Origin of the sequence: Pedobacter sp. 22226, from assembly GCF_052045455.1 — a bacterium.
Taxonomy (GTDB): Bacteria; Bacteroidota; Bacteroidia; order Sphingobacteriales; family Sphingobacteriaceae; genus Pedobacter; species Pedobacter jeongneungensis.
In genome coordinates, this window is the sequence record NZ_JBQEPB010000010.1 from 57,672 (window position 1) to 173,014 (window position 115,343).

General features: G+C 39.5%; 96 protein-coding genes and 1 pseudogene (2 of these 97 cut by a window edge). 51 read left to right on the plus strand and 46 right to left on the minus strand.

Annotation, left to right across the window (positions count from 1 at the left end):
• The 4 genes from ACTJKC_RS21125 to cmk form a co-directional block, all read right to left on the minus strand.
• Positions 1 to 3 carry the beginning of a hypothetical protein gene (locus ACTJKC_RS21125; protein WP_440795055.1) on the minus strand. The gene continues 1,068 nt to the left of window position 1, outside the view, so the window shows 3 of its 1,071 coding nt (coding positions 1–3); it begins with the start codon at positions 1 to 3; its stop codon lies off the left edge, out of view.
• A gap of 16 nt (positions 4 to 19) precedes the next feature.
• On the minus strand, positions 20 to 1,513 hold the full coding sequence (locus ACTJKC_RS21130) for a TPM domain-containing protein (RefSeq protein ID WP_440795057.1): 1,494 nt from the start codon (positions 1,511 to 1,513) through the stop codon (positions 20 to 22).
• Between the two features lie 60 nt (positions 1,514 to 1,573).
• Positions 1,574 to 2,404 carry a 3-keto-disaccharide hydrolase gene (locus ACTJKC_RS21135; RefSeq protein ID WP_440795059.1) on the minus strand — a complete coding sequence of 277 codons (831 nt, stop codon included), beginning with the start codon at positions 2,402 to 2,404 and terminating at the stop codon, positions 1,574 to 1,576.
• 298 nt (positions 2,405 to 2,702) lie between these two features.
• The gene (gene cmk / locus ACTJKC_RS21140) at positions 2,703 to 3,383 is read right to left on the minus strand and encodes a (d)CMP kinase (RefSeq protein ID WP_440795061.1); all 681 of its coding nucleotides are present in this window, start codon (positions 3,381 to 3,383) and stop codon (positions 2,703 to 2,705) included.
• 129 nt (positions 3,384 to 3,512) lie between these two features.
• Here cmk and ACTJKC_RS21145 point away from each other — a divergent pair, with 129 nt between their 5' ends.
• The 3 genes from ACTJKC_RS21145 to ACTJKC_RS21155 all read left to right on the plus strand — a co-directional run bounded on the left by ACTJKC_RS21145 (position 3,513) and on the right by ACTJKC_RS21155 (position 5,649).
• Complete coding sequence (locus tag ACTJKC_RS21145; RefSeq protein ID WP_344850352.1) at positions 3,513 to 4,037, plus strand: ferritin; 525 nt, start codon at positions 3,513 to 3,515, stop codon at positions 4,035 to 4,037.
• 34 nt (positions 4,038 to 4,071) lie between these two features.
• Entirely contained in the window at positions 4,072 to 4,479 is a 408-nt protein-coding gene (arfB, locus tag ACTJKC_RS21150) for an alternative ribosome rescue aminoacyl-tRNA hydrolase ArfB (protein WP_440795064.1), read from the plus strand.
• Between the two features lie 138 nt (positions 4,480 to 4,617).
• Positions 4,618 to 5,649 (plus strand): MAC/perforin domain-containing protein, encoded by a 1,032-nt coding sequence (locus tag ACTJKC_RS21155; RefSeq protein ID WP_440795066.1) that lies wholly within the window; start codon positions 4,618 to 4,620, stop codon positions 5,647 to 5,649.
• 65 nt (positions 5,650 to 5,714) lie between these two features.
• Here ACTJKC_RS21155 and ACTJKC_RS21160 read toward each other — a convergent pair whose 3' ends face one another.
• The 3 genes from ACTJKC_RS21160 to lon form a co-directional block, all read right to left on the minus strand.
• A complete protein-coding gene (locus tag ACTJKC_RS21160; RefSeq protein ID WP_440795068.1) occupies positions 5,715 to 6,230 on the minus strand; it encodes a L,D-transpeptidase family protein in 516 nt (171 codons plus the stop codon).
• Between the two features lie 191 nt (positions 6,231 to 6,421).
• Entirely contained in the window at positions 6,422 to 7,372 is a 951-nt protein-coding gene (locus ACTJKC_RS21165) for a lipid A deacylase LpxR family protein (RefSeq protein WP_440795070.1), read from the minus strand.
• Positions 7,373 to 7,455: 83 nt separating this feature from the next.
• Positions 7,456 to 9,927 carry an endopeptidase La gene (lon, locus tag ACTJKC_RS21170; protein ID WP_440795071.1) on the minus strand — a complete coding sequence of 824 codons (2,472 nt, stop codon included), beginning with the start codon at positions 9,925 to 9,927 and terminating at the stop codon, positions 7,456 to 7,458.
• A gap of 314 nt (positions 9,928 to 10,241) precedes the next feature.
• Here lon and ACTJKC_RS21175 point away from each other — a divergent pair, with 314 nt between their 5' ends.
• A complete protein-coding gene (locus ACTJKC_RS21175) occupies positions 10,242 to 10,862 on the plus strand; it encodes a tetratricopeptide repeat protein (protein ID WP_344850358.1) in 621 nt (206 codons plus the stop codon).
• 51 nt (positions 10,863 to 10,913) lie between these two features.
• Here ACTJKC_RS21175 and ACTJKC_RS21180 read toward each other — a convergent pair whose 3' ends face one another.
• Entirely contained in the window at positions 10,914 to 11,444 is a 531-nt protein-coding gene (locus tag ACTJKC_RS21180) for a hypothetical protein (RefSeq protein WP_440795073.1), read from the minus strand.
• The gene (gpmI, locus tag ACTJKC_RS21185) at positions 11,444 to 12,967 is read right to left on the minus strand and encodes a 2,3-bisphosphoglycerate-independent phosphoglycerate mutase (RefSeq protein WP_440795075.1); all 1,524 of its coding nucleotides are present in this window, start codon (positions 12,965 to 12,967) and stop codon (positions 11,444 to 11,446) included. The genes ACTJKC_RS21180 and gpmI overlap by 1 nt, the downstream gene beginning before the upstream one ends.
• A 206-nt stretch (positions 12,968 to 13,173) precedes the next feature.
• Between gpmI and ACTJKC_RS21190 the strand changes: the two genes are divergently transcribed.
• The 4 genes from ACTJKC_RS21190 (at position 13,174) to ACTJKC_RS21205 (ending at position 16,047) form a co-directional block, all read left to right on the plus strand.
• Positions 13,174 to 13,539 carry a DUF4783 domain-containing protein gene (locus ACTJKC_RS21190; protein ID WP_440795077.1) on the plus strand — a complete coding sequence of 122 codons (366 nt, stop codon included), beginning with the start codon at positions 13,174 to 13,176 and terminating at the stop codon, positions 13,537 to 13,539.
• A gap of 65 nt (positions 13,540 to 13,604) precedes the next feature.
• Positions 13,605 to 14,447 (plus strand): carboxylating nicotinate-nucleotide diphosphorylase, encoded by an 843-nt coding sequence (gene nadC, locus ACTJKC_RS21195; RefSeq protein WP_440795079.1) that lies wholly within the window; start codon positions 13,605 to 13,607, stop codon positions 14,445 to 14,447.
• 49 nt (positions 14,448 to 14,496) lie between these two features.
• Positions 14,497 to 15,144, plus strand: a complete 648-nt coding sequence (gene plsY, locus ACTJKC_RS21200) for a glycerol-3-phosphate 1-O-acyltransferase PlsY (RefSeq protein WP_025143663.1) — start codon at positions 14,497 to 14,499, stop codon at positions 15,142 to 15,144.
• A 96-nt stretch (positions 15,145 to 15,240) separates the two neighbouring features.
• Complete coding sequence (locus ACTJKC_RS21205; RefSeq protein ID WP_055906438.1) at positions 15,241 to 16,047, plus strand: M48 family metallopeptidase; 807 nt, start codon at positions 15,241 to 15,243, stop codon at positions 16,045 to 16,047.
• Between the two features lie 337 nt (positions 16,048 to 16,384).
• On the opposite strand, the gene ACTJKC_RS21210 is transcribed toward ACTJKC_RS21205, so the two are convergent.
• From ACTJKC_RS21210 to ACTJKC_RS21235, 6 genes are all read right to left on the minus strand, one after another.
• Positions 16,385 to 17,641, minus strand: a complete 1,257-nt coding sequence (locus ACTJKC_RS21210; RefSeq protein ID WP_440795082.1) for an anthranilate synthase component I family protein — start codon at positions 17,639 to 17,641, stop codon at positions 16,385 to 16,387.
• Between the two features lie 185 nt (positions 17,642 to 17,826).
• The gene (locus ACTJKC_RS21215) at positions 17,827 to 18,132 is read right to left on the minus strand and encodes a type II toxin-antitoxin system RelE/ParE family toxin (RefSeq protein WP_440795084.1); all 306 of its coding nucleotides are present in this window, start codon (positions 18,130 to 18,132) and stop codon (positions 17,827 to 17,829) included.
• The gene (locus ACTJKC_RS21220; protein WP_440795086.1) at positions 18,126 to 18,353 is read right to left on the minus strand and encodes a hypothetical protein; all 228 of its coding nucleotides are present in this window, start codon (positions 18,351 to 18,353) and stop codon (positions 18,126 to 18,128) included. The genes ACTJKC_RS21215 and ACTJKC_RS21220 overlap by 7 nt, the downstream gene beginning before the upstream one ends.
• Before the next feature lie 321 nt (positions 18,354 to 18,674).
• Positions 18,675 to 19,955: an adenylosuccinate synthase gene (locus ACTJKC_RS21225; RefSeq protein WP_344850372.1), complete on the minus strand. Its 1,281-nt coding sequence runs from the start codon at positions 19,953 to 19,955 to the stop codon at positions 18,675 to 18,677.
• Positions 19,956 to 19,992: 37 nt separating this feature from the next.
• Positions 19,993 to 20,490 carry a Fur family transcriptional regulator gene (locus tag ACTJKC_RS21230; RefSeq protein ID WP_025143668.1) on the minus strand — a complete coding sequence of 166 codons (498 nt, stop codon included), beginning with the start codon at positions 20,488 to 20,490 and terminating at the stop codon, positions 19,993 to 19,995.
• Between the two features lie 180 nt (positions 20,491 to 20,670).
• Complete coding sequence (locus ACTJKC_RS21235; protein WP_344850375.1) at positions 20,671 to 22,878, minus strand: RelA/SpoT family protein; 2,208 nt, start codon at positions 22,876 to 22,878, stop codon at positions 20,671 to 20,673.
• A gap of 109 nt (positions 22,879 to 22,987) precedes the next feature.
• Here ACTJKC_RS21235 and ACTJKC_RS21240 point away from each other — a divergent pair, with 109 nt between their 5' ends.
• From ACTJKC_RS21240 to bshB1, 3 genes are read left to right on the plus strand one after another with little or no spacing between them, the layout of a single operon-like run.
• Complete coding sequence (locus tag ACTJKC_RS21240) at positions 22,988 to 23,602, plus strand: DUF4294 domain-containing protein (RefSeq protein ID WP_344850377.1); 615 nt, start codon at positions 22,988 to 22,990, stop codon at positions 23,600 to 23,602.
• Between the two features lie 6 nt (positions 23,603 to 23,608).
• Positions 23,609 to 24,121 carry a glutathione peroxidase gene (locus ACTJKC_RS21245; RefSeq protein ID WP_344850378.1) on the plus strand — a complete coding sequence of 171 codons (513 nt, stop codon included), beginning with the start codon at positions 23,609 to 23,611 and terminating at the stop codon, positions 24,119 to 24,121.
• A 7-nt stretch (positions 24,122 to 24,128) separates the two neighbouring features.
• Entirely contained in the window at positions 24,129 to 24,845 is a 717-nt protein-coding gene (gene bshB1 / locus ACTJKC_RS21250) for a bacillithiol biosynthesis deacetylase BshB1 (protein ID WP_344850380.1), read from the plus strand.
• A 111-nt stretch (positions 24,846 to 24,956) separates the two neighbouring features.
• Here the strand turns inward: bshB1 and ACTJKC_RS21255 are convergent, their stop codons facing one another.
• Positions 24,957 to 25,331, minus strand: coding sequence for a YtxH domain-containing protein (locus ACTJKC_RS21255; RefSeq protein ID WP_344850382.1), 375 nt, complete (start codon positions 25,329 to 25,331; stop codon positions 24,957 to 24,959).
• A 137-nt stretch (positions 25,332 to 25,468) separates the two neighbouring features.
• Between ACTJKC_RS21255 and ACTJKC_RS21260 the strand changes: the two genes are divergently transcribed.
• Positions 25,469 to 26,830, plus strand: coding sequence for an acyl-CoA dehydrogenase family protein (locus ACTJKC_RS21260; protein ID WP_440795091.1), 1,362 nt, complete (start codon positions 25,469 to 25,471; stop codon positions 26,828 to 26,830).
• A gap of 2,670 nt (positions 26,831 to 29,500) precedes the next feature.
• Here the strand turns inward: ACTJKC_RS21260 and ACTJKC_RS21265 are convergent.
• Both ACTJKC_RS21265 and lat read right to left on the minus strand, forming a co-directional pair.
• Positions 29,501 to 29,902 carry a hypothetical protein gene (locus ACTJKC_RS21265; RefSeq protein ID WP_440795093.1) on the minus strand — a complete coding sequence of 134 codons (402 nt, stop codon included), beginning with the start codon at positions 29,900 to 29,902 and terminating at the stop codon, positions 29,501 to 29,503.
• A 2-nt stretch (positions 29,903 to 29,904) separates the two neighbouring features.
• A complete protein-coding gene (gene lat / locus ACTJKC_RS21270; protein ID WP_440795095.1) occupies positions 29,905 to 31,236 on the minus strand; it encodes an L-lysine 6-transaminase in 1,332 nt (443 codons plus the stop codon).
• A 343-nt stretch (positions 31,237 to 31,579) separates the two neighbouring features.
• Here lat and ACTJKC_RS21275 point away from each other — a divergent pair, with 343 nt between their 5' ends.
• From ACTJKC_RS21275 to ACTJKC_RS21325, 11 genes are all read left to right on the plus strand, one after another.
• The gene (locus ACTJKC_RS21275) at positions 31,580 to 32,554 is read left to right on the plus strand and encodes a TPM domain-containing protein (RefSeq protein ID WP_440795096.1); all 975 of its coding nucleotides are present in this window, start codon (positions 31,580 to 31,582) and stop codon (positions 32,552 to 32,554) included.
• Between the two features lie 201 nt (positions 32,555 to 32,755).
• The gene (locus ACTJKC_RS21280; protein ID WP_440795098.1) at positions 32,756 to 36,802 is read left to right on the plus strand and encodes a hybrid sensor histidine kinase/response regulator transcription factor; all 4,047 of its coding nucleotides are present in this window, start codon (positions 32,756 to 32,758) and stop codon (positions 36,800 to 36,802) included.
• A gap of 167 nt (positions 36,803 to 36,969) precedes the next feature.
• Positions 36,970 to 38,361 (plus strand): BNR repeat-containing protein, encoded by a 1,392-nt coding sequence (locus ACTJKC_RS21285; protein WP_440795100.1) that lies wholly within the window; start codon positions 36,970 to 36,972, stop codon positions 38,359 to 38,361.
• 28 nt (positions 38,362 to 38,389) lie between these two features.
• On the plus strand, positions 38,390 to 40,537 hold the full coding sequence (locus ACTJKC_RS21290) for a family 43 glycosylhydrolase (protein WP_440795102.1): 2,148 nt from the start codon (positions 38,390 to 38,392) through the stop codon (positions 40,535 to 40,537).
• Positions 40,537 to 41,652: a glycoside hydrolase family 88/105 protein gene (locus tag ACTJKC_RS21295; RefSeq protein WP_440795103.1), complete on the plus strand. Its 1,116-nt coding sequence runs from the start codon at positions 40,537 to 40,539 to the stop codon at positions 41,650 to 41,652. The genes ACTJKC_RS21290 and ACTJKC_RS21295 overlap by 1 nt, the downstream gene beginning before the upstream one ends.
• Position 41,653: 1 nt before the next feature.
• The gene (locus ACTJKC_RS21300) at positions 41,654 to 42,895 is read left to right on the plus strand and encodes a DUF2264 domain-containing protein (RefSeq protein ID WP_440795105.1); all 1,242 of its coding nucleotides are present in this window, start codon (positions 41,654 to 41,656) and stop codon (positions 42,893 to 42,895) included.
• Positions 42,896 to 43,312: 417 nt separating this feature from the next.
• Positions 43,313 to 46,297, plus strand: a complete 2,985-nt coding sequence (locus ACTJKC_RS21305; RefSeq protein WP_440795107.1) for a SusC/RagA family TonB-linked outer membrane protein — start codon at positions 43,313 to 43,315, stop codon at positions 46,295 to 46,297.
• A gap of 11 nt (positions 46,298 to 46,308) precedes the next feature.
• Positions 46,309 to 47,934 carry a RagB/SusD family nutrient uptake outer membrane protein gene (locus ACTJKC_RS21310; RefSeq protein ID WP_440795109.1) on the plus strand — a complete coding sequence of 542 codons (1,626 nt, stop codon included), beginning with the start codon at positions 46,309 to 46,311 and terminating at the stop codon, positions 47,932 to 47,934.
• Positions 47,935 to 48,022: 88 nt separating this feature from the next.
• Positions 48,023 to 49,135 carry a glycoside hydrolase family 43 protein gene (locus ACTJKC_RS21315; RefSeq protein ID WP_440795111.1) on the plus strand — a complete coding sequence of 371 codons (1,113 nt, stop codon included), beginning with the start codon at positions 48,023 to 48,025 and terminating at the stop codon, positions 49,133 to 49,135.
• A 79-nt stretch (positions 49,136 to 49,214) separates the two neighbouring features.
• Positions 49,215 to 51,056 carry a glycoside hydrolase family 35 protein gene (locus tag ACTJKC_RS21320; protein ID WP_440795113.1) on the plus strand — a complete coding sequence of 614 codons (1,842 nt, stop codon included), beginning with the start codon at positions 49,215 to 49,217 and terminating at the stop codon, positions 51,054 to 51,056.
• A gap of 105 nt (positions 51,057 to 51,161) precedes the next feature.
• Entirely contained in the window at positions 51,162 to 53,126 is a 1,965-nt protein-coding gene (locus tag ACTJKC_RS21325; protein ID WP_440795115.1) for a glycoside hydrolase family 127 protein, read from the plus strand.
• 262 nt (positions 53,127 to 53,388) lie between these two features.
• Here ACTJKC_RS21325 and ACTJKC_RS21330 read toward each other — a convergent pair whose 3' ends face one another.
• From ACTJKC_RS21330 to ACTJKC_RS21360, 7 genes are all read right to left on the minus strand, one after another.
• Positions 53,389 to 54,354 (minus strand): glycoside hydrolase family 43 protein, encoded by a 966-nt coding sequence (locus ACTJKC_RS21330; protein ID WP_440795117.1) that lies wholly within the window; start codon positions 54,352 to 54,354, stop codon positions 53,389 to 53,391.
• A 77-nt stretch (positions 54,355 to 54,431) separates the two neighbouring features.
• Positions 54,432 to 54,647 (minus strand): hypothetical protein, encoded by a 216-nt coding sequence (locus ACTJKC_RS21335; protein ID WP_440795119.1) that lies wholly within the window; start codon positions 54,645 to 54,647, stop codon positions 54,432 to 54,434.
• A 7-nt stretch (positions 54,648 to 54,654) separates the two neighbouring features.
• Entirely contained in the window at positions 54,655 to 56,196 is a 1,542-nt protein-coding gene (locus ACTJKC_RS21340; protein ID WP_440795121.1) for an alpha-N-arabinofuranosidase, read from the minus strand.
• Between the two features lie 29 nt (positions 56,197 to 56,225).
• Positions 56,226 to 58,226, minus strand: a complete 2,001-nt coding sequence (locus ACTJKC_RS21345; RefSeq protein WP_440795123.1) for an alpha-L-arabinofuranosidase C-terminal domain-containing protein — start codon at positions 58,224 to 58,226, stop codon at positions 56,226 to 56,228.
• A 368-nt stretch (positions 58,227 to 58,594) separates the two neighbouring features.
• Positions 58,595 to 59,449, minus strand: coding sequence for an SGNH/GDSL hydrolase family protein (locus ACTJKC_RS21350; RefSeq protein WP_440795125.1), 855 nt, complete (start codon positions 59,447 to 59,449; stop codon positions 58,595 to 58,597).
• Positions 59,450 to 59,721: 272 nt separating this feature from the next.
• The gene (locus tag ACTJKC_RS21355; protein ID WP_440795127.1) at positions 59,722 to 60,870 is read right to left on the minus strand and encodes an FAD-dependent oxidoreductase; all 1,149 of its coding nucleotides are present in this window, start codon (positions 60,868 to 60,870) and stop codon (positions 59,722 to 59,724) included.
• Positions 60,863 to 61,474, minus strand: coding sequence for a TetR/AcrR family transcriptional regulator (locus ACTJKC_RS21360; protein ID WP_440795129.1), 612 nt, complete (start codon positions 61,472 to 61,474; stop codon positions 60,863 to 60,865). The genes ACTJKC_RS21355 and ACTJKC_RS21360 overlap by 8 nt, the downstream gene beginning before the upstream one ends.
• A 219-nt stretch (positions 61,475 to 61,693) precedes the next feature.
• On the opposite strand from ACTJKC_RS21360, the gene ACTJKC_RS21365 reads away from it, so the two are divergent.
• A complete protein-coding gene (locus ACTJKC_RS21365) occupies positions 61,694 to 61,909 on the plus strand; it encodes a hypothetical protein (protein WP_440795131.1) in 216 nt (71 codons plus the stop codon).
• A gap of 14 nt (positions 61,910 to 61,923) precedes the next feature.
• On the opposite strand, the gene ACTJKC_RS21370 is transcribed toward ACTJKC_RS21365, so the two are convergent.
• Positions 61,924 to 62,793 carry a 1-aminocyclopropane-1-carboxylate deaminase/D-cysteine desulfhydrase gene (locus ACTJKC_RS21370; RefSeq protein ID WP_440795133.1) on the minus strand — a complete coding sequence of 290 codons (870 nt, stop codon included), beginning with the start codon at positions 62,791 to 62,793 and terminating at the stop codon, positions 61,924 to 61,926.
• Between the two features lie 65 nt (positions 62,794 to 62,858).
• A pseudogene (locus ACTJKC_RS21375) lies at positions 62,859 to 63,886 on the minus strand (DUF6588 family protein).
• A 102-nt stretch (positions 63,887 to 63,988) separates the two neighbouring features.
• Between ACTJKC_RS21375 and ACTJKC_RS21380 the strand changes: the two are divergent.
• Positions 63,989 to 65,017, plus strand: coding sequence for an RluA family pseudouridine synthase (locus ACTJKC_RS21380; protein WP_440795134.1), 1,029 nt, complete (start codon positions 63,989 to 63,991; stop codon positions 65,015 to 65,017).
• A 3-nt stretch (positions 65,018 to 65,020) separates the two neighbouring features.
• On the plus strand, positions 65,021 to 65,860 hold the full coding sequence (locus ACTJKC_RS21385) for an aminotransferase class IV (protein ID WP_440795136.1): 840 nt from the start codon (positions 65,021 to 65,023) through the stop codon (positions 65,858 to 65,860).
• Positions 65,861 to 66,116: 256 nt separating this feature from the next.
• Here the strand turns inward: ACTJKC_RS21385 and fmt are convergent, their stop codons facing one another.
• The gene (gene fmt / locus ACTJKC_RS21390) at positions 66,117 to 67,025 is read right to left on the minus strand and encodes a methionyl-tRNA formyltransferase (protein ID WP_440795138.1); all 909 of its coding nucleotides are present in this window, start codon (positions 67,023 to 67,025) and stop codon (positions 66,117 to 66,119) included.
• Positions 67,026 to 67,116: 91 nt separating this feature from the next.
• On the opposite strand from fmt, the gene ACTJKC_RS21395 reads away from it, so the two are divergent.
• Both ACTJKC_RS21395 and ACTJKC_RS21400 read left to right on the plus strand, forming a co-directional pair.
• Positions 67,117 to 68,160 carry a DNA topoisomerase IB gene (locus ACTJKC_RS21395; RefSeq protein WP_440795140.1) on the plus strand — a complete coding sequence of 348 codons (1,044 nt, stop codon included), beginning with the start codon at positions 67,117 to 67,119 and terminating at the stop codon, positions 68,158 to 68,160.
• A 33-nt stretch (positions 68,161 to 68,193) separates the two neighbouring features.
• Positions 68,194 to 70,041, plus strand: coding sequence for a PAS domain-containing sensor histidine kinase (locus ACTJKC_RS21400; RefSeq protein WP_440795142.1), 1,848 nt, complete (start codon positions 68,194 to 68,196; stop codon positions 70,039 to 70,041).
• Between the two features lie 36 nt (positions 70,042 to 70,077).
• Here ACTJKC_RS21400 and ACTJKC_RS21405 read toward each other — a convergent pair whose 3' ends face one another.
• Both ACTJKC_RS21405 and ACTJKC_RS21410 read right to left on the minus strand, forming a co-directional pair.
• A complete protein-coding gene (locus tag ACTJKC_RS21405; RefSeq protein WP_147229336.1) occupies positions 70,078 to 70,284 on the minus strand; it encodes a hypothetical protein in 207 nt (68 codons plus the stop codon).
• A 257-nt stretch (positions 70,285 to 70,541) separates the two neighbouring features.
• Positions 70,542 to 71,810, minus strand: coding sequence for an exo-beta-N-acetylmuramidase NamZ family protein (locus tag ACTJKC_RS21410; RefSeq protein WP_440795145.1), 1,269 nt, complete (start codon positions 71,808 to 71,810; stop codon positions 70,542 to 70,544).
• Between the two features lie 160 nt (positions 71,811 to 71,970).
• Here ACTJKC_RS21410 and ACTJKC_RS21415 point away from each other — a divergent pair, with 160 nt between their 5' ends.
• Entirely contained in the window at positions 71,971 to 73,200 is a 1,230-nt protein-coding gene (locus ACTJKC_RS21415) for an ABC transporter permease (protein WP_440795147.1), read from the plus strand.
• Between the two features lie 93 nt (positions 73,201 to 73,293).
• On the opposite strand, the gene ACTJKC_RS21420 is transcribed toward ACTJKC_RS21415, so the two are convergent.
• Entirely contained in the window at positions 73,294 to 73,740 is a 447-nt protein-coding gene (locus ACTJKC_RS21420; RefSeq protein ID WP_440795148.1) for a hypothetical protein, read from the minus strand.
• Between the two features lie 41 nt (positions 73,741 to 73,781).
• Complete coding sequence (locus tag ACTJKC_RS21425) at positions 73,782 to 74,576, minus strand: tRNA pseudouridine synthase A (RefSeq protein WP_440795150.1); 795 nt, start codon at positions 74,574 to 74,576, stop codon at positions 73,782 to 73,784.
• Positions 74,577 to 74,650: 74 nt separating this feature from the next.
• Between ACTJKC_RS21425 and ACTJKC_RS21430 the strand changes: the two genes are divergently transcribed.
• Positions 74,651 to 75,034, plus strand: a complete 384-nt coding sequence (locus tag ACTJKC_RS21430) for a YchJ family protein (protein WP_440795152.1) — start codon at positions 74,651 to 74,653, stop codon at positions 75,032 to 75,034.
• Here the strand turns inward: ACTJKC_RS21430 and ACTJKC_RS21435 are convergent.
• The 7 genes from ACTJKC_RS21435 to mnmD all read right to left on the minus strand — a co-directional run bounded on the left by ACTJKC_RS21435 (position 75,029) and on the right by mnmD (position 80,880).
• Positions 75,029 to 76,153 (minus strand): ATP-binding protein, encoded by a 1,125-nt coding sequence (locus ACTJKC_RS21435; protein ID WP_440795154.1) that lies wholly within the window; start codon positions 76,151 to 76,153, stop codon positions 75,029 to 75,031. The genes ACTJKC_RS21430 and ACTJKC_RS21435 overlap by 6 nt on opposite strands.
• Positions 76,154 to 76,228: 75 nt before the next feature.
• Complete coding sequence (gene mazG, locus ACTJKC_RS21440) at positions 76,229 to 77,035, minus strand: nucleoside triphosphate pyrophosphohydrolase (protein ID WP_440795156.1); 807 nt, start codon at positions 77,033 to 77,035, stop codon at positions 76,229 to 76,231.
• 19 nt (positions 77,036 to 77,054) lie between these two features.
• Complete coding sequence (locus tag ACTJKC_RS21445; RefSeq protein WP_440795157.1) at positions 77,055 to 77,504, minus strand: DoxX family protein; 450 nt, start codon at positions 77,502 to 77,504, stop codon at positions 77,055 to 77,057.
• A 4-nt stretch (positions 77,505 to 77,508) separates the two neighbouring features.
• Positions 77,509 to 77,805, minus strand: coding sequence for a hypothetical protein (locus ACTJKC_RS21450; protein ID WP_440795159.1), 297 nt, complete (start codon positions 77,803 to 77,805; stop codon positions 77,509 to 77,511).
• Position 77,806: 1 nt separating this feature from the next.
• On the minus strand, positions 77,807 to 78,916 hold the full coding sequence (locus ACTJKC_RS21455; RefSeq protein ID WP_440795161.1) for an AI-2E family transporter: 1,110 nt from the start codon (positions 78,914 to 78,916) through the stop codon (positions 77,807 to 77,809).
• An 80-nt stretch (positions 78,917 to 78,996) separates the two neighbouring features.
• Complete coding sequence (locus ACTJKC_RS21460; protein ID WP_440795163.1) at positions 78,997 to 79,944, minus strand: aldo/keto reductase; 948 nt, start codon at positions 79,942 to 79,944, stop codon at positions 78,997 to 78,999.
• Between the two features lie 270 nt (positions 79,945 to 80,214).
• Positions 80,215 to 80,880, minus strand: a complete 666-nt coding sequence (mnmD, locus tag ACTJKC_RS21465; RefSeq protein ID WP_440795165.1) for a tRNA (5-methylaminomethyl-2-thiouridine)(34)-methyltransferase MnmD — start codon at positions 80,878 to 80,880, stop codon at positions 80,215 to 80,217.
• A gap of 167 nt (positions 80,881 to 81,047) precedes the next feature.
• On the opposite strand from mnmD, the gene ACTJKC_RS21470 reads away from it, so the two are divergent.
• Positions 81,048 to 81,386, plus strand: coding sequence for an MmcQ/YjbR family DNA-binding protein (locus ACTJKC_RS21470; RefSeq protein ID WP_440795167.1), 339 nt, complete (start codon positions 81,048 to 81,050; stop codon positions 81,384 to 81,386).
• Positions 81,387 to 81,484: 98 nt separating this feature from the next.
• Here the strand turns inward: ACTJKC_RS21470 and ACTJKC_RS21475 are convergent, their stop codons facing one another.
• The gene (locus ACTJKC_RS21475; RefSeq protein WP_344850453.1) at positions 81,485 to 82,264 is read right to left on the minus strand and encodes a DUF2625 family protein; all 780 of its coding nucleotides are present in this window, start codon (positions 82,262 to 82,264) and stop codon (positions 81,485 to 81,487) included.
• Positions 82,265 to 82,565: 301 nt separating this feature from the next.
• Positions 82,566 to 84,599: a M13 family metallopeptidase gene (locus tag ACTJKC_RS21480; RefSeq protein WP_440795169.1), complete on the minus strand. Its 2,034-nt coding sequence runs from the start codon at positions 84,597 to 84,599 to the stop codon at positions 82,566 to 82,568.
• A gap of 460 nt (positions 84,600 to 85,059) precedes the next feature.
• On the opposite strand from ACTJKC_RS21480, the gene ACTJKC_RS21485 reads away from it, so the two are divergent.
• The 7 genes from ACTJKC_RS21485 (at position 85,060) to ACTJKC_RS21515 (ending at position 96,175) form a co-directional block, all read left to right on the plus strand.
• A complete protein-coding gene (locus ACTJKC_RS21485; RefSeq protein ID WP_440795171.1) occupies positions 85,060 to 87,054 on the plus strand; it encodes a heavy metal translocating P-type ATPase in 1,995 nt (664 codons plus the stop codon).
• A 142-nt stretch (positions 87,055 to 87,196) separates the two neighbouring features.
• On the plus strand, positions 87,197 to 87,835 hold the full coding sequence (locus ACTJKC_RS21490) for a Uma2 family endonuclease (RefSeq protein WP_440795173.1): 639 nt from the start codon (positions 87,197 to 87,199) through the stop codon (positions 87,833 to 87,835).
• Between the two features lie 45 nt (positions 87,836 to 87,880).
• Positions 87,881 to 88,522, plus strand: a complete 642-nt coding sequence (locus ACTJKC_RS21495) for a Uma2 family endonuclease (RefSeq protein ID WP_440795175.1) — start codon at positions 87,881 to 87,883, stop codon at positions 88,520 to 88,522.
• A gap of 309 nt (positions 88,523 to 88,831) precedes the next feature.
• A complete protein-coding gene (locus ACTJKC_RS21500) occupies positions 88,832 to 91,498 on the plus strand; it encodes a valine--tRNA ligase (RefSeq protein WP_440795177.1) in 2,667 nt (888 codons plus the stop codon).
• Between the two features lie 320 nt (positions 91,499 to 91,818).
• Positions 91,819 to 93,174 carry a Gfo/Idh/MocA family protein gene (locus ACTJKC_RS21505; protein ID WP_344850467.1) on the plus strand — a complete coding sequence of 452 codons (1,356 nt, stop codon included), beginning with the start codon at positions 91,819 to 91,821 and terminating at the stop codon, positions 93,172 to 93,174.
• Between the two features lie 118 nt (positions 93,175 to 93,292).
• The gene (locus ACTJKC_RS21510; RefSeq protein WP_440795180.1) at positions 93,293 to 94,657 is read left to right on the plus strand and encodes a 3-keto-disaccharide hydrolase; all 1,365 of its coding nucleotides are present in this window, start codon (positions 93,293 to 93,295) and stop codon (positions 94,655 to 94,657) included.
• 324 nt (positions 94,658 to 94,981) lie between these two features.
• Positions 94,982 to 96,175 carry a Gfo/Idh/MocA family protein gene (locus tag ACTJKC_RS21515; protein ID WP_440795182.1) on the plus strand — a complete coding sequence of 398 codons (1,194 nt, stop codon included), beginning with the start codon at positions 94,982 to 94,984 and terminating at the stop codon, positions 96,173 to 96,175.
• Positions 96,176 to 97,208: 1,033 nt separating this feature from the next.
• Here the strand turns inward: ACTJKC_RS21515 and ACTJKC_RS21520 are convergent.
• Positions 97,209 to 97,667, minus strand: a complete 459-nt coding sequence (locus tag ACTJKC_RS21520) for a type I restriction enzyme HsdR N-terminal domain-containing protein (protein WP_440795184.1) — start codon at positions 97,665 to 97,667, stop codon at positions 97,209 to 97,211.
• A 254-nt stretch (positions 97,668 to 97,921) separates the two neighbouring features.
• Here ACTJKC_RS21520 and holA point away from each other — a divergent pair, with 254 nt between their 5' ends.
• Positions 97,922 to 98,941 carry a DNA polymerase III subunit delta gene (holA, locus tag ACTJKC_RS21525; RefSeq protein ID WP_440795186.1) on the plus strand — a complete coding sequence of 340 codons (1,020 nt, stop codon included), beginning with the start codon at positions 97,922 to 97,924 and terminating at the stop codon, positions 98,939 to 98,941.
• A 132-nt stretch (positions 98,942 to 99,073) separates the two neighbouring features.
• Complete coding sequence (locus ACTJKC_RS21530; protein WP_440795188.1) at positions 99,074 to 101,332, plus strand: glycosyl hydrolase family 95 catalytic domain-containing protein; 2,259 nt, start codon at positions 99,074 to 99,076, stop codon at positions 101,330 to 101,332.
• Between the two features lie 336 nt (positions 101,333 to 101,668).
• On the opposite strand, the gene ACTJKC_RS21535 is transcribed toward ACTJKC_RS21530, so the two are convergent.
• Positions 101,669 to 102,316, minus strand: a complete 648-nt coding sequence (locus tag ACTJKC_RS21535) for a class I SAM-dependent methyltransferase (protein WP_440795190.1) — start codon at positions 102,314 to 102,316, stop codon at positions 101,669 to 101,671.
• Positions 102,317 to 102,446: 130 nt separating this feature from the next.
• Between ACTJKC_RS21535 and ACTJKC_RS21540 the strand changes: the two genes are divergently transcribed.
• The 8 genes from ACTJKC_RS21540 (at position 102,447) to ACTJKC_RS21575 (ending at position 109,918) form a co-directional block, all read left to right on the plus strand.
• A complete protein-coding gene (locus ACTJKC_RS21540) occupies positions 102,447 to 103,439 on the plus strand; it encodes a helix-turn-helix domain-containing protein (protein ID WP_440795192.1) in 993 nt (330 codons plus the stop codon).
• 173 nt (positions 103,440 to 103,612) lie between these two features.
• Positions 103,613 to 104,173 carry an RNA polymerase sigma factor gene (locus tag ACTJKC_RS21545; protein WP_440795194.1) on the plus strand — a complete coding sequence of 187 codons (561 nt, stop codon included), beginning with the start codon at positions 103,613 to 103,615 and terminating at the stop codon, positions 104,171 to 104,173.
• On the plus strand, positions 104,154 to 104,423 hold the full coding sequence (locus ACTJKC_RS21550) for a hypothetical protein (protein WP_440795196.1): 270 nt from the start codon (positions 104,154 to 104,156) through the stop codon (positions 104,421 to 104,423). Before ACTJKC_RS21545 ends, ACTJKC_RS21550 begins: the two co-directional genes overlap by 20 nt.
• Before the next feature lie 80 nt (positions 104,424 to 104,503).
• On the plus strand, positions 104,504 to 105,190 hold the full coding sequence (locus ACTJKC_RS21555) for an ATP-dependent Clp protease proteolytic subunit (protein WP_440795349.1): 687 nt from the start codon (positions 104,504 to 104,506) through the stop codon (positions 105,188 to 105,190).
• Positions 105,191 to 105,543: 353 nt separating this feature from the next.
• Positions 105,544 to 106,575, plus strand: coding sequence for a methionine ABC transporter ATP-binding protein MetN (gene metN, locus ACTJKC_RS21560; RefSeq protein ID WP_440795198.1), 1,032 nt, complete (start codon positions 105,544 to 105,546; stop codon positions 106,573 to 106,575).
• 4 nt (positions 106,576 to 106,579) lie between these two features.
• Entirely contained in the window at positions 106,580 to 107,224 is a 645-nt protein-coding gene (gene metI / locus ACTJKC_RS21565) for a methionine ABC transporter permease MetI (RefSeq protein WP_440795200.1), read from the plus strand.
• Positions 107,225 to 107,235: 11 nt separating this feature from the next.
• Complete coding sequence (metQ, locus tag ACTJKC_RS21570) at positions 107,236 to 108,057, plus strand: methionine ABC transporter substrate-binding lipoprotein MetQ (protein ID WP_440795202.1); 822 nt, start codon at positions 107,236 to 107,238, stop codon at positions 108,055 to 108,057.
• Positions 108,058 to 109,663: 1,606 nt separating this feature from the next.
• The gene (locus ACTJKC_RS21575; RefSeq protein WP_440795204.1) at positions 109,664 to 109,918 is read left to right on the plus strand and encodes a hypothetical protein; all 255 of its coding nucleotides are present in this window, start codon (positions 109,664 to 109,666) and stop codon (positions 109,916 to 109,918) included.
• 161 nt (positions 109,919 to 110,079) lie between these two features.
• Here ACTJKC_RS21575 and ACTJKC_RS21580 read toward each other — a convergent pair whose 3' ends face one another.
• Together ACTJKC_RS21580 and ACTJKC_RS21585 are read right to left on the minus strand one after the other, a co-directional pair.
• Positions 110,080 to 110,733: a hypothetical protein gene (locus ACTJKC_RS21580; protein WP_440795205.1), complete on the minus strand. Its 654-nt coding sequence runs from the start codon at positions 110,731 to 110,733 to the stop codon at positions 110,080 to 110,082.
• Positions 110,734 to 110,995: 262 nt separating this feature from the next.
• Positions 110,996 to 112,015: an AlbA family DNA-binding domain-containing protein gene (locus tag ACTJKC_RS21585; protein ID WP_230143001.1), complete on the minus strand. Its 1,020-nt coding sequence runs from the start codon at positions 112,013 to 112,015 to the stop codon at positions 110,996 to 110,998.
• 257 nt (positions 112,016 to 112,272) lie between these two features.
• Between ACTJKC_RS21585 and ACTJKC_RS21590 the strand changes: the two genes are divergently transcribed.
• The 3 genes from ACTJKC_RS21590 (at position 112,273) to ACTJKC_RS21600 (ending at position 114,150) form a co-directional block, all read left to right on the plus strand.
• On the plus strand, positions 112,273 to 112,677 hold the full coding sequence (locus ACTJKC_RS21590; protein ID WP_440795208.1) for an EVE domain-containing protein: 405 nt from the start codon (positions 112,273 to 112,275) through the stop codon (positions 112,675 to 112,677).
• Between the two features lie 262 nt (positions 112,678 to 112,939).
• Positions 112,940 to 113,452 (plus strand): hypothetical protein, encoded by a 513-nt coding sequence (locus tag ACTJKC_RS21595; RefSeq protein WP_440795210.1) that lies wholly within the window; start codon positions 112,940 to 112,942, stop codon positions 113,450 to 113,452.
• 131 nt (positions 113,453 to 113,583) lie between these two features.
• On the plus strand, positions 113,584 to 114,150 hold the full coding sequence (locus ACTJKC_RS21600; protein ID WP_440795212.1) for a hypothetical protein: 567 nt from the start codon (positions 113,584 to 113,586) through the stop codon (positions 114,148 to 114,150).
• Between the two features lie 115 nt (positions 114,151 to 114,265).
• Here the strand turns inward: ACTJKC_RS21600 and ACTJKC_RS21605 are convergent, their stop codons facing one another.
• Positions 114,266 to 115,343, minus strand: partial view of a sodium:proton antiporter gene (locus tag ACTJKC_RS21605; RefSeq protein WP_440795214.1) — the 3' portion only. 101 nt of this gene lie beyond the right edge of the window; 1,078 of the gene's 1,179 nt are visible here — the last part of the coding sequence; its start codon lies beyond the right edge, outside the window; its stop codon occupies positions 114,266 to 114,268.

Below are 115,343 nucleotides of genomic sequence, written 5' to 3' on the forward strand. Positions count from 1 at the left end.
CATTTAATTTTAGTTAATACTACCAGCTTCCGCCCGTACCACCTCCGCTGCTGCTGCCACCACCCCAGCTACTGCCTGATGAAGATGAAGAGCTGCTGCTACTGCCCGAAGAAGAGGATGATGAACCGGATTCGACCAGCATGGCCAGCGTAATCCACTTTATAAATTCTGTTTTTTTGCAAAAACTACATTCATTTATCAGCTTCGCTTGCCCATCGTGGCTATAAGTAGCCTCGCGTGTGGTAACACGTTTATTCAGTTTATATGTTCTGAAATAGCATGCAGGGCATTCGGTATAACTGTTGTAGGCTTCGGCTGGCCAAGGCTTAATCAGGTGCTCTTTATGATCGGTACTCTCCCAGATGTCGTAATTATAAGCCTTAACTATTTCTTCTTTACGCTGGCCCCTGGTTAAAAAAGGTTCGCCCTCAATATTGATGTCCCTGTCTACACGCACCATTTCTTTTCCTTTACTATCCAGCACTGGCTTAAAGCGGCTAATGTTTTTAACTTTTTTAAATAAATAGATTATGATGGTGATTAGAACCAGCGGAGAAAAGATGATCAGCCAAAAATTCTTTTTGTTAAAATTACTTACGGAATTAAAGAAGTTTTTATCGTCATTGTACATTTTTCGCAATGCCGAAATGTGAAAAAGGTACCTGCCAAAAAGTGCAAGCGCCAACACAACATATAAAATAACCGGTACATGTTTTAAGCTTATTTTTTCAATTAACTGGAAGCCACCAAAAAAGAAGAAGATAAAGCATGTTACAAAGGTGATCATCATCGCCAATGCACAACCTTTACCAATTTTATCGTATTTACTATTATCTGCTTTTGATGTTTTGATCGTGTTTTTAGCTTGCCGGTTTACAATTTTAAATACTCCCCAGAAAAGCAGGCAGATTACCCCGGTTGGCAGCCAGAAATTTTCTAAATGATTACTGCTATCGTGCTGGGTGAAAAACTGGTTGAGCTCTGATTTATTCCCGGGTTTTAAAATCACCTCTCCAATGGCATTTATGGCATTGGTAATACCAGTTGCAAAATCATTTTCTCTGAAAGCCGGTAAAAGCTGTTGTTCGGCAATGTGCTTTAGCTTTACATCGGGTAAAACACCTTCAGCGCCTGTACCTGTAATAAAGCGGTATTTGCGGCGCTCCTTCGAAATAAATAATAGCAGACCATTATTACTGGTTTTAGAACCTATTCCCCAGGTGTTAAACAATTCATAAGCAAAATCGAAATCTTCCTTGTCATGGTCGAAATCGTTAACCACCACCACTGCCACCTGCACATTGGTTTTTCTTTCGAAATTTGCAATGGTACTGTTAAGGTGCGAAACCGCGTCGATTCCTAAAATGCCATCAGGATCACTAACATAACCTCCGCCATTGTTTTTCGGATCAGGGATATCTTTTACCTGATAGGCTTTTTGTGCAAATGCAATATTGGCAATAAATAGAAAAAATAATAAAGCAAAGCGTTTAAACAGCGGGATGTGGAGCATTCTATAAATTTAAGTGTAAGGCTTTTACATCATCATTTAACAAATGAGTGCCGATATGGTTTACTCTTTTAATATTTTGGCCAGTACTTTATCCAGTTTTGCTTTGTCTTTCATATAAGCTTCTAAATCATACAATTGCACCGTTTTAAATTCTATCGGGTGACTTTCGCTTTGCAAAGAAATATAACCAGATTTTAGCGGTTTGCCGTCTATTTTAACTTTCGGATCAAAGTTGGAAACGTTGCCGCCACCAATTTGAGGTTTGGTATATTCGAGAACAACCTCGCCTTCAATGATGTGTTTTACAACCGAATCGCCCAGCACTAAAAACTCTGCTGTTACCCATTGGTCGCCAGCATAGGTTTTAGATTTAGAATCCAGGCAGTGTGGGGTAAATAATTTACCATTATAATTAATTAAGGTTCCCGGGGTACAAACATTACTGGTATGGCGCTCGTGTTCGCCATCGCCACCCAAAATTTGTCCTTCAATAGAGATGGGAAAATCCTGGTTTTTTAACATCGTTGCCGGATCCTGGCAGTGCAACATGGCGCCGCTGTTCCGGGTTGCCCAGCCTTCGCCACCTTTAGCCTGCTCACCAACAAAACGATAGGTTACTTTTAAAAGATAGGCTGAAAAAGGTTTTTTATAGAAAATATGTCCGTATTGCTGGTCAAATTCCTGGTAACCATCATAACTTACTTTCATTACCCCGTTTTCTACACGGAAAGTATTGGCATAATTTTCTTTATAATCGTGTTTGGCAATTTTGATGTTCCAATCTTTTAAATCTTTCCCGTTAAACAGATTGATCCAGCCTTTTTGGGCATTGGCATTTAAGATAATGAGGGATAGAAATAATACGGTAAGGTAAATTGATTTTAATTTCATAGCAACATTTGGGTTAGGTGCTAAAAATATGAAATTTTTTCTGAAGTCAATGATTCAATAGGTGGATAGTTTATGGTTGATAGCCGGGGCGATCCTAACTAAAATAAACAACTGATTCTTCCCTCTGCATGTCACCCTGAGCGGAGTCGAAGGGTTGGTAGTTAAGTCTGGTGGCCCATAGCTCAGGTTTCAGTTCACCAGTTTAAACAATTAACCAGTTAACCCAATAAACCAATGACCAATAAACGAATGACCAATAAATGAATGACTAATGACAAGTGAACTAATGAAACATCCGCTAGTGAACCAAAAAAGGATTTACCTTCTCCAACGCAAAGGCCAGTTGTTCTTCTTGTGTCAGGTCGGTATTGTCTAAAATAATGGCATCATCGGCCCTCACCAGCGGACTTTCTTTACGGGTAGTATCGGCATAATCACGGTGTGCCAGATTTTCGAAAACCTCTTCCAGTGTCGTTTCGTTGTTACCTTTACTTTCCAGTTCCTTAAACCTGCGTTCGGCCCTGATTTTTGGATCAGCCGTCATAAAGAATTTTACCGGTGCATCAGGAAAAACGGTGGTGCCAATATCGCGGCCATCCATTACGATGTTTTTCGATTTACCCATGCGTTGCTGCTGTTTCACCATTTCATGCCGCACAATTTTATGCGCCGAAACTTCGCTTACATTTTCAGAAACGGGCATCAAACGGATCTCGTCAGAAACTTCTTCGCCATTAAGGGTTATGTGCGATTCGTAATCGCGGGAGTGGAAATTCAGTTCGATATGCTGTAGCGCGTCAACAACTTTAGCATCATCAGCTACATCAATATTATTCCTTAAAAAATATAACGTAACGGCACGGTACATCGCTCCGCTATCTACATAAATGAAACCTAATTTTTTAGCCAGCGCTTTTGCTAACGTACTTTTTCCGCAAGATGAATAGCCATCTATTGCTATTACCAGGTTTTTCTTCATCGTAGCGCAAAGGTAAAAAATAGAAAGAGAATGCTGAATTTTTTGAGGATATAAAGATAGATTCTAAACAAGCTCATGCTAAAACATTGATTTGCTGATTGTGTTTATAGTAAAATTAAATACACTATTATGTTGTTATCTGAAAAAATGCTGGCGGCCCTGAATAACCAGGTTAAGCTGGAAGCCGAATCATCGCAAGTATATTTGGGGATTGCCTCGTGGTTAGAAACTCAACCAGGCCTGGAAGGATATACCGAGTTTTTCTACCGCCAAAGCGACGAAGAACGTCACCACATGTTAAAGTTGATCCACTACATTAACGACCGCGACGGACATGCCATTATAACCGCCCTGGATATGCCAAAAAATACATTCGGACAGGTTATAGAGGTTTTCCAGGATTTTCTTGATAACGAATTGCTGGTATCGAAAAGTATTAACGATTTGGTAGAACTATCACTGAATGAAAAAGATTACCTCACTTTTAAATTTTTGCAATGGTATTTAGATGAACAACTGGAAGAAGAAAAAATGGCAAAAACCATGTTAGAAAAATTGCAGTTGGTGGGCAGTGATAGGGGTGGAATTTACCAGTTGGATAAAGATATTGTGGGTTTACGCACTAAGGTAAGCGAAACCAAAGAAGGAGAATAAGCTATTTTTATTCGCAAATTCTTACTTTTGCAGCATGTTGCCTGCAAAAGAAGAAATTTTACGGTCTGTTACTTTCAAAACTTCCAGAAGTGGGGGTAAAGGTGGGCAAAATGTAAATAAAGTTTCGAGTAAGGTAGAGCTTATTTTCAGTATTGATGCTTTTGAATATTTTAGTGAGGAAGAAAAAGCACTTTTGAAAGAAAAACTTCAGCGTCGTTTGGATGCTGAAGGACTTTTGCACATCGTGTCGCAGGAAGATAGAAGTCAGCTGCTTAACAAAGAGAAAACCATTGTAAAACTGATCGATTTGTTAAAACGATCGCTTATTGTACAAAAAAAGAGAAAACCGACTAAAATTCCCAAAGCGGTTATCGAAAAAAGATTAAAAAATAAAGCCTCTACCTCCGAAAAGAAGAAAAACAGGAAAATGACTGGTTTTTAATGGCTTAAATTTAATTTTCTACTATTTATTTAGTTATTCTCATTTGTGTTTTGAGAAAGCTTATCAAAGTTTAAAATTTGTGCGTGTCAATGGCATAAAAATTGACGGTGCTGGCACACACACAAATAATTAAACCAAATGAAAAAAACTATTTTAGCGCTGGCCCTCATGGCCACACTTGCTGCCTGCAAGAAAAACTCAGAAGAAATTCCAAATCAGGTTCCTGAAGAAAAATTATCGCCTGATATTGCTTTTACTGTTAAAGGAGCAACACAAGAAACACAGCCTTTGTACCGGCCATCCGTAAAATATAGTTTTTTAGGCAATGGATATGATGTTACGGATAAATTCAATGATGCTGTTTCTGTAAGAGCTGGTGTAGTCGACATTCCTGCTTATGATGTCAGCGGTAAATACAGGGTTAACCTAGCGGGGGGAACAGAAAGTTCGTGGACCACCATTCAGAGTGAAAGTGCAGTAGATCTGGCAACAAAACTTTCTAATTCATACGATGCAACCAAGGGCTTAAAGCTTTTTGGAAACACGATCGATAAATTTCCTGGCACTGATATTACGGATAAAAAATATGTCTACGGGTATTATTCTTACTATATGATATGGAAGAGATATAATTTTGATGAACAATTGCGTGTGAATAATTATTTAACAGCTGATTTTAAAAGGGATATTACTTTATTAAGCACGCAGGAACTTATTAATAAATATGGAACACATGTGCTGGCGGAAATAAAAATAGGCTCTAAATTCGATGTTGTTTATCAGGCAGAAGCGCCTCAGAATGGAAGAAGGGGGAATATTATTATGGAAGGATTGCGTTATACACTAAAAAGAACATTTGGTTTGCCTACCGGCTATCTGGACGATCCTAACCTCCGCGATTTAAATGATAATAGTTCAGCTCAGATTTATTATAGTTCAACCGGTGGCGATATCAGTAAACTAAAAACCGAAACGATAAATAGCAGGTTAATTTTGAACATTAACAATTGGGTAGCTTCCACAACTGAAGATAAAGCGACTTTTATAGGCGCTACCGATGATGGTTTGATTCCGCTATATAACTTTATTGATGATGCAGTTAAAAAAGCTGAAGTGAAAGCTTACCTCGATCAGTATTATGCGTCCAAAACAGTAAAACTTAAAAATTAGTAAAAATAAAAGGGCGATTTAATCGCCCTTTTTATAATTTCTACTTCTCAAATTCAAAATAGAATTTAAGGCCTGATCTCAATTTTGGTTCCAATTTTTACAGCAGTAAACAATTCATCTATTTCTGTATTGGTTAAAGCCATACAGCCGTTGGTCCAGTCGAAAAGCCTTTGAAATTTACCAATAAAACCTATATGGTTTCTGATTCCATGTACTTTAATGTCGCCACCCGGATCCTTGCCAAGTAATTTGGCCGTGGCTATATCTTTTGCATTCGGATAAGATACCCCCAGGTTTTTATGATAGTCACTGTTCGGATTTTTAGCATTAATGGTATAAATACCTTCAGGCGTTTTTTCGTCGCCTTCAAATACTTTATGTCCGGTAGGATGGTTGCCTAAAGAAATCTCATACGTTTTGATTAGTTTTTGCTTTGAATAAGCCAGCAACCTCCGGTTGGATTTTTTGACAACGATATAATCAATTTCGATATTACCAGGAAGTTTTTTTTCAGGATACAGATTGTAAATAGCTGCAGCAGCAATAACGAGTAAAATGGCAAAAACAATTACTTTTTTCATACAGTAAATTTATTTTTTCATTTCATTAGACCTTTACCAGTTAACAGCTGCCAGTTTTCAGTTGCCAGTGATCACTCCAATTAACCGATTTAAACAGTTAAGCAATTAACCTTTACCAGTTCACAGTTCGCAGTTTTCAGTTACGAGTTATTCCTCAATTAACCGATTAACCGGTTCAACCAGTTAACCAATTAACTCTTCCCAAACCTGTAATACAAGCTCAATCCACCGTAATTCTGTGCTTTGGCAACACTTTTTACCTCTTTTGTTTTAAAAATCACGTTAAAATCAGCAGTAAATCTTCTCGAACTATAATTTACACCAAATTGTTGCTCAAAAACAATCGGTTTTACCCCAAACGTAACCGGACTATTGTTGTTAAACAAACTTCCCTGTATCGTAGCATCATAAGCTACAAAATTAAGCTGTGGTTTTACATAAAAGAAAAATTCCGAATTGTTCAGGCTTTTAGTTTTCGAATTCCCGATTACTGCATTATGGTAAGCACTGTTAAACAATTGATTTAATTTGCCAATCCTAACAAGTGCAGCCGCACCCAAACCAGAAAAAGTGGTGCCTAAATTGGCATAACCCTGTCCGCTGATATCAAAAACAGGATCTTCGGGCCTAAAAAGTAATTTGCTATAATTTGCTGCGAAATTTACAGCCAGTTCGTTTTTAATCTGATAGTCCCAGCCTGCCGGAGTGTAGAAACCAACGGTTTTATGTAGAAAACGTTGCGCATCCTGGGCAAGCGAGTTAGGGCCAACCGTACCCACCTCTACACTGGTTTTTAACACACTTTCATTTTTATAGAAAACAGAATAGGCGCCGCCAGCATACAAATATCCCGCAAAAGGCCTGTCCTGGTCTTCTTTGTTGGGTACCTGCCCCCAATACGGGGTGTACATTTTCTGTCCGGCAGAAATTTCGAAAGTCTTTTTTTCTATTTTATCAGAAAGCTTTTCGGTATTTAGTGCCCTGCGATAATAAATAAATAAGCCATTGGTGTAGTAACGGTCGTTTAAAGTAGCCAGATAAGCATCGTTTTCAGTTTTAAAACCAAATTCGTTTTTAAAAGATTGAGCAAAACCGGTTGAAACAACCAGACAAAAAACTATGGCGGATAAAATTGATTTCATAAAAAAAGTCCCGATGATTACCGGGACTATAAAAGTATTTATTGTAATTGGATTTTTGACTGTTAATCAAAAAGATTTACCAATTAGTTTACAATCGGTGCAATTTTAATGCTCAAATCCAAAGGTTTTTTAACCTTGTTTTTAGTTAATGCCAGTTCAATTACCTCGCTCATTTCGGTTACATAGTGGAATGTTAAATCTTTAATGTAACTTTCTTTGATCTCTAAAATATCTTTACGGTTGCTTTTGCAAAGGATAATTTCTTTGATATTTGCCCTTTTTGCAGCAAGTATTTTTTCTTTTATCCCACCAACCGGAAGTACTTTTCCACGCAGTGTAATCTCACCTGTCATGGCTAAATGTTGCTTTACTTTACGCTGTGTAAATGCCGAAGTTAAAGCCGTTAGCATGGTTACACCTGCCGATGGGCCATCTTTTGGCGTAGCACCTGCCGGAACGTGAACGTGAACATCCCAGTTATCAAATAAAGTATAATCGATGCCAAATTCTGCAGCATGGGCGCGTAAATAAGCCAGAGCAATTACTGCTGATTCTTTCATTACATCACCCAGGTTACCAGTTAAGGTCAGTTTTCCTTTTCCAGGACTTAAGCTCGACTCGATGAATAAAATATCGCCACCCACGCTTGTCCAGGCTAAACCGGTTACCACGCCGGCAACTTCATTGCCTTCGTACAAATCTTTATCGAAAATCGGTGCACCTAAAATACGCTCAACATCATCATTGGTTAAGTTAGCTTCATAGGTTTCTTCCATGGCAATTTTTGTGGCTACACCACGCACAAGCGAACCTATTTTTTTCTCTAAACCACGAACACCCGATTCTCTTGTGTAATCTTCGATCACTTTCTCAATCAACGCAGGTTTAAGGCTGATATCCTTCGTCTGCAAACCATGATTTTCTTTCTGTTTTGGCAACAGGTATTTTTTGGCAATCTCTATTTTTTCTTCAATGGTATATCCGTTTACTTCAATAATTTCCATACGATCTAACAAAGCAGGTTGTATGGTACTTAAAGAATTTGCGGTGGCTATAAACAGGATATTCGATAAATCGTAATCCACCTCTACATAATGATCGTAAAAAGCATTATTCTGTTCAGGATCCAAAACCTCCAGCAAAGCTGATGACGGATCGCCACGATGATCGGTACCTACTTTATCAATCTCATCTAAAACGAAAACAGGGTTATCTGCGCCAGCTTTTTTGATGGAAGAAATAATACGGCCAGGCATTGCACCAATATAGGTTTTACGGTGACCACGGATTTCGGCTTCATCGCGGATACCACCCAAAGCCATCCGCACATATTTACGGCCTAAAGCTTTGGCAATTGATTTACCCAAAGATGTTTTACCCACTCCCGGAGGGCCAACCAGGCATAAAATCGGCGCTTTCATATTACGCTTTAGTTTCAGAACGGCCAGGTACTCGATAATACGCTGCTTTACTTTTTCTAAACCAAAGTGATCCTTATCTAAGATGCGCTGTGCTCTTTTCAGGTCGAAATTATCCTTTGTAAACTCACTCCAGGGTAAATCTAGCAGCAGTTCAAGGTAATTTAACTGTACCGAATAATCGGGAGCAGCAGGATTCATCCTGCCTAATTTATCTAATTCCTTATCAAAATGGTCGGCAACGGTCTGTGCCCATTTTTTCTTTTTGGCTTTTTCCTGTAAAGCATCAAACTCTAAATCAGCAGAATTGCCACCCAATTCTTCCTGAATGGTTTTTAACTGCTGATTTAAGAAATAATCACGTTGTTGCTTGTCCAGATCGGTACGCACTTTAGACTGGATCTGGTTTCTCAGTTCCAGCATCTGCAGTTCTACCATTAAAAGCTCCATTACCTTTTGTGCCCTTTCCTGCAATTTATCCATTTCGAGGATTTTTTGCTTATCGGCCATTTCGGCATTCATGTTTGACGAAATAAAATTGATCAAAAATGAATTGCTCTCTATATTTTTAAGCGCGATGCTGGCCTCGCTCGGGATATTCGGAGAAAGCTGGATAATCTGTGCAGACATCTCGCGGATAGAGGCGATCAATGTTTTGAACTCTTTATCTGCTTTATGTTTCTGCTCTTCAAACTTTTTAACAACGGCTTTAATATAAGGCTCGTTCTGTACTTCTTCTATCAGGCTGAAACGTTGTTTACCCTGTATAATTACAGTGGTATTTCCGTCAGGCATCTGCAACAGTTTAATGATGTTTGCAACGGTACCAACGGTGTTAAGTTGCTCAAAGGTAGGGTCTTCTATCGAAACATCCTTTTGAGATACCACTCCGATAATTTTATTTCCCTTATAGGCTTCCTTAATTAATTTAATTGATTTATCCCGGCCAACCGTAATGGGAATCACTACACCCGGAAATAAAACGGTGTTTCGCAAAGGCAATATGGCCAATGTATCAGGGGTTTCCTCATTGTTCATTTCCTCTTCGTCCTGCTGAGACATTAAAGGGAAAAACTCGGTATCTTCGTTGATGATTGGCATTGCTGACTGGAAATCAAATATATCTTGTTTACTCATTATCACATTTTCCGCTAACGACAAACTGGCAGTTTAATCGTATTCACTTTGTTTAATTTTTGTATTAAGTTAATAAATTCAACTCTTGTGCCAAAGTGAAAATAGTATTAATCTTATGTTAAAAAGGCAGAGTAACATAAATATTTCCATCAATATCATATAAAGCCGATTTTAGCGTTAAAGCTAATGTTTGGCGCATTTGGTTTTGAATGAAAGAAAATTAAAACTTTTAAATTATCAGAATAGAATTATATTGCGAAAAAATTCTCCTATAATTTAATAGGCGTTTGATTTGTTAAACTTATTACTCATACATGAACTATTTTAAAAAGGCGATTTTAGGACTTATTATTTTTTCATCTACCGCTAGTTTTGCACAGAGCAATTACGAAAGGAGTATGCAGGCAATGATGAAAGGGGACTATAAAACCGCTGCTGCGCAACTGGAAAAAGCCGATCTTAAAACTCCTGATAATGCACAGGTTTTACAGATGCTTGGATATTCATATTTTCAGAACCGCGAATATGAGAAATGTATTGCCACTTACAGCCGTTTGTTAACCGTTAAACCAACAGAGGTTTCGGCTTATTATTATCGCGGAATTGCCCGGTTAAAAATTGCCAACGATCCTAAAGAATCGTTAAATACCATGCGCGAAAACTTTTATCTGGCATCTCTCAAAGATTTTACAAAAGCCATAGAGATTAATGGCGATGAAGATGCACAGATGTTTCAGAACCGTGGCTTAGCCTATAAGGATTATGCAATTTTTAAATCGTTTAAAGCCAAGAAAAAAGAAGAGAAAACAGCTTGCGTGGCATTATTCAATAATTCAATTGCCGATTTCCAAAAAGTATTGACTTTGCAGCCGTTAAGAAAAGATATTATTGATTGGGTTACTTATGATAAAGCGCAGATTGCGAGCTTGAAATAATAACCGGCCAACAAAAGAAAAAGGGATCTGAACATATTCAAATCCCTTTTTTTATTTCAATTTTCCAATAATTGAATATTTCTTTTCATTTAAAAACCTTATTTTCTGCTGTTTTTTGATGGCATACAAACTATCAGGATAATATGTTAAAGTATCCTGCGATTGATAAAGGATGTTTTTATTATCAATAATAATCTCCACCTTTTCCACTTGCTGATTTTTCTCTGTTACAGAAATTTTCTTAATCGGAATTTTTTTACTGTCAGAGGTGTAAACATCAGTTCCGTTCTGTTTAACCGTTTTAAAACTTCCCTTCCATGAAGTTTTATTGATATCGGCATTAACAAAAATGGCCAATTCTTTAGTCCAGTCGTTAATCTTTGATTTTTTGTTTTCTGAAGTTCCGTTTATGCTTACAGTTTTGTCCACATCAGGGTTTAACTGCTGCATGCGCGAAATTTCTTTCCCGAAATAGCCTTTTACATCGAAATATGTCAGATCAGTATTTGCTTCAGCTTTTTTTCGCTGATTACAGGAAAACAAGGCTAAAGCAAATACCAGGATATACAGTTTTTTAGTCATTATACTAAAACGTTTCCTGTCATTTCTGTTGGAATGGCAACACCTAATATTTTTAAAATAGTAGGAGCAATGTCGCCCAATTTACCATCAGCAATGGTTTTGTAATCGTTATCAATTAAAATACAAGGAACCAGGTTAGTGGTGTGCGCAGTATTGGCAGAACCATCACCATTTACCATAAACTCTGAGTTTCCGTGATCGGCCAGAAGAATAAACGAATAACCGTGTTCTAAACCTTTTTTTACCACTTCTTCAGCGCATTTATCAGCAGTTTCAACAGCTTTAATTACCGCTTCAAAAACACCGGTATGGCCAACCATATCCGGATTGGCAAAGTTTAAACAGATAAAATCGGCCCAGCCGGTTTCCATTTCTTTGGTAATGGCTTCGGTAATGCCAGCAGCACTCATTTCAGGCTGAAGATCGTAAGTAGCTACTTTTGGCGAAGGGATTAAAAGACGTTTTTCGTTAGCAAATTCGGTTTCCCTACCGCCAGAGAAAAAGAAGGTTACATGTGGATATTTTTCAGTTTCGGCAATGCGGATCTGATTTTTGTTGTTGTTGGCCAATACTTCACCAATGGTTTGGGTTAAATCATCTTTGGTGAAGATTACATTTACCTTTTCAAAACTCTCGTCATAGGTAGTCATGGTAACGTAGTACAAAGGCAGTTTGTGCATTTGCTGCTCAGGGAAATCTTTCTGTGTTAGGGCAGTGGTAATTTCACGGCCTCTATCCGTACGGAAATTGAAACAGATTACCACGTCATCATTCTGGATGGTAGCAACGGGAGCGCCATTATCCTGTGTTAATACAACCGGTTTTAAAAATTCATCAGTTATACCTTCAGCATACGATTTTTTGATCGCAGCCAAAGCATCCTGGGTTTTTTCGCCAACACCATTTACCATCACATCATAAGCTTGCTTTACGCGCTCCCAACGGTTATCGCGGTCCATTGCATAGTAACGGCCAACCATGGTCGCTAATTTAGCACTGGTATTTTGAATATGATTTTGAAGATCGGTAATAAAGCCTAATCCCGAATTTGGATCGGTATCGCGGCCATCTAAAAATGCGTGCACATAAGTATTGGGTACATTTGCTTCGTTAGCTGCATCGCATAAAGCTTTTAAATGTTCAATGTGGGCATGCACACCACCGTTTGAAACCAGCCCTATAAAATGGACAGCTTTATTGTTTTGTTTAGCATAATCGAATGCGCCCAGTAAAATGGGGTTGTGGTGCAATTCTCTGTCGGTAATCGATTTGTTAATTCTGCCAAGTTCCTGGTAAACCACACGGCCGGCACCTAAGTTCATATGTCCAACTTCTGAGTTTCCCATTTGTCCTGCTGGCAAACCTACTGCCTCACCAGATGCTTCGAGTTTAGAATTTGGGTATTTTTGTAATAACGAATCGAAAAAAGGAGTGTTGGCAGCATAAGCAGCATCAGAATTGTCTTGTTTTCCGTAGCCCCAACCATCAAGGATTATCAGCGCGAGTTTTTTATCGTTTACCATCTTTATTGTAAAATTTATTGATACCTGTTAAAACATTTTCATGCATAACATGTTTTAGTGTTTTGTTTATATGGCAAATATAACTTTATTGATGCTTATACAAATTAAGAAATCCTTTTTTTGATATGCTAATGGCATAATTTTAGCTGTAGGGTTCTGTATAAAATACAGAAATGATCCGGAGCTTATTTTTATTCATTATTAGTTTGTCATCGTTATACAGTTCTACAGCCTTCCAGGCTGATATTATTGATGATTTATCCTCGTATTTTAAAGCTGGCAACGCTAAAGAGATTGCCAAAAGTTTTGCGTCTACGATCGAACTGATCATAGTTGATGAAGAAGATGTCTACTCAAAAGCACAAGGTGAACAAATTTTGAGAGATTTTTTTGTGAAACACCCCCCGGTTAAAACCAGTATTTTTCATAAAATTAATACCAATCCAAATTATCGTTTCGGCGTAATTATCCTTAGCACCGCTAAAGAAACTTTTAGGGTTTCCATTACGATGAAAAAATTTAACACCAGTTTTTCGATCACCGAATTAAGAATTGAACCCGTTAAGGATTAAGCTAAATCGGAATTCGGAAAAGTTTTGCCAAATAATTCTTATTTTTGCGGCATAAAGCCTACGTTTTGGATATTCAACTTATACATCAATTTATAAAAAATGCCCTTACCGAGGATGTTGGTGATGGCGATCATACTTCACTTTCAACCATTCCTTCCGGTACACAGGGAAAAGCAAAACTCATTATCAAAGAAGAGGGTATTTTGGCCGGAATCGAATTGGCTATTGAGATTTTTAAGGAAGTTGATGCTGATCTGAAAGTTGATGTACTATTGAAGGATGGCGCCGCAGTAAAAGTTGGCGATATTGCTTTAACCGTTTCGGGAAGCACACATTCTATTTTAATTGCAGAGCGTTTGGTTTTAAACTGCATGCAACGCATGAGCGGTATTGCAACAAAAACCCATCGCATTGTTTCGCTGCTGGAATCAACTAAAACCAAAATTTTAGATACCCGCAAAACCACACCCGGACTTCGTTATTTAGAAAAATGGGCCGTGCGAATTGGTGGCGGCGTAAACCACCGCATCGGTTTATATGATATGATCCTGATTAAAGATAATCATGTAGATTATGCCGGAGGAATTGCGAATGCCATTACAGCTGCGCAAAAATATCTTGCCGATAAAAATAAAAACCTGCAGATAGAAGTCGAAGTGAGGAATTTAGAAGAGCTGAAACAGGTTTTAACCATTGGTGGTGTAGACCGCATTATGCTTGATAATTTTAGCTTTGAAAACCTGAGGGCAGCAGTTGCCTTAATCGACGGTAAATTTATCACAGAAGCTTCCGGAGGGATAACCGAAGAGAATGTTGCAGAATATGCAGCTTGTGGCGTCGATTTTATCTCAATGGGTGCACTAACACACTCCGTGAAAAGCCTGGATATGAGTTTAAAAGCATACTAAAGTGATTTGCTATAAAATTAAAAGCTTATTTTTTGTATCATTGTAGGCTATGGTTACGGTTTATTCTCTCAGCGCGCTATTAATTGCTTACCTTTTTGGATCTATACCAACAGCTGTATGGCTTGGTCAGGCCTTTTATGGGGTTGATGTAAGGGAGTATGGAAGTGGCAATGCTGGTGCAACCAATACATTCAGGGTGTTGGGCAAGAAAGCCGGAATTGCCGTAATGATTATTGATATTGCAAAAGGTTATACCGCAACCAATCTGGCCTATTTAATCGGCATGTCGGTAACCGGACCACAAAATTCAGTTGTTTTTGTTAACTATCAGCTCGCCCTGGGTGTAACCGCGGTAATGGGGCATTTATTCCCTGTTTTTGCCGGCTTTAGGGGAGGAAAAGGAGTGGCTACACTTTTTGGAATGGTTTTGGCAGTAAACTTTGAAGCATCTATGCTTTGCGTTCTGGTTTTCGTGGTGGTGTTGTTATTAACCAAATATGTTTCATTAAGTTCCATCTGTGCAGGCTTTACATTTCCGCTAAGTGTGGTCTTTTTGTTTCAGGTTTCCATCAAATCTGAAGTGCTTTATGGCATGGTGGTTTGTATTTTAATCCTGGTAACCCACCAAAAGAACCTCGAAAGATTGCTGAAAGGCAAAGAATCCAAAGTGTACTTGTTTAGAAAGAAGACTAATTAATTAAACAAAACACATTTGATTAAAACTTATTTACAGGCTTGCTGTTTAATCTTCGGTTTTGCTTACAGGTATTACTAATCATTTAAAATCGCATTTATGAAAAAGTTATTTTTAACAGCAAGTGTTGCTGGTATTTTATTATTTAACTCATGTTCTACAGTTCCTTTAACAGGCCGTAGTCGATTTGATTTAGTTAGTAACGATCAGGTTTTGCCAATGGCATTTCAAGCTTACAGTACTTTCCTGACAGAAAATAAATCAACCGTTTTGCCCGCTTCAAATGCACAGGCATTAAAGGTTAAAACCATCGGCAGCAGGTTAATTACTGCTGTAAAATCTTATATGAACAGCAATAACTACGGTAATTTAATTGCCGATTACCAGTGGGAAGTTAACGTAGTACAAAACAATGAAAAAAATGCATGGTGTATGCCAGGTGGTAAAATTGTTGTTTACACGGGTATTTTGCCGGTAACACAGGATGATGCTGGCTTAGCAACGGTGATGGGCCATGAGATTGCACACGCTATTGCTGGTCACTCAGCTGAACGTATGTCGCAGGAAATGGTTGCTCAGGGTGTTGGTGCAGCTGCAGGTGTTGCTTTGTCTAAAAATCCAAAAACACAATCTATTTTTAATACTTTATATGGCGTTGGTACCCCGGTGGCGATGTTGAAATTCAGTCGTAACCAGGAGCTGGAAGCCGATCGTTTGGGATTGATTTTTATGGCCATGGCCGGATATAATCCACAAAGTGCCACTGCTTTCTGGAACAGGATGTCGGCTGCTTCTGCCGGAGCACAAAAACCTGCTGAATTTTTAAGTACACACCCAAGTGATGCTACCCGTATTGCACAGATTCAAAAATATTTGCCCGAAGCACAACAGTATTATAAGAAATAAGTGGAAGCTTGAAGATTAAAGGTATAAAGGTGGAAGGTTTTGCAAAGTGCAGAATATTCCACCTTTTTTTATCGTTTTTCCAAGTTACCGTCATTTCGAGCGGAGTGCAGCGCAGTCGAGAAATCTAATAAGCAGGATATACTGGATAGATCTCTCCCTAAGACTGTTCATTTAGTTATAGCTAAAATTGTTATTTTGATCAGAGCGAGACGCTACGACGAAAAAGAGATAACATAAATGGAAAGATTCTTCACTGCGTTCAGAATGACAAACTATGTAATAAACTAATGAACTACTGACCAATGACTAATGAACGAGTCAACTAATGACTATTGAACTAATCTCCCAAAACCTTCAAAATAGCACTGGCTTTCAGCAAACACTCCTCATATTCTGAAGCCGCATCACTTTGGTAAGTAATCGCTCCTCCGACCTGAAAAGACAGATATTTTGATTCAGCGTTATATAAAATACTGCGGATAACCACGTTGAAATCGAAATCTCCATTAGGACTGATACAACCGAAAGAACCCGAATAAATGCCTCTTTTGGTTACTTCGTATTGCTCAATCAATTTCATGGCTTTAACTTTCGGTGCGCCCGTCATTGAACCCATTGGGAATGCATTTTTTATGGCATCGATAAAATGGATTTCAGGGTTTAATTCGCAACTAATAGTAGAAATCATCTGATGAACCTGAGGGAAGCTGTAGATGCCAAATAACTCATCAACCTTAACCGAACCTTTAACAGCTGATTTTGTAAGGTCGTGGCGCACTAAATCCACTATCATGACGTTTTCTGCCTGTTCTTTAATATCGTTTCTCAACCGCAATTTTATCGCTTCATCTTCTGCCGAATCGGAACTTCTTTTTGCTGTGCCTTTTATGGGTTGAGAAATCAGTTTTGAACCGCGTTTGCATAAGAATCTTTCAGGCGTTGCCGATAAGATATATTGATTATAGATTTTAAAATAGCCAGCAAATGGGGTAGGAGAAACGGTATTGAGCAGTTCGAAAGTTTGGACAGGATCTATCTCCGCATTTTCAGCAAAAAACTCCTGGCAGAAATTAACTTCATAGATATTGCCTCTTAAAATATGATCTCTTAACGCTTCTACTTTATCAATGTATTGATCTTTTGATAATTTTTGCGAAATCTGTAAAGTTTCCGATTCTTTATGTTTTTGCGGTTGAAACGATTCAATTTCTTCTAAAACCGTTTCCTCTCCGAGCAATATTTCAGCTTTTCCTTCTTTAAAAGCAATTAAGAAATTCGGTACAAAAAAGTATAAATCCGGAAAATTTAAGCCGTCAGGATTATTAGATTGAAGATCTTCTGTTTCGTTTTTTAAATCATAACTGAAAAAGCCGAAAATCCACTGTTTATGCGTATTGTAAAAGCTTTTCAGGTGTTCGAAAGCCTTTCCTGTTTCACATTTTAATTCATGTTTAACACCGGCTGCAATGATAAAATCATAGGCAGAATAGTCATCTTTATAATTATTAGAGTCTAAGAAACAGCAAACCTCGAACTGATTGGCCCAGTGTAAAGTTTTTTGTTTAAAATCGGGTATGTTTTGCAGGGTTTTCAAGCTGCCGCAAAGGTAAAAATAGAGATGATAATTGTAAGAAATTAATTTTTATCTTTTGATAACTATAATCCTCGTTTGCAACGAGGATTGGTAAGAGAAGCTATTTTATCGCTTAATTCTATCTATATAAATTGCAAATGTGAGTCTCAAGCATCTTTATTGTAAATGAAGACAATCACTTAAAATTAGTGTTTTTTAGGATTCATTTTTGTATGTCTAATCCTAAGTATTCTTATAACTTCATTCTCATTTCGATAGGATACTCTAAAATGATGTTTTTCGAAAGCACGATATGTCCCATCATTATTATTTTTGTATTGGTCAATCTTATGTTTTCCAGGTTGTAGAACTATATTACTTACGGCTTGGGTTAAATCATTAATAACCTTTGTTGCGTTTTGGATAGATTCCTTGCTGATGTATATATAGATTTCTCTTAATTGGTTTTTTGCCTGTTTAGTCCAAACAATTTCAATATTATTGGTTACCAATTTTTGATCTCATTTAATAATTCATTGTGAGAGATATAATTACCACTTTTAAACTCACTTTCAGCAGCTAAAAGCTCATTGTTATATTCCTCAATAGTTGTGTTCTGATTTTCTTTTTTTCCGTTTATAAACGCTTTAAGCATTTTTACTACAGAAGTTTTTTCGGCATCGTCTAGCTGGGTAAAATAATTTAGCATTTCGCTTTCTAAGATGGTTGCCATAATAAAGTTTTATATTCAAAAATAATCAAATTGATATTGAAAAACAAGCGTTTATAATTGCGATTAATAACGGGAATTAGTATGAAAAGCGGTTTTAAAGGAGTAACGTCATTTCGAGCGGAGTGCAACGCAGCCGAGAGATCTAACTAGAGATACTTCTAGATAGATCTCTCCATTTCGCTGTGCTACAGTCGAGATGACGACTTGATAGTAAATAGCGAATGACGCTTCAAACAAAAAAAGCAACCCGTTATAGATTGCTTTTTTGTTATAGACATCTCCATTTCGCTGCGATGCAGTAGAGATGACGATGCTGATTTTTTAATGTAATTCTAAAGTTTGTGCCCTGTCTGGTCCAACTGAAAGGAATTTAATTGGCACTTCCAGTTCTTTTTCCAAGAACGCGATGTATTCAGTTAATTTAGCTGGAATTTCATCAACAGAGGTGATTTTGGTTACATCAGTAGCCCAGCCGTCAATTGCTTTTAATACTGGTTTTGGTTCAATAGAAATAATGTCGTAAGGCATATAATCGATCGTTTCGCCATTATATTCGTAGTGTGTACAAGCATAAATGGTATCGAAAGTATCCAGGACATCGGCTTTCATCATAATCAATTCGGTTACACCGTTTAACATGATGGCATATTTTAATGCAGGAAGATCAATCCAGCCACAACGACGTGCACGACCTGTAGTTGCACCAAATTCGTGACCTAGTGAACGTAAATTTTCGCCAACTTCGTTATCTAACTCGGTAGGGAAAGGACCACCACCAACACGTGTGCAATAAGCTTTAAAGATACCATAAACCGCACCAACTTTATTAGGCGCAATACCCAAACCAGTACAGGCACCAGCAGTGGTAGTGTTACTAGAGGTTACAAAAGGATATGAACCAAAATCTACATCCAGTAATGTTCCCTGTGCACCTTCAGCTAAAACGGCTTTTCCTTCTTTTAAGAAGCCATTAACATAATGTTCGCTATCAACATGCGGAATGGTTTTTAAGAATTCGATCGCTTCAAAGAAAGATGCTTCTTTTTCAGCCAGTTCATATTCAAAACCTTCGTAATGAGAAAGAATTTCGGTATGTTTTTCAACTAATTTAGCATAACGCTCTTTAAAATCAGGTAGGGTCGTATCACCAACGCGTAAACCATTACGGCCGGTTTTATCCATATAAGTTGGACCTATACCTTTTAAAGTGGATCCGATTTTATTTTTACCCATGCGCGCTTCGTTAGCAGCATCCAGTAATTGGTGGGTGGGTAAAATTAAGTGTGCTTTACGGGCAATTACCAGTTTACCATCGGCAACAGGATCATGACCAGCTTTTTTTAAATTATCTAACTCTCTTTTTAGGATAATAGGGTCGATTACTACGCCATTACCGATAAGGTTCATGGTTTTTTCGTTAAAAATTCCTGAAGGGATGGTGTTTAAAACGAATTTTTTGCCATCAAACTCTAAAGTATGTCCGGCATTTGGGCCACCCTGAAAACGGGCAATAAGATCATATTTTGGACTTAGTACATCAACGATTTTTCCCTTTCCTTCATCGCCCCATTGCAGGCCGAGAAGTACATCTACTTGCGTCATTATTAATAAATTAAGCTGGTTTTATTTGAATTTTGATTTAATTTGCTTCAATTTTTGCAGCAGTTGCTGCACTTTCGTTAACTTTTCTGGCCATACTGCAATCAGAGCAGAAGCCATAAAGATTTAACGAATGGTGTTTAACATCAAATTTTAAAAGATCACCAACCATGGTTTGGATCTGGTGGATTCGGGGATCGCAGAATTCTACCACTTTACCACATTCGATACAGATTACGTGATCGTGCTGGCGGTAACCGTAAGATTTTTCGAATTGTGCCATATTTTTACCAAACTGGTGTTTGGTAACTAAATCGCATGAAACCAGTAATTCCAACGTATTATAAACTGTAGCACGGCTTACGCGGTACTTCTGGTTTTTCATATGGATATAAAGGGTTTCTACATCAAAGTGATCGTTTCTTGAATATATTTCTTCCAATATCGCGAAACGCTCTGGTGTTTTACGTAGATTTTTGTTTTCTAAATAAGCTTCAAAAATCTTGCGAACGAGCTCATTTGTTTTTTGTTCAGACATAGTATTTAAACTCCATTCAAAGGTAGGTAAATTGTTTGATTGTTCGAGCGTTAGATTGTTGAAATGTTGTAATAAGTCGGAGGTCAGGAAGTCAGAGGTCCGGAGTTTAAATCACAAATAGCTTGCGATTTATTTTTAAAATAATGACTTCATACTCCGGACTTCTGACTTTCAGACTAACTAGGCATCAAACCTGGTCACCCCGGTAACTCCTCTAACCTTTAATAAATTTTTAATCAGGTTTTCGAGATGTTCGGTATCATTTACAAAAATCATAATCGAGCCATCAAATATTCCTTCGTTGGTGTCGACCGTAATGGAACGCATATTCACCTTAAAATCTGTCGAAATTACCCTGGTAATGTTGTTAATCAAGCCTACATCATCAATACCTACAATGCGCAGGCCGGTTAAGAAAGTGAGTTCCTGTTGTTTATTCCATTTTGCTTTTACTACGCGATAACCGTAATTGGCCATCAATTGCGCAGCATTCGGACAGTTTGTACGGTGTATTTTAATGCCTTCACTTACCGTAATAAAGCCAAAAACATCATCGCCCGGGATCGGGTTACAACAGGCCGCAAGTGTATAATCAATGCGCTGCATGTCTTCACCAATGAGTAAAATGTCAGATTCTCCGCCTTTAATTTTATTCTTAATCCCGTCTACAGAAAGATTTTCAGGGCGTTCCGGTCCACGGTTTTCTACTTCTTTTTCGCTCGTCAGGTATTCTCTGATATCTTTCAGCTCGATTTTTCCGAGGGCTACATTTACAAAAAGCTCTTGTGTAGAAGGGAGTTTAAAGAAATAACTCAGTTTTTGAATGTTATCGGTATTGTAGGTTATTTTTAACGATTTTAGTTTTCTTTCTAAAATTTCCTTGCCATTTTCGGCAATTTTGCGTTTTTCTTCTTTTAGAGATGATTTAATCTTCGATTTTGCCTTTGCTGTAACCACCACATTCAGCCAATCTTCTTTTGGTGCCTGCTTGCTCGAGGTAATAATCTCTACCTGATCGCCATTTTGCAATTTATAAGAAATCGGAACCAGTTTATGGTTCACTTTAGCGCCGATACAGGTTGCGCCCACATCGGTATGGATCTCGAAAGCAAAATCTAAAGCTGTAGCACCCAATGGCAACTGGATCAATGCACCTTTTGGTGTAAAAATGAAAATCTCATCAGAGAAAAGGTTCATTTTAAAATCATCAAGGAAATCTAAAGCATTGGCTTCGGGATTACTCAGCATTTCGCGTACTTTCTGAATCCACTGATCCAGACCGTTATCATTGCTCGACTCTTTATACTTCCAGTGTGCTGCGAAACCTTTTTCTGCAATTTCGTTCATGCGTTGCGTACGGATCTGTACCTCAACCCATTGTCCGCGTGGACCCATTACCGTGGTGTGCAAACTTTCGTAACCATTTCCTTTTGGAGAAGAAACCCAGTCGCGTAAACGGTCCGGATTGGGACGGTATAAATCGGTTACAATCGAATAAGCTTTCCAGCAATCAGCTTTTTCATTTTCGGGAGCCGAATCCAGGATAATCCGGATGGCGAAAAGATCATATACCTCTTCAAAAGGAATATTTTTCTTTTTCATTTTGTTCCAGATGGAATGGATTGATTTTGGCCGGCCGTAAACATCGGCAACCAAACCCTGCTCATGTACGATTTCATCAATCGGCTCGACGAATTTTTTAATGAAAAGTGCACGTTCTGCTTTTTTCTCATTTAATTTTTTGGCGATAAATTTATAGGTATCGGGATCAAGATATTTCATGGAAAGATCTTCCAGTTCCGATTTTATCGCATATAAACCCAAACGATGGGCGAGTGGGGCGTATAAATAAATGGTTTCGGAAGCGATTTTAAGCTGCTTATGGCGCGGCATAAAATCCATCGTACGCATATTGTGCAAACGATCAGCCAGTTTAATCAAAATTACCCTAACATCATCGGCAAGGGTAAGCAGCATTTTACGAAAATTTTCTGCCTGTAAAGAGCTGTTGGTGTCAAAAACGCCCGAAATTTTGGTTAAACCATCTATAATTTTAGCAGTTTTCTTGCCAAATTCGCGTTCAATATCTTCTAAAGTGATGTCGGTATCTTCTACTACATCATGCAACAGGGCACATACAATTGAGGTTGTTCCGAGGCCAATTTCTTCTGCCGCAATCTGTGCCACGGCAATTGGGTGATAGATATATGGTTCGCCGGATTTACGGCGCATATCTTTATGGCTTTCGAGCGCCATATCGAAAGCTTTCCTGATTTCTTTTTTGTCGCCCTTTTGTAAAGTAGACTTGCTTGCCCGTAGTAATGCCCTATATCTTTTTAGAATTTCCTGCTTTTCCGCCTCTAAATCAATCACTAACTCTGTTTTCATTTGTATTTTTTGCGTAAAAATTGCGTCTTATTTCTGAATAAAACTTATATTAGTTTTGTGAAACAACTAATATATGAAATAACACCTAACTTTGTAAAAGTATAAATTTATGAAATTTAAAGGGCTCTTTTTTCTTTGTATTGTAATGATTTGTAGCATTTCGCTATGGGCACAGGAGCCTGCTGCCCCGGTGTTTCCAAAAATGGGCAAAAGTGATACGATAAGAGTGGCCTCAACAAATGATAATGGTGTAATGATTCCGTGGATGCAGCTTAATGAGGTAAGCATTTATGCAGCAAGGATCTGGAAATCGCCGGCGGAGCAGGCTGCCTATAACCGATTAAGATACAATGTGTTAAAGGTTATGCCTTATGCGCTGTTTGCCAAGCGCCGGTATGAGCAATTAGAACAGGATTTGGCCAGAACACCGGAGAAAAAAGAGCAGAAACAGCTGGTTAAGCAATGTGATAAAGAAATTAAAGACATGTTTAACCGCGAAATAAAAGAATTAACAATTACTCAGGGGCAGATTTTAACGAAACTGATCGACCGTGAAGTGGGGCGCACAACTTATGAAATTGTAAAACAGACCAAAGGTGGTTTTGCAGCATTTTCTTATCAGATTGTTGCGCGTGTGGTTGGACATAATTTAAAAAGCACTTACGATCCTAATGAGGACAGGGATATCGAATCGATTATCCGCACCTCAGGATTTTATCAATAACATATAATGCAGGAACGCATTCCGAATATTTATTCATTTAAGGTTAAGAAAATTAATGGCGAAGAACAGCCATTATCAGCCTACCGCAACAAAGTTGTTTTAATTGTAAATACAGCTTCCGAATGTGGCTTTACCCCTCAGTTAAAAGAATTACAGCAACTTAAAGATGAGATTAATCATCCTGATTTTGAAATTCTCGGTTTTCCCACCAACGATTTCGGGAAGCAGGAGCCTTTAAACGGTTCGGATATTGCTTCTTTTTGTGAGATTAACCATGGCGTAAAATTCCCTGTTTTTGATAAGATTATGGTGCGTGGTGCACATGCTCATCCGCTTTATCAGTTTTTGAGCGATAAAAAGCAAAATTCAAAATTAAGTTCCAAGCCCCGTTGGAACTTCCATAAATATATTGTGAACAAAAATGGCGAACTGGTAGATTATTTTTTACCCTTCACCAAGCCACTGAGTTCGAAAATTAAAAAGAAAATTCAGCAGTTGCTGAACCAAAATGCCCAATAGAATACAGATGAAATTAGATATTTTAGTTATAGCCGTGCACCCTGATGATGCAGAGCTTTGCTGTTCAGGTACGATTTTAAAACATATTGCCCTCGGTAAAAAAGTTGGAATTGTAGATTTAACGCGTGGCGAACTGGGTACACGTGGTACTGCAGAGACCAGGGATGAAGAAGCAGCAGATTCGGCGAAAATTTTAGGCTTACATGCCCGCGAAAATCTGGGTATGCGTGATGGTTTTTTTCAGAATGATGAGTTTCACCGTTTGGAGGTGATAAAAGTGATCAGGAAATACCAGCCAGAGATTATTTTAAGCAATGCGTTGGAAGACCGTCACCCGGATCATGGCAGGGCAGGCGACCTGGTTTACGATTCGGTATTTTTATCGGGTTTGCCAAAAATCGAAACTTCGGTGGATGGTGTAAATCAGGAAGCACACCGCCCGAGGTTGCTGTTGCAGTACATACAGGATAGGTATTTAAAGCCTGATATTATTGTGGACATCACCGAACATATCGATAAGAAAATAGAGTCCATTAAGGCTTTTAAAACACAATTCTACAATCCTGATGTAGAAGGATTACAAACTTATATTTCTTCGCCGGAATTTTTTGAAAGTATGATTGGCCGTGCGAGGGAATTTGGTAAAAGCATCGGTGCTACTTTTGGCGAAGGTTTTACTTCGAGGAAATTGTTAGGTGTAGATAATTTATTTGATTTGAGGTAGCCAGTTACCTATCCGTCTTTTTCTCCCGTTTTAATCAATTAATTTTATGGTAATGGGAAAAATAAAAAAGGCAAGCCTGAACGGTTTGCCTTTTTCGTTTAAAACAGATGGTTATTTATTGGCATCAAGATTACCTTTAATTTCACCAGCTTTGAAAGCAGCCTGAGTTTTAAGGTCATCAACCTTATCTGCAGCTTTATCTGCCAAATCACTTGCTTTATCTTTCAGGTTTTCGCCCGTAGCTTCTGCATTTCCCTTGGCTTCGCCTGCAGCAAATGCGCCTTTTGTTTTTAACTCATCGTACTTGTCTTCAGCTTTGTCTTTTAACTCTTCGGCTTTGTCTTTTACATTTTCCCATGTATCCTCTGCCTTGTCCTTAACGTCTTCCCAGGCATCTTCTGCTTTATCTTTTAATTCGTTAAGTTTGTTTTTTGCTTTATCGAAGAAGCTCTCTTCTTGGCCCTGATTTTGATTTTCTATACTCATGGTTAGTTAAATTTTTCAGGTTAACAATCCGAATCAGGTATAGTTTTTACATTTTTAGCGTTGGCCTGTTAATGTCAAAATTTTTATCACAAAACAACAAAAACACCCTTCATTTGTTATTCTCAAAACGAATAATAATGGCGAATATATTCTCATCTCTCAAAAATGCGTACAATCTTTTTAAACATGTAGATTTCGATAAGCTAGAAGCTTTATCGAAAAAAGTCGATTTACCCAAAATGGTCGAAACGATATCAAACCTGGATGATAAACAGATCCAGGACATGATGAAAATGATGGGAGGATCGCATAAAAAGAGAGAATTACCCCCGATTGAAGGCGATTTCTATCATTTAGGTGATGAAGCGTTAAAAGATGAAGACCGCGAATTACAACTAAAAGTTCGTGCTTTTTTAGAGAAAGAAGTAAAACCCATTGTAAATCATTATTGGAACAAAGCTGAGTTTCCTTTCGAAATTATACCAAAACTGGCCGAACTCAATATCTGTGGCTTAACCTATAAAGGTTATGGCTGTCCGGGTAAATCAAATTTAATGGAAGGTATTTTAGCTATGGAAATGGCGCGGATTGATACCTCAATTTCTACTTTTTTTGGGGTGCAGAGCGGTTTGGCCATGGGATCGATTTATTTGTGCGGATCGGAAGAACAAAAACAGCAATGGCTGCCGCTGATGCAGCAATTTAAAATTATCGGTGCCTTTGGCTTAACTGAGCCCGAAGTGGGGTCTGCAGCAGCGGGAGGCTTAACCACCACCTGTAAAAAAGTTGATGGCAAATGGGTGTTAAACGGGCAGAAAAAGTGGATTGGTAACGCAACTTTTGCTGATATCCTGATTATTTGGGCCCGCGATGAGGAAAGCGGCGAGGTTAAAGGTTTTATTGTAAAAAAAGATAATCCGGGTTTTGCTGTAGAAAAAATGCAGGATAAGATGGCCCTTCGCATTGTGCAAAATGGAATTATTACCTTAACCAATTGTGAGGTAGAAGAAGCTGATCGCCTCCAGAATGCAAATTCATTTAAGGATACGGCCAAAGTGCTGCAGATGACCAGGGCAGGTGTGGCCTGGCAAGCGGTAGGTTGCGCCAGGGGAGCCTACGAGAATGCGTTAGAATATACCCGCACCAGGAAACAATTTGGTAAACCCATTGCCTCTTTTCAATTGATCCAGAACCATCTGGTAGAAATGCTATCGAATTTAACAGCTATGCAAACATTGTGTTTCAGGCTATCTCAATTGCAGGATCAGGGTTTGTTGAAAGATGAGCATGCTTCATTAGCTAAAGTATTCTGTTCGTTAAGAACACGCGATGTGGTAAGTAAAGCCCGTGAAGTAATGGGAGGCAACGGCATTTTGCTCGAATATAATGTAGCCCGTTTTGTGGCCGATGCCGAGGCTATTTATTCGTATGAGGGTACAAAAGAAATTAATACGCTAATTGTAGGCCGGGCGATAACCGGGTTCTCCGCTTTTGTGTAGGGGAACTAATAAAGTTTTACAAGGCAAAAGTATAGGCATTACTTCATGAGTTTAATTATATGAGATGTTTGTCAGTGTGAGGGATAATTAATTTTATAAAAATCAATATGAATGACAGAAGAATCTTCGCGCAATGATAAGCCGCTAAGTTCGTCATTGCGAGAAGGCTTTTTCAGCCGACGAAGCAATCTTTCTAACAATGATCGCTAGCAGGAAAGATTGCTTCGTCGTTCCTCCTCGCAATTGACTACCTTTCTAAATCTGTCAATGGTAGCGTATTCGAAGACTTTTAGTTAAATTTAAAAGAGCATCAATAATCAAAATTTAGCTTTTTATGGTTCAGAAACGGATGTGAGTATTTCATAGCTGCTGTAGCCCTGCCATTCGCTGCAATCTTTTTGCGGGTTTTGAAGTGCCGGGGTTTAAAGCAGTGTTTCATGGTCTGGAGATGCTTCGTGCCTCAGCATGACAGCATATTAAAAGTTAGTGCAAGCAAAAAGGATTTTCGCTGCTGTCAGGTTTATTAAACAATGGTTGGTTCATAAAGACAAACTTCCGTGGTCTGTGTGCTCACAGACCATTTTCGGTTATCTCTCAATAATGTTATTCTGTTCTGGGAAGACACATATCGGGGAGGCGGTGCTTGTCGGTCTGAACGTAGTCGAATACTGATGAGTTTGATAAATAGCAGGATTTTTATGGTTTAGAAATGGATGTGAGTATTTCATAGGTGCTGTAGTCCTGCCATTCTCTGCAATCTTTTTTGCGGGTTTTGAAGTGCCGGGGTTTAAAGCAGTGTTTCATGGTTGCAGATGCTTCGTTCCTCAGCATGACAGCATATTAAAGGATCTTGCAAGCAAAAAGGATTTTCGCTGCTGTCAGGTTTATTAAACAATGGTTGGTTCATAAAGACAAACTTCCGTGGTCTGTGTCCTGATAGACCATTTTCGGTTATCTCTCAATAATGTTATTCTGTTCTGTGAAGACACATATCGGGGAGGCGGTGCTTGTCGGTCTGAGCGTAGTCGAATACTGATGAGTTTGATAAATAGCAGGATTTTTATGGTTTGGAAATGAAATGTGAGTATTTCATAGGTGCTGTAGTCCTGCCATTCGCTGCAATCTTTTTGCGGGTTTTGAAGTGCCGGGGTTTAAAGCAGTGTTTCATGGTTTGCAGATGCTTCGTACCTCAGCATGACAGCATATTAAAAGTTAGTGCAAGCAAAAAGGATTTTCGCTGCTGTCAGGTTTATTAAACAATGGTTGGTTCATAAAGACAAACTTTCGTGGTCTGTGTCCTCATATACCATTTTCGGTTATCTCTCAATAATGTTATTCTGTTCTGTGAAGACACATATCGGGGAGGCGGTGCTTGTCGGTCTGAGCGTAGTCGAATACTGATGAGTTTGATAAATAGCAGGATTTTGAGGAATTGGAAAGGGAAAGTAAGTATTTCATAGGTGCTGTAGTCCTGCCATTCTCTGCAATCTTTTTGCGGGTTTTGAAGTGCCGGGGTTTAAAGCAGTGTTTCATGGTTTGCAGATGCTTCGTACCTCAGCATGACAGCATATTAAAAGTTAGTGCAAGCAAAAAGGATTTTCGCTGCTGTCAGGTTTATTAAACAATGGTTGGTTCATAAAGACAAACTTCCATGGTCTGTGTCCTCACAGACCATTTTCGGTTATCGCTCAATAATGTTATTCTGTTCTGTGAAGACACATATCGGGGAGGCGGTGCTTGTCGGTCTGAGCGTAGTCGAATACTGATGAGTTTGATAAATAGCAGGATTTTTATGGTTTGGAAATGAATGTAAGTATTTCATAGGGGCTGTAGTCCTGCCATTCGCTGCAATCTTTTTGCGGGTTTTGAAATGCCGGGGTTTAAAGCAGTGTTTCATGGTTTGCAGATGCTTCGTAACTCAGCATGACAGCATATTAAAAGTTAGTGCAAGCAAAAAGGATTTTCGCTGCTGTCAGGTTTATTAAACAATGGTTGGTTCATAAAGACAAACTTCCGTGGTCTGTGTCCTCATATACCATTTTCGGTTATCTCTCAATAATGTTATTCTGTTCTGTGAAGACATATATCGGGGAGGCAGTGCTTGTCGGTCTGAGCGTAGTCGAATACTGATGAGTTTGATAAATAGCAGGATTTTTATGGTTTAGAAATGAATGTAAGTATTTCATAGGTGCTGTAGTCCTGCCATTCTCTGCAATCTTTTTGCGGGTTTTGAAGTCCGGGGTTTAAAGCAGTGTTTCATGGTTTGCAGATGCTTCGTGCCTCAGCATGACAGCATATTAAAAGTTAGTGCAAGCAAAAAGGATTTTCGCTGCTGTCAGGTTTATTAAACAATGGTTGGTTCATAAAGACAAACTTCCATGGTCTGTGTCCTCACAGACCATTATTCTTGTTTTACCGCGATGATATTTTTTCCGTTCTGTGCGGACACAGACCGGGGATTTGGTTTCTCGGGTACCAGCTTTGTAACTAAACCCGATTGGCGTGGATGCCGATTTTTTTCCAATCGGCAGGAACAAAAGCGGGACTGAAAATGCCAGGTACACAAAACCCTTCGTTTCCAAATCAATAAAAAATCAAAATTTACGGAAATTAGCCTATTATTTATTCCTTTCTGTAAGGACACAGACCGGGGAACCAGACGAAATTTTATTAATAAGGATTTTTATTAAATGCCACCTGGCTCATCGCACTTTTTTCATATAAGGCAATACAGGCTTTATTAAAAGCAGGATCAAAGTTTACTTCTCCAGGCTGTAAGGTTTTTGGAACATTTCCGTTTTGCATGAAGAAGTACACTTTTGTATTTCCGTATTTGGTATGCGGCATTAAATTACCGTAATCTTCCATCTCTTTCCATACCGAATCTTTAACCGTTACCACGTAAATCCGTTGCACAGGTCCGGTATTATTGGCGTTTCTATACTTTACAATTTCTTTGAAACCAGCTTTCATATCTTCAATGCCTGGCTGGTTAAAGGTATCTTTCACAATAAAGAAAGTTAAAACCAGAACAACAGCAACAATCAGGTAGGAGAGGGATTTTTTCTTCATGCCTACAATAAAGGCAATATTTTTTCCATAACCGTCAAGCCTTCGTCAATATGCTTTTGTTCGATGCAAAGCGCGGGACGGAAACGTATGGTTTTCTCGCCACAGCCCAAAAACATTACGTTGTTTTCCAATCCTTTACTGATAAAAGCATTCCGCATTTCTTTGGTAGGGAAATCGAAAGAACATAACAGGCCTTTTCCACGTACATTGCTCATTTGATCGAACTGATGTGATAACTTTTCTAAGTTTTCTTTTAAATAAGCACCTACTTTTGCTGCATTTTCACACAACTGGTCTTCTTCTATAATCTGTAAAATCTGCGTAGAGCGTACCATATCTACTAAATTACCTCCCCAGGTAGAATTGATGCGGCTGGGAACTTTAAATACATTGGTTTCAATTTCATCTACCTTATTGCCAACCAGGATACCGCAAACCTGCATTTTTTTACCGAAAGCAATAATATCTGGTCGGGCTTTTTCGCTAAAATGCTGGTGACACCAGAATTTGCCGGTTAAACCAACACCTGTTTGTACTTCATCATAAATTAAAAAAGCTTCATTTTCATCCGCTAATGTTTTAAGCCGGATCAAAAACTCTTCCCGTAAGTGGTTATCGCCGCCTTCTGATTGTATCGGTTCAATAATAATGGCGCAAATTTCATCTTTATTTTCAGCAAATGCCCTTTTGATCTGCGCCAGCGAAGCTTCTTCGGTTTCGATGGCATGGTTTAAATGATTGCCAGAGAGTGGGAATTTAACTTCCGGAACGGCAACCCTCGGCCAGTCGAATTTGGCAAACCATTTGGTTTTATCGGGCAGGGTATTGGTTAAACTTAAAGTATAGCCGGTACGGCCGTGAAAAGCCCTTTCGAAGTGTAAAACCTTAAAACCTTTTTCTTCCGTATATCCTTTGCTAAAGTTTTTTTGAACCTTCCAGTCCATGGCTACTTTTATTGCATTTTCTACTGCTAAGCCGCCGCCCGCAATAAAAAAAGCATGAGGCAAATAATCTGGAATCCCAACTTGCGAAAATGTTTCTACAAACTGTGCATATTGCTGGGTGTAAACATCCGAATTTGAAGGATTGGCCAAAGCAGCCTGAAAGAGGCTTTTCTTAAATCCCTCATCATTGATCATTTTAGGGTGATTATAGCCCAAGGGAACAGATGCAAAACAGGTAAAAAAATCGAGCAGAGTTCTGTTGTATTTCGAATCATAAATGTAGGCACCATGACTCTTTTCCATATCGTAGGTGAGGTCGAAACCATCGGCCAGAATGTGCTTTCTTAACGATTCGTTAACGCGATCTGCAGGTACTGTTAATTGATACATAAACTTGGTTTTGGTATATTTCAAATTTAGTAAAATGTGCCTGCAATCAAAATTTAAGCACTTTTTGTGAGGATTCATCAAAAAATAGGTTTAAACTGTTTAAAGTATGATTATAGACAAAATCAGGTTTTGGACTTCACAGATGTGGAAAACTTTTTTGCTAAAAATAGGAACCAGAGCCCTGCCATGTACACTCATTTCAGGTTTATCCGGAGTTTCCTTCCAAGCCCGGATCCTTGTTTTGGATGGTTAGTGTTTTGCACTTCATTAAAATCAAATGACCTGCCTCTTCAATATTTAGTTTTAAAAAAAATAATATTAATTTGGCTGTATAATTTAAATCATGAAATATACTTTATCGCTCTTGCTACTTTTTGTAGCGCTTACTACATTTGCGCAAATCCCTAAACCTATAAAAGATACCTATGTAAATGATTTTGCCAAGGTTCTGTCGAAATCGCAAATTAAAAATTTAAACGATTCCATTAATCTGATCGAGAAAAATTCCGGCGTACAGCTTGCTATTGTAATTGTAAATGAGATTCCAAAAGAATATGATATTGAAGAATATTCGTTGCTTATTGCACGCAGATGGAAAGTTGGGAATAAAGAAGATGGTTTAGTGTACGTAGCTGCTGTTAACCAGCGTAAACAACGACTTGAAGTAGCCCGTAATCTTGAACCCATTTTTACTCCCGAAAACAGTCAGGATGTGTTAACAAAAACCAAAGCACATTTTCGTTTAAAGCATTATGGAAAAGGCATAGCGGCGTTAGTTTCAACTATCGCATTTAAACTCGATAGTGCCGGTTATGGTAATGCAGCGCAGGCCGTTCAGCCATTAGCGGCTGTTAATGAAACGAATGTTAAAGCACCAGCTCAAAAAACAGCTGATTCAGGCCCGTCATTAAATATTATTTTAGGAGTGCTTGTAGGAATCGTTCTTTTCTCCTTTTTTATGGCTTTCCGGTCTGGAGCAAGAAGATATAACGGATATCAGGGAGGCTATAACAATAGTGGCAGAAGTAATTTTGGTTCATTTGCTTCAGGTGCGGCAACTGGTTTTTTCTTAAATGAATTATTAGGCAGGCGCAGAAATAACAACCAGCAATATCGCATGGATCAGGAAAATCATAACCTGCATAATGAAGATTCCCAAAGTGCAGGCAATACAAGTATTTTTGGAAATTGGGGATCATCCAGGGGAAGCTCTGGCAGCAGCAACTCCTCTTCAGGTGGTGGTAGCTCCTCTTCCGGCGGTGGCAGTTCTTCTTCAAGCGGTGGGTTTTCAGGTGGGGGCGCGTCATCAGATTGGTAAAACAGCAAAATAGTTTCTGTTCATAACAGTATTTATTGCCTCTCATGAAAATGAGGGGCTTTTTTTTGCTGAAAAGTATTTTTTAATTCCGTCCGGGGTTTTAAATGTTAATGTTACGTTTATTTGTGCCAAAATTAATCCTGCCTTAATTTATTTTGTATCTTCGTTTTAACCAAATAACACACCGTTTCTAAAAAATATATGTTTAAAAATCTTAAGATTTTTCTGATTCTTATAGTTTTTTCTGTAATCCATGTTGATTTGGTCCTTGCCCAAAATAATCTGTTCTCGGTAAAGTACATCGGTGTAGAAAAAGGCCTGTCTAATAATATTGTAAACTCCCTGTACCTGGATCATTTTGGTTTTATCTGGATGGGCACCTACGATGGACTAAACCGTTACGATGGTTATGGATTTAAAGTTTTCAGAAATAACTGGGGCATTGAAAATTCGCTGGTAAACAATCACATCACAGCGCTCAATGGCAGTGACGATAAAATCTGGATCGGTACCCAAAAAGGGATCTCTTATTATAGCTACTCAGACGGTGAATTCCACAGCCTTAAATACCTTGAAAAAGGTAAGTTGAACAACCTGTCTTTTTCGGTTAATTCGATTGCTGCAGATCAGGGTTCGAATGTTTTTATTGCTACAGATGAGCATGGGTTGTTTCTATTAAAAAAGAATGCGCCACATGCTGGGTTTGTAGGTTTAAATGGAGGTAAAATGCATGCCGTGAAAGGTTTGTGTGTTGATGAAAAGCGAGATCTGTGGTTTTATGCCAAAGATTACGGCTTATGCAGGTATCATATCCAAAACGGGAAAACCCAGTTAAACAATTCGAAAATAAGAAATGTAACCGCCATTGTTAATGGTAAAAACGGAACGCTCTGGATAGGTACCGAGCATGGTTTATACATTTTTGATAAAGCCGCCAACAGCCTTAAACAGGTAGACCATTACCCGGTTGCAGATAACATTATGGGGCTGATGCTTGATGGCGGGGGAAAGTTATGGGTATCAACCGATGGCAACGGACTTAGGGTGTATGATACGAAGCTTAAAAGTTTAAACAGTTTACCCACCGGGCGCAATAAGGGTTTTATATCGAGTAATTCCATCGGGCAGGTGATTGAAGATGGCGAGAAAAGAAAATGGATTGCTACGCTGCGGGGAGGGGTTAACATCATCGATCAGGAAAATGCGCAGTTCCAGACGATCAAAAATGACCCTCTGAACAAAAATTCGCTGATTAATAATTTTGTGCTTTCTTTTTGCGAAGATAGCACGCAAAACATATGGATTGGTACTGATGGCGGCGGTTTAAGTGTTTGGAACAGAAAGACCAATAGATTTGCCAATTATTCGAAAAATGGAGAAAACGGGGGCTTAAAAAGCAATTTTATCACCAGTATATTGAGTGATGACGAAAATAATGTTTGGGTAGGGAGCTTTAGTGGCGGCATCGACCGCTTTGACAGGCGATCAGGTAAATTTATCCATTACAGGTGCTTCAATAGCACAAGGGGTTTTGATGATATTAATATCTGGAAACTCTTTTTGGATAAAAGCAAAAACATCTGGGCGGGTACCACGCGTGGCGGTGCATTGTACCTGTATAATAAAAATTCAGATAAATTTGAGCTTTTTGATAACAGGCTTAAAGATATCCATACGCTATTCGAAGATACGGAAGGCAATCTTTGGGCGGGTAATTATGCACAGCTGATTAAGGTAGACAGAAAATCTAAAAAACATGTCTATTTTACCGTCAATACCGCTATAAGGGCCATAAACGAAGATGCCAAACATATGTTATGGATAGGCACCGAAGGCGGGGGACTTTTGTGCTTTAATCCCCGTACCAGAAAATTTAAACGCTATTTTGAAAAGGACGGATTGCCCAGTAATTCCGTATTAAATATTTTACCCGATAAAAACGGCAGTTTTTGGTGCAGCACTTACAATGGTTTATCGCAATACAATCCTGCAACAGGAAAATTTAAAAGTTATTATGCTTCCGATGGATTGCAGAGTAATCAGTTTAATTATAATGCGGCAATAAAATTAAAAGACGGGGCTTTTCTCTTCGGGGGCACAGCAGGTTTTAACCTGTTCTATCCATCAAAAATAAAGCAGAACCGTAGGGTGCCAAAAATTGTGCTCACCGATTTCAGGATCAACAATATTCCGCTCAATCAGGATTCTGCCTATAAAAATACAACCGTAGTAAACCTGCAAAAAATTTCAATCCCTTATAATGCTGCGGTAATTTCTGTTGATTATGCTGCCATTGAATTTTCCTTCCAGGATCAGATTTCCTATGCCTATTATTTAGAAGGCTGGGACAGGGACTGGAACTATGTAAACAAACTTTCTACAGCCTATTATTCGAGGCTGGATGAAGGCGAATATAAATTGCACATTAAAAGTACGGATACCGAAGGTAACTGGAGCAATAACGAAAAAATTATCGCCATCAGGATTCTGCCGCCCTGGTACCGTACCTGGTGGGCTTTTGCAGCTTATATTGTTTCGCTTTCTGCTGCAGTTTATGTTTTTCAGACTTACCGAAACAGGCAGCGCAATTTAAAACACGAGATCGAAATCACTAACCTCAAAATGGAACGTGAAAAAGACCTGAACGAGAAAAAACTTGATTTCTTTACCAACATTTCGCATGAATTACGGACACCACTTACCCTGATTGTTAACCCGATTAAAGATATTTTGAGCAGTAAGGAAGCCGGACAAGAAAAAAACGACCTGAACGTTGTGTACCGCAATTCGAGGCGCTTGTTAAGCCTGGTAGATCAGTTGCTCCTTTTCAGAAAAATGGAGAGTGAAAATGATGCCTTGAACATCGTAAAAATAAACCTCTACAAATTTGCCAAAGAAATATTCTTATGCTTCGGTTATACCGCAAAAAACAATAACATCAATTACATTTTCGAATGCGAAGATGAAAGCATCGAGATTTATGCGGACAGGGATAAGCTGGAGATCATTCTGTTTAATCTTTTATCTAATGCTTTAAAATTTACCCCAATGAGCGGGATGGTGAAATTAAGCATCGTTACGCATCAAAACGGAGTTAAAATTGAAGTGAGCGATAATGGTCCGGGCATTTCTAATGAGGTTTCAGAAAAACTCTTCGATAAATTTTATAAAGCTGCCGGTAAAGAATCGTTAAAAATGGGATTTGGAATCGGTTTATACCTGGTAAAAAGTTTTGTAGAACTCCATAAGGGCAAAATTTATTTTTCGTCGGTTAAAGGAGAAGGTACCACATTTTCGATAGAGATGCCTTTGGGAGAATCTCCAGCCGAACCGGTAGATTGTGCAGATGGCGATCAGTTGCTTTATGTAAACGAACTGATTACACAGGAAGAGGAAAGCCCTGATTATGCAGAACAGGAAAGTAAGGGAAACCTTGAACTGCTGATTTCTGATTTGCATAGCATCCTCGTTGTGGATGACAATACAGAAATTATCGGCTACATTAAACAGATTTTTCAGGATAAGTTTAAAATTTATAATGCTACCAATGGTATCGACGGGCTAAAAATATGCAAAGATGTTTTGCCCGATATTATCATTTCGGATGTTAACATGGATGGCCTTAACGGTATTGAGCTTTGCCGGGCCGTTAAAGAGGATTCAGAACTGAGCCACATTCCGGTAATCCTGCTTACGGCCGATCCGAGCGCCGAGGTGCGTTTAAGTGGTATAGAAGTGGGCGCCTACGATTTCATCAGTAAACCTTTCGACAAGGAACTTTTTTCGGCCAAAATTAATGGCATCATTAAAAACAGGCAAAACCTGCAATCGTATTTTTATAATGAGATTACGCTTAAATCAGATGCCCATAAGGTTTCTCAGGAAGACAGGGGCTTTTTGCAAAACTGTATTAACATTATTGAAGATAACCTTACCGAAGAAAACTTTAGCGTAAAAATCCTGGCTTCTGCATTGGGAATGAGCCATTCTAACCTCTATAAACGCATCAGGGCAACTTCCGGGCAATCGGTAAGTAGTTTTGTAAGGTTTATCCGTTTAAGAAAAGCAGCAGAATTACTGATCAATACCAACCTTAACATTAACGAGGCTGCTTTTAGGGTAGGCATTAATGATATTAAATATTTTAGGGAGCATTTCCAGAAATTATTCAACTTAACCCCCTCAGAGTTTGTAAAAAAACACCGTAAAACTTTTCATAAATATTATAACCTAAACTCGCTCGGTTAACTTAATCAGGCCATATAAATGTATTTTTCCTAAATCACCCCCTGTAAAGTATGATTTACCCCCCTGTTACTAAGCGTAAAAAGTTGCTATTTAGCCTAACCAAATATAAACAGGAATCACCATTGTAAATTTAACATGCTTTTACCAATGGCTATCCCTAAACTGTTATGATATTGTATAAATTTAATCCCTGTTCTTTGCTCTCTACCAGCCTGGCTAAAATGATAAGCCAAAAAGCCTGTTTTTTATTTTGTTTAACAGTTTTTGGTGTGTTGTTTTTGTCTTTTAACCATTGTGAGGCACAACACATAAAAATTAGCTCAGTAGCCGGTAACGGATGGGCCAATAACTCAGTAAATGCCGTTATTTTTCGTAAAAACTCCATTGTAACTTATAAAAATACCCAATATGCGGCTTTTTATAATGCCGATCAGTTTGTAGTTCTGGCTAAAAGACAAAGTAAAGCCAAATCATGGATCTGCAGTAAAACGCAATATCAGGGCGATGCAACCGATGCGCACAAATCCATCAGCATTGCAGTCGACGGGGCTGGGTACCTGCATATGGCTTGGGGGCAGCACAACAACCAGCTAAATTATGCTAAAGCAGTTTCTCCCGGCTCGCTAATGCTTGGTGAAAAAAAACCGATGCTTGGAAAAAAGGAAGAAAAAGTAAGTTATCCGGAGTTTTACAAACTCAGCGATGGAGATTTGCTTTTTTTCTATCGCGATGGGGGCTCGGGCAATGGAAATCTGATGATTAACCGTTATTCGCTCCGCAATAAACAATGGAGCCGCGTGCAAGATGGCCTGATTGATGGAGAAGGCAAGCGAAATGCTTATTGGCAGGTGGCAACTGATAAAGCCGGTGGATTGCATATTTCGTGGGTTTGGCGCGAAAGTCCGGATGTGGCCAGCAATCATGATCTGGCCTACGCGAAATCAACAGATGGTGGCATTACCTGGGTTAAAAGTACAGGTGAAAAATATAAATTGCCCATCACGGAATCAAATGCGGAGTATGCACTTAAAATACCTCAAAAAAGTGAATTAATAAACCAGACATCAATGTTTGCAGATGAAAACGGAAGGGTTTTTATCGCAGGATACTGGATAGATAAACCAGATTCCATTCCACAATACCATATTGTTTTTAACGATGGGAGCGGCTGGAAAGTGAATAAACTGGCTTTCAGAAATACACCTTTCAGTTTAAGTGGCGGCGGCACAAAGAAAATTCCCATTTCCCGTCCGCAGATTATAGCCTGGCTTTACCAGAAAAGTTATGCTGCCGGAATTTTGTTCAGGGATGCCGAACGAGGCAATAAAGCCTCGATTGCATTAAATCAAAATATTTATACCAGCAACTGGAAAGTGGAAGACTTAACCCAAACCAGTGTGGGCGATTGGGAACCGAGTTACGATACCGAACTCTGGAAAGATCGCGGCATCCTGAATATTTACATCCAGAATGTAACGCAGATCGATGGGGAAGGCAAAGCAGCTACAAAGCCAACAGCTGTGCAGGTGCTGGAGTGGCCGCCAAAAAACAATAGATAAACTTAAACACACAAAGATTAAACTATATATGAAATTGATTTCGCGCTTATGGCTGCTGGTTTTTTTAATCCCCTTTCAATTAGCAGCACAGAAGAAAACCGCTGCAGATGAAAAAATGTCGGCTTACCTGTTTGTGTATTTCACCGGAAACAATAAATCGGAAGAGGCCATACATTTTGCCATCAGTAACGATGGATTTACCTACCGGGCACTCAATAACGATCAGCCTGTTTTATCTTCAGCAAACATCAGCTCAAGTGGAGGCGTTCGTGATCCGCATATTTTGCGTGGTGCGGATGGCAAAACCTTTTACATGGTGGCCACCGATATGGAATCGGTAAAAAGTTGGGATTCCAACCGGGCGATGGTGTTGCTAAAATCAACAGATTTAATTCACTGGAGTTCCAAAGTAGTCAATATTCAAAAGAGGTTTAAGGGTAACGACAGTTTAAAACGCGTATGGGCGCCGCAGACCATTTATGATGCGAAAGCTAAAAAATATATGGTGTACTGGTCTATGAAACACGGAAACCAGTCCGATATTATCTATTACGCTTACGCCAATGCAGATTTTAGCGATCTGGAAACAGAACCCAAACAACTGTTTTTTAGTCCTGCAAATGGCTCTTGTATCGATGGCGATATCATTTACCACGATGGAAAATACAATCTTTTTTTCAAAACAGAAGGTGAAGGAAATGGCATTAAAAAAGCCGTTTCAAGCGAACTGACTAGGGGTTATGTGCAGGAAGATCGTTATTTACAGCAAACTAAAGAGGCGGTAGAGGGTGCCGGGGTATTTAAGCTCAACAATAACAGCGGCTATATTCTGATGTACGATGTGTACATGAAAGGCCGCTACCAGTTTACCAGAAGTACTGATCTAAAAAACTTTAAAGTGGTTGATGAAGCCGTAAATATGAACTTCCACCCCCGCCATGGTACCGTTTTGCCCATTACCTCCGCAGAAGCGGCACGACTGGTGTCTGAATGGTATTCGCCACAGGCAATTTTCGAATCGGCAACTGCTCCTGTTATCAAAACCAATAACATTGTGGTCGATTTTACTAAAAATACCGTGTTTTTTCCGCTTAAGTATGGCGCAAATTTAAAAGCGGTTAATCCAAAGTTTATTTCTTTTCCGGGTATTGAAATTTCTCCGTCCGGACCTGTCGATTTCAGTAGAGGTGCGGTAAATATCAAAATTAAACTGGCAGGTAAAACAGCGCAAACCTTTAAAGCATCGGCTGAAATCAACAATAATCCGGTATTGCCCGGTTATTTTGCCGATCCAGAGATTATTTATTCTCATAAAACCTCGAAATATTATCTATATCCAACCAGCGATGGTTTTACCGGCTGGAGCGGTACTTATTTTAAAACCTTTTCTTCTGCCGATCTGGTGAACTGGAAAGATGAAGGCATCATTCTGGACCTGAACCGGGATGTAAGCTGGGGGAAAAGAAATGCATGGGCGCCAACCATCGCTGAAAAGAAAATCGGGACTGAATTTAAGTATTTCTACTATTATACTGCCGCCCAAAAAATAGGTGTGGCGGTTTCCGATCATCCGAACGGACCATTTAAAGACAGTGGCAGGGCATTGATTGATCAAAAGCCAAAAGGCATAAAAAACGGGCAGGAAATTGATCCGGATGTATTTACAGATCCCAAAACGGGCAAAAGTTACCTTTATTGGGGAAATGGTTACATGGCCTGTGCTCAATTGAATGATGATATGGTTTCTATTGACAGCAGTACCGTAAAAATAATCACACCGACCAAAAGTTTCAGAGAGGGTACAGAGGTGTTTTTCCGCAATGGAAAATATTATTTCCTGTGGTCAGAAGATGATACCCGCAGCGAAAATTACAGGGTAAGTTATGGCTATTCTGATAGTCCAACCGGCACAATCACTATCCCCGAAAATAACCTCATTTTAGCCAAGGTACCCGAGGAGGGGATTTATGGCACCGGGCACAATAGCGTCATCCAAATTCCCGGTAAGGATGAATGGTATATGGTATATCACCGTTTTACCCTTCCAAAAGGGATAAATATGGGCAGGGCAGCCGGTTACAATCGTGAAGTTTGCATTGATAAAATGGAATTTAATGCCGATGGTACCATCAAAAAAGTCATTCCAACCAAAAAAGGTATAAATCCAGTCAACTAATGAAGAAAATATACAACACATTTATACTTGCAATACTGTTTTCGGTTATTGTAAAGGCACAAAACACGAAGCCGGAAGTACTCCGGATCATTAATAAAGTAAACCACTACTGGCAAAGTAACAACAAAGCCGAAGTACGTGCTTTTTGGGATAATGCAGCTTACCATACCGGGAATATGGAGGTATTTGCCTTAACAAAAGATGAAAACTATCGTAAATATTCTGAAACCTGGGCCGCATATAACCAATGGATGGGTGCAAAATCAACCGATAAAAGCCAGTGGAAATATAAATACGGCGAAACCGACGATTATGTGCTTTTTGGCGACTGGCAAATCTGCTTTCAAACCTATATCGATCTCTATCATTTAGATCCGCAGGAACATAAAATAGCCAGGGCCAAAGAAGTAATGGAATATGAGATGTCCAGTCCGGCAAGCGATTATTGGTGGTGGGCCGACGGTTTGTACATGGTAATGCCGGTAATGACTAAACTTTACAAAACCACAGGTAACAAACAATACCTCGAAAAATTGCACGAATACTTTTCATATGCCAACAGCATTATGTACGATCAGGAAACGGGGCTTTATTACCGCGATGCCAAATATGTGTATCCCAAACACAAAAGTGTAAACGGGAAAAAAGATTTCTGGGCACGGGGCGATGGATGGGTTTTCGCCGGTTTGGCAAAAGTGCTTAAAGATTTGCCTAAAAATGATCAGCACCGAAAAGAATACATCAGCAAATATAAACGAATGGCCAATGCCATTATCGAAAGTCAGCAGGCAGAAGGCTATTGGACGAGGAGTATGCTGGATGCCGCACATGCACCGGGTCCCGAAACCAGTGGAACGGCCTTTTTTACCTATGGTTTACTCTGGGGAATTAATAACGGTTACCTCAAAGAAAAAACCTACCTGCCAGCAGCCATAAAAGGCTGGAAATACCTTAGCAAAACGGCTTTACAGGAAAACGGGAAAATTGGTTTCGTACAACCCATAGGAGAGAAAGCTATTCCGGGACAGGTTGTCGATCAAAACTCAACTTCCAATTTTGGCGTGGGTGCTTTCCTGTTGGCAGGATGTGAATATTACAGATTTTTAAAAAAATAGCATGAAAACATTATACAAAAGCTTACTGGTAATTGCAATTGCTGCTTTAACCTTGCCGGTATCGGCACAAAAAAAGAAAAAAAGTGAAGAAAACTTAAGCGACAGGCAATTTTGGCTGCAACAGATGGATAAAATGGTAAGGCCGGTTTTGTACAACCTGGCTAAAGATAGTCTGCGTATTGCCATGCCGCAGGTTACCTCCATCCATATTGATAATAAAGATCACCGGATAAAAGTACAATATGTAGAGGTGTTAGGCCGCGTTTTAAGCGGAATAGCGCCATGGCTGCAACTGGAAGATGGCGATGCCAAGGAAATTGCGCTTCGTAAACAATACCGCGAATGGGTAATCCAGGGATTAAAAAACTCCCTTGATTCGAACGCCAGGGATTTTATGAACTATGATATAGGCGGACAGCAACTGGTAGATGCTTCCTATGTGGCACTGGCCATCATCAGGGCACCGTGGATCTGGGAACACCTGGATGCGAAAAATCAGGCGCTGATGGTGAAATCGATCATCACCACCCGTAAATTTAAACCTGTATTTTCGAACTGGCTGTTGTTTTCGGCCATGAACGAGGCCTTTTTGGCTAAATTCGGTTACAGCTGGGATCCCATGCGGGTAGATTATGCCTTACAGCAAATGGAACAATGGTATGTGGGCGATGGCATGTATAAAGATGGCAGCACTTATGCTTTCGATTATTATAACAGTTATGTGATTCATCCATATCTCGCCAAAATAGCCGATATTATTGGAAGTAAGGTAAGAGACTATAACGGCATGTTCGAAAAAATCAGGAAAAGAAATGAACGTTATGCCATTATTCAGGAGCGCCTGATTAATACCGATGGAACTTATCCTGCTACCGGCCGATCAATTGTGTACCGTGGAGGTGCCTTTCACCACCTGGCTGATATGGCCTATAGAAAAGCCTTGCCTAAGCAGCTCAGTCCTGAGCAGGTACGTTGTGCCCTTACCGCAGTAATTAAAAAAACATTAGAAAGCCCCACCACTTATAAAAACGGTTGGTTAACCATAGGTTTGTACGGTTCGCAACCCGATCTTGGCGATTTTTACAATAACCAGGGCAGTCCTTACATCTGTACCAATATTTTTCTTCCTTTGGGTTTGCCTGCCAGCGATCCCTTTTGGACTAACCCACCTGCCAAATGGAGTGCGCAGCGCATCTGGGCCGGAGAAGATTTCCCGAACGACCATAGTGCCGATTTAAGGTAACCTATCAACTTAAGCGTACTGCTGTTAAGTTTAGAATTTTTAACCACAAACGCACACAGATAAACACGGATTGATATCTGTGTGCATTCTTTTCATTTGCAGTTAGATAAGACAATCCTATATTTTTTAAAATAAACGTTTTTTAAACGTTTAAAAATCATTCAAAATCTATAAAAATGCCTGGAACGGCCTTTTTTTAACAAAAAATCAGAATTTAACCCCTATTAATTACCGTATTACCCCTCACTGCGGAGGTAATATTTGTGCTTTATTTGCTTAAACCAAATATAAAACTATCCCAACATGTAACTAAATCCCCATTACCCGTCATCAGGAAAGTCTCTGATTGACCGCGGAAAGAAAAACGTCAATTATTCAGTAATTGATTTCATCCCTAACAACTAACCAAATAACATTATGCAAAAAAAATTACTATCACTATTAAAGTATATGGCACTGCTGGCAATATTCGTTATTGCGGGTGCAGGCCATTTGTTCGCCCAAACTGTTCCGGCAGAGATAAGCGGGACCATACAGGATATAAAGGGTGCACCAATTCCGAGTGTTACGGTAAAAAACCTAACCTCTTCAAAAGTAGTCGTATCAGATGGCAACGGAAGGTATAAGATAGCCGCTGCCAGGGGCGAAAGTTTATCTTTCAGTTTTATCGGTTATAACACCATCACACAGGTTGTGGCCAGCCAGGCGGTAATAAATATAAAACTCCAGGAAGCCGGCGACAAAACATTAAACGATGTAGTAGTTGTGGGTTACGGTACGCAGAAAAGATCTGATGTAACCGGTTCAGTAGTATCGGTACCTAAAGCAAGGCTATCACAATTACCTGTAACCAATGTAATGCAGGCTTTAGAAGGCGCGGTTGCAGGTGTTAATGTTACAACTACTTCATCCGTACCTGGCAGTCAACCTGCAACGCTTGTACGTGGACAAAATTCGATAAACGCCAATTCAGGCCCTTATGTGGTGGTAGATGGTGTGCCGTTAACAAAAACCGGCGGTTCGCTGAATGATATTAATCCGAATGATATTGCTTCGATGGAAATTCTGAAAGATGCCAGTGCAACTGCAATTTATGGTACAAATGGTTCAAACGGTGTAATTCTGATCACCACAAAAAGAGGAACCTCGGGCAAGCCGGTAATCCGTTATAGCGGTTATGTGGGATTAGAAAACCTGGCGCATATTTTAGAACCACGCAGTGGTGAGGAGTATCTTCAAAAATATGCCGATTATTTAAAACAGACCAATCAGGTACAACAACGTCCGGTACCAAATATCGGCGAACTTCCGGCCTACAATGCCGGTACCACAACCGATTGGGTAAAAGAAGCAACACAACAGGGGCAGATGCAAGACCATAGCCTGAGTATTTCGGGCGGCTCTCCTGATGTAAAATATTTTATTTCCGGCGATTACCTTAAACAAAAAGGTGTAGTAAAAGGCTACCAGTTTAACCGCGTTGCCTTACGTTCTAACCTGGATGTAAATGTAACCAGTTTCTTAACCGTTGGTACTTCATTGTTTCTTACCAGCAACAATTACGATGGCGGAAGGGCTAACTTATTGTTTGCTACGGCGATGAGCCCTTACGGGCAAGAGTATAATGCAAATGGAACTTATGCCATTTACCCCATGAATCCGGAGCAGTTGTACACCAATCCGCTTTTAGGACTAAACACTACACAGATCAGCAGGACTACCAATATCAATGGAAACGGTTATGCCGAAATTAAATTTCCTGGCGTGTTACAGGGTTTAAAATACAGGTTAAATGCGGGTTATACCTATTTTCCAAAAAGGGAGGGCAGTTACATTGGTCGTTTAGCTAACGATATGCTGGGTACGGCCAGAAGTTTCAATGCCTCTACAAACAGTTACACGGTAGAAAATATCTTAACCTATTCGAAAGATATTAAAAAACACCATTTCGATTTTACGGCGCTTTATAGTGCCCAGGAACGTAAATACAACGAAACTACAGCTGGTGGTGTAGGTTTTATAAACGACGAACTGGGTTTAGATAATATCGGTGCCGGTGCAACGCAAACCAGTGGCTCATACCGCGATAGATATGGCCTTAATTCGCAAATGGGACGTTTGTTCTATTCGTATGACAGCCGTTATTTATTAACCTTAACTGCCCGTAGAGATGGTTCTTCAGTATTTGGCGCCAATACCACTAAATATGGCGTTTTCCCTTCAGCGGCAATCGGCTGGAACATTTCTAACGAAAGCTTCATGAAAAATGTTTCGTTAATCAATAACCTGAAATTAAGGCTTTCTTATGGTAAAACAGGTAATGAAGCCATTCCGGTTTACAGAACCATTACCACTGATGGAACATCCCGCTCGCCATTTAACGGCATCAGTACCATTGGCGTGCAGGCAGGCAATCTGGGTAATACTTCATTGCAGTGGGAAACCACAAAAACAGCCAATATTGGTGTCGATTTTGGAATCCTTAAAAACAGGATCAACGGTAGCATTGAGGCTTACCAGAACAAAACCAGCGGATTATTATTGTTAAGAAGCTTGCCAATTATTACCGGTTATAATAATGTTTACGATAATATCGGTAAAACAGAAAACAGAGGGTTGGAGCTAACTTTGAATACACAAAACTTTGTTGGTGATAAATTCCGTTGGGAAACCATGCTGGTATTCGCTACCAATAAAAATAAAATTACTTCATTGTATGGCGATGGAAAAGACGATTTAGGAAACAGGTGGTTTTTAGGTCAGCCGATTAGCATTGTTTACGATTACAAAATGACAGGTGTTTGGCAAACCGGTGAGGACGTTTCAAAACAGGATCCAACGGCCAAACCGGGAAGCTTAAAATTTGCTGATTTAAATGGTGATGGAAAAATCACTGCAGATGACAGGACTATTTTAGGCCAGATTGCGCCAAAATGGACCGGTGGTATTACCAATACTTTCCATTACAAAAATGTTAACCTGAGCATTTTTATTCAAACTGCACAAGGAATGACGAAAAACAACCCTGATTTAACCTATGGTGATGAAACCGGCCGTAGAAATACACCAGCCGAAATCGGGTACTGGACGCCTGAAAACATGAGCCAAACCAGGCCGGCACTCTCTTATAACAATACCTTAGGTTATGGATATGCTTCAGATGCAAGTTATACCCGCATTAAGGATGTTACATTGAGTTATGTTTTTGGTCAGTCGGTTTTAGATAAACTGCACCTGGGTAGTTTAACCGTTTATGCCAGTGGCCGTAACCTGCACACTTTTACAAAATGGGTAGGCTGGGATCCTGAAAACAATTATTCTTCCCGTGGCTCTGGCGACTGGACCAACAACTATCCCATCACCAGGACTTTTGTATTCGGTTTAAATGTTTCATTACGTTAAATTTTATTATTATGAAAAAGAATATCACCATCATAACAGCATTAGCGGTATTATTTTTTGCATTTTCATCATGTAAAAAAGCATTTCTGGATGAAAAACCCTTTTCTGCATACACCCCGTTAACGCTTACCGATTCACTGGGCTTTGAGGCCTCGTTAATCGGTTTATACAACCATACCAGTACCATCTTTTCGTGGTCGGACCAACAGGGCTGGCCAAGTGTTTGGCAGGTAGGTACCGATGTTGCCAATGCAACCAATAACCAGCAGGGCGTAGAAATCCCTTATTATAACTATGCCACTTTAACCCCTACGGATAATGGTTCTGCCCGTACCTGGAACAGAAATTACATTATGATCAACCTAACCAACATTATTGTTGATGGGATCGAAAATCCTTCTGTTACCTCCTTAAGTGCCAAAGGAAAAAGCCTGGTAAGTGCCGAAGCTAAATTTTTCAGGGCTTATGCCTATAATAACCTGGCTACCTGCTATGGGGGCGTACCTTTAATTGTTCATGCCTTGAGCGGTCCAAAAACCGATTTTGTACGCGCACCGCTAGATGATGTAAACAATTTTATTGTTAGCGATCTCATTTATGCTGCGGCAAATTTACCAGATATCGAAGCGGTAAAAACAAATACAAAAGGCAAAATGTATGGCAGGGCCAACCGTTTTATGGCCATGCAGCTTCTTGCTGAAGTGTACCTTAGAATGAATAAACCAGATTTGGCCGAGCAGCAGGCACAGGCCATTATTGCCAGCGGAAAATTCAGTTTAATTAAAAACCGTTATGGTGTAAAAAGCAGTTTGCCAGGCGATTATTATTCTGACATGTTCCAGTATGGCAACCAAAGGCGCTCGCAGGGCAATACAGAAGCCATATGGGTGTTGGAGCAAGAAAATCCAACCAGTGTGGTAGGCGGTATTACCGATAATCCGCAACAACGCAGGGTGTGGGGTGCAGCCTATTATAATATTGCCGGTATGGCATTGGCCGATTCGTTAGGAGGCCGCTCTATTGGCCGTTTACGTTTAAGTAACTGGGTTTTATATGGCCTGTATAAAGGAAAAGATATCAGAAACTCTCAATACAATATCCGTAGAAGATACTATTACAACGACCCGAACCCTACTTATGCAGCAAGATACGGTAAACAGGTGCCTTTCACCGGACCAGATACCCTGATCAATATTTGCCCAAGTACAACAAAATGGGGTGCTTTTGATCCCAATGATACTTTTGGTTATGCGATGATCAAAGATTTTATCCTGATGCGCCTGGGCGAAACTTATTTATTACTGGCTGAAGCGCAGGTAAAACAGGGCAAAACCAATGAAGCTGCAAACACCATTAATGTATTGAGGACGCGTGCAGGTGCAGATCAGGTTTCGGCATCACAAATGACAATGGATTTCATTTTGGATGAACGTGCACGTGAGCTGATCGGAGAGGAAAACAGAAGGATGACTTTAATGAGAACGGGTACCCTGGTAGAAAGAGCACTTCGTTTAAACTCAAATGATGCTTCTAAACCAATTACCGGTTTAACTGCCAAAAATTTATTGTTACCGATCCCGTTGGGCGAAATACAATTAAATAAAGATGCCGTTATTACCCAAAATCCGGGTTACTAATTAATTATCCGGGTCATCATTTACTGATGGCCCGATAATAAAACATTGATTATATTACCGCATCAAACTTTTCAAACAAAACCTGATTATGCTTAAAACCAGATTACCCCTTGCACTGATTTTATTCTTTATTTCATTTTCGAATAACTTATTCGCACAAAAAAAGCTCAATGCTTTTTTCCCCGGTAAAATATGGAAAGACAATAATGGTGTGCATATCAATGCACATGGCGGCGGCATTGTAGAATACAAAGGCACTTATTATTGGTATGGCGAACATAAAATTGAAGGCGAAAAAGGCAATACCGCGCAGGTGGGTGTACACTGTTATTCATCAAAAGATTTATACAACTGGAAAGATGAAGGCATTGCCCTTGCTGTTTCTGATGATTTGAAAAGCGATATTGCCAAAGGATGTATTTTGGAGCGCCCAAAAGTGGTGTACAACAAAAAAACCAGGAAATTTGTGATGTGGTTCCATTTAGAGCTTTTGGGCAAGGGTTACGAAGCTGCCCGTGCTGGTGTGGCCGTTGCCGATAAAGCAACAGGACCTTACACTTTTATTAAAAGTTACCGGCCAAATGCAGGTAAAATGCCATTTTATGCGAGTGGCACTCCTTTAACTGAGCAGGTACACTGTGATCAACCAGCCAATAAAAGCGATGGCTTTTTCTGCCGCGATTTACCCGGAGGCCAAATGGCGAGAGACATGACGGTTTTTGTTGATGATGATGGCAAAGCTTACCACATTTTCTCTTCCGAAGAAAACTTTACCCTGCACCTTGCAGAATTAACACCAGATTATTTAAGCCATACCGGAAAATTTATCAGGATATACGTGGGGCATCAAACCGAGGCGCCTGCACTGTTCAAAAAAGATGGGATTTATTATATGGTAGGCTCAGGCTGTACCGGATGGGCACCCAACCCGGCCAGGTGGTTTAAATCAAAATCGATTTTCGGTCCGTGGGAGTTTATGGGTAATCCCTGCGAAGGCGAAAAATCAAATATTACTTTTGGAGGTCAGAGTACCCATGTGCTGCCTGCCCCGGGTAAAAAAGGCGAATTTATTTTTATGGCCGATAAATGGGAACCTAAAAATGCAATTGATGGCCGTTATTTATGGTTACCGATCAAATTTGATAAAGGAGACATCAAAATCAGCTGGCTCGATAAATGGGACCTGAGCATCTTCAAATAAACTAAAATACATTAAAATTAAAAAACAACTTGCGCTGAAAAGCGGGATAATGGATGTTTTTTATCCTAAAATTCTACCTATGAATACATTAAAATTAAAAAAATACCTGCTCCTGATTAGTGCTTTATGGTATGCCGGAGCAGCATTTGCACAGCAGGGCAACCATACTTTTAAACTCGGTGAAAGTGATTTCCTTTTAGATAACAAACCTTTTCAGATCATTTCAGGAGAGATACATTATCCAAGGGTACCGAAAGAAGCCTGGCGCGACCGCATGAAAATGGCGAAAGCTATGGGCTTAAATACCATAGGCACCTATGTATTCTGGAACCTGCACGAACCCCAGAAAGGTAAATTCGATTTCTCGGGCAATAACGATATTGCAAGCTTTGTTAAAATTGCTAAAGAAGAAGGCTTGTGGGTAATCCTGAGGCCTAGTCCATATGTTTGTGCCGAATGGGAATTTGGCGGTTACCCATATTGGTTGCAGAACGAAAAAGGCCTGGTTGTGCGTAGCAAACAGGAAGAATACCTGAACGAATACCGCAAATACATCAACGCTGTGGGCAAACAACTGGCACCATTACAAATCAACCACGCAGGAAACATCCTGATGGTGCAGGTAGAAAACGAATATGGTTCTTACGCCGCTGATAAAGAATACCTGGATATCAACCGGAAAATGTTTATCGACGCAGGCTTTGATGGATTACTTTATACCTGCGATCCTGAAAGTGATATTATTGGTGGGCATTTAAAAGGTTTATTGCCGGCCATTAACGGTCAGGATAATCCAGAAAAGGTTAGAAGCGCCATCAATAAATACCACGATGGCAAAGGACCATATTTTATTGCAGAATGGTATCCCGCCTGGTTCGATTGGTGGGGAGCGGCACACCACACCATTCCCGCTGAAAAATATACAGGCAAACTTGATTCGGTACTGGCTGCGGGTATTTCTTTAAATATGTATATGTTCCATGGCGGCAGCACAAGGGCATTTATGAACGGTGCAAATTATAAAGATATTTCGCCTTACGAACCGCAAATCAGCAGTTACGATTACGATGCCCCTTTAAATGAGGCAGGTAACGCAACCGAAAAGTTCAGGCAGTTCCGTGCCGTGATTCAAAAGCACCTGCCAAAAGGCACAAAATTGCCAGCTATCCCTGCTGATAAGCCTGCAATTGCCATTAAACCTTTCAAGCTTACCAGTGTATCAAACGTTTTTGATCATTTGCCCAAGGGTATGGAGAACGATAAACCGCTAACTTTTGAAGATTTAAATCAGGATTATGGTTATATGCTTTACCGCGCCACAATTGAAGGTGGCAAAAAAGGAATGCTCAAAATTAATAAACTGAGGGATTATGCCCTGATTTTTATAAATGGTAAGCGGGTTGGGATATTAGATAGAAGACTCAACCAGGATAGTATCATGCTGGATTTACCTAATGGCAGGCTGCAACTTGATATTTTTGTAGAGAATATGGGGCGGATTAATTTTGGTAAATACCTGTTAGACAATAAAAAAGGCATTACCGAAAGTGTTTTATTCAATGGCGCTGAATTAAAAAAATGGACAATGTTCAGTTTGCCTTTTAACCATACTGAAGCCACTGATGCCAAAGCCCCTGCAAATATCGCCAGTGAAGGCCCGGTAATCAGAAAAGGAACTTTTAACCTTGCCAAAACCGGCGATACCTATCTTGATATGCGTGCCTGGGGCAAAGGCGTGGTTTGGGTAAACGGACATAATTTAGGCAAATATTGGTCTATTGGCCCTCAGCAAACCATTTACCTGCCAAAAGAATGGTTAAAAGCAGGTAAAAACGACATTACTGTGTTAGAATTGCTGGATAATAAGCAAGCTACGTTAGAGGCTATATCTACCCCGATTCTAAACAGCCTGAAAAAATAATGAGGGCATAAAACCCGGTATGCAAGTGCAGATTCCGATAAATAAATTTTTACCTTAGGTAGCTGTAATAAAAACGCCAAAATTATCACCGTTAAAATATTGAACATGAAGTACTGTCTGTTTTTTTTATTGATCTGTACAAAATTAAGCTTTGCCCAAAACCTGCAGGATTACCGCATTAGTCCTGTAGAATTTAATAAAGTAAAGCTAACAGATAAATTTTGGCTGCCCCGTGTCGAAACCAATAAAGAAGTAACCATCCCGACTTCATTTGCCCGTTGCGAAAATACCGGCAGGTTAAAAAACTTCGAAATGGCGGCAAAAAAAAGCGGGAAATTCTGCACGGCCTATGTATTTGATGATACCGATATTTACAAAACCATCGAGGGGGCTTCTTATTCGCTCGCTGTTTATCCTGATGCAAAGCTCGAGGGGTATATCGATTCATTAATTGTGGTAATCGCAAATGCACAGGAACCGGATGGTTATCTCTATACTGCAAGGACCATAAATCCTGCAAATCCGCCATCCTGGTCCGGAAAAGAGCGTTGGGTAAACGAAGGGAATATGAGTCACGAATTGTATAACTCAGGCCATTTAATCAAATCGGCAGTGGCGCATTACCAGTCAACAGGCAAGAAAAACCTGTTAAATATTGCCATAAAAAACGCTAATCTGCTCGTGGCCACCTTTGGGCCGGGCAAAAGGAGTGTAGCCCCCGGACATGAGATTGTAGAAATGGCCCTCGTGCGATTATACCAGGTTACAGCCAATGAAAGTTACCTTAAACTGGCGAAATTTTTTATCGATCAAAGAGGAAAAAAGCAATACGATGCAAAAGATAAAAACCCCTGGAAAAACGGCGCATACTGGCAGGATCAAACTGCGGTAATCAACCAGGATGAAGCTGTTGGCCATGCCGTAAGGGCGATGTATTTATATTCCGGCATGGCCGATGTTGCTGCTTTAACCGGAGATAAAGATTACCTGAATGCCATTGATAAAATTTGGGCCAACATGTGCGGCAAAAAAATGTATGTAAACGGTGGCATTGGTGCTGTACCCGATGGCGAACGCTTTGGTGAAGATTACGAATTGCCCAACGCCACTGCTTATAACGAAACCTGTGCAGCAATTGGTAACGTGTACTGGAACCAGCGCATGTTTTTGTTGCATGGTGATGCTAAGTATATCGATTTGATGGAAAAAGTGATGTACAATGCGTTGCTTTCGGGTGTAGGCCTGGATGGGAAAACATTTTTCTATACCAATGCGATGCAGATTTTCGACGGGCCTCATCATAAAGATGCTGAGCCGGGAAGGTCTGGCTGGTTCGAATGTTCCTGCTGCCCAACCAATATGTCGCGTTTTTTGCCCTCTCTTCCAGGTTATATTTATGCACAATCCAAAGATCAGGTTTATGTGAACCTTTTTGTAGCCAGTTCTACTGAGCTGAAAGTGAATAATCAGTTGGTTAAAATTACCCAGCAAAACAATTACCCCTGGGAGGGAAACCTTAATTTTGGTATAGATCCTCAGGAAGCCAGCACTTTCAGTCTTAAATTACGCTTGCCTGGTTGGGCAATGAACGAGGCAATTCCCTCTGATCTTTATAGTTACCACCAGAAAGGGAAAGCAGGATTTACGATAAAAGTAAATGGTAAAAACGCAAAATATCAGATCGAAAAAGGTTATATAACCATCCAAAAACTTTGGAAAAAAGGGGATAAGGTTGAATTTGTGCTTCCGATGGAAGTGAAAAAAGTAACCGCAAATGCAAAGCTTAAGGAAGATGCAGGCAAGATCGCTTTGCAACGCGGACCAATCATGTTTTGTGCAGAAGCGGCAGATAATACAGTAAAAATAAGTTCAATTAAGGTGCCCGGAAATACACAATTTAAATATTCTTTTAATTCAGCGCTTTTAAATGGAGTGGCAGAACTGAGCGGTAACGCTGTAACCACCGCAGCTGATGGAAATGATGTAACTGTGCCATTTAAGCTCATTCCATATTATGCATGGGCAAACAGGAGCAAAGGAGAAATGAGTATCTGGTTTCCTGAATTGTAAAAAAAAATCCCCGCGGTTTGTCACCCTAAGGGATAATTTATTGCATAAAAATTAGTATAAATGATAGAAGAGTTTGCGTGAATAATATCGTCATTTCGACTGAAGCCCATCGATTTTTCATCGGTAGAATAATGGAGAAATCCTTTAAATTTGATGCAAAGATCTCTCCACTTCGCGTTGTTTGGGTCGAGATGACGATTTTTCTATTGGACTCTGTCAATGGGAGTAATCCTGGCTGCGCTGGAATGAAGACCCTTCTTTTTTATTTCGCTTTTTTCACGCCTTCACTCGTCATTACAATTCTTTTGATCGTTCCGTCGCTATTGTAATTTAAATAATCGATACAAACTGATCTCCTAAAACTTCCTCCATCGGTATTAATAGCGCCGTTATGGTAAATAAAATATGATTTTCCTTTAAAATCGATGATGGCCTGGTGATTGGTATTGGAGTTTCCGGCAATTTCATTTAAAATACCTTTATATTCCCATGGGCCATTTACATTCCTGCTCATCGCATAAACAATCTTTTCAGGGAAACCCGATGCATAGGATAAATAATACCATTTTTTGCGTTTATGGATCCACGGTGCCTCTGTAAATTCGGGAACTTCTACTTTTTTAACTGGACCATCCAACTCAACCATATTCTTTTTCAGTTTGGCATAATAACACCTTTGATTGCCCCAAAATAGATACGCCTGTCCGTCGTCGTCAATAATTACTGTCGGATCGATATCATCCCAGCTAATTTTTACATCAGTAGTCATATCATTTGTAATCAAAGCTTTTCCAATCGCATCTTTAAAAGGCCCGCATGGGTTATCGGCCACTGCCACACCGATAGATTTACCATGGATACTGCCGTGCTGGATGGCCACATACCAATAAAATTTTCCACCGCGTTCAATTACCTGCGAAGCCCATGCGTCATCGCTGGCCCAGGCGAAACTTTTTACATTCAACGGCGATGGATGCTCTTTCCAGGTTACCATATCGGCTGATGAATAACATAGCCATTCGTGCATTTCATAACGATCTTTGCCTTTGGGTGCAACGTCGTGTCCGGTGTATAAATAAACCGAATCGCCATAAACAAAAGCTGCCGGGTCGGCGGTATATTTATCTGTAATAATCGGGTTGCCTTTAGAAACGATGATTTTCTCTTGTGCTTTTGCTGCTAAGAAACTAATTGAAAAACCTAAGAGCGATAAGAATATTTTTTTCATTTTTATTGAGTTAATAAATAGATCAGTTTTTTGTTATTCTACTAATAAAACAAATCCACCATTCGGTTTCATGGTGATTATACTGGTACCCTGGCCATTCCATCAGGCGTTTCTGCCAAATGCTGCACTCTCGATTGAAAAATTACTGGGAAGGCAAGTTCAAAGCCATTGGTGGTATTACGGCTTATTTTAGGAAACTTGTTCAAGATCATCGGTGTAAAATCCATCGGTTCGAACACATTCTGTATGGCAATAATTATGGAAAATGGAAGGGCAGGGACTTTATATTTCATTACGGGATTATTTTAATTCGAGTACGACAACAGATTGTGCGGGAAGCTCCACTTTCAATGTATTACCCGATTTTTTAGCCCCTGTAAATTTTGCATTGTGCACTTTACTGGCATTTGTAAACGTATTTACATCAGTAAGTTGTGCTGATGTTAAAATCTGGCCGGTAACGTTTTTCCATTTTAATTCTCCAAGATCTGTGCGTAAATCAATTTTGTTTTTTGGATCGAGGTTAACCAGCGAAATATGGATGGCCCCTGTACTATCCTGCGATGCAGAAACATTTAACGCGGGGATTTTTTTATCCCCCAGGCTGTAATCGGGACTGGTAAAATTAACGGGCAAATATTTGGCATCCATGTGCACTTTATACAGATCGAAAACATGATAAGTGGGGGTAAGTACCATTTTATCTTTTTCAGTTAAGATTAAAGCCTGTAGTACGTTTATGGTTTGCGCGAGGTTTGCCATTCGCACACGATCGGAATGGTTGTTGAAAATATTAAGGGTTGTGCCTGCAATTAAGGCATCGCGCAGGCTGTTCTGCTGGTAAAGAAAACCAGGATTTGTGCCAGGCTCTACATCCGTCCAAATTCCCCATTCATCAACAATGAGGGCTACTTTCTTTTTTGGATCGTATTTATCCATAATAGCAGCGTGTTTGCTCACAATTTCTTCCATGCGCAAACAGTTTTTCATGGTGTTAAAATACTGTTCTTCATCAAATTTTGTGGCAGATCCTTTGGCGCTCCAATTGCCCGTTGGCAGGGTGTAATAATGCAGGGTTAATCCCCACATTCTGCCTGCCCCAATTTTTTTCATGCAGGTTTCTGTCCATCGGTAATCATCTGCGTTGGCACCACTGGCAATTCTTTTTAAAGGTGTCCCTGCATAATCTCTTGCATAAGTGGCATATCTACGGTATAAATCGCTGTAATATTCAGGGGTCATATTTCCCCCGCAGCCCCAGCTTTCATTCCCAACGCCCCAGAACGAAACTTTCCAGGGTTTATCCATACCATTTTGTTTGCGGATGGCTGTCATTGGGCTTACACCGTCGAAATTAAGGTATTCTACCCATTTAGCCATTTCCTCAACGGTTCCGCTGCCTACATTGCCGGCAATGTAGGGTTCGCAATCGAGCATTTTACAAAGGTCCAGAAACTCGTGCGTACCAAAACTATTGTCTTCGGTTACACCTCCCCAATTGGTATTTACCATTTTTGGGCGTTCGTTTCTCGGGCCTATGCCATCACGCCAATGGTATTCATCGGCAAAACAACCGCCCGGCCAGCGCAGATTAGGAACTTTTATTTTTTTCAGGGCATCTACCACATCTAATCTTATTCTGCCTTTATTCGGGATACCTGAGTTTTCACCCACCCAGAAACCATCGTAAATGCAACGGCCCAAATGCTCGGAAAAATGGCCATAAATGTGTTTGCTAACAATTTGATTTCCTGATGGTTTAATGCTGAGCAGGGTTTCGGTTTGTGCATGGATTAATGAGCTGCTACAGAGCAGAGCAATTAAAAGGGTTAATTTTTTCATCTGTTTAGATTGTTATGGCGCCCGGTTTTTTAATTAAAAGGGATTTTAATTACGCTGAAAGAATAGGGCTTTAAGCTGGTATTTAATTTTCTGCCTTTTAAATTGATGGTTGAAACTTTTGGACTTAGTGCCTGAGGATTATCGAATGAATTTACCTGATTGAGGTTCGAATCAGCCAGTTCTTCCAGTGTTCCGCTGTTTTTTAATTTGGTTTTTCCATCCAGTTCAAAATCAATTAACTGGCTTTGACCCGTATTATTGGCTATTTTGATAATCAGTTCTTTTTTGTTTTTATCGAGTACAGAGGAGGCGTACAACCCGTCCTGACCAATGATATTTTTATCATCCAATGTGATCGAAACTACATCAGTTCCTTTATTGGTGGCAAAAAGTTTCTGCACATAATAATCGGGCGTGCCGTAAACATTCAGGTTATCTACCCAAATCATATCCGGAGCCCACTGCCAGGCATCAATATGTGCAAAAAGTGGTGCATATGAGGCCATTTGAACTACATCGGCGTTGCGCTCCAAACCTGTCATTAAAGCCGCTGAAGCCAGGGCACTTTGCCAGTTATTGCGGTTGCTGCCAATCACGTTTTTATCTGCGTGAACAGCATATTCGCCTACAAAAACTTTCGATTCGTTCCGTGGATAATTATCATAGCGTCCCGCATTTTTCAAAAACCAATCTGCCGGGCGGTAATAATGTTCATCTATAAAATCGGCTTTATTTTCTCTTAATGAAGTATTGAGCAGGTTAAAACGGTCGCCCTCTGGATCAGTGCCCGAACTGTTGATGAGTTTAAAATCAGGATATTTTGCTTTAATGGCCCTGGTGAAAATGGCCAGGCGTTCGAGGTATTGAGGTCCCCAGTTTTCGTTTCCAATGCCCATCATTTTTAAGTTAAAGGGTTTCGGGTGACCCAGATCTGCCCTCATTTTACCCCATTTGGTGTTTACCTCGCCATTGGCAAATTCGATCAGGTCGAGGGCGTCCTGAACATAAGGATCAAGCTCATCCAGGGCGACTACTTCCCCGGTATTAAACTGACAGGCCATGCCACAGTTTAAAATGGGCAGGGCGTCCGAACCAATATCTTCTGCCAGCTGGAAGTATTCGAAAAATCCCAGGCCAAAACTCTGGTAATAATCTGGCGCAGGGCGGTGTGCAAATTCCGTATTCCACCTGTTGATGAGTTGCTGCCTGTTTTCTATCGGGCCTATTGTTTTTTTCCATTGATAACGGTTGGCCAAATCGGTGCCTTCTACAATGCATCCTCCGGGGAAACGGATAAAACCAGGTTTCATATCTGCCAAAAGCTGAACCATATCGGCTCTTAAACCTTGCTTACGGCCTTTCCAGGTATCGCCTGGAAAAAGCGAAACCATATCCAGATCGATTTGACCTTTTCCTTCAAAGACGATGGCAAATTTTGCTTTTGGATCTGTTTCTGTGGCAATAAAACTGGCTGATTGTTTTTTCCAGTCGCTGCCGCTTTGCTCCGGAACAAGGTTTCCTTCTCCAATTACTTTATTGTTTGCACTTAATAACTGTAGGTGCAGGGTTACACCAGAGCTTTTCTGACGGTACATCACCGAGAAATCATAACGCAATCCTTTCTTTACACCTATGCCTTTAAAACCCTCGTTGGTAATGCCAAAGGTGCCATTTTCGTTGTTAATCTGCAGGTAACGTGGATTCGCTGTATTTACTTCTTTACGGTTAACAACCAAAATTTCGCCCTCAATAGCTTTTTTTCTTTGAATGCTCCAGCCCATTAAGGGTTTTGCAAATTCGAACGACCTGTTTTTAATCAGTTCTGCATAAATTCCGCCATCGGCGCCAAAGTTGATATCCTCAAAAAATACGCCCCACATATTGGGTTGAACCTTTGCAAGGGTATAATCTGGCTTAATTTTAACAACTTTTGGGATTTGCGCCTGCACTAACATCGGGATGGCTGTAAAACTTAGCGAAAAAGTAAAACAGGCGTTTAACACGCTTTTTTTAAGTGCGTTTAATTTCATTGGTTTTTAATATTTGGTCGATTCTAATTGTAAAAGTAAAATATTTAACATAATAAACGTTATTTATACGATTATTATTTCCAAATAAAATAATCTACAATGTTATCATGTGCAGGGAAATGAACTGGCTTTATTGAAGCAATAAAATTTAGCTGAAAAAAGTAAAACTGCTGATTTTCAGAATGATCGCTATTGAATGACTATAATGCTTCACTGTAGTATATTAACATCGGTAAAATAAAATATCACGGGCAATATGACGCACCGAATCAGCTGTTTTCTGTTTGCATAAGTTACATTTTCCGATCCAAACGTAAGCGAAAAGTAATGGTAAACCATCAGGGGTAAAACTTCGGACAAAGGAAAGTTTACTGATCTACGTATTTTTTAAAAACGTGAACCAGACTTTCGGCAATGATTTTATTGCCTTTATCAGAAGGGTGCAAACCATCATAGGTCATTTTAATTGCATCCAACGGGTAAGGATAATCGTCGCTTTGAGGCTGGTAGGGGATAGAAGCCGATTCGGGATATTTATAGTTTTGGTACGCTCCGGTAGACGGATTTTTTAACCTTTTAAATTTGACTGATTTTTCGACTTTAAGCTTTTGATTATGGTAAAGATCAACTACAGGGAAGTTTTCATGCTTGCCAATTTCGGCGATTGCGTTGGCAAACATTTCTAAAGTCTGGCCATTTTTTGCTTTATACGATCCGAAGGCATTGTTGTTAGCATTGGCGATGTACACAAAATCATTCCGTTGCATTGGCGTTATGATTACAATTTTAGCGCCGGGGTTTAAACTTCTGATTTTATCAATGATGATTCGGTAAGCGCCACAGGTAGTTCCTGTTCCGGTGTTGTTGATATAATCGCTTAAAGAACCAACCGGGATTCCAGCCCACCAATCATTAGTACCCAGAAAAATGGAATATAAGTCTGACTGAACAATTCCCAGCTTATTAATTTCTTTCGCGATGCCAACGCTTGTCCAGCCGTTATGCCCCTGATTGATATAACTGATATTCGGTAAACGATCTTTAACCCGATCCATATAACCTTTTGTTACGCGGTTTCCGGTTTCATTTAGGTGGTTGTTGAGATAGTTGATGGAATCGCCAATGGCCGTCCACCTGATTTCTTTTGCAGGGATAAACGAAAAATTAATAATGGTGCTGAATAAAAAGATTAAAATAATTCGGTTATAGTTTTTCTTGCTCATAAAGCCTTAATAATCATCCTGGTGTTTAAAAAATGCCTGGCGATGAATTTAAGAAGAATATTTTAGGTTTTATTGTGATGTTTGGTTAAAAAAGATGCTGAAAGATAGTGGATTTTAATTCCGGAGAGCCGTGCAGAACTATTTTAACGACTTAAAGTCCTTCAGTGTAAAAGCAAATGTTTAAAAATGGTTTAAGCATTTGACTAACCAACATTAATAAAGCACATATTTACCGAAGAACGCTGTCAATTAAGAAATCTATGACAACCTCGTTATTCCCCTCCAATTACATCAATCAAAAAATTAATTGCATCAGCATAATGAAGTGCTTTTGTTGATTGCATGGTCATATCTGCCGTTTCCGAGGCCCTTTTTAACATTTGTTTTTCATATGCTGAAATGGCCTCTTTACTATTTGGAAAACGATTATCCTTAAAACATTCACTAAGCTCCAAAGCATCGAGCATGGCCATATTTACGCCTTCGCCAGCATAAGGAGGCATTAAATGTGCTGCATCGCCAAGCATGGTTAAATTTGAGATGGTTTCCCAGCTTTGATCCATCGGCATGCAATATTGCGGGCGGGGAACAAAAGCAGCAGATGCATTTTCGAACAGCTCGAGCCAGATCGAATCCCAGTCTGAAAACTCCCTTTTAAACCAGTTTACCACCTGGTTTTGATCAGAAAAATCGATTCCTGACTCCTTAGTCCAGGCTTCTGCGGTATTGCATCCGGTATAAAACACCAAACTGCCATCACCTTTTGAACTTACAATTAATGATTTTTCACTTCCCATGGCAAATATTTTTCCGCCGTTAAGCAGGGCATGCATTTTAGGTGTGGCAGTTGCTGACGAATAAACAGCACCTTCAACAACGGTAATGCCTGAATAAAAAGGCTTAACAGGTGTGATATACGGTCGGATTTTAGAGTTTGCGCCATCAGCAGCAATAACAATGTCTGCATGTACCATATCCTCGTTTTTGAACTCAATCAGCCACGATCCGTTATCGGATTTAAGTGATACGAAGTGACTGTTCCAGATTACAGTATCTTTTTCTAATGAATCTAAAAGGATCTTTTGCAGCGGACCACGGTCTATTTCCGGACGGAATGCCTCTCTATTTTCTGTGTCATTATCCTCAAATACAATATTGCCGTGCTGATCAACGATACGGGTACGATCTGCTCCGGGGCGATAATTGGCCATAAATGCATTCATAAGTCCGGCTGCCTGTAGCGCTGCAAGTCCCGATTCTTCATGTAAATCCAATGTAGCACCTTTTGGTCGTGCATTTTCGTTGGCGTCGCGTTCGTAAACGTTTATGTTAAAACCATCCATTTGTAGCAATCTTGCTAGCGTTAAACCACCCGGACCAGCGCCTATGATGGCAATTTTTTTATTTTTAATGTTATTCATTGTTTTTCTGATTGGTTACACCTTTAATAACGATTTCACAGCAGGTTAAAATCACTTCTTCGGTAATAATCTGTACCGGACGATCTAGATGATCGAAATATTCTGCTACCAGATCCTGAATAGGAGAGAAGAGTAATGCCCGGAGCACATCGTGTGGTAAACCGGGTATCAGGCCTGTTTTAACATGCGTTTTTAAGAAAAAATGGATCGGCGCAAAAAACGCACCTTGCTGTATATTTTTCGCCAGAAAAGCCTTATTTAAGAGAGGAGAAGATTTACCATATTGGATGAGTGAAAAAGCAGGTTTGTTGTTTTTAAGGTAGCTGAACGTATTTAACCAAAGTTTTTTCATTCCTTCGGCAAAACCCATCGCAGGATCGAAATCTTTTAACACTGCTTTTTCATAAGCGCCAAGTACTTCTTCAATAAACAGCTTTACCAGCAGATCTTCCTTATTTTCGTATTTGATGTAAATGGTACGGGGCGATATGTTTGCTGCCCTGGCAAGTTTTTGCATGCTGAGGTTTTCCAAACCTTCTTCAGAAATAATCTGTAAAGCAATGGATCGGATGGCTGATTCTTTCTCTAAACTTTTAGGCCTCATTTTGTTTTATCGTTTAACAAGCATCAAAAGTAAGTAAACGTTTGTTTACTTTTAAATTTAAAATAAATTTTGACAAATGGATTAATTTAGGGATGTACCGAAGAATAATTAACTATATAAGAAATATAAGCTTATATGGTTCTTAAATGCCTTAAATGGTTAAAAAATATAATAATAAATAAATGGTGATAAGAATTTATTGCATAAAAATCAATATTAATGACATATAAAATTGATTTTTTGCCCTGCTGCACAACCTCGGCTCGCCGCCGCCGAAGGGCTCTTTCTTTTTGGCATCAAAAAGAAACAAAACCGAGGCTTGCCGAGCTCATTAATGCAAATAAAAAAGATAAACAGCTTATTAATAAAATGCCGGCTGAAATTTTTTTTTTGGGGAGTCCGTGCTTTGGCCTGAGCTTCCTGAGAAACACCTAAAGTAGTTTCCAGCACTAAAACTTATTCTTCATGCCAAAAAGCCCCATCAATCCTCCGGTATGGATGGCAAGGATTTTATCGTTTTTATCAATAACGCCCTGTTTTTGTAAATTGACAATGGCATAAAACATTTTTGAGGTATAAACCGGGTCTAAAAGCAGTCTGGATTTAGCAGTAAAGATTTTAATAAAATCGATCAGTTCGGGAGTAGTTTTAGCATAACCGCCAAAATGATAATCAAGGTGTAATGTTATATGATTGGAAAGTGGTATGTATTTCTCTATTTCATCCTGAATAAATGATCCACCTTTTAACACCGGAATAATGTGGAGTTTGGTATTTAATTGATGTTGCTGTATCCCTTTTAGTAAACCAGCTGCGGTGGTTCCCGTTCCGGCGGCACAGAAAATATGATCGTAATTTTCAGTCAATTCGCTGATGATCTCTGCACAACCTGGTATGGCTTCCGGTGATGCACCACCTTCATCAATAAAAAATGCCTGTTTATCAGTCGCAAAATGCTGTTCAAACAATTTGTATTTATCCCGATAACTTTCACGGTCAACAAAAATGAGTTCCATGCCAAATAAGCGGCACAATAATAACATTTCATTCTTAACTTCTTCACCACGGACAAAAGCGGTCGATTTTAGTCCTGATCTTGATGCTGCCGCGGCCGTAGCCACCAGGTGATTGGAATAAGCCCCGCCAAAAGTGATTAAATGTGTTTTGTTTTCTGCGTTGGCTTTAGCTAAAATGTATTTGAGTTTGCGCCATTTATTGCCTGAAATGTAAGGATCAATCAGGTCATCGCGCTTAACAAAAAGATTGTTAAAAGGAGCCAACCCAATTTTTTGTACAGGACTATTTATTTCTTCGAACACGCGTAAAAATAAAAAACACCTGAGTATTTCAGGTGTTTTTAAGCATTATTATCTTTAATAATTTATTATTTACCAATACCTAAACCAATCCCCGCATTAACCATGCTGTATTTGGCTTGTGTATATGAACCGTAAAATTTAAAGAAACCGAATTTTAACTGAAAGCCTAAACTTGCCCTAATGCCATCAATATCAGTTTGTTTAACTGAAACCGGATCAACATAAGTTGCCGAAGTTGTCGCACTGGTTGCAAAACGATAAGTACCGAGCGCTTTTAAATTGGTATTGGAAGTTTGATAACCCACACTTACAAATGGCGTAAAAAAGAGAATCTTTTTAGAAACAATGGCATCAAAATTTACACCGTTAAATTTAGCGTCAATGCGTTGATCTGAATTTCCGGTATTGTCGATATCTAAAGGCAAAGTGTATTTATACTGGGTAAAACCACCTGCTATGGCAATATCTACTGGAATTAATTTTTCTGTTGATCCCATAATTAAAGGTAAAAGTTCCACTTTAGCACCAAAACCGATCATTGATAAACTTCCTAAATCACTACCGATTTTTATTTTAGGCATGGCCCTTAAAGTAATATCGATATTTTTGGGCAAACCTAAAGTAGCCTGAATCTGGGCAGATGGCACAACATGAAAGCCCACGCCCTGTGGCAGGTTGAAAAATTTACCAGTAGGGATACCGTTGCTGGTGTAAATTTCCATTTTACCACCTTCACGGTCATCGCCAAAAGCAGTTGGTCCGATTGAAGAAGCGCCCGGAGCAGGTTTGATGTTACTTAAACCCAGGGTATTTACATCATAACTTCTGGCCGATTGGGGAACAAAAGCAGCGGAGGCCGAAACCTGACATCGAACTTTAAAAAACCTTTTGATTGGGCAGTGTTCGACCAGCCATCGGTTAAACCGAGCCCCAAGCCTTTATATAAAGGATCGAAATAAGCATTAACCAGTTTTGTCGCATCTGCCGGACCGCCTACAAACAGGCCTCCAACATCTTGCTGCGCACTCGCTTTTTGGGCCATTACCAATAAAAATAAAGCCGCCAAGGCCTCTAAAGAGTAGTATTTTTTCATATAAATGATTTAGGATGATTTGATTGTATTAAAGATAAGCCTCTTTTTCCGAAAACTGCAATCATTAAAAAATTCTTGAAGTTAAAAGTTTATTTTTGCCCCATGGAAAATGTGGTCGAATTGCAGGAATCAGAAGAGCAGGAATTATATGAACATTTAAAAATCATTGTCGATAAGGGGCAGTCTTTGCTGCGCATTGATAAATTTTTGATGGTGCGTGTAGAAAATGCCTCGCGAAACCGTATTCAGAATGCAATCGATGCGGGTAACGTTCTGGTAAACCGGAAACAGATTAAAGCGAGTTATAAGGTTAAGCCTTTTGATGAGATTTCGATTGTTTTGCCACATCCGCCACGCGATACCGAGGTTTATCCGGAAGATTTGCCGCTTGATATTATTTATGAAGACAGCGATCTTTTAGTAGTAAACAAGGCTGCCGGAATGGTGGTGCATCCGGGATTTAACAACTATACCGGAACGTTGGTTAATGCTCTGGCCTTTCACTTTGAACAATTGCCTCAATTGCCCGGCAATGATGGCCGACCGGGTTTGGTGCACCGCATTGATAAAGATACCTCGGGTTTACTGCTGATCAGTAAAAACGAAAAGTCGATTACCCATTTAGCCCGCCAGTTTTTCGATCACAGCATTACCCGTAAATACATTGCGTTGGTTTGGGGCGATATCGAAAATGATGGAACAGTAACCGGTTATATCGGCCGCAGTGCGAAAGACCGCCGTGTGATGGATATTTACGACGATGAAGAAAAAGGCAAATGGTCGGTAACGCATTATAAAGTATTAAAGCGCCTGGGTTATGTAACGCTGATCAGCTGTGAGCTTGAAACCGGCCGTACCCACCAGATCAGGGCACACATGCAGCACATTGGTCACCCGCTTTTTAACGATGCGATGTATGGTGGCGATAAAATTTTAAAAGGCACCACTTTTAATAAGTACAAGCAGTTTGTAGATAATTGCTTCGAATTGTTGCCCCGTCAGGCTTTGCACGCACAAAGTTTAGGTTTTATTCATCCCACTACAAAAGAATATATGTACTTCGAATCTCCATTGCCGCCCGATTTTAAAGCGGGCTTAACCAAATGGGAAAATTATATCGTTACATCATAAAATATGCTTCAGGAGTACCTCTTATTTAATGATGAATTTCAGGCAGCTGATGTTCCATTTTTAACGGCTGCCAACAGGAGCTTTAAATTTGGAGATGGCTTGTTCGAAAGCATGCGGATGATTAACAATAAGCTGCAATTCGCTGATTTACATGCCGACAGGCTTACTGCCGGAATGAAAGCGCTTAAAATTGATGGTCATGCTTTAATGGACGATTATTTTTTGCGTCAAAAAACGGCTGATCTTACTAAACGCAATAAATGGAACGGCAATATCCGCTTCCGCCTTTCCGTTTACCGGGGAGGCGCCGGTGTATATACGCCCGAAATTAATAAAGCCGGTTATGTTTTAGAGGGGATTCCTTTAAAATCATCAAATTATGAACTCAATAGCAAAGGCTTAATTATTGATGTTTATGACGAAATGACCAAACCGGTGAATAAGCTATCGAATTATAAAACAGCCAATGCTTTACTTTACGTGATGGCCGGACTTTTTAAAAGCCAGAACCGTTTGGATGAGGCAATGATCCTGAACCAACATGGATTTCTGTGCGAAAGCATCAGCGCCAATGTTTTTGTGGTATATAACAAGCAGATTTATACCCCGTCACTGGCCGAAGGCTGCGTAAGTGGTGTTATGCGTACAGCCATTATGCAATTATGCAAAATGAACGATATGCCTTTAATCGAAGCACAGATTAATCCGGAGATTTTAAAAGAAGCTGAAGAAGTTTTCATTACCAATGCCACGCAGGGTATCCAGTGGGTAATGGGTTATGGCAGAAAGCGCTATTTTAATGAAGTTTCGAAATTTTTGAACGAAAAATTGAACGCCTTTTAGTTCATTGGTTCATTTGCCGTTGGTTTATTCGTCAGGTTAAGCGGTTAATTTATGCCAAACTTAAAATTACAAGCGGTCATTTCGAGCGAAGTGCAACAAAGTCGAGAAATCTGTTTAGATAGATATCTCCACTTCGCCATGCTCCGGTCGAGATGACAACTTTTTTTTGAATTTCTTCGCGTCAAGACTCCAGACTAAGAACTTCTGACTATTGCGATAAATCCACGCTAAACACCAAACGCTCTCCTCCAACGCACTACAACCTCATTCCCCTTAAAAAATCTTCGATCAGCATTCGTTTTTTGCCTTCGTATTGGATATCCAGCAATTTGATAAATCCATCTTTAGCCGCAAATTTTAAATAGGTTTTACCATCAGTTAAAAAACCACCGGCTGCAATACCCGGTTCCCTATCTTCGAGTTCTGCCTTAAATACTTTTAAAGTTTTATCATTAAGCGCAGTAAAAGCTGTTGGGTATGGACTTAAACCGCGGATTAAATTGTGAATGTGCTGTGCACTATTGTTCCAGTCGATTTTGCAGTCTTCCTTAAAAATCTTTGGTGCATGTTTTAAATCATCGCTTTGCGGCTGCGGTTGTTCTTGTACTTCACCTGCTTCAATGGCGTGGAGGGTTTTTACCAGTAAATTTGCACCAACAACCATCAGTTTATCGTGCAGGTCTCCTGCGGTTTCATCATCTGCAATGGCCACACTGTCACTCATAATGATATCACCTGTATCAATTTCCTCCTTAAGGAAAAAGGTAGTAACACCGCTTTCTTTTTCGCCGTTAATAATGGCATGATTAATCGGTGCTGCACCACGGTATTGTGGCAATAATGAGCCGTGTAAGTTAATGGTTCCTTTGGCTGGCATGCTCCAAACCACCACCGGTAACATCCTGAATGCCACTACAACCTGCAGATCGGCCTGGTATGATTTTAACTTCTCAATAAATTCGGGATTCTTTAGTTTTTCGGGCTGCAAAACAGGAATTCCTTTTTCTACAGCGTATTTTTTTACAGCACTTTCGTTCAGTTTCTGGCCACGGCCGGCTGGTTTATCTGGTGCAGTAACCACGGCAACCACATCAAAACTGGCTTGTACTAAGGCATCTAAAGAGGCTACAGCAAAATCGGGCGTACCCATAAAAACTATTTTCATAAAGAAAGTGTTGTGTTTCTAAAAATAACGTGATACCCACGTTAAAGTTTTGCAAAATAACTAAAAATAAACCCATACTTATAGGTAAAAAATGGTACAAGGCAAAGATGTTGTTAAAGCAAGTGGATTGGTGTACGTAACTGATGCCATGCCTGGTATTTACCGTAAAGGCAAACCAGGTAAATTTTATTACGAAGATAAGGAAGGAAAAAAAATAACCGAAGAAAAGCACCTCGAGCGGATAAAAACGTTGGTTATTCCGCCTGCGTGGCAAAACGTGTGGATTGCCAGTAAACCCAATGCCTACCTGCAGGTTACCGGGATTGATGCAGCAGGCAGAAAACAATATAAATACCACAACAAATGGACCAGCCGCCGGTCGGAAGATAAATATTTCCGCTTGCTGGAATTTGGAAAGGCTTTACCCAATGCCAGAAAAAACCTGGAGAAGGACCTCCGCCGCAAAGATTTTGACGAACGCAAAGTACTCGCCATTTCGGTTGACGTGCTCCAAAAAACACTCATTCGTGTGGGTAACGAAAGTTATAAGCAGCTTTACGGCTCTTTTGGCCTTACAACGTTACGTGATAAACACGTAAAAATCAACGGCAGTAAAATTACCATGGATTTTATAGGTAAAAAAGGTGTTCAGCAGAAAGTAGAACTGAATGACAGGTCTCTAGCTAAACTGGTTAAAAAATGCAGAGACATTCCGGGGCAGGAATTATTTCAGTTTTATACTCATGGAAAAGAACATAAAAGCATCGACTCGGGCAAAATAAATAATTATATCAGAGAAATTACAGGCGATGATTTTACCGCAAAAGATTTCAGGACCTGGGGCGGTACACTGGAAGCTTTGCGCCAGTTTTCGAAATGCAGCGCCGATGAAAGTTTTAATTTAAACTCTAAAAAGGCTATTATAACTGTTTTAGATTGCGTTGCCAAAAAATTAGGAAATACAAGAGCTGTGTGCAAGAGTTCTTACGTATATCCTTTATTGCTTACCGCTTACGAGAACAATGAGTTAGGTAAATACATGAAAAAGATGAACAACAATAAAGTAATCGGAAAATTAGCTCTGGCGCATGATGAGAAAGTATTATTGTCGTTTTTGAAAGCGAATAGTAAATAAAAAACCCGTTATATTTGTTTTTTTATCCTCTATATGCAAATTAATCTTGACGATAACGCCACCGTTTTTTATACATTGATCGAAGAATCTCCAATGCCAATTGCATTATATGTTGGAGAAAAGATGGTAATTAAAGTTGCCAATAAAGCAATGCTTAAAGCATGGGGAAGAGATAATAGTGTTATCGGACAAGAACTTGCTATTGCACTGCCTGAACTAAAAGACCAGCCATTTTTAGGAATTCTGGAAGAGGTACGCCTCACCGGTGTTGCTTACGAAACCAAAGAAGACCGCGTATTGCTGATCAATGATGAGATACTGCAAACTTTCTATTTTGATTTTATTTACAAACCTTTAAAAGATGATAACGGACAAGTTTGGGGTATTGTTAATAATGCAACCGATGTTACTGAACTGGTAAATGCCAGGTTAAAAGTAAAAGCAAGTGAAGAACTTTTTCGAAAAATGATTCAGGATGCCCCGGTGGCCATTGGTATTTTAAGAGGAGAAAATTTTGTAATAGAGCAGGCAAACGAAGACCTGCTGAAATTGTGGGGAAAAACAAAAGATGTTATAGGGCTCAATTTAATTGATGGTTTGCCAGAACTAAAGGGACAACCCTTTCCCGATTTGCTTGCCCAGGTTTATAAAACAGGTGTAGCCCACTATGGTTACGAAACCATGGCCAGGTTAGAAAGAGAAGGCAGGCTTCAGGATTATTATTTCAACTTTGTATATGATCCGATCCGCGATCAGCACAATGTGGTTACCGGTATCATGGTTGTAGCCAACGAAATTACTTCTTTGGTACACTCGCGTATGGAAATGGCCAAAAGCGAAGAACGTTTCCGGAATTTGCTATTGGATACCCCAATGGCTACGGGCTATTACGAAACAGAAGATATCATCATTTCTTTAGCCAACGATGAAATGCTGCGCTTTTGGGGTAAAGATAAAAGTGTAATTGGCAAACCTATGGAAGAGGCTATTCCTGAATTAAAAGGTCAGCCTTTTATTGGTATTTTAAAAGAAGTTTATCGTACGGGTATTCCTTATCATGCCGATCAGCAGGAAGCTTTATTACCTGTTAACGGTAAATTGGAAAAAGTATGGTTTAATTTTACCTATAAGCCTTTAAGAAATGTAGATGGCAAAGTTTACGCCATTTTACACGCTGCGATGGATGTAACCAAACAGGTGCAGCTGCAACAGCAAAAAGATGAGTTTTTAGGAATCGCCAGTCATGAACTTAAAACACCTGTAACCAGTATTAAAGCTTATGCGCAGGTATTAGAGCGGATGATCAGAAATGATGGTGATGAGAAAAAGGCTTCTATGGTACATAAAATGGACGTACAGTTAAACCGGTTAACCGGCTTAATCGGCGACCTGCTCGACGTGACCAAGATTCAATCCGGTAAAATGACCTTTAATCCCGTAAATTTTGATTTTGATCTTGCTGTGGCGGAAATTGCTGAGGAAATGCAGCACATTAGTGCCAGGCATCATATCCATACCGATTTGCAGGGGCATGCTAACGTTTATGCCGATAAGGAGCGTATTGGGCAGGTAATTACCAATTTCTTATCAAATGCCATTAAATATTCTGCCGACGCCGATCAGGTTGATGTAAAAACTTACACAACAGACAACGAAATTATTTTAAGCGTAAAAGATTTTGGTATTGGCATATCGAAAGAATTACAGCACCTCGTTTTTGATCAGTTTTACAGAGTTGGCGGTCAGCTGCAGCATACTTATCCCGGTTTGGGCCTCGGACTTTATATTTCTTCCGGAATTATAAAAAGTGAAGGAGGAAGGATCTGGGTAGAAAGCGAAGAGGGGCAGGGCGCCACCTTTTATTTTGCCTTAAAAATATAATTCCACTGATCTGAATAAAATCAATGGAATCATCTGCTATTCTTTTGGTGCCTTTTTTATCGGGTGTACCGGTTGTTCTTCCTGTTCGCGCTGTTTAGCCGGATTATTGGTTTTTGGCGCTTTGTTCGGCGTGCTGTCGTTTTCTTTCCTCACCGTTTTATGGTCAACAGGTTCCCTGCCTTTTGGCACTTCTTCCTGGTAATTGCTGCCGGGTTTATCGCTTTTAACTTTTGGACCGCTCATGGTTATAATGATTGAATAAATGAATTTTGAATGTTGTAAGTTTATAATGTTGTAAAGTTTAAGGTTGTAATGTTGTAAAGTCTAAAACCTCTATTTAATAACAATTCTTAATCTGTTAAGTTTGAAAATATTCTCATCAGCGGCATTTCCTCATTCAATCAATCCCTCATTCTCTCATTCAATCAGTTCTTCATTCAATCAGTCCCTCATTCTCTCATTCAATCAATCTCTCATTCAATCATTCTTTCCCTCAATCCTTAATTATACAGCAAATATTTTTTACGCATCGTTTTATAGGCACTTAATCCCGGTTCCCAGCTTGCCCGTATTTCTGCTTCGCTTTTTCCGTCAATTACCTGCTGTCTGAAATCGCCCACACCAACCAGTCTTTCAATTGTACCCATTTCTTTGCTCAGTTTGGTGTTAAAGAAATCTTCTTTTCGTGGCGATGCTTTGTAAAGTTCAATTAACCAGCTGATGTTTACCTGTTTTGATTTTATCAATTCTGCAGTATCGTAATTTCTCAGATCCAGGCCATAACAAACCTGATCCTGGAATAATGGTGTTTCCGACATGCCTTTTATGCTTTTTGGCGTAAAACTGAAATCAAATTTACCTTTAAGATATGGCGCCCCAACTATGGTAAAAGGAAACATCGTACCACGGCCATGGTTTAAATAAGTACCTTCGAATAAACACGTAGATGGATAAAGTAAAATAGCCTGCTGTGTATTCAGATTTGGAGAGGGTTTAACAGGTAAAACATATTCCATATCGTGGTTGTAATTCGCATTTTTAATAATCGTGATTTTACATTTCACTTTGTCTTTTAGCCAGCCCTCGCCGTTTAACATCTGTGCATATTCGCCAACGGTTAAACCATGCGCAATTGGGATGGGTTGTACACCTATGCCCGATTTAAATTTTGGGTCTAAAATTGGTCCGTCTATTAAATAACCGTTCGGGTTCGGGCGATCTAAAATCAGCAATGGTTTGTTGTTTACCGCACAGGCTTCCATTACATGCTGTAACGTATTAATGTAAGTGTAAAAACGTACGCCCACATCCTGGATATCAAAAACCATCACATCAATATCGGCCAAGTCTTCAGCCGTAGGCGTGCTGTGTTTGCCATAAAGCGAAATGGCCTTAATGCCTGTTTTTGTATCTACATCATCATTAACGGTAACGCCAGCGCTCGCATTGCCTCTAAAACCATGTTCAGGGCCAAATATTTTCTGGATTTTGATGCCGCGTTTTAAAAGGCTGTCAACCGAGGTTTGCTCACCTATAACCGAAGTAGGATTTACCACCATGCCCACACGTTTGCCTTTTAATAACGGAAGGTATTTTTCGGTCTGTTCTGCTCCCGTTTTCAAGGTTGATGGCAATTTTGGCGTCCTGATCATCAATTTTCTATTTTCAGGACTTTTTTTGCCAAGAGCTTCCTGTTCAAGTGGTTTTGGCTGTCCACAGGCAGATAATGCAATTAAGCTGGTTAAAGCAAAGCTGATGTATTTTTTCATTTTTTTATGATTCTAATCTTCCGGTAATTACAGCAAAACAATTTACCCTGTATTTTGATTTATGCTATTGGGATTTGTGCGAGCTGATCTTTAAAGTTGGTTATTTATTTCCAAAAATGCCATTTTTAAAAAGGAATTGAGCATTTTTGTTACTTAACAATTGATTAAATTGAATTTCGAATATTTCATAGCAGGGCGGATAGCCATTAAATCTGAGCGTACTTTTTCTAAACTGATCGTTCGCATTGCAATAGCAGGCGTAATGCTAAGCCTCGCTGTTATGATTCTTTCCATTGCCATTATTAAAGGCTTTAAAACCGAAATTCAGGATAAAGTGAGGGGATACCTGGGTGATGTACAGATTACCCGTTACGACCTGAACAATTCTTTCGAACATTCGCCCTTTGTATTGGATGCGGAAACCCAAAAAATGCTCAAAACCAATAGAGATATCGAGTTTTATTATCCTTTCGCTACCAAACCCGCCATTCTTTCGGCCAATAGTGAAATTGAAGGCATTAATTTTAAAGGGGTTGACAAAAGCTATAAATGGGATTATATCAAACAGCATATCATCAGCGGTACAATTATCGATTTTTCTGATAGTACAGCTGCCATGCAGGAATTGTTAATTTCAAATTACACCGCTAAGCGCTTAAAACTCAAAACCGGCGATGATTTTATCATGTACTTTGTTCAAAACCAGCTCCGTCCGCGAAAATTCAAAATCGTTGGTGTTTATGATATCGGGGTAGAAGATATTGATAAGGGATTTGTTTTGGGCAACCTGAACATTATCAAACGTTTAAATAACTGGCAGCCAAACGAAATTGGTGGCATCGAAATCAGGATTAAGGATTTTAACAAGCTAAAACCCGTTGCCGATAATATTTACGAAAAACTGCCGCGAAACTTACGTTCCTATTCTATTGAAGAAAATTTCCCGAATATTTTTACCTGGCTGGGTTTACTTGATGTAAATACAAATGTGATCCTGAGTTTGATGCTGATTGTTGGCGTTATAAACATGGTTACGGCACTGTTGATTATGATTTTAGAACGTACCAACATGATCGGGATGCTAAAATCATTTGGGGCCAGCAACTGGAGCATCATGAAAATTTTCCTGTACAATTCGGCTTATCTCATTGGAATTGGCCTGCTTTTAGGCAATATTTTAGGCTTAGGACTTGGTTTTTTACAGCAATCTACGCATATATTTAAGCTTAATCAGGCATCATACTTTTTAGCTTACGCACCGATAGAATTTCACTTTATGGATGTATTGCTGCTTAACGTAATTACGGTGGTAGTGTGTTTAACCGTTCTGATTATCCCTTCACTTTTAATCAGCAAGGTTTCTCCGTTAAAGGCCATCAGGTTTAAGTAATTCAAAAAAAACTTGGGTCACCAGGCAGATCAAAACCCGGTGCCCAAGCAAACCTAAACCTAAGCTCTTTTTAACTCAATTTATATTGGTGTGTTAATTGGTTCTCTTTAAAATATACTCGTAACTCATTGTAGCGTATGAGGTTGCCGGATCGATGTTTGTTTGTGGTTTCGATCTTCTTTTCAATGTTAAATCTGCACCGCTGCTTCTAATATCATATTCGCCGTTTAATATCATGCCCCAATCAAAATCTGCCGTCCAAACACCTTCATCAGCAAAATAGCCGATGCCGTTTTTAAAATTATAAGTGCCTTTGCCGCTTAATGATTTTAGGGTAGAGCCAACATCGGATGTAATATTAAATTTGCCGTCTTTTAACGAAATCGAAACCTGACGGGTTACCGGAACCGATTTCGCACTATTGCTGATTACCAGTACACCGGTGTAATTGCCATCCATTAAAACATCAACACTTGTTGGTTTCTTGCAGCCGAAACACAGGCAAATGGCAAATAAAAGCATGCAGATTTGAACTTTCATACCCCTTAAACGGGATTCAAAATGAAAACGCTACAATAAATTTAAATCCAGTCTGTTTCTTGTATGCTCTGGATAAATTCGGTACGTGGCTCGAGGTTTAGGTAAGGATAAGTCACTTTCGAAAGGTACAAGCCTGTTGGATGGGCGGGCAATGATAGTTTGGAGGGTTTTAAGCTGATCAGTTCACTTTCAAATTCATCAAGGCTAAGTTCTCCTTTACCAACCATTAACAGTTTACCCATAATAATGCGGATCATTTTACCCAAAAAGCGGTTGCTGGCAATGTGAAACCTGAACCGGTTGCCTGCAGGATTTACCAATAAACGGGCTTCCATTACATTACAGATGGTATGTTCGTATTTATCCGGATGGGTGCAAAAGGCCTTGTAATCTTTATATTGGGGTAAGAGTTCTACAACGGCTTTCATTTTATCAAAATCGAGATTATTGAGCTGATAAAAAGAACTTTGCGTACTTAAAAAGGGATCTTTACAGGTATGTACAAAATAATCGTATTTACGCTGTACGGCATCGAACCTTGCATGGGGCTTTCCTTCCATTTTAATAATGTCGAATACCGCAATATTATAGGGCAATGCTTTGTTCAGGATGTAAAGCAGGTCGAAATCAATTTCTTTTTCAATATCGGCATGGAAAAAAAACTGACTTGCATGTACATGTGCATCTGTGCGGCCACAGCCATTAATGGCAATCGGCGATTTTAGGATTTTAGAAAGCGTTTGTTCAATAACTTCCTGAACGCTTTTAACCCCGGGTTGTTTTTGCCAGCCACTGTAGTATTGACCTTGATATGCAATATGGAAGAAGTATCTCATTATTTCGGTGCAATTTTACGGAAATTTTAGCAGCAGGAATATTAAATCCTATTTTTGCGGGGTAAAATTTAATCATGGATTTAATAAATTGTCCTTGCGGAAGCGGCATTACCTTTCAGCATTGTTGCCAGCCTTACCATTTAAAAGTGAAAACTGCACCAACTGCCGAGGCTCTAATGCGGTCGCGGTATTCGGCATTTGTAATGGCCAATGCCGATTATCTTTACGAAACTACACATAGCAGCAAAAGAAAAAACCATTCGAAAAGCGCTTATTTAAACAGTGCAAAAAATACCAGGTGGCTTAAGCTCGAAATTATTTTTTCGGATTTTGATGTGGTGGAGTTTAAAGCCTATTACCTAAACAAAAAGTTCCAGACCGAGGTATTACATGAAAAATCTAATTTCAGGCTAGAAGACGGTAAATGGTATTATGTGGATGGGGATTTTTATTTATAACAAAAACTCAGTTACATTATCCGGTGTAATTACTTTAGTTTCAGCATTTTCATAGGCATCTAAAAATGTTTTTGGAAATTTCGTATTAACTTTTGGATTCCATTTAATTTCATAAGCGCTCATTAATCCGTTTCTTTCTTCAATATAATCTATTTCCTGCTGGGCATGTGTACGCCAAAAATATTGGTTACAGTTAATTTGTTTATAAGCAAGAAACTTAACCCGCTCACTAATGACGAAATTTTCCCAAAGTGCCCCAATATCCTGTCTTAATACCGCCGGACTAAATTGATTAATCACAGCGTTTCTGATTCCATTATCGTAAAAATAGATTTTTCGACTTTTCTTTAGTTCATTTCTTAGGTTTCTACTTAAAGATCCCAGTCTGAATACAATAAATGCCTTTTCAAGCAGATCGATATATTTCTCTGTTGTTTGATTATCCAAACCTGATAATTGGCCCAGTTCGTTGTATGATACTTCATTACCAACCTGAAAAGCTAAAGCCTGGATTAATCTCTCCATCTTATCTGGTTTTTGTATCTTCTCCCAGGTTAAGATATCTTTATATAGGTAACTATCTGATAATTGTTTTAACCGTATTTCTTCTCCGCCAGGGTTGTTTACAATTTCTGGATAGTAGCCATAAACCAGGCGATGATGTAATAATCTTTTTTCGGTAAGTAAGCCATGCTCTTCTACCATTTCTCCAAACGAAAATGGGAACAGATTATACTCCCATTTCCTGCCAGTAAGCGGTTCATTGATATGGTTGGCTAACTCAAAAGCTGATGAGCCTGTAGCGATTACCTTTACATCTTTAAGCTGATCAATAATTAATTTAATAGACAGACCGATATTATCAATTCGTTGTGATTCGTCTATTACCAGTGTTTTTGATTTTCCAAGTAGAGCACGTAACGATGTAGAGGTGGTATTATTAAGTATTGTTCTGATATCTGCATCATCACCATTCCACCACATAACCGGTTTGGTAAATTTTGAAGACAATTGTTGGATGAGCGTACTTTTTCCAGCTTGCCTTGGACCTAAAAGTATGATTGCCTTTTCATCTTTCAGGTGTTTTTGAATGGAATTGGATATTGCTCTTAAAATCATATTCGCAAATTTAATATAAATTTTGCGAATGGAATCGCAAATTTCATGTAAATTTTGCGATTTTACTCCTTTTAGCTATAATTTCTTTGCTTCATTCCAATATACATCCATTTCTGAAAGTGTCATATCAGCAAGGGCTTTACCATTTTCTTTGGCTTTACTTTCAAGGTACTGGAAACGTTTAATAAACTTCTTATTGGTTTTTTCCAGGGCGTTTTCTGGATTGATATTGATAAACCGCGCATAATTGATCAATGAAAAAAGTACATCGCCAAATTCTGATTCTGCTTTTTCGATATCAATTGCTGTATGATCTGCAACATTAAATTCGGCTTTAAATTCCTGCAGTTCTTCTTCTACTTTTTCCCAAACCTGGTTTTTATCTTCCCAATCGAAACCCACGCCACGGGCTTTTTCCTGTATGCGTGCCGCCTTAACCAAGGCCGGTAGAGAAGAAGGAACACCTGCCAGTACCGATTTATTGCCTTCTTTCAGCTTAATCTGTTCCCAGTTGCGTTTTACATCTTCCTCGTTTTGTACTTCAACATCGCCATAAATATGCGGATGGCGGTTTACCAGTTTATCGCAAACCCCATTTAAAACATCGGTAATGTTAAAATCGTTCGTTTCTGAAGCAATTCTTGAATAAAACACCAGGTGCATCATCACATCACCAAGTTCCTTTTTAATTTCATCTAAATCGCCCTCTAAAATGGCGTCGCTTAGCTCATAGGTTTCTTCTATGGTTAGGTGGCGCAAGGTTTCCATGGTCTGCTTTTTATCCCATGGGCATTGCGTACGCAAAGTATCTAAAACGGTGAGTAAGCGTGTAAAAGCATCGGCCGGATTGCTGGCGCTGGCAGGAATTGGATTGTTTGGCATGTTTTATTATTGAGGTAAATTATCGGACGCTAAAATACCAAACCCAGCCGATTAAGAAAAGCTGAAAAGGTATCCTGAACCATAAATATTTTGGTCCGGGGCCGGGTTTGTACAAGTCTTCATAATTAATGCGGTGTTTAGCCGCATAAATATTGGCTGGTAAAATGGCCAGAAAAAAGATGATCAGTGCAATTCCTGTGTAATACCGCGTATTTTCTATTGCTAAGCCGATGGCAAATAAAATTTCGAGCACACCTGTAAGAAGCACAATTTCTACCTTTTTAGGGATAAATAAAGGAATCATGGCCGCCATGCTGGTTTTAAACTTAAAATGCCCGATGGCTGTAAAAAGCAACATTACACCCATAGCAATATTGCCTGCAAAAATATTTCCTTTATCAAAGGTTGTGTGACTGCCAAAAGTTAAAAGTGCCACATATACCAGGAGTAGTACAAATAAAGGTTTCATTAAATTATTTTATCAGGTTAAATGCAATTAAGATGGTTGCTATAAACAATATCACCAGGCCTGATAAAAATATAAAATCTGCTGTTTTTTCCAGCCGCTGACTTGAAGTTTTTATCCTTCTCATAGCGATAAAGGATAAAATACAGCTGGTCATAAAAAACATCACGGCCGCTACGGCAAATTCATCAATTAATGAACCATCGGTAAGTGCCAGCTTTTTTAGGGAAGTGAGCACGATAAAGCAGATCCCCTGCAAGTTTGCAGAAGTACTTAAAATATGTGGCGATCTGTTTTCGGCCATTTTAATCTTTTTCTTCTAATTTAATCTTTTTAGTGATCCGGTAAATGCGTTTCTTTTTATCCGGTTTATGCTCTTCGCCCATTAAAATGCCCCATGGTTTAAGATTATCTACCCGGTCGAAAATGATTTTCAACATCGCCAGGTAAGGGATGCATAAAAACATGCCCGAAATGCCCCAGATCATTTCGCCAACCACAATACCGATAAAGGCAAACAAAGCATTTATTTTTACCTTCGAGCCTACTACCAATGGCATCAACACATTTCCATCTATAGCATGCACACCTACAAAAGCAATTAAAACCAATAATACCTTACCGGCCCCGGCGGTAGCAAAGGTGATTAAACAGCTCACCAATAATGCAAAAAATATCCCCAGGTATGGAACAACATTAAAAATACCGGCTACCAAACCCAAAAGAACGGCATATTTAACGCCTAACAAACTGAGTACGGTAATCATTAATACGGTAACGATCAGCATCTGCAGAAATAAGCCAATGATGTATTTTTTGATGATATACTGGATCTGACTTACAATTTCGGTTACTTTTTCTTTGTGTTCTTCTCTAAAAACAGAAGTTAAAAAGGTAAATAAAACCCTGCGGTAATTTAAAATGAAGAAAGTAAACAATAGTGTGAAACCTAAAAACAACAGGGTAGAAGATAGGGTAGCCAGGGTTGTGGCAACAATTGCAGCGCTTGTAGCCAATGCTTTTTCGGTACTATCATTTAAATAATCAAGCTGTTTTTGCGAGTTTACCCCAAAAGTATGCGAAATCCATTTCTGGAGCTCGTGGTACGAAACATTGGCTTTTTCTTTTAGTAAAGGCCAGTCTGCCCATAAATCGCTCAACTGATTGCCAAAAAAGTAAATGATGCCGCCTATTACGGAAATCATCAGGATTACTGAAACCAGTGTTGATAAACTTCTTTTAAATCTTAACCTGTGTTCTAAAAAATTACATACAGGGAGCAATAAAATTGCCATTAAAAACGAAAAAAGTAAAGGCGCCAAAAGTGATTGGCCTAAAATGGCAATGTAGGTTAAACTTATTAAACAGAAAAGAACCAGTGCCAGTTTGGGTAGAAATGATAGTTTGTCTTTCATAAAATTTTAAATCCTGTTTAATACAAAATGCCCGACTAATTGTTTGATTAATCGGGCATTTAAATATAAGGCATTATTTTTTAATAGCTGCTTGCCTGGTCTAAAAGTGAAATATCTTCAGGCGAGAGTTTTAGGTTTGCTGCATCGGTGAACGATTTTAACTGACTTAAATCGGTAACACTTGCAATTGGAGCCGTAATTGAAGGGTGATGAATTAACCAGGCCAGTGCTACAGAAGCTGGTTCTACCTTGTATTTATCTGCCACCTGATCAAGCGCTTTTAAAATCCTGAAACCACGCTCGTTCAGGAATTTTTTAACACCACCGCCCCGCTGACTTTTATTTAAATCATCTTCACTGCGGTATTTTCCTGTTAAAAAGCCACTTGCTAAAGAATAATAGGTAACTACACCCAAACCATGTTCTAAACAGATTTTTTCGTGTTCCTGTTCAAATTCTTCTTTATCGTAAAGGTTGTAACCAGGTTGATAAACCTCATAACGTGGAAGGTTATGCTCGCTTGAACTCAGTAATGATTTCTTTAACCGATCAGCAGAAAAATTCGAAGCGCCAATCCAGCGTATTTTTCCGGCTTTAATTAATGTTTCGTAAGCACTTAAAGTTTCTTCAACGGGAGTGCTTTCATCATCAAAATGAGAAAAATAAAGGTCAATATAATCGGTTTGTAAACGGGATAAAGAATGTTCTACTTCATTAATGATGTAATCTTTCTTTAACGATTTTCCCTGACCCATATCTGAGCCAACTTTTGTAGCAATAATGATGTCGTGGCGTTTGTTCTGTTTTTTAAGCCAGTTGCCGATAATTGTTTCCGACTCACCACCTTTATTTCCGGGTACCCAGCGCGAATATACATCGGCAGTATCGATAAAATTAAATCCGCTTTCTACAAATTGGTCTAATATCTTAAACGATTTTTGCTCGTCGATTGTCCAGCCAAAAACGTTTCCTCCAAATACAATGGGCGCAATATTTAAATCGGTTTTTCCTAAGGTTCTTTTTTCCATGATACGAATGTTAATGTTATGCTAACAAATTATATAGGCTGAGGTTTTATACAGCGGTCTGAATTATGTCAGGATATCGTAGGTTTTAACCGCAAAGTACACAGAGAGCAAGCGCTGGAGGGCACAAAAGTAAGCGGCTATTTATTCATAATTTTCTTTTGAAATTTTATCTTCCAACTTTCGGAGGGTTAGGAAGAGATTTTAGATAACACTATCTTCTGACTTTCGGACCTCCGACCCCGGACTTTTCCATCTTACATTTTCCATCCTTTACATCTCTTTAACTGCTCTAAGCATCTCCCTTTTCCCCAGTGCACCTGGTAATTTTTCGATGGTAAACCCGCTGGCTTTAACTGCTCTTTTCAATTTCCCTGTAATGGCATAGGTAACAAAAGTTCCCCCTGGTTTTAAAAAACTGCAGGCATGCGCTATAATTTCATCGCTCCACATTTCGGGCTGGTGCTGAACAGAGAAGGCATCATAATAAATGAGATCAAATTTTTGGTCGGTTTGGTATTCGGCCAGGGTGGTGTGCGGTATTTCCAATGTGCAAAGCGCGGTGAGTTTTTGAGGTGCTTTTAATGCATTTGGGTAATTGGTAATAAAATCAGACCAGATCCCTTCCGGAACATAAGCCGAATAACCGGTTTGCTCAATTACTTCACTGGTAAGTGGAAAAGCTTCTAAACTGGTGTAATTGAGTTTAATGTGGTTTGCCTGGCAATATTCGAAACTTAAAATAAAGTTTAGTCCGGTTCCGAAACCAACTTCTAAAATGGAAATTTCTGACCGGTCAGCCGAAACGAATTTTAAACCTGCATCAATAAATACGTGTTTACTCTCCTGTAATGCACCATGTTTACTATGGTAATGTTCGCCAATGGTTTCGTTATAAAGTGTGTTCGAGCCATCAGCAGTAGGAGTAATAATATTCATGGGCTATGATGTATTGATTTTAAAGATATTGGTGCAAATATAGGAACAGGATTGATAAGATTTCAGGATCATGTTTTTATCTTAATACTTGTGTGCCGGTACTTGCGCTTTAGTATTTATCCTTTTACCTTTGATCTTTAAGCTTTCACCTTACATTAAACCCTAACATGGATATCGAATCTTTCAGAGAATATTGTTTAAGCCTGCCGGGCACCACCGAAGGCATGAAATGGGAACATTTGTGTTTTATGATTGAGGAAAAAATCTATGTAATTATCGCTATTGATGAGGGTAACAGTTTTTCAATCAAATGCAATCCCGATGAATTTGAAGAACTTGCAGCCAGAGATGGCATCGCACAGGCTTATCATATGGCGAAAAGGCAATGGATTCAGATCGAAAATTTAGAAGTGCTAAACGATAAGGAATTAAAAAGCAGGGTGGCAGATTCTCGGGCGATGGTTTTGGCTAAATTGCCTAAAAAAACACAGGCAAAATACGCTTAGGTTTTTATACCAGTTTTTCAACGCCAACAGTCAATCAAAGTGCGCATATCTATGGTTTTTGATCTGCGTGATGGTAGCTAATGTGCCGGGCATGGAGGTTATTGTTTTGGCGCCTGCTTTTTCACTTCTTCCTCATTCTTAAACTCTTTCGATTTCATGATGTTGAATTTGTACATATCTTCCGTATTAACCAGTTTTCGGGTACATTTTTCAATATCAGTACCTTCCTGCCATAAGTAAGGGCGGAAACTATAAGTTTTAGAACCATCTAAATTGCCGATAAACTGGCTCCAGGAGTTCCAGCGGAGACCTTTGTAAAATTTAGAAAGATCACTATCGAAACAGAAAACAAGAAACTCACCATAACCTGCACCCAGCGGCTGCCAGGTTAAACTGTTTGGTTCAAGGTAGTACACGTTTTTAATATCTTTACCCAAGCCTCCATAATTAATGGCAAAGAAACCACCAACTGCGTCATCAGCAATTAAGAGGTACGGCATATTATCGCCATATTCTTCAAGCGTTTTGCCTTTATTCCATTCGGCAACGTTGCGGTTTAGTTTTTCGCTGCCCGAACCTAAAATCCTGATCCAGCCATTATCTACTAAAATACCGCCTGTATTATAAATTACCGACCCTAAAGTGGCGTAAGTAGTCATCTGCGCATTATAAAGTACCTCTTTTGCTTTTGCAGAATCAACAGGCAATACTTCAACCTTGTTTTTGGCAGAATCAATCCATTTCTTTACGAGCGGCCAGGCAGGGTCTGTTTTATTAATTAGTGCATCAAGACTAATCAATTTGTTTTCCTGGGCAAAACCTGTTAAAGAAAATAAACTTAAACCAAGGATAAGGAGTGATTTGATTGGGCTTTTCATTGACGGATACTTATGTTTTTTCAAAGATAGAATGATAATTAAGAATTGCCGAAAGGAGTTACATTAATTTTTGGTAAATATTGAATTTGATTTAATGATTGGTTCGTGGCGACACGAACCAAGGCAAATAGTGTTGGGCGCATATATTTAAGTGCAGTTGGATGGTAACATCTGATACTGCTTATAAAACAAAACGTCCCGAAATAATCGGGACGCTTGCAATATAGGGATGATATAAATAATCTTTATGCGGTTTAGGGGAAAGCCTTAAACCCTCCACCTTTAACCTTCTACCTTAATCCTACCACATTCTGATCCTATCCTCTGGTTTTTTATATAATTTATCGCCAGGTTTAACATCAAAAGCATTATACCAGGCATCCATGTTAACCGGAGCACCAATGGTACGGTATGGACCTGGAGAGTGTGGGTCGGTTTTAATTAACTGAGCAGCACTTTCTGGTAAAATATTACCTCTCCAAACCTGTGCCCAGGCTAAGAAGAAACGCTGATCTGGTGTAAAGCCATCAATTTTCTCGTTGCTTTGACCTTGTTTAGTCATTTTGAAAGCTGTATAAGCAGCGTTTAGTCCACCCAAATCACCAATGTTTTCACCCATGGTTAATTTACCGATTACATGTACGGTATCTAATACAGTGTAACCATCAAATTGCTCGCCTAAAGCCTTGGTTTTAGCATCAAATTTAGCTTTGTCTTCTGCTGTCCACCAGTTTTTTAAGTTACCGGCAGCATCGTACTGACTTCCGCTGTCATCAAAACCATGGCTCATTTCATGTCCGATTACCGCACCGATACCGCCATAATTCACAGCATCATCAGCATTTGGATCGAAGAAAGGGAACTGTAAAATCCCTGCCGGGAAAACTATCTCGTTTAAAGTAGGACTGTAATAAGCATTAACCGTTGGAGGCGTCATACCAAAACGTTTACGGTCAACCGGTTTGCCCAACTGATCTACCATTTCGTTATAACCCCAAACACTCGCATTGCGTAAGTTTTGGAAATAAGTGCCTTTGTTGATCATTAAACCATCATAGTTTTTCCATTTTTCAGGATAACCCACTTTAGGAGTAAATGCATGTAATTTAGCCAGTGCTTTTTGTTTGGTTTCAGGACTCATCCATTCTAAACCATTAATTCTGATTTCGAAAGCCTTACGCAGGTTCACAATCATCTGGTTCATACGCTCTTTCGCTTCAGGTTTGAAATATTTAGCCACATAAAGCTGACCCAATAATTCACCAATAGTACCATCAGTTAAAGATGACATGCGCTGCCAGCGTGGAGTTTGCACTTTCTGACCGGTTTGCGCTTGTGTAAAAGCAAAACTTGCCTTCACAAAAGGAGAACTTAAGCTCGATGCCGAACCTTTTAAAATGTTCCATTCCAAATAAGTTTTCCAGTCTTCAACCGGAACCGATTTCAACATGCCATCTAAGCTAGCCATAAATTTAGGCGACGAAACCAAAACCGTATCCTGGCTTTTAATTTTAAATTTAGGCAGGTAAGTTGTCCAGTTAATATCCGGTGTTTTTTTATTTAACTCAGCAACAGTAAGTTTGTTGTAGGTTGCATAAGGATCACGCATTTCCAAACGGCTCATCTGCGCTTCAGCGAACTGTTTTTCAATTTTGTAAACCGTTGCTGCTTTTTGTTTCGCCTCTTCAGGAGAACTTCCTGTTAAGGTAAACAAGGTAACCATGTAAGTATTATATGCATCGCGGATTTTAACACTACGGGCATCATCTTTCAAATAATAATCACGATCGGGTAGGGTTGTACCGCCCTGACCAATGTTAACCATGTATTTATTAACGTTTTTACGGTCCTGGCCAACACCTAAACCGAACATTCCGCCGCCTAAACCATTGGTTCTCATGTAAGCTACCTGGTCTAAAACACCTGGAATATCTTTAATCTGTTTCACTTTTGCCAAATCAGCTTTTATTGGTGTGTAACCTAATTTTTCGATGGTTACGCTGTCCATTGCAGCCGTGTAAAAATCGCCAACCCTGCGTTTTACTGAGCCGGCAGGTGCCGATTTATCTGCAGCAGCATCTTCTACCAAAGATTTTACCGCATTGATATTAAAATCGCGAAGCTCGTTAAACGAACCCCAGCGTGTTTCTTTAGCAGGAACAGGATTGTTTTTTACCCACGTACCACTTGCGTAGGTGTAGAAATCATCGCCTGGCTTAACGGATAAATCCATATTGGCAGGATCGATAAATTTTTTTGTTTGTGCATTTGCAGAAAAGCCAGCAGCGACTATACCCAGTGCCGCAAAATATCTTTTCAAATTTTGGTATTTCATTCGCTTAATAAGTTAGTATTTACTGCGAAATTTATGAAATACAAATCAATACTGGAACAATATAATAAGAATATTACTTGTTAAACCAATAGTAGATTTTTGCCAGGCCGAGCCGCCTGATCAATTCGGATGCTGAAAATGAGATTTTAATAGATTTCATGATTTTTAAATCTTTTATACACTATTAACATTTTTTAACAAATTTTATTGTGCGCTTGTAAAAATTATTGCTATTAAGAATGATTCGGGATAAACCATTTAATTTTCCATAAATTTGGTTTTTATAGATTAGAAAATGAGTGTGCAGCGTTCCATCGGATTTTTTAGTCCCGCCATCCGCTGTAGCCCCGAAGAAAAACCGGGGGCTGTCGCTGCTGCCGGGTTTAACTAACAGCATTTAAGGCGTTTGGCTACTGAATTACTAATCACAGCAATAAATCATGTTTTAGCAGATAACATAATGAGTCACACCCACAATAAAGAAGATAGCTGTTGCAGTAGTAAAGCGCATTCCGAACCGAAACATAATCACGATCACGGGCATTCGCATGAGGAAGGCGACGATCACGACCACGATCATGGTGGCGATCCATCTGCATTTAAAACTTATTTGCCTGCCATTATTACACTGGCAATGCTGTTGATCGGAATTGCCTTCGATAATCTTTTTAAGGTTCCTGCATTTCAGGTCATCAGGCCTTACTGGTACATTGTAGCTTACCTGCCTGTAGGCATTCCGGTTTTGCGCGAGGTTTGGGAAACTTTTAAAGCGAAAGATTTTTTTACCGAGTTTTCGCTAATGTCTATCGCTACCATTGGGGCTTTTGCCATTGGCCAATATCCTGAAGGCGTAACCGTAATGCTTTTTTACACCATTGGCGAACTGTTTCAAATGGCTGCGGTAAACCGTGCAAAAAGGAACATTAAAGCCTTGCTCGATGTGCGTGCCGATGTGGCTCATGTATTCCGCAATGGAAAATACGAAGATGTTAATCCCGACAAGGTAGAAATTGGCGAAACCATACAGGTTAAAGCCGGAGAGAAAATTCCTTTGGATGGCGAACTGATCAGTGAAAAAAGCAGTTTTAATACCGCCGCATTAACAGGGGAGAGCAAGCCACGGACCATTAATAAAGGCGAAGCTATTTTAGCCGGAATGCTTAATATTGATAAGGTAATCGAAGTGAAAGTAACAAAGGCTTTTGCCGATAGTGCTTTATCGCGCATTTTGGAAATGGTGCAGAATGCCACTACACGTAAAGCCAAAACAGAACTTTTTATACGCAAGTTTGCAAAGGTGTACACCCCGATTGTTTTTTTCCTGGCGCTTGCATTAGTTACCATCCCGATTTTGGTTTTAGGTAGCGAATATCATTTCCAGACCTGGTTATACCGTTCGCTGGTTTTTCTGGTAATTTCTTGTCCATGTGCTTTGGTTATTTCTATTCCATTGGGTTATTTCGGAGGCATTGGCGCTGCCTCTGCAAATGGAATTTTATTTAAAGGCTCTAATTTCCTCGATCTGATTACCAAACTCAATACCGTGGTGATGGATAAAACAGGAACCTTAACCAAAGGTGTGTTTAGTGTACAGAAGATAGAGAGCAGCATTGATGAAAAGGAATTTTTGAATCTGCTAACTGCTGTTGAAGCAAAATCGACACACCCGATTGCCAAAGCCATTGTTGAGTATGCCGGAGATCAGGAAATCCATCCGGCTGAAAATATAGAAGAGGTAGCCGGAATGGGCTTAAAAGGAACTGTAAATGGTAAAGAGGTATTGGCCGGTAATGTTAAGTTGCTGGAGAAATTCGATATCGGTTTCGACGCCAAAGTAAAAGATATCAAAGAGAGCATCGTGGTTGTAGCTGTGGATCAACGATATGCAGGTTATGTTTTAATTGCTGATGAGGTAAAAGAAGATGCTGCAGAAGCCATTAAACAGTTGCATGAAAACGGAATAAAACAGGTGGTGATGTTGAGTGGTGATAAATCATCCATTGTTAAAAAAGTAGCTTCGGGTTTAGGTATCGATACTTATTATGGTGATTTACTGCCTGAAGATAAAGTGGCTAAACTGGAAGAAATTAAAACCGACAAAACTAAAGTGGTGGCTTTTGTTGGCGACGGAATTAACGATACCCCTGTTTTGGCCATCAGCGATATTGGTATTGCGATGGGCGCAATGGGAAGTGATGCGGCCATTGAAACAGCTGATGTGGTGATCCAGACCGATCAACCTTCAAAAATTGCAACCGCGATTAAAATTGGCAAGGCCACTAAAAATGTGGTGATCCAGAATATTGTATTGGCATTTGCAGTGAAAGCAATCGTCCTGATTTTAGGAGCAGGCGGCATAGCAACCATGTGGGAAGCCGTTTTTGCTGATGTAGGCGTAGCGCTTCTGGCTATTTTAAATGCAGTAAGGATCCAAAAAATGAAGTTTCCCTTGTAAGGTTAATTGTTTAAATTGGTTGATTGATTAACTGAGTCTGGACTGCTCTTTTTTTGATTTATTCGCATTATGGATAATGTTTTCGAGGATAATGTAAAATAATTTATCACTTGCAATACTAAGTAATTTAGTATATTTGGTTATGTCGAAAAAAACAGTTCCCTATCCAGTATTAGATGAAATCGATGAACCCGTTAAGCAGTTCAATGAGCTTGATGCATCGTTAACCTACAGCTATGCAAGTTACCTTAACTGGCTTTTTCCTGAAAGGGTAGAACTGATTGCAGGCAAAATCTTTAAGATGAGCCCGGCGCCATCAAGCGTTCATCAGGTGGTTGTTGGCAACATATTTCTTAAATTAGGTAACTTTCTTAAAAAACAGCCCTGTAAAGTTTTTATTTCTCCATTTGATGTTCGCTTTCCAAGAGAAAGTAAAGATGATAAGGAAATCTTCACGGTGCTCCAACCTGATATCTGCGTAATTTGTGATAGAAGTAAAATTGATGTCCGTGGTTGTATCGGTGCACCCGATCTTGTGGTGGAGGTTTTGTCGCCAGGCAATACCAGAATGGAGCTGCTTAATAAATATCATGTTTACGAAGAGTTCGGGGTTAAAGAATATTGGATAGTAAGCCAAAGCGATCAAAATATCTTAATTTACACCTTAAACGAGGGTGGTAAGTTCCAGCCCTCTAAAATATTTACGCTTAGCGAAAAAATCACATCAACCGTATTGCCCGGTTTTGAGCTCGCTTTGGATGATATTTTTGAAGATATGTAAAATAATTTATCACTTACAATACTAAGCAATTTAGTATATTTGAATATGTCGAAAAAAACAGTTCCATATCCAGTACTTGATGAAATCGATGAACCTGTTAGGCAGTTCAATGAGCTCGATGCATCATTAACCTATAGTTATGCAAGTTATTTAAATTGGCTTTTCCCCGAAAGGGTTGAGTTAATTGCAGGTAAAATATTTAAGATGAGTCCTGCGCCATCAAGGATACATCAAACAGTGTCTATCAATTTGTTAAAGCCCTTGATCAATTTTTTAGATGGCAAACCCTGTAAAGTTTATGCAGCACCATTTGATGTCCGTTTCCCGAAAGGAAGCAAAGCTGATAAAGATGTGTTTACTGTGCTCCAGCCCGATATCTGCGTAATTTGTGATAAAAGCAAACTTGATGCCCGTGGCTGTATCGGCGCGCCTGATCTCGTGGTTGAAATTTTATCGCCTGGAAATTCAAAAATGGAACTGCTTCATAAATACCGCGTGTACGAAGAATTCGGCGTTAAAGAATATTGGGTGGTGAGCCAGAGCGATCAGAACATTTTAATTTATACTTTAAATGAAGAGGGTAAATTCATACCTTCAAAAATATTTACCCTGAGCGAAAAAATCACTTCATCTGTATTGCCAGGCTTTGAACTGGCACTTGATGATGTTTTTGATGACGTTGAGTAAGCAATTGTACAAATGCACGATGGGTTTTAACTTGCACAAGCCAATTTTTCTAGACCTGATTGAAGCGTAAAGCCCGCAGTCCCGATTCTTTACCAATCAACCGGCACTAAATCAGCGTCGGGCAAGGACTTGCAGCGCAAAGCAGGACCAACTTTAAAATGAAATGTTGCATTTGCTTTCCAAAAAATAAAAATCCTTATCTCCCACAAATACTGATATAAAGTGTAACTGTTTTAGTCTTTCAGCTTTCCGCTTACTTGGCTTTGGTCTTTCAGCTTAATTAGCTATTTTTGAACTTTTAATACATTCATGAGCATATCCACCAAGTACAATCCTGCAGAAACAGAAGATAAATGGTATAGCTATTGGCTATCGAAGAAGTTTTTTCATTCAGAACCCGATGAGCGTGAGCCTTATACAATAGTCATTCCGCCTCCAAATGTTACGGGGGTGCTGCACATGGGACACATGCTTAACAATACCATTCAGGATGTGCTGATCCGTAAGGCTCGTATGCAGGGCAAAAACGCTTGCTGGGTGCCCGGAACCGACCATGCTTCCATAGCTACCGAAGCAAAAGTAGTGGCGATGTTAAAAGAGCAGGGTATTGATAAAAAAGACCTCTCGCGGGAAGAATTTTTAAAATACGCCTGGGAATGGAAAGAGAAATACGGTGGCATTATTTTAGAGCAGTTAAAAAAACTGGGCGCAAGTTGTGATTGGGATCGTACCCGTTTCACCATGGAAGAAGATCTTTCTGAAGCCGTGATTGATTCGTTTATCCACCTGTATAAAAAAGGATGGATTTACCGCGGTATCCGAATGGTTAACTGGGATCCGGCGGGAAAAACCGCTGTTTCTGATGAAGAAGTGATCCGTAAAGAAGTAAACCAGAAGTTATATTATATTAAATATCTGATTGCGGGGACTGAAAATCAGTTTTTAACAATAGCCACAACGCGTCCGGAAACAATTATGGCAGATGCTGCCATTTGTATTAACCCGAACGACGAACGTTTTACGCATTTAAAAGGCAAAAAGGTTTTTGTACCTCTGGTTAATCACGAAATTCCGGTTATTGAAGATGATTATGTAGATATCGAATTTGGTACCGGTTGTTTAAAAGTTACTCCGGCACACGATTTGAACGATTATGAACTGGGCGTTAAACACAATTTACCGGTTAACGATATTTTAAATGATGATGGAACTTTAAACGAACTTGCGGTTATTTTAGTGGGTGAAGACAGGTTTGTTGCCCGTAAAAAGATCGCTAAAATGTTAGAGGAGGCCGGACATTTAGAAAAGGTTGAAGATTATAAATCGCAGGTTGGTTTCTCTGAACGTACTGATGCTGCCATCGAACCAAAACTTTCGATGCAGTGGTTTGTGAAGATGAAAGAAATGGCACAGCCGGCTTTAGATGATGTTTTGAACGGAGAAGTAAACCTTATCCCGAATAAATTTGAAAATACTTATCGCCATTGGATGGAAAATGTGCGCGATTGGAATATTAGCCGTCAGTTATGGTGGGGACAAAGAATCCCGGCCTGGTACGATGATAAAGGAAACTGGGTAGTTGCCAAAACAAAAGATGAGGCTTTAGAAGAATTCTGGAAGAAAAAACACCTGGACGAAAGTTGCTCGGACGCCGAAAAAGCCGGATTTAAACATCAGTTGGAGCCATTTTTAAGACAGGATGATGATGTAATGGATACCTGGTTCTCTTCATGGTTGTGGCCGATTTCTGTTTTCGATGGCTTTAAAAATCCAGAAAATAAAGACATTAATTATTACTATCCTACAAATGATCTGGTTACTGCACCAGAGATTTTATTCTTCTGGGTAGCGCGTATGATTATGGCCGGACATGAGTTTATGGGCAAAAAACCATTTACCAATGTTTATTTAACGGGGATTGTTCGCGATAAATTAGGTCGTAAAATGTCTAAATCGCTTGGTAACTCACCAGATCCGATTGGTTTGATCGAAAAATATGGTGCCGATGCCGTTCGTGTGGGAATGTTAATGTCATCACCAGCCGGAAACGATTTGATGTTTGATGAAAGTTACTGCGAGCAGGGACGTAATTTTGCCAGTAAAATCTGGAATGCTTTCCGTTTGGTAAAAGGATGGGAAGTGGACGAAAATCTTGCAAATCCGAATACGCAGGCCATTTCGTGGTTCGAAAACCGTTTTAACGAAGCTCTGGTAGAAATTGAAGCCAACTTTAAACAATACCGTTTATCGGAAGCATTAATGATCACCTACAAGCTGGTTTGGGATGATTTCTGCGCCTGGTATTTAGAAATGGTAAAACCTGCATATCAACAGCCGATTGATGCCGAAAGTTATAAAGCTACGATTGCATTTTTTGAAAATATTATCAAATTATTGCATCCAAATATGCCTTTCATTACTGAGGAATTGTGGCATGATGATCTTTTCGCTGAACGTAGTGAACTGGATTGCTGTATTGTGGCCGAATTCCCTAAAGGAGGTACTTTCGACGAGAAATTGTTAAAAGACGCAGAAGTAATTAAAACGGTTATTGCTGAAATCAGAAATGTGAGGAATCAAAAGCAGATTTCGCCGAAAGAGGCATTGCCATTAAGCATTAAGGTAAACTCCGATCTGGATTACGAAAAATGGTTAAATATTGTTTTCAAACTGGCCAACGTAACAGAAGCAGAAATTGTAAACGATAAAATTGTGGGTGCAACTGCATTTATGGCCGGAAAGGATGAATTTTTTATCCCGCTTACCGAAAATATCGATGTAGAAGCCGAACGCGAACGTTTAAATGCCGATTTAATCTATTTACAAGGCTTTTTAAAGTCGGTTGATTCGAAATTGAACAATGAACGTTTTGTTCAGAATGCAAAACCAGAAATTATTGCCAACGAACGCAATAAAAAGGCCGATGCTGAAGCAAAAATTAAAATTATTGAAGAAAGTTTAGCTATACTGAATTAGAAAAATAAATATTATTCGATAGTAAAAGCCTTTCAGTAGAAAATCTGAAAGGCTTTTTTTATGTGTCGATGAGTAACAAAAAATAATTATTTCAAACGTTTTCCTCGTCTTTATAAAAGCAGGTTACTGTATTAAAAACCAGCTTGATTAATGTTTATTGACTGTTATTGCTACAGTTAATTATTGTTTTAAAATAAGGTTTCAAAAATATTACTTGTGAAAATTTAAGGTTTACTTTTATTAACCATATTTTAGATTTTATTAAAACGGTTTACCAAATCGTGAACTATTTAAGTGATAATCTAACCTAATATCCTCGAATGGAAAATTCCAGAAGAAAATTTATTAAGCAATCAGCAATATTTGCTGCGGCTACTTATGCAGGCACCATGGGCATGAGCGCCAAAAGTTATGGCCGTATTATTGGTGCTAACGATAGGGTACGCGTTGGTGTTGTTGGATTTTCTGACCGTTTTAAAGATACCCTTTTACCTTGTTTCCTGAACCACAACAAGGAGCTGAATTTCGATATTGTTGGCCTTTCTGATTTGTGGAACTACCGGAGAGACCTGGGGATTGCTCATCTGAAAGCTAAATTCGGGCACGATATTAAAGCCTGCCGCAATAACGACGAACTTTATGCCACAAAAGATCTCGACGCCGTAATTATCAGTACAGCCGATTTTCAGCACGCTTTACATACCATCGAAGCCGTGAAAGCCAGTTGCGACGCTTATGTAGAAAAACCTTTTGCCGAAACCATGGACGATGCCAAAGCGGCATTTAAAGCGGTTAAAGCAAGTAAACAGATTGTACAAATTGGTTCGCAGCGGAGAAGTGGGGAGAATTATACCAATGCAGCAAAATTTATCCAGGACGGAAAATTCGGACCGATTACAGCGGTAGATCTGGTTTGGAATGTAAACCAGCCAGGCAGATGGCGCCGGCCCGATCTGGTAGCGAAATTAAAAGAAGAAGATATCGACTGGAAACGTTTCTTGTTAAACCGCCCCAATGAAGCATTTGATCCACGTAAATATTTAGAATACCGCCTGTTCTGGCCATATTCTTCTGGAATGCCTGGCCAGTGGATGAGCCATCAGATTGATACCGTACACTGGTTTACCAATTTAAAACACCCGCGCAGTGTAGTGGCCAATGGTGGTATTTATACCTGGAAAGATGGTCGTAGAAACTGGGATTCGATGGTTGCAGTATTCGATTACGGTCAGCCTGATACCACTGATGGTTTCCAGGTAACTTTTACTTCACGCATGCAGAACAGCGTAGGTGATGTAGGAGAAGTTTATTATTCAAATGGTGGAGAACTGAACCTGATTACCAATAAAGTTTCACCAAAAGGAGGTTTAAGGCAACAGGAAGCTTCAGCTATGGGTATGAAAGCCAATCTTCTGCCTGAATTCGATCTTAGCAAAACCGAAGTTAAAGCCGCAACCGGTGCCAATATGGGTGGCGACGCCCTAACCTCAGGCCATATGCGCAACTGGATGGAATGTGTACGTAGCCGTAAAACGCCAAATGCACCTGTTGAAGCCGGTTATTCGCACTCTATTGCCAATATCATGACCAATGCCGCCGTAAGAACCGGAGCAAAAGCCATTTTCGACGAAGGCAAACAAGAAGTAATTGCAAACGGAAAAGTATTTAAATATTAAAATAAGAAATATCGTCATTGCGAGGCACAGTTCACCCCGAGTTCGGGGAAGCAATCTATTTAGCAAAAAAGATTGCTTCGCCATTCTTCCTCGCAATAACGGCAAGAAAAAAACTATCATGTTAAAACTTAAAAAATATAGTATCCTGGCCCTTTCCCTGATCAGTCTTTCGGCTGCTGCCCAAAAAACAAAACCCCTCTTCGATGGTAAAACCTTAACCGGCTGGAAAGCCGTAGCAGGCGCAGCACCGTACAAAGTTGAAGATGGTATGATTGTAGGCACCATGACCAAAGGCACACCAAACTCGTTCCTGATCACCGAAAAAGAATACGGCGATTTCATCTTAGAACTGGATGTGAAACTCGAAGGCGAAACCACCAATTCGGGTATTCAAACCCGTAGCCATATTAAACCAGAAGGAAATAACGGCAAAGGTTTGGTTTTTGGCCGTCAGGTAGAAATAGATCCTACACCGAGGGAGTGGACAGGCGGAATTTATGATGAAGCCAGAAGATTATGGCTGTATCCTTTGGAGCTTAATCCATCGGCCAAACCATTATACAAAAAGAATGAATTTAACCACTACAAAATAGAATGTATCGGCAACGAACTCAAAACCTGGGTAAATGGAACGCCCGTTGCTTATGTAATCGACACGCTGGATAAATCTGGTTTTATTGGTTTACAGGTGCATGGTATTGGCAATAATTTAGATAACGATGGCAAGAAAGTTTATTTCAAGAACATTAATATCCAAACAGAAGGTTTAAAAGCAAAAGCTTTTCCGAAAGGCATTTACACGGTTAACTTAACGCCAAATACTTTATCTGCCTACGAAAAATCGGAAGGTTATAAGCTGCTGTTCGATGGTAAAAGCAATGCCGGATGGATTGGTGCCTATAAAACTACTTTCCCTGCAAAAGGATGGAAAATTGCCGATGGCGTAATCAGTGTAGAGCCTTCAGGCGGTGCAGAATCGACCAATGGTGGCGATATTGTAACCAAAGAGGAATTTGCTGCTTTCGATCTGTCTTTCGAGTTTAAACTGACGCCAGGAGCCAATAGTGGTGTAAAATACTTTGTTACGCTAAGCGAAAAAAATACAGGTTCAGCTATCGGGCTGGAATACCAGGTTTTGGATGACGAATTACATCCTGATGCCAAATTGGGCAGGGATGGAAACCGTACCCTGGCATCGTTATACGATTTAATGACGGCTAAAAAAGAAGCCCGTTACCTGCGCCCAATCGGAAGCTGGAATAACGGCCGTTTGGTAGTGTACCCGAACAATAAGGTAGAACATTATTTAAATGGTGTAAAAGTGCTGGAATACACACGCGGCTCTGAAGAATTTAAAAAACTCGTTGCCATTAGTAAATATAAAGATTGGAAAAACTTTGGCGAAGCACCAAAAGGACATATCCTGTTGCAGGATCATGGCAATAAGGTAGATTTCAGGACCATTAAAATTAAAACTTTGTAAGGGAGGCGTTTATTTTTTGAAAATGAGCGTTAGTTTAATATGGCAGCCTGCAGTCCCGCTTTCGCTTATAGTCCTCGTTCGTGCCTCACTGCGGGCTATTTAGCTCAATCGGGTTTATGATTAACGTTTTGTACAGAACCGACCCATAAGCACTAAAAGAAATTAAATAGCCCCGACATACGCGAAAATACTTTTTGTTACATTTCCGGCAGGTATAGCAGCTACCGGAAACAAAAAGATTGCAGCATTGGCGGGACTTCACTCAAATAGCAGCAGAGGCTGTGCGCTCCAATAAATTAAAAAAATACTATTAATTATTATATCATGCATCGTCGGTCTTTTGTAAAGCATACTGCTTTGTTAGGTTCAGGTTTATTGGTTGGGAATCAGGTTTTTGCTGATCTTTATGCAGATCAGGTGTATAATGTAGCTATGATTGGCTGTGGCGACCGGGGTAAAGGTGTGTTGTCGGTCATTAAATCCATGCCGGCAAAGTATAATATTAAAGCCTATTGCGACCTGCTCGATTTCAGGCTTAAAGAAGCCGAAAAGTATGTTCCGTCCAACGCCAAAGCCATTAGAGATTACCGCCAGGTTTTAGATGATAAAACAATCGACGCCGTTTTTATTGCTACACCGCTAAGCGAACATTTTAAAATTGCCAAAGATGCCGTGCTTGCAGGTAAACATGTGTACGTAGAAAAAACCATGACTTACAATATCGCGCAGGCGCTTGAACTTAAAAAACTGGTAAAAAAATATCCTGCTCAGGTTTTTCAGGTTGGCTACCAATACCGTTATTCGCCGCTTTATTTTAAGGTGAAGGATATGATCCAGAGTGGTTACCTGGGCAAAGTTACGCAGATCGATTGTCGTTGGGACCGTAATGGCAACTGGCGCAGGGCTGTTCCGGATCCGGCTTTGGAGCGTAAAATCAACTGGAGGATGTATAAAGAATATTCAGGCGGTTTAGCTGCCGAATTACTCTCACATCAGATCGATTTTATCAACTGGGCTTTCGAAACGCAGCCCGATGAAATTATGGGATCGGGTGGGATAGATGTTTTTAAAGACGGTCGCGAAACTTACGATAACATACAGGCCATTCTACGTTATAATGAAAAAGGAATGATTGGCAATTTCGGTGCCACCTGCGGCAATGCACACGATGGTTACCTCTTTAAAATAAAAGGTACCAAAGGTTCGGTTTCTTTACTGACCAATACGGGCTTATTTTATCCTGAAGAAAGTACCAAAAAAGAGTTAGGTATTGTTGACGGGGTTACCGGAGCAACAAAAATCGTAGTCAATAAAGACGGTGGGATTCCGATTTTAGATAAAGCCACCATTGATGGTACTAATTATGCGTTGGATGAATTTTATGAATCTATTTCCACTAAAAAAGAACCTGCATCAAATATTGATACAGGTACGCAGGCCGCAATTTGCGTTGCCATGTGTAACGAGGCAATTTATAGTGGTAATAAGCAGGTTTGGAAGAAAGTTTATGATGTATAATGCTTGCTATGCTTGAGTATATATCAGATGGTCGTCATTTCGAGCGGAGCGCAGTCGAGAAATCTATCTTTCCATTTCACAGCGTTTCAGTCGAGATGACGCCCTTTCTTTGGTCGGTGAAACATCAACCGATAGATGAATCTAATTCAGCGAAAATTCCATAAAAAATATCGTCATTTCGAGCGGAGCGCAGCGAAGTCGAGAAATCTATATATATCCATTTCACTGCGTTTCAGTTGAGATGACTCCCTTTCTTCTGTCGGTGAAACACCAACCGATAGATGAATCTAATTCAGCGAAAATTCCATAAAAAACATCATCATTTCGAGCTGAGTGCAACGTAGTCGAGAAATCTATATAGATCTCTCCGTTCCACTGTGTTTCAGTCGAAATGATGCCCTTTCTTTGGTCGGTGAGACACCAACCAATAGATGAATCTAATTCAGCGAAAATTCCATAAAAAACATCGTCATTTCGAGCGGAGTGCAACGTAGTCGGGAAATCTATAGATCTCTCCGTTCCACTGCGTTTCAGTCGAGATGATGCCCTTTCTTTGGTCGGTGAAACATCAACCGATAGATGAATCTAATTCAGCGAAAATTCCATAAAAAACATCGTCATTTCGAGCGGAGTGCAACGTAGTCGAGAAATCTATGTAGGTCACTGCGTTTCAGTCGAGATGACGCCCTTTCTTTGGTCGGTGTCTCATCAATCGATAGATGAATCTAATTCAGCGAAAATTCCATAAAAAACATCGTCATTTCGAGCGGAGTGCAACGTAGTCGGGAAATCTATGTAGATCTCTCCGTTCTACTGCGTTTCAGTCGAGATGACGACCTTCCTTTGGTCGGTGAGACACCAACCGATAGATGAATCTAATTCAGCGAAAATTCCATAAAAAACATCGTCATTTCGAGCGGAGTGCAACATAGTCGGGAAATCTATGTAGATCTCTCCATTTCACTGCGTTTCAGTCGAGATGACGCCCATTTCTATTAAGGTCGTTTTCCGAGCCTCCGTGTCAAAATTATTATTACAATCCCAAATAATCCGGCATTTCCTGTGCAAAATTAAAACGGCCCCTCTCCAGGTCCATTTTTGCATAAACATGCTGTAAACCATTGGTTAACACAATCCATTTGGCCTGATGGATAGAATTGTACCTCGCTGCCTGCTCAAAAACCGATTGCGTAATTTTAACCTTTGGTGCTTTACATTCAATCAGCATCAGCTTTTCGCCTGCGGTATTGTACACTAAAATATCGCTTCGCTTTTGTAATTGGTTTAAAACCAAACCGCCTTCAATCTGGATCAACGTCCTCGGGAATTTCTTTTCTGCAATCAGGCTTTGAATAAAATGCTGCCTTACCCACTCCTCTGGCGTAAGCACCAGGTGTTTCTTCCTTAACTCATCGAAAATAAAAACCACCCCATCTTTATGGCTAATTTTAAACGGATAAGGCGGAAGGTTAAGCGGGGTAGGGGTGAACATTTTCAGTTTTCGGTTTTCAGTTTGCAGTTAACAGTTTGTTGTTCTCAGTTAACAATTTGCAATTAACCAATTTCAACAGTTAACCGATTAACCATTAATACAGTTTGCAATTAACAATGTAACAATCCATCAATTTAGCTCCAAAGTTAGTTAATTTTAAAATACGTAAGCAAATCTCAAATCCAGTGTCTTATATCTCTTAATTTATAAACATTTACCTAAATCCTAAAAGCTAAATTGTAATTTTACGGGCAATGACTGCTGCCGAAATTATTAAAGATATTAAAGCCCGAAAGTTTAAGCCTGTGTACCTGCTGCATGGTGAAGAATCTTACTATATCGATCAGGTAACCGATTATATTGAAGATAAACTGCTCAATGACGCTGAAAAAGGCTTCAATCAAACGGTTTTATACGGCAAAGATACCGATATGGCAACGGTTTTGGGCGCGGCAAAGCGTTACCCCATGATGTCTGATTACCAGGTGGTGATTGTTAAAGAAGCGCAGGATTTAAAATGGGGCAAAGAAGACAGTTCGAAAGAGGGCGAATTTGTACTCAATTACTTCGAAAAGCCGCTGCCCAGCACTATTTTGGTATTGGCCTATAAATATGCCAATTTCGATAAGCGTAAAAAAATTTACAAAGCAATCAACAAAAGCGGACTGATTTTCCAGTCAGATCCCGTTCGCGATTATAAACTGGTGCCCTGGATCGAAGAATTTATCAAAGAAAAAGGCTATAAGATCGATCAGCAGGCGTCAGCGCTAATGGCCGAATATTTAGGCACCGATTTATCCAAAATTGCCAACGAAATTGAGAAGTTAATGCTGAATGTTCCAAGAGAAACGGCAATTAGCACCGATCATGTTCAGAAAAATATCGGGATCAGTAAAGAGTATAATGTTTTCGAACTTCAAAAGGCTTTGGCGATCCGCGATGTGCTGAAATGTAATAAAATCATTAATTACTTCGCCAGTAACCCAAAAGCCAATCCAACTGTAATGGTTTTAGCCAATTTAGGCGGTTACTTTACCAAACTGTTAAAATACCATTACATTCCAAATAAGGCCGATGCCGCATCAGCATTGGGTGTACCACCCTTTTTTATTAAAGATTACGAAGTGGCCGCACGCAATTACAATACCGGCAAAGTTTTCCAGGTAATCGGTCTGCTCCGCGAATACGATTTAAAAAGCAAAGGTTTGGATAGTACCGGAAATGTAGATGATGGTGAGCTGTTAAAAGAACTTGTTTTCAAGATTGTGCACTAATCTTTTATTAAGAGAATTATTCTACACGCTCTGTCAAACGTTTGCGCAGTTTTTCAGGATTTTAGTCTCGCCAAATATCATTATTTTAGAACCTGATAGCCCGTTAGGGGTGCTAACCATTTCTAAACACAAATGAAAACTAAAATCTTTTTACTGTTGGTGCTTCAGTGCATGAGTACTTTTATTTATGCGCAAACTTTAAAATCTTATAACCTTTCCTTTCCCAGACTGGCCAGTAAATGGGATGAGGCCATGCCTTTAGGCAATGGCATGCTGGGTGCTTTAATTTGGGAAAAGAACAGTAAACTTCGCCTTTCGTTAGATCGTGCCGACCTCTGGGATGAACGGAAAGCCCTTGATATCTCAAAACTTAATTTTAAATGGGTAGAAGAACAAGTGCATTTAAATAATTATGCTGCCGTTCAAAAAATAGGCGACGAACCTTATGACAACATTCCGTACCCAACCAAACTGCCTGCTGCGGCAATGGAATTCGACATTTCAAAACTGGGAAAAGTTAAATCAAACGAACTGGATATAGAAACGGCCTTAAATACCGTGAAATTCGAAGATGGAACGGTTTTTAAATGTTACATCCATGCTACCGGGGCGCAGGGTTATTTTAGTTTCGAAAACCTTAAATCAACTGCAATTTTACCTGATTTAATTGTTCACAACTACAACAATGGCAAAACAGAAAAAGGCGATAACAGCCATGCCGGAAGTGGTTTGCAAAAACTGGGTTATGCAAAAGGAACCGTTACCAATACTCAAAATAGCATCCGTTATCATCAGCCTACTTTTCAGGGACATTATTATGAGGTATTGGTACAGTGGAAAAAAATGCCGGGCGGGAATATAACCGGCTCGTGGACCATCAGCAACGATAAAACAGCAACATTAGCCGCAATTTCTGCTACTGCCAAAGAACCTACTGGTTGGGTTAGCCACACCAAATGGTGGAAAGATTTTTGGAGTAAATCAAACATTACGGTTCCAGATCAGCTGATCCAGAAACAATACTATTTAGAAATGTACAAACTGGGCTGCGTGGCCAGAAAAGGGGCACCTGCGATTACCTTACAAGCCATTTGGACAGCCGATAATGGCAGTTTACCACCCTGGAAAGGCGATTTTCATAACGATTTAAATACCCAGTTGAGTTATTGGCCAGCTTACACCGCCAATCATCTGGCAGAAGGGGCCACCTTTACCGATTGGTTATGGAAAATCAGGCAAAGGAACCTTACCTATACCAGACAGTATTTTGGTGTTGAAGGGTTAAACGTTCCCGGGGTAATTACCTTAAACGGCGATCCGATGGGTGGGTGGATCCAGTATGCGCTTTCGCCAACCGTTAGCGCATGGACTTCGCAGCATTTTTACTGGCAGTGGAAATACAGCATGGATGATGTTTTCCTTAAAACCAGGGCATATCCTTATATTCATGAAGCAGCAACCTATCTGGAGAATATTACAAGACTAAAAGAGGGAAAACGCATGTTGCCGTTAAGCTCTAGCCCGGAGTATAACGACAACAGCATTAAAGCCTGGTTTTTAAACTGGACCAATTTTGATCTTTCATTGGCAAAGTTCCTGTTTAAAGCAGCATCCGAGGTTAGTAAAGCCAATGGCAAAACAGAGGAGAGTACAGATTGGTTGAAAATACTCAGTCAATTGCCTGATTATGAAATTAATGAAACCGGGTTTACCATTGCTCCCGGATCAAATTTAACCAGCTCGCACAGGCACATGTCTCAGTATATGGCCATTTATCCGCTCGATTTATTGGATGTTAACAATGAAAAGGATAAAACCATTATCGATAATTCTTTAAAACGTTTAGAAGAAATTGGTACACGTGCCTGGTGCGGTTATTCCTTTAGCTGGATGGCTTCTTTATACGCCCGAGCTTATCAAGCCGATAAGGCGGTAAAACAACTCGAAATTTTTGCTTCAAATTTCTGTTCGCCGAATAGCTTTCATTTAAATGGCGATCAAAAAGGAGGGCAGTACTCAGGTTTTACCTACCGCCCTTTTACCTTAGAAGGAAATTTTGCCTTTGCCCAGGGTGTTCAGGAATTGTTATTGCAAAGCAGGGGCAATTACATTCAACCTTTTCCGGCAGTACCGCAAAGCTGGAAAGACGTTTCTTTTAATAATTTACGTGCCGAAGGTGCTTTCCTGGTGAGTGGCATTAAAGAAAACGGCGTTCCAACCCAGGTTAAAATCTATGCAGAAAAAGCCGGATTATTAAGAATTAAACTACCCTTTAGAACTTATGTTGTCAGGAATCTTCCGGCCGGGCTTATAAAAATGGTTGATGGTGGCATTGCAGAAGTTAACCTGAAAAAACAACAAACCGTAACTTTTGAAAACGGCTATGAATAAGGGTTACTAAATTTGAATTTTGGTGCCGATAAATCAACAGAATTTCAGTTGAAATAAAAAAGCAGAGGGGGTAAATCATCCCGGAACCCCCCTCTTATGGTCATCTTTAATAGTACAGTTAGATAATAACTATATGAGTAGGTACAACATCCCTATTTTTCCTAACTCGAGGTGTTTAGTTACCTGTATATTAAATTGTATGATTACACAAAAATATCTTACAAAAGGCTGTACCGGAATAGATGATAGGTGAATAGGTATAATTACTCTATGAATGATGTTTTCGCCTCTATGAATAAATCTGATTTCCTTACTATTTACCCTAATCTGCAAACTTTATTTTTTCAGACCCGACACGATGATAAATGGTTTACTAACTTCATTTCCTTCCTGATCCATTATTGTTTCTGTCATTTTTTTTACTTCGATATCTACAAACCCTGATTGTTTGAAGAATGATTTTACTTCATCAATTTCATAAAATGTGAAATCGAGCTGTGTCCAGGGCAGATGTGCACCAAAGTTTTTTTCAACAAAGGCAAGGTTCATTTTTCCCTTTGGTTTTAATACCCGGTAAATTTCTGATAAGTACAATAAAGGATCCGGCCAGAAATAAATGGTATTGGCCGTAAAACAACAATCGAAAGAAATATCTTCAAAACCTGGCTTGTTATCCGTTATTTTAGCAAATTGCACTACGCTGTTTCCATTTTTATCATTCGGGAAGGTCTCGTTTATCTTCAGTTCGGTATAATATGCCCCCAGATAACTGATGTTTTCTGCTTTTTGAAAAAGACAGGAGAGGTGTTCGGTACCGGTTGGGCCGATTTCCAGTACATAATCATCATTTTTCAGGGATAAATCCTGTACTAATTTAAAAATCAGGGTGTTTTTGGATGGGAGAACGTTAATTTTTAAGTCAGGCGTTAATGTATTGAGGTTTTGCTCTTCCATGGTATAGGTTATTAATCTTTCGCGTTTCATTTCGCAATCCGGGCAAAATTGAAAATTAGCTCCTGTACGCTTTTACATCAAAAGGATTTTCTTTTACAGAAAATAGAATTGTGGATAACCCCATTGCATTAGTTCGGCTTTTTTTATGATAATTGCCCTTATGGGAATCAATGTAGGTAAGGATTACGGCGCCTGGAAAAGGGTTGGGGGGAGCTTTGATGAGTTTCCGGTGCAGGGAGGATTGGTTACGGAAAGAAAGGAGAAATACAATTTTTCTTTTAGTGATGCAGAACTGGTGCAGATCAATATTCCTGATATTTACATCGTGTACGGCGACATCATGTTTAAGCAGCAACAGATGTATTTCAGGCCCACTTACGATGTGCCTGATATGATTAAACTACGTTTTACTTTATCGGGTAACGGAACCATATTTAACCGCGTAAACAAGCAGAAATATATTTTTAATTCCAACCAGCAGAATATTATTTATATGCCCGAGCTGGATGGTACAGGAGAATATGATACCGGGCACAGCTACCGTTTTTTTGAGGTGCATTTTGCTAAAGAAAAATTTTTGCAGCTGGCAGAACACTCTACCCGGGCATTGCAGGTGCTGGCAGATTATGCAGATACCGGGCATTATACACAGCTGGCAGACCAGAACCTTCCCATTTCATGGGCCATGCAAAACTGCATCAGGGATATCCTTAATTGTGAGTATCCGGAAGGGTTAAAGCGGCTCTTCATCGAGTCGAAATGTATCGAATTGCTTGTGCTTCAGGCAGAGGCTTTTGAACAGGCCATTACCCAAAAACAACCTGCTGCTTTACGCTCTGACTACGACAGGGAATGCCTTTATCACGCAAGAGATTACCTCATTGCCAATATTCACCAGCCACCTTCCGTTGCTGAGCTGGCCAAATTGTGCGGTATTAACGAATTCAAACTTAAACAGGGCTTTAAAGGATTGTTTGATAACAGCATATTCGGCTATTTAAGTGATTACAGGCTTAACCATGGAAAAGAATTGCTGCTGGAAGGCCGGTCAATAAAATCAGTGGCTTTTATGCTCGGTTATTCATCAGTACAACATTTCAGCAATGCTTTCAGAAAGAAATTTGCAATAACCCCGGGTAAGTTGAAAGGTTAAAAGGGAATTGTTCATACGGAAAAGCATGGATTCTTCTAAACAAGCTGGCATAAGGCGCTAAACAATTTTTACAATGTGTTTCCTTGCGATAGACCAAGTCACAAAAAAATAATTACTAATTTTAGGTGATATCTGATCAAAAAATGCCACTTACTATATAAAACATAGTGATCATGACAGCAACATCTATTCAGGAGAAACAGAGCAGTCGGGAGGCGCTTTTTATGAAACTCTATCAGGAGGCCTTTCCTTTGGTGGCCAGGCACGTAAGCCGGATGGGCGGATCATTTGAGGAAGCAAAAGACATTTTTCAGGATGCACTGGTTTTGTATTACGAAAAAGTACAGGTTTCGGGCTTTGTACCGAAGTATCAGGAAAAAGCCTATTTATTGGGGATTGCCAGATATTTATGGGTGAGGCGTTTTAAAGAAAACAACAGGCAGGTTACCCTTGATGTTCAGGACTTTATTTTTAATAAAGAAATCGATTTAACAGATGTTGAATATGAAGAAGTGTCTTCACAGAAACTGATGAATTTGCTGGAGCGCGCCGGGCAAAAATGCATGCAGCTGCTCAGTGCCTTCTATTATGAAAAGCTGGATATGGAAACCCTGGCCAGCCGCTTTGGTTTTTCAGGCGCACGGTCTGCAACCGCCCAGAAATTTAAATGCCTCGAAAAAGTTAAAGAAACAGTTAAAGAAAAATCCTTAAAGTATGAAGACATCGTTGCATGAGCTCCGCTCAATAGAGCACTATCTTTTGTCGGATAATAAGGATGGCGAAAGTTTCCTTTTCGAAGCAAAACTTATCCTGCAGCCCGAATTGGAAGAGCAGGTTTACTGGCAAAACAAAACATACCAGATGGTGCGGAACTATGGCCGCAAACAACTGAAAAATGAACTCAATAACATACACGAAACGCTGTTTAACACCGATGAACATCAAAGCTTCAGGCAAAAGGTAATGCGTTTGTTCTGTAAATAACTACTCAATTTTAAATTTATAACCATGTTCCTGATACAGGAGCAGAGGCATCGCTGTGCCTTAAATTTCAAAACAATATGATGGATATTAACAAAGAATTCCGCCTTTATGCGGTAAAACACCAGGGCTTAAACAGCCTTTACGTAGATCAGTACATGGCCAGAACACCTGCCTATACGCCGGTTGCAATGACGCCCTATATTACCGAAGAACGGCAATTAAATGTGGCACAGATGGATGTTTTTTCGCGGCTGATGATGGACAGGATTATTTTTTTAGGTGAGGCCGTTAATGAACAGAATGCCAATGTAATACAGGCACAACTGCTTTTTTTGCAATCTGTTGATGCACAAAAAGACATTCAGTTATATATCAATTCGCCGGGCGGTTCGGTTTATGCCGGCTTTGGCATTTACGATACCATGCAGTTTATTGCGCCTGATGTGGCCACCATTTGTACGGGCATTGCACTGTCTATGGGTTCAGTACTCTTATGTGCAGGAGCTGCCGGTAAACGTTCGGCCCTGCAGCATTCGAGGGTTATGATCCATCAAACCTCCAGCGGGGCAGAAGGTACCGCCATTGATATGGATATCAGAATCAGAGAGGTGTTAAAAGTGCAGTCGGATTTGTACCATATTCTGGCTAAACATAGCGGACAAACCTATGAACGGATAAATGAAATTGCCAGCCGCGATTACTGGATGAGTGCCATCGAAGCAAAAGAATTTGGAATGATAGATGAAGTGCTTAGCCGTGATCTTTAATAAAAAATACCGGTCTGTTTCTGGCCCTGGATGCCAGCGGCATTTTCGCCCCGGGTGGCAGTAACTGTTCAAGTGGAAACTACTCACATGTGATGGAAGCGCATTGACAATGGATTTGAAGTCATCCGGTTTTCTTTTAGTCGTTATACAAAAGCAAACAAGGTTAGTGTGGCCGCACCCACATTTAAAAACCTGGTATCAGATACTCCATACAAAGCAGGATTTTCTGTAGCGCATTTAGCAGCAAAGGAAATTATATAAAGCTATAATCCCTATAGGTTTTATATATTTGCATGCCCAAAGTTTTATTTGGCATTGGCCATATAGCTTTATTGATTTGCTTTTGAAATTAAATGATAAGATTAAATAATATAACCAAAACATTTGTGTTGCGCGACAGAACAATAACCGCGCTTTCAGGTGTTTCGATAAATGTGCCCAAAGGTAAAATATTTGGCGTAATAGGCGCCTCAGGAGCAGGTAAAAGTACGCTCATCAGGTGTGCAAACCTGCTGGAGCAACCCACATCCGGAGAAGTGTATATCGACGGGAAAAACCTGATGGAACTCTCGGGCGCTGAGCTGGCCAGAGAACGCAGGCAGATCGGAATGATATTTCAGCACTTTAACCTGCTCTCTTCCAGAACCGTTTATCAGAATGTGGCTTTTCCGCTCGAACTGGAAGGGGCTTCGAAAACGAAGATCCGGGAAAGGGTTTCTGAACTGTTAAATTTTGTTGGCCTGGCTGATAAACATGCAGATTATCCGGTAAACCTTTCTGGCGGACAGAAACAGCGGGTGGCCATTGCCAGAACTCTTGCTGCAAGTCCGAAGGTATTGCTTTGCGACGAGGCCACCAGTGCACTTGATCCGGAGACCACCACTTCCATTTTAAAACTATTAAAAGATACCAACGAGAAATTTGGCATCACCATATTGCTCATTACGCACGAAATGCAGGTGGTAAAGGCCATTTGCGATGAAGTAGCCGTCATCAGCGGGGGTACACTGGTAGAGCAGGGTGCGGTAAGCGAGATATTTTCGCATCCTAAGAGCGAACTGGCCAGAAAATTTATTTCATCTTCCATTAAGGTATCGCTGCCTAAGGAATATGAGGAACGCATTAAGTTAAATACCGCCCAATCAGGTAATCCGGTTATAAAGCTCACTTTCAATGGCGATTCTGCCGATAGTGCGGTGCTATCGGAGGTTGCAGGACTCTTTGGTGTAAACAACAATATCATTACCGCGCAGATTGAGCATGCAGCCGGTATCAAATTTGGGACCATCCTGGTAGAAGCACAGGGTGATGCCGAAAACCACACGAGGGCAATCAATTATTATAAAACTTTAAATATCGGTTCGGAGGTGCTTGGTTATGTCTGAATCTATGATTAGGCTCTTATTGAGCGGTACACTCGAAACCATTGTAATGACTTTTGTTTCGGGTTTCTTTGGCTTTGTTTTAGGCCTGCCAACCGGGATATTGCTTTTTATTACACGCAAAGGGCAGATTCTGGAGCATCCGTTGTTAAACCGCGTGTTAGCCATTGTGGTAAACATTTTCAGGTCTATTCCATTTATTATTTTAATCGTTTGGATGATTCCTTTTACCCGGGCCCTGGTTGGTACTTCAATTGGTGTAAAAGCGGCCTTAGTTCCCTTAAGCATAGGTGCAGCGCCCTTTATTGCCAGGATGATCGAGAATAGCTTGCTGGAAATTCCTTACGGACTTATTGAAGCCGCAAAGGCTCTGGGGGCAAGGCCAATGCAGATTATCAGAAAAGTATTGCTGCCCGAAGCTTTACCGGCCATTATCAACAGTGCATCAATTACCCTCATTACCCTTGTAGGTTATTCGGCAATGGGCGGTGCTGTTGGTGCAGGCGGATTAGGGCAGATTGGTTACCAGTATGGCTATATCGGTTACGATGTTTTGGTAATGAATACCGTTTTGGTATTGCTGGTCATCATCGTTTTCCTTATCCAGTTTGGGGGCGACCGCCTCTCTAAATATTTTGATCACAGAAAATAAAATCCTATAAAATGAATATCACTTTCAAAAAACGTTTTAATTCAGCGTTAATATTAGCCATAACTCTTCTTGCAGCCTGCAGTGGCGGGGCTAAAAAAAATGATCCCAACCACATTATTGTCGGCGTAGAATCCGGTCCCGAATATACCATAGCACAGGTTGCCCAAAAGGTAGCCAAAGAAAAATACGATCTTGATGTGGAGCTGGTGCAGTTTAACGATTATGTAATGCCCAATGAAGCGCTTCATCAGGGCGATATTGATGCCAATGCCTATCAGAATAAGCCTTACCTGGATGTACAGGCGAAGCAGCGCGGCTATAAATTTGCCATAGTAGGCAACACTTTTGTTTATCCAATTGCAGGTTACTCCCGCAAAATTAAAAGCCTGAAAGAGCTTAAAGATGAGAGTACCATCATTATTCCGAACGATCCCACCAACAGCGGCCGTTCTTTATTGCTGCTTCAAACAGCCGGACTTATTAAACTTAAAGCGGGTGTTGGCCTTTTACCAACCCTTAATGATGTAACTGAAAACCCTAAGAAACTGAAAATCCTTGAACTTGAAGCACCTCAGCTTCCACGATCACTGGATGACGCCAATGTAACCATTGCGGTAATTAACAATACTTTTGCGGCACCTATTGGTCTGGTATCTACCCGTGACGGCCTTTTTATAGAGGATAGTAAATCGCCTTATGTAAACGCCATTGTGGCCCGCGAAGACAATAAGGATGATGATAAAGTTAAACGTTTTGTAAAAGCCTATCAATCACCCGAGGTAGAAGAAGCCGCAAAGGTTGCTTTTAAAGGGGGAGCGATAAAAGGCTGGTAGAAGAAGATAACTATTCATCTATTTTAAATAATATTTTTAATAGCTGCCTGCTGGTTTGCGTTTGTATGAAATCTTTATAGCGACAAGTCTAAAGTTAATTTTTAATACGCAATAAGGCGTTAAACAGATCATAACTTTAATCAAATGAAATTCCCCTCATAGTTGAGTGCTATCAGGGGAATTTTTTTGTATTTAAATTTAATGTTATGCATAATAAAATGAATATTTGATACTAGGCATAAGGAAATTAGGATAGATATTCCGGAATAAGCTTTTTTTAAATTTTTGATTTATCATTCTTTTATTTTGAATGTAGTTTTTAGGCTATAATCAACCTGAATGTGATCAGTTGTATGTATTTTTTGTAGATAAATTGTGTTTTGATGGCTGATTTTATTGTGTGTTTTAGAAAAAATGTTCTTTTCGTGGCTTAATAAGTTTGGTTTTAAACTTAATAAGTACTAAGTCGAGCTTATTAAGTGCCAACGAGGGTGAAATAAGTGTCAACGAGGGTGAAATATGTTCGGCGCCGAGTTTATTTAGTGTCAATTTGGGTCAAATAAGTGCCAAATCGACCTTATTAAGTGCAAACGAGGGTGAAATAAGTATCAATGAGGGTGAAATAAGTTCGGTGTTGAGCTTATTTAGTGCCAGCTAGGGTGAAATAAGTATCAATGAGGGTGAATAAGTTCGGTGTCGAGCTTATTTAGTATCAATTAGGGTAAAATAAGTTCTAAATCGAGTTTATTAAGTGCCAACGAGGGTGAAATAAGTATCAATGAGGGTGAAATAAGTTCGGTGTCGAGCTTATTAAGTGCCAGCGAGGGTAAAATAAGTATGAAACCGAGATTGTTATTGTTTTAACGGGTAAAATATGAGGCGCACGAGTGCCAGCTATACCGAAACAAAACTCATCCACAACAGGGCTTAGCTCCAAAATTTTTATTAATATTGAATTATAGTAAATTGCTGATTAATAATTAAAATTTGGGTTTCAGGTATATTTTTGAAAATATTTATAAATATTTTAGCACAGCAGAATTATTCTTTGGATTGGCGACAATTGTGTCGGTGGTTGGTTCATATCACTCTATAGTTCCGGCAATTAGCACTTTGTTATTACTGGCTTTTTATTACCTTTTTTTTGGTTGGTTTATGTTTAGCCATGAAAGAAAGACCAATTTCTTGTTTTCTATAATTGGAGGTATTGTTTATTCTATTTGCCTCACGAGTATGGCCATCATTGTTATCGGTGATTTCTATAAAATGTTCTTTTATTTTATACAGTTTCCAATATTAGGGCTTTACTATATTTATTTAAGTAGTGTGAAAAATATAGGATCCTACAGGCGCTCCCATTACATTCGTATAGGAATTATTGGCGCTTTGAATCTATATATATACATATTTAAATAGTGTAACGGAGTTTTTAAGTACTCCTTTGCTGGCGCACGCGTGCCGCGTGTGCAAAATAAAGCCAGCCATATGATTAAAATATTAGGTTGTAATGTTTAATTACAAACTTTTTTATTTAAAAGACCATTGCTTTTTTATGTTGTGGAGATAAGCTAGTGATAGATTTAGATAAATTGTAAAGATGATATAAATGCACACGCGGAACGCGTGCGCCAGCGAGGAGCGGGCAGCCTCAAAAAGTAGCAATGTTAAGGAATATCAGTTCTGGCAGCATAATAATAAACCAATAGAATTATGGAGTACTGCAGTTATTGAACAAAAGGCAGATTACCTGCATGATAATCCGGTTGTATCAGGTTTTGTTAACGAAGCCTGGCATTGGAAATATAGCAGTGCCATTGATTATAGCGGAGCTAAAGGACTGATAGATTTGGAGGAATTGTGATGATGATTTAAAAATGCACACGCGGGACGCGTGCGCCAGCGAGGGGTTATGATGGAAAGTATTTTTCATTAGTGGTTGATGCGTAGAATACTATGTTTAATCAATTAACTTGCCTTCTTTAGAACATTAAATCCGGTGCCACTTTTTTGTTAACATGTATTCTAATGAACTTCTATCTTTTTAAGATGTCTTTTGAATAGATCAATATAATTATCGTTGCCTTTTTCTAGGACCAGCTCATGATCGTTATCCGTTCCAAATTCTCTGATGCTAACCTTCAAAGAGAATAGCTCAGAGTCATAGTCAAAACTGATTTCCCCATAATTTGCATACTTTGCATCGGTCTCATTTATATACTCGACATTCTTTCTGAAATGAGTAACGTAGTGGTCTGTAGATGCAATAAAAAGTGCACCTATATCGATAAAATCCTCCACTTGGTCAGGTTTCGGCTTTATATATTGATGCTCCATAAGATTCCTGGTTTTATTTATCTTATTCAACACTCTAGGGGCAATTAGGTCGAATTCCTGAATAAGCCCAATTTTCTTGGGAAATCCCCAGAATTTATCTTGTGACTCTTTATAAAAGCCAAATAATTTTAACAACCGATCCGCCTGGCAGTCTAGTGCTCTTTTAGCATTAGAGAGAGCATTTATATATTTATGTTCAAATTCACTTTGTAGGTCAATTTCTGCAAAACCAATAAATTCACTTGGCATTGTGTCAAAAGAAGTATCGATTACCTCATCTCCCCAAGCACATCGAAATGTACCGGTATGTTCCAAATATTCTGTTAGTTCAGCGTAGTTCATAATTGTCAATTGAGCGTATAATTCCACTAATATAAATATTAATCCTTGCCAGTTACAAATGCCTATAACTTTTTAGTAATAACTTATATCCTATTAATAATGAACAACCATTTAGACAAAACCTCCATTCTATCCTTTAAAGATTGTAACTGTTCATAAGCAAAGTCATTTTCTCTTATCAGTTCTTTATGCTTCATTTTTTACTAATATCATTAGCAAGTATAGGCTAAATAAGCCTGAACATTCATGTGTAATGACAATATTAATTGCCTTTAGTGTGGGCTTTCTCTCCTATTGCAACTAGCTTATTCTGCTTTTGAGCCATTGAAAACTTCTTGCACGCACTCTGCACTAGATCAGGGCTCTTTTCAACTAAATCTTTTAAATGTTCGGCTAAACTATCACTGTATTTATGAGTCACGCTTTTCTGTCCGATTCTCACTTCATCATGATATCTGCCATCCCCCTTGATCTTTTCTTGCCATAAAACGCATTTGAACTGATATGGATTCCAATTCAGAGTTTTGCAAATATCACTTGTATTATATGGGTAAGCTTTATTACTTGGTAATATTTGTCCTGCATCTATGATACCGGTAATTTCCCCTTTCAAAATAAGAGCCGGAGCTCCATCATTATCAACGAAATGACCTTCTTTGATGAACTTTACCTTATCAAGTAAGGCTTTATCCATTAAAACCTTTTCATTACCAATATTTAACTCGCCTTTAAAAGTATCTAAGAATTGAACGTTTCTAGGGCCTATAAGAGAAATTTTTTGAATATGCTCCATCCAAAGCTTCTTCTCTTTTTCCTGTTCCGCATCTAGTAACTTTCTAAGTTCAGGGTATTCGATTTCTTTAGTTTCTGCCCTATACCTATAGTAGATCGCGCCTTCTCGAAGGATATCATTACGATTCTTTTTACATAGCACTGGTTTTATAAGAGATTCTTCAATAACTATTTGACCGAACTTCTTGCCATCATATTCCAATACGTGCATTTGCCATTGAATTTCTGGAGAAAAGTAATCCCGAAGGGTAGTATCAATAACTTTAGGGTCAATCTCAATGAATCGTTGGTTTGTCATGCCAATCGGTACATGAGGTTTATCTTGAATACCAAAAATCATTTGTCCGCCTTTGTTGTTAGCCATACCAGCGATTGTCTTTGTATATTTTAGAAGGTTATCTCCTTGCTGAAAGTTTTGCTTGTATTCAAGGCTGTGGCTTTCGCGCTTTTTTATATAGCCATTGCCATCAATGTCGAAGTTAAAATCCATATTGAGAGTTAAAGTAGTCTGTTGCAATATACTAATTGCGTACCGTAAATGCATATGGAACGAGAGTCGTTGTAGTAAAGTTGTCGAAAGTGTCAAACTACATCTTGCCCATTGCGTTCATTATACTCCTTTGTATATTGAATCCAGAAAGAGACTCCACTCGCTGGCGCACGCGTGCCGCGTGTGCGAAATTCATACTTCCTATTTCCTAATCCGTTCTGTTTTGTTAGTTTTGAGCTTTAAATAAAAGAAATACAATGAACCATTGGTTAGTAAAATCAGAGCCTTTTAAATACAGTTGGGAAAAATTTAACGAAGATGGCCGTACCTTTTGGGATGGCGTGCGTAATTATCAGGCGAGGAATAACCTGAAAGCCATGAAAGAAGGCGATTTAGTGCTTTTTTATCACAGTAATGAAGGTAAAAACGTGGTGGGCATTGCCAAAGTGGTAAAAGAATTTTATCAGGATCCCACTACGGATGATGCCAACTGGGTAGTGGTCGATTTATCGCCCGTAGAAAGCCTGAAAAATCCGGTTTCCTTAGAACAGATCAAAGCTGAACCAAGTTTAACAGATATTTCTTTAGTGCGCCAGGGCCGTTTATCGGTAATGCCGCTTAAAGCTGAAGAATTTGATAAAATTTTGGAAATGGGGGCGTAGTTTGAAGTCCTTAGTCTGTAGTCCAAAGTCCTTAGTCGGAAGTTTGGAGTCTGTTGAACAGGGGCTATGGCTATGAAAAAGTTTGGAGTTGGGCGTTTGGAGTTGGGAGTGGATTGATCGATTTTTAGCCAGGGGTTACTGAGTCAGGTTAAAATTTGAAGTTTGGTTTCAGTTAACCGGTTTAAACAATTAATCGGTTAACCAATTATTACAATTAACCAATTCACCAATTTATACAATTCACCAAATTAACCGCTCTCTAATGAAAATTTTCTTTTTATCATGCTGTCTTTTTATCGCTAACTTGTTTCCAAACAGCGTTAAAGCGCAGGAATTTATCAATTATCAGGTAAAAGTGTTTTCTGATTCTTTACCCGCGGTAAAAGGTACCTTAGAGAAAATTTCTCCAGAAGGTATTTCCATTAATGATGGTTATGGAAACTACATTATGCTCCGTGCTAAAAACATCATCAGCATCCGCTTAAAGAAAAGGGGAATTACTACCGGCAAAGGATTTCTGATCGGGACACTTGCTGGTGCGGCAATTGGCTCTTTGGCTTTTACAGATAACAATAGTGTATCTGGCGACGAGCAACTTGTAACATTTTTGGCCGCTACCACTTTAGGCGCATCGGTGGGTACAACTTACGGACTGATTGCCGAACTTAAAGCAAAAAAAATGTTCTTAAGGGTGAATAAAGATGAAAAATTATTTGCCGCTGAGTATAAAAAACTGGAAATCTATTCCAAAGCTTACTATATTGATAAACCTTAGGTGTTTAGTCCTGAGTTCTGAGTCTGCAGTCTCGAGCTGATTTACCAGTTTGAAGTTTGCCCTCAGTTAACCGATTTAAACAATTACTCGATTAACCAATTTATACAATTAGCCAACTACCAAACCCTAATATGAAAAAGTCTATCTGTTTTACCATCGCTTTTTTCTTCTCTCTAAGCCTTGCCATAGCACAGAATGTAAAACCTTACATCGCTGTTTTAAAAACCAAAAACGGTAAGCAGAAAGGAATTTTATATAAGGTAGATTCAACTCAGGTGATTCTAAATCACGATGGCGAATTTGTTACTGTCCCCTTAAACGAAATTAAAACCGTACAGATCCGCACTATAAAAAAAGGTTACAGGGGAATGAACCTGATCAAGATAGGTACGCAAAACCCCGATCAATACACAATAGATAAGCGTGGCAAATTGGTCGATAAATGGGGCAAAGAAGCACCAACATTAGAAGATGAAGCCGGAACTACGTTTTTCTCTGTTGTTTTTACTGCAATTGCTAATGCTGTTGCGCTACCTATCCATGCCATTAACCCTAATGTGGCCAGGTTTAATCTTTATCAAAAGGAATCAGGTGAGTTAAACGAACTCAGTTATTATTCTATTTATTACCAGGCAAACCCCGATGTTCTGGCCGAATTGCGAAAAATGAAAAACATTTCGTCTACGATTAAGCGATAGGGGCAGGACATTAGGTGTATTGCGTGAGCGGTTTGGCTTCAGTTAACCAATTAACCAATTTATGCAGTTAACCAAATTAAACCAATTACCTAATGACCAATGAACTAATAAACTACTAAACCAGTCTGTTTCTCTTACTCAGGGTAATCCCCAGTGTCATTACAATACTCGAGCCCAATACCACCAGGAACAAAAACGGCGTACCCACTTCCTGGATTTTTAACGATGCAGGCAGGTTAAAGTAAAGCAAAATGCTGATCAGTCCGCGGGGGGCGATGTACAAAATCGGACTCAGGTTTTCCTTTTTGAATATCTTGAGGAAGAGGATGCGGATGATATAAATCGAGATCAAAATAAAAAAGCCATTGGCCAGTACAATCTTATTGTTCAGCTCCCCGATATTCATGGTAAAGCCGAAAATAACAAAGAAGAAAGTACGGAGAATAAAGGCACTTTCTGCTGATAACTGATAAAGCTGCGATAAATCAGCCGTTAAATTCTTGTATAAAAAGATGCTCCTGAACCAGGCGTGCCGGATGGTATCGGCATTGTTCAGGAATAAACCCGTACTCAAAATCAGCACAAGGGAGGACAGGTGGTAAGACTGACCGATGGCATAAACCAGGATCAGTATGGCAATAATCAGGAAGAATTTAATGTGGTGTACCAGCCGGCCCATAATATACAGCAGCACCACACAGGCAATGGCCGATAGCAAAAGGATGAGGAAGGTACTTAAGCCCAGGCCAATAAATGCGGAGGTATTGATGGAATGGTTGGTAATGGTGAAATTAAAAATAATGATCCCCAGGATATCAGAGAAAGAAGATTCGTAAATCACAAACTCTTTATCCTTATTGCTCAATGCCGCTGCAGATGGTATGGCAATGGCCGAACTGATTACACTAAAAGGGATGGCATTGGCAATACAGGTATATAAATCGTGGTGGGTAATCTGATAAATAATGGTGGTAATTACACTAATGGTACCCAGCAAAATGGTTAAGGCCGATAAGAATGCACTTTTGATGATCTTGTTTTTCTGCTGATCGTACTTGAGTTCGAGCGAGCCTTCAAAAACAATCAGAATTAAACCCACTGTACCTAAAGTAGGCAGGATGGATAGAAAATTAAAGGTCTGTATTTTAAGATAATCGACAAGGAAACGTAAACCGATACCCAATAAAAGCAGC

Excerpts from the sequence above, each read along its gene's own strand:
- ACTJKC_RS21130 (WP_440795057.1), bottom strand. The coding sequence starts at position 1,513 with ATGCTCCACATCCCGCTGTTTAAACGCTTTGCTTTATTATTTTTTCTA.
- ACTJKC_RS21135 (WP_440795059.1), bottom strand. The coding sequence starts at position 2,404 with ATGAAATTAAAATCAATTTACCTTACCGTATTATTTCTATCCCTCATT.
- cmk (WP_440795061.1), bottom strand. The coding sequence starts at position 3,383 with ATGAAGAAAAACCTGGTAATAGCAATAGATGGCTATTCATCTTGCGGA.
- ACTJKC_RS21145 (WP_344850352.1), top strand. The coding sequence starts at position 3,513 with ATGTTGTTATCTGAAAAAATGCTGGCGGCCCTGAATAACCAGGTTAAG.
- arfB (WP_440795064.1), top strand. The coding sequence starts at position 4,072 with ATGTTGCCTGCAAAAGAAGAAATTTTACGGTCTGTTACTTTCAAAACT.
- ACTJKC_RS21155 (WP_440795066.1), top strand. The coding sequence starts at position 4,618 with ATGAAAAAAACTATTTTAGCGCTGGCCCTCATGGCCACACTTGCTGCC.
- ACTJKC_RS21160 (WP_440795068.1), bottom strand. The coding sequence starts at position 6,230 with ATGAAAAAAGTAATTGTTTTTGCCATTTTACTCGTTATTGCTGCTGCA.
- ACTJKC_RS21165 (WP_440795070.1), bottom strand. The coding sequence starts at position 7,372 with ATGAAATCAATTTTATCCGCCATAGTTTTTTGTCTGGTTGTTTCAACC.
- lon (WP_440795071.1), bottom strand. The coding sequence starts at position 9,927 with ATGAGTAAACAAGATATATTTGATTTCCAGTCAGCAATGCCAATCATC.
- ACTJKC_RS21175 (WP_344850358.1), top strand. The coding sequence starts at position 10,242 with ATGAACTATTTTAAAAAGGCGATTTTAGGACTTATTATTTTTTCATCT.
- ACTJKC_RS21180 (WP_440795073.1), bottom strand. The coding sequence starts at position 11,444 with ATGACTAAAAAACTGTATATCCTGGTATTTGCTTTAGCCTTGTTTTCC.
- gpmI (WP_440795075.1), bottom strand. The coding sequence starts at position 12,967 with ATGGTAAACGATAAAAAACTCGCGCTGATAATCCTTGATGGTTGGGGC.
- plsY (WP_025143663.1), top strand. The coding sequence starts at position 14,497 with ATGGTTACGGTTTATTCTCTCAGCGCGCTATTAATTGCTTACCTTTTT.
- ACTJKC_RS21205 (WP_055906438.1), top strand. The coding sequence starts at position 15,241 with ATGAAAAAGTTATTTTTAACAGCAAGTGTTGCTGGTATTTTATTATTT.
- ACTJKC_RS21220 (WP_440795086.1), bottom strand. The coding sequence starts at position 18,353 with ATGGCAACCATCTTAGAAAGCGAAATGCTAAATTATTTTACCCAGCTA.
- ACTJKC_RS21225 (WP_344850372.1), bottom strand. The coding sequence starts at position 19,955 with ATGACGCAAGTAGATGTACTTCTCGGCCTGCAATGGGGCGATGAAGGA.
- ACTJKC_RS21230 (WP_025143668.1), bottom strand. The coding sequence starts at position 20,490 with ATGTCTGAACAAAAAACAAATGAGCTCGTTCGCAAGATTTTTGAAGCT.
- ACTJKC_RS21235 (WP_344850375.1), bottom strand. The coding sequence starts at position 22,878 with ATGAAAACAGAGTTAGTGATTGATTTAGAGGCGGAAAAGCAGGAAATT.
- ACTJKC_RS21240 (WP_344850377.1), top strand. The coding sequence starts at position 22,988 with ATGAAATTTAAAGGGCTCTTTTTTCTTTGTATTGTAATGATTTGTAGC.
- ACTJKC_RS21245 (WP_344850378.1), top strand. The coding sequence starts at position 23,609 with ATGCAGGAACGCATTCCGAATATTTATTCATTTAAGGTTAAGAAAATT.
- bshB1 (WP_344850380.1), top strand. The coding sequence starts at position 24,129 with ATGAAATTAGATATTTTAGTTATAGCCGTGCACCCTGATGATGCAGAG.
- ACTJKC_RS21255 (WP_344850382.1), bottom strand. The coding sequence starts at position 25,331 with ATGAGTATAGAAAATCAAAATCAGGGCCAAGAAGAGAGCTTCTTCGAT.
- ACTJKC_RS21260 (WP_440795091.1), top strand. The coding sequence starts at position 25,469 with ATGGCGAATATATTCTCATCTCTCAAAAATGCGTACAATCTTTTTAAA.
- ACTJKC_RS21265 (WP_440795093.1), bottom strand. The coding sequence starts at position 29,902 with ATGAAGAAAAAATCCCTCTCCTACCTGATTGTTGCTGTTGTTCTGGTT.
- lat (WP_440795095.1), bottom strand. The coding sequence starts at position 31,236 with ATGTATCAATTAACAGTACCTGCAGATCGCGTTAACGAATCGTTAAGA.
- ACTJKC_RS21275 (WP_440795096.1), top strand. The coding sequence starts at position 31,580 with ATGAAATATACTTTATCGCTCTTGCTACTTTTTGTAGCGCTTACTACA.
- ACTJKC_RS21280 (WP_440795098.1), top strand. The coding sequence starts at position 32,756 with ATGTTTAAAAATCTTAAGATTTTTCTGATTCTTATAGTTTTTTCTGTA.
- ACTJKC_RS21285 (WP_440795100.1), top strand. The coding sequence starts at position 36,970 with ATGATATTGTATAAATTTAATCCCTGTTCTTTGCTCTCTACCAGCCTG.
- ACTJKC_RS21290 (WP_440795102.1), top strand. The coding sequence starts at position 38,390 with ATGAAATTGATTTCGCGCTTATGGCTGCTGGTTTTTTTAATCCCCTTT.
- ACTJKC_RS21295 (WP_440795103.1), top strand. The coding sequence starts at position 40,537 with ATGAAGAAAATATACAACACATTTATACTTGCAATACTGTTTTCGGTT.
- ACTJKC_RS21300 (WP_440795105.1), top strand. The coding sequence starts at position 41,654 with ATGAAAACATTATACAAAAGCTTACTGGTAATTGCAATTGCTGCTTTA.
- ACTJKC_RS21305 (WP_440795107.1), top strand. The coding sequence starts at position 43,313 with ATGCAAAAAAAATTACTATCACTATTAAAGTATATGGCACTGCTGGCA.
- ACTJKC_RS21310 (WP_440795109.1), top strand. The coding sequence starts at position 46,309 with ATGAAAAAGAATATCACCATCATAACAGCATTAGCGGTATTATTTTTT.
- ACTJKC_RS21315 (WP_440795111.1), top strand. The coding sequence starts at position 48,023 with ATGCTTAAAACCAGATTACCCCTTGCACTGATTTTATTCTTTATTTCA.
- ACTJKC_RS21320 (WP_440795113.1), top strand. The coding sequence starts at position 49,215 with ATGAATACATTAAAATTAAAAAAATACCTGCTCCTGATTAGTGCTTTA.
- ACTJKC_RS21325 (WP_440795115.1), top strand. The coding sequence starts at position 51,162 with ATGAAGTACTGTCTGTTTTTTTTATTGATCTGTACAAAATTAAGCTTT.
- ACTJKC_RS21330 (WP_440795117.1), bottom strand. The coding sequence starts at position 54,354 with ATGAAAAAAATATTCTTATCGCTCTTAGGTTTTTCAATTAGTTTCTTA.
- ACTJKC_RS21335 (WP_440795119.1), bottom strand. The coding sequence starts at position 54,647 with ATGAAATATAAAGTCCCTGCCCTTCCATTTTCCATAATTATTGCCATA.
- ACTJKC_RS21340 (WP_440795121.1), bottom strand. The coding sequence starts at position 56,196 with ATGAAAAAATTAACCCTTTTAATTGCTCTGCTCTGTAGCAGCTCATTA.
- ACTJKC_RS21345 (WP_440795123.1), bottom strand. The coding sequence starts at position 58,226 with ATGAAATTAAACGCACTTAAAAAAAGCGTGTTAAACGCCTGTTTTACT.
- ACTJKC_RS21350 (WP_440795125.1), bottom strand. The coding sequence starts at position 59,449 with ATGAGCAAGAAAAACTATAACCGAATTATTTTAATCTTTTTATTCAGC.
- ACTJKC_RS21355 (WP_440795127.1), bottom strand. The coding sequence starts at position 60,870 with ATGAATAACATTAAAAATAAAAAAATTGCCATCATAGGCGCTGGTCCG.
- ACTJKC_RS21360 (WP_440795129.1), bottom strand. The coding sequence starts at position 61,474 with ATGAGGCCTAAAAGTTTAGAGAAAGAATCAGCCATCCGATCCATTGCT.
- ACTJKC_RS21365 (WP_440795131.1), top strand. The coding sequence starts at position 61,694 with ATGACATATAAAATTGATTTTTTGCCCTGCTGCACAACCTCGGCTCGC.
- ACTJKC_RS21380 (WP_440795134.1), top strand. The coding sequence starts at position 63,989 with ATGGAAAATGTGGTCGAATTGCAGGAATCAGAAGAGCAGGAATTATAT.
- ACTJKC_RS21385 (WP_440795136.1), top strand. The coding sequence starts at position 65,021 with ATGCTTCAGGAGTACCTCTTATTTAATGATGAATTTCAGGCAGCTGAT.
- fmt (WP_440795138.1), bottom strand. The coding sequence starts at position 67,025 with ATGAAAATAGTTTTTATGGGTACGCCCGATTTTGCTGTAGCCTCTTTA.
- ACTJKC_RS21395 (WP_440795140.1), top strand. The coding sequence starts at position 67,117 with ATGGTACAAGGCAAAGATGTTGTTAAAGCAAGTGGATTGGTGTACGTA.
- ACTJKC_RS21400 (WP_440795142.1), top strand. The coding sequence starts at position 68,194 with ATGCAAATTAATCTTGACGATAACGCCACCGTTTTTTATACATTGATC.
- ACTJKC_RS21405 (WP_147229336.1), bottom strand. The coding sequence starts at position 70,284 with ATGAGCGGTCCAAAAGTTAAAAGCGATAAACCCGGCAGCAATTACCAG.
- ACTJKC_RS21410 (WP_440795145.1), bottom strand. The coding sequence starts at position 71,810 with ATGAAAAAATACATCAGCTTTGCTTTAACCAGCTTAATTGCATTATCT.
- ACTJKC_RS21420 (WP_440795148.1), bottom strand. The coding sequence starts at position 73,740 with ATGAAAGTTCAAATCTGCATGCTTTTATTTGCCATTTGCCTGTGTTTC.
- ACTJKC_RS21425 (WP_440795150.1), bottom strand. The coding sequence starts at position 74,576 with ATGAGATACTTCTTCCATATTGCATATCAAGGTCAATACTACAGTGGC.
- ACTJKC_RS21430 (WP_440795152.1), top strand. The coding sequence starts at position 74,651 with ATGGATTTAATAAATTGTCCTTGCGGAAGCGGCATTACCTTTCAGCAT.
- ACTJKC_RS21435 (WP_440795154.1), bottom strand. The coding sequence starts at position 76,153 with ATGATTTTAAGAGCAATATCCAATTCCATTCAAAAACACCTGAAAGAT.
- mazG (WP_440795156.1), bottom strand. The coding sequence starts at position 77,035 with ATGCCAAACAATCCAATTCCTGCCAGCGCCAGCAATCCGGCCGATGCT.
- ACTJKC_RS21445 (WP_440795157.1), bottom strand. The coding sequence starts at position 77,504 with ATGAAACCTTTATTTGTACTACTCCTGGTATATGTGGCACTTTTAACT.
- ACTJKC_RS21450 (WP_440795159.1), bottom strand. The coding sequence starts at position 77,805 with ATGGCCGAAAACAGATCGCCACATATTTTAAGTACTTCTGCAAACTTG.
- ACTJKC_RS21455 (WP_440795161.1), bottom strand. The coding sequence starts at position 78,916 with ATGAAAGACAAACTATCATTTCTACCCAAACTGGCACTGGTTCTTTTC.
- ACTJKC_RS21460 (WP_440795163.1), bottom strand. The coding sequence starts at position 79,944 with ATGGAAAAAAGAACCTTAGGAAAAACCGATTTAAATATTGCGCCCATT.
- mnmD (WP_440795165.1), bottom strand. The coding sequence starts at position 80,880 with ATGAATATTATTACTCCTACTGCTGATGGCTCGAACACACTTTATAAC.
- ACTJKC_RS21470 (WP_440795167.1), top strand. The coding sequence starts at position 81,048 with ATGGATATCGAATCTTTCAGAGAATATTGTTTAAGCCTGCCGGGCACC.
- ACTJKC_RS21475 (WP_344850453.1), bottom strand. The coding sequence starts at position 82,264 with ATGAAAAGCCCAATCAAATCACTCCTTATCCTTGGTTTAAGTTTATTT.
- ACTJKC_RS21480 (WP_440795169.1), bottom strand. The coding sequence starts at position 84,599 with ATGAAATACCAAAATTTGAAAAGATATTTTGCGGCACTGGGTATAGTC.
- ACTJKC_RS21485 (WP_440795171.1), top strand. The coding sequence starts at position 85,060 with ATGAGTCACACCCACAATAAAGAAGATAGCTGTTGCAGTAGTAAAGCG.
- ACTJKC_RS21490 (WP_440795173.1), top strand. The coding sequence starts at position 87,197 with ATGTCGAAAAAAACAGTTCCCTATCCAGTATTAGATGAAATCGATGAA.
- ACTJKC_RS21495 (WP_440795175.1), top strand. The coding sequence starts at position 87,881 with ATGTCGAAAAAAACAGTTCCATATCCAGTACTTGATGAAATCGATGAA.
- ACTJKC_RS21500 (WP_440795177.1), top strand. The coding sequence starts at position 88,832 with ATGAGCATATCCACCAAGTACAATCCTGCAGAAACAGAAGATAAATGG.
- ACTJKC_RS21505 (WP_344850467.1), top strand. The coding sequence starts at position 91,819 with ATGGAAAATTCCAGAAGAAAATTTATTAAGCAATCAGCAATATTTGCT.
- ACTJKC_RS21510 (WP_440795180.1), top strand. The coding sequence starts at position 93,293 with ATGTTAAAACTTAAAAAATATAGTATCCTGGCCCTTTCCCTGATCAGT.
- ACTJKC_RS21515 (WP_440795182.1), top strand. The coding sequence starts at position 94,982 with ATGCATCGTCGGTCTTTTGTAAAGCATACTGCTTTGTTAGGTTCAGGT.
- ACTJKC_RS21520 (WP_440795184.1), bottom strand. The coding sequence starts at position 97,667 with ATGTTCACCCCTACCCCGCTTAACCTTCCGCCTTATCCGTTTAAAATT.
- holA (WP_440795186.1), top strand. The coding sequence starts at position 97,922 with ATGACTGCTGCCGAAATTATTAAAGATATTAAAGCCCGAAAGTTTAAG.
- ACTJKC_RS21530 (WP_440795188.1), top strand. The coding sequence starts at position 99,074 with ATGAAAACTAAAATCTTTTTACTGTTGGTGCTTCAGTGCATGAGTACT.
- ACTJKC_RS21535 (WP_440795190.1), bottom strand. The coding sequence starts at position 102,316 with ATGAAACGCGAAAGATTAATAACCTATACCATGGAAGAGCAAAACCTC.
- ACTJKC_RS21540 (WP_440795192.1), top strand. The coding sequence starts at position 102,447 with ATGGGAATCAATGTAGGTAAGGATTACGGCGCCTGGAAAAGGGTTGGG.
- ACTJKC_RS21545 (WP_440795194.1), top strand. The coding sequence starts at position 103,613 with ATGACAGCAACATCTATTCAGGAGAAACAGAGCAGTCGGGAGGCGCTT.
- ACTJKC_RS21550 (WP_440795196.1), top strand. The coding sequence starts at position 104,154 with ATGAAGACATCGTTGCATGAGCTCCGCTCAATAGAGCACTATCTTTTG.
- ACTJKC_RS21555 (WP_440795349.1), top strand. The coding sequence starts at position 104,504 with ATGGATATTAACAAAGAATTCCGCCTTTATGCGGTAAAACACCAGGGC.
- metN (WP_440795198.1), top strand. The coding sequence starts at position 105,544 with ATGATAAGATTAAATAATATAACCAAAACATTTGTGTTGCGCGACAGA.
- metI (WP_440795200.1), top strand. The coding sequence starts at position 106,580 with ATGATTAGGCTCTTATTGAGCGGTACACTCGAAACCATTGTAATGACT.
- metQ (WP_440795202.1), top strand. The coding sequence starts at position 107,236 with ATGAATATCACTTTCAAAAAACGTTTTAATTCAGCGTTAATATTAGCC.
- ACTJKC_RS21575 (WP_440795204.1), top strand. The coding sequence starts at position 109,664 with ATGCACACGCGGAACGCGTGCGCCAGCGAGGAGCGGGCAGCCTCAAAA.
- ACTJKC_RS21580 (WP_440795205.1), bottom strand. The coding sequence starts at position 110,733 with ATGAACTACGCTGAACTAACAGAATATTTGGAACATACCGGTACATTT.
- ACTJKC_RS21585 (WP_230143001.1), bottom strand. The coding sequence starts at position 112,015 with ATGGATTTTAACTTCGACATTGATGGCAATGGCTATATAAAAAAGCGC.
- ACTJKC_RS21590 (WP_440795208.1), top strand. The coding sequence starts at position 112,273 with ATGAACCATTGGTTAGTAAAATCAGAGCCTTTTAAATACAGTTGGGAA.
- ACTJKC_RS21595 (WP_440795210.1), top strand. The coding sequence starts at position 112,940 with ATGAAAATTTTCTTTTTATCATGCTGTCTTTTTATCGCTAACTTGTTT.
- ACTJKC_RS21600 (WP_440795212.1), top strand. The coding sequence starts at position 113,584 with ATGAAAAAGTCTATCTGTTTTACCATCGCTTTTTTCTTCTCTCTAAGC.